Origin of the sequence: Nocardia sp. NPDC060249 (assembly GCF_042728755.1) — a bacterium.
In the GTDB taxonomy this organism is placed as follows: domain Bacteria; phylum Actinomycetota; class Actinomycetes; order Mycobacteriales; family Mycobacteriaceae; genus Nocardia.
This window is the reverse complement of the sequence record NZ_JBHXAQ010000002.1, coordinates 759,843-871,591: the sequence shown is the minus strand read 5'-3', so window position 1 is coordinate 871,591 and position 111,749 is coordinate 759,843. Positions and strand designations below refer to the sequence as shown.

The following is a 111,749-nucleotide window of genomic DNA, read 5'->3' as shown; positions in this document are numbered from 1 at the left end:
CGCTGATCGGTCGCCGCTGAGACCAGCCGAGCATGCGGCGGGGTCTTCGAGAGCAAAGTGGGGGATTGATTTCTATAGGGTGGCGAATCGGTACCGGATCCAGGGTGGGGGTTGTGTTGACAAGCAAAGGGTCCCGAAGTTTCGCGACCGCAGCAGTGGCACTGTGCATGGCAGCCGCCACTGTCAGCGTGCCGTCCTGCGGCACGACGGCGCCGGGTGATTCTGTCGTGGTATTGCTGCCGGTGCCGACCGGCCCGAACACCGTCGGCGTCACCGAACTCCATGTGACCGACTCTCGCCGCACCGATCCGTGGACAGGTGCCACGCGCGAGCTGCTCGTGCAGATCTGGTACCCGGCGCAGCCCTCCGGTGAGGGTGCCGCGGCGGCGTGGATGCCGCCCGGCGGTCGCTCGGCGCAGGAGGCTTACCTCGCCGGCCTCGGTGTGCCCGAAACTCGATGGTCTCTGGGGCCGAGCCACAGCTACCCGAACCGTCCGGCTCGTGAAGCAGGCGGGCGGTTCCCGGTCCTGCTGAACTCTCCCGGCATGGGTGACGCCACCGGCTGGAGCACTGCGCAAGCCGAAGATCTGGCCAGCCACGGCTACGTCGTTGCCGCGATCAATCACACTCATGAGGCCTTCGCTGTGCAGTTCCCCGATGGCAGGGTCGAGCGCACCGTCGTTCCGCTCGATTCGCCCCGGGAAGTCCTGCGAGACCTCTTGGTCCCCACGCGAGTGGCCGATACTCGTTTCGTCCTCGACGAACTCGCCGCTGCAACGACCGACCGGCGGTTGGCCACGGGATTACCCGTCGGGCTGGCCGAGCGACTGGACCTGTCCGCCGTAGGAATGTTCGGGCATTCGCTCGGTGGATCGACCACGGTGCAGTCGATGCACGACGAACCCAGTATTCGCGCCGGCGTCAACCTCGACGGGCCGATCCTGGGCTCGGTCACTACCGACGGGACCCCCCAGCCACTGTTGATGCTTGCCAGCCATGCCTCGCCCTGGTTCGGAAACGTCGGCTGGGAACCGAACTGGCCCAGCAATTCCGGGGTGAAGATGCCCCTGCGCGTCGCCGGCACCGAACACATGTCCTTCAGTGACCAGCAGACGATCCTTCCCCAACTCACGGCCGCAGGACTACTGCCTGCCACCACGACGGCGAAGGCGGTCGGTGGGATCGACCCACAACGATCCATCGACCTGCAGCGCACCTACGTGCGCACCTTTTTCGACGCCGTATTCGGTCGCAGCGATAGCGGCGTCGTCGAGGCAATCAACACCTTGGATCACCCCGAAGTGGTCGGCCCCCGATAGACCGCTGCACAGGCCATGGCCGCGCCGTGGGTAGCCCACGGCGCGGTCGGTGTCAGCTTTCGATGGCGGCGTGGAAGGTCACGGTGTCGAAGATGTCTTCCATGCGCGTGGCTTTGCCGTTGCGCATGGTCCAGGAATGCAGGAACGGCAGGGTGGTGATCGTTCCGCTGCGGGCGGTGACCTGGCGGGTTCCCATGACGATGACGCGGTCGTTCTGTTCGATGAACTCGACCGGGTCGAGCGCCATGCCGCCGAGTACCGACGGAACATGAGCGAGGAATTGCTTGATCCCGTCGTGGCCGATCTTGGTTCCGCCGAGGCCGTACTTGTGCATCCCGTCGGGATGGACCCATTCCACATCGTCGTGCATGACGGACAGGATTTTGCCGATATCGCGCGTCGCGAAACCGGCGTAGGACGTGCGGATGGCCTCGATGTTCGGCGTCGTCACCGGTGCGCGGCTCATGACGGTGTCACCTCCCGCACGTGGGCCGGGTGGTGTGCGGCGAGTGTGCGACGAATGCCGTCGCGCCAGTCGACCGTGCACGGGCCGGTGAGGGAACGGCGCAGCTCGGGATCGAACTGGTAGGTCTCGCGGGTGACCTCGGCGGGGACGAGCTTCGCCTCGACGCCGCTGAGCTCTTCGAGGTATCGCACGCAATCGGTGATACCCACCGATTCGTCACCACCCCAGTTGACGAGCCGCGCCGGCACCGACGCCGCGTTCCACAGGTCGGGCACTTGAGCGACGAGGTCGTCGGTGTAGAGCAGCGAACACCAGTTCTGTCCCTCCAGCGGAACCGGAATCGGTTCCCCGGCCAGCATCCGCTGGAAGTACAGCATCGGCACACCGCCGTATCCGCCGGGACCGTAGGCGATGTTGAGCCGGGCGATCGTGGTCGGGAGTTCGAGCACGTTGGCCATCGCCCGCACGGTGCCTTCGGCCGCGATCTTGCCGACCGGGTAGGTGGGCAGCCAGTCGGCGACGCCGTCGATCGGGTCCGATTCGCGATAGGCGTGGTCGAGGGTCTGCCGTTTGTACAGCGCGCCGGTCGAGACGAACAGGAACGACTCGGCGGTGCGGCAGTGTGTCATGAGACGTGCGCAGGCGGTGGCGTTGATGCCCAGCGCGTCCTCGAAATCGCTGCCGTCACCGCGATGGACCGCGGAGTGCAGCACATGGGTGAAATCGGTGGGCAGCTGTTCGTAGCCCGCGGTGGTGGTGTCGTTCATGTCCCAATGACGGGTGGTCACACCGATCTCACGCAGTTCCGCTTCGACACCGGGTGTCCCGAAGCGGCCAAGACACCAGACCTCGTTGTGCGCGGCGAGCGCCTCGGCGACAGGTCTGGCTACCTGCCCGGTCCCGCCGGTGATCAGAATCTTCTTGCCGTGCAACGTGTTTCTCCCTATCGGTCGGCGTCGGCGAGTGCCCGGTCGAGTTCTGTGCGCAGCACGGACTGGAACGCGGTGACGTGCCGCGGCCCCATCAGCGTGTAGTGCTCGCGGGGACGTCGAGGTAGCGGTTCGGCTCGGTGGTGAACTCGTCCCACCGGCTGAGTTCGTTGTCGATCCAGTCCTGTTTGGTGCCGCGCAGGGGAACCGCGCAGAACATGCTCATCGAGCGCACGGCACCACTGGGCGAATAGGTGCGGCCGAGGCCGGTGAGCCCGTCGGCGAGCTCGGCCCAGGCCGTGAACTTCGTCAGGTCCAGGTCGAGTTCGGCGATTCGTTCGGGTGGGGCGAGCTCGATCAGGCGTGCGAGCTGCTCGCTCTTGGGCAGCGCCCGCAGCTGGGCCGGTAGTTCGGCGGCCTGCCGCTTGCTGATCAGGTCGAGGAACATCGCCAGATTCGCCGCGGTCTCGGCGAAGTCGAGCTCGTCCATGCGGTACTTGATATGCGGTGGCAGGTTGAAGCTGCCGAGGAAATCGACCCGCTCGCCTTCTGCCTCGAGCCGCTTGGCGATCTCGAAAGCCACCGCGGCACCGAAGGAGTAACCGGCGAGCGCATACGGCCCGTGTGGTTGCCGTCGGCGGATGGCACTCAGATAGACATCGACCATCTCGTCGAAGGTGTGGAACGGCTCCTCGCCGCTGTTGAATCCCCGGGCGCGCAGTGCGTAGAACGGTCGATCGCCGACGAAATACTTCGCCAGGTTGACGAAGACCAGGACCTCGCCGACGCCGGGGTGGACACAGAACAGGGGCGTTTTGTCGCCACTGGTCTGCAACGCCACGATCGGATCGTAGCGGCGCGGCCCGTCGCCGCCACCGTCGACGATGGCGGCCAGCTCCCGCACCGAGGGGGCCGTCAGGATGGCGATGATCGGCAGGGTCGCCACCTCGAAGCGGCGCGCGATCTGCTGCTGCAATCGAAGAATGTCGAGCGAGGTGCCGCCGAGGTCGAAAAAGCTGGCGGTGGCGCTGATTTCGGTGACCGGAAGATCGAACAGCTCGGCGTAGACGTCGGTCAGGATCGACTCGGTGTTCCCCTCCGGTGCCGAGTATCCGCCGAGCTGGCGGGTCGTGACAGCCGCGGTGTCGGCGACGACCTGGTCGTAGCCGCCCGATTCGAGCCGTTGCCGCATGCGTGGCCGCAGGGTCTTGCCCAGACTCGTCTTGGGGAAATCCGCCTTGTCCAGCGGCAGGATGAGTCCGGGCCGGAACCCGCACAGCAACACGACCGTGGCACGCACCGCGGTCAGCAGACGATGCAGACCGGCTTCGTCGGTCCCGGTCTCGGTGTGAACGGCGATTACGAGCTGCTCGGTGTCACTGCCGGGGCGCCGCGTCGGGAACGCGGCGACATAGCCGGGGGAGATACCGTCGAGTTCCTCGATGGCCGTTTCGATCTCGTGGCTGAAATAGTTCACGCCGTTGACGATGATGCTGTCCTTGCTGCGCCCGACGAGCGTGAGCCTGCCCTCGGCCAGCCGCCCGAGATCGCCTGTGCGGAACCAGCCGTCGGCGGTGAATGCCTCGTGGGTGGCGTCCGCGTTGTTGAAGTAGCCGCGGGTGACCATCGGGCCGCGCAGGTGCACCTCGCCGGTCGCGCCGTCGGGCAGCGATCGGTCTTCCTCGTCGGCGACCCGCAGCTGTAATCGGGGCACCGGATGCCCGACAGCGGCGAACTCCTGCCCGGCGTCGGCATCGGGGAAGTCGCGATTGTAGATGCTGCCCGCGCAGGTCTCGGTCATCCCGAACGCGGGCCACAACGCAGCGCCGTGCAGGCCGTGGGCGGCGAAGGTCTGCAAGAATTTCTGGCCTGTCGCGACCACATTGGCTTCGCCACCGCTCACGATGTGCCGCAGGCAGGACAGGTCGAGTCGGTCACCGTCGCTGTTGGGATCGAAGAGCGAATTCAACTGACCGAGCAGGAAATTCGGTGTGAAGGTCATGCTCACCCGGTGCCGGGAGATGATCCGCAGGAACTGCATCGGGTCGTCGGCGACGATCTCGCTCGGAGCATGGATCTGCTGCGCTCCGGAATACAGCGGAAGCAGATGCGTTTCCAGCAGCGCCGCGACGTGATCGAACGAGATCCAGTTGAAGGTGATGTCACGCGGGGTCAGTTGCTGGACCGCGGACTTGGCGGCCATGGAGCTGAGCAGGTTGCCATGGGTGAGCGACACCGCTTTGGCGTTGCCGGTGGACCCCGAAGTGAGCACGAGCAGCGCGAGGTCGTCAGGGCTCGCGTGGTGCACGAACGGTTGGTGTTCGCCGGTACGCAGGGATTCCACTGTCACCGACGCCAGCCCCGGCACGGCGGGCATGGTGTCGCGCATCGCGAGCGATGTCACCACCAGTGGGCCTTCGAGCAGTTCGTCGACGTGGCGCAGTGCGCTCGCCCAGCGAGCCGGGTCGGCGGGCTGGGCGACCATGGGACACGGGACGAACCCGCCGAGGAAGCAAGCCCACAACACGGTGACGAAGTCTTCGTGATCATCGAGCAGGAGAACGACTTTCGACCGTGGTCGCAGCCCTTGGTCGCGCAGCGCGCCGGTCAGCCGCAAGGCTTCGTCGAGCAGGTGTGGATGGGAACGATGCACGCGCACGGCGGGAGCGTCGCCGGTGCGGTGCAAATAGGTCGTGCCACTGGTCGGATGATGGCGCGCGGCGTGCAGGAGAACTTGTGGTACCGACTCGGCGTCACGCACCGCGTGCGGTACGGGCACCGTCGAAAGAATCTATGTAGCAGTCATTTTCACCTACCACTGATCAGACGTGCGGCGAACCGTGACGTTCAGGCAGTGCCGAAGACCTCGTCGTACTCCAGCCGGGGGAGTCGGCCCATCCAGGCGTCCGCGCCTGGCTTGCCGATGTTGATGACGCACAGCGGTGTGTGCCTGCCGTCGGGAAAGAACTCCCGGGCAATGGCATCGGCGTCGAATCCGACCATCGGTCCTGCCGCGAGACCCGCGGCTCGGATGCCGATGATCAGGTACGCCAGCTGCAACGCCGCGTTGAAGGTGGCCGACTTCTCGCGCACCGCGGGGTCGGCGAAGACGTTCTGCGGGTTCTCCATGAAGGGAACCAGTTTCGGCAGCTCGTCGTGGAAATCGAGGTCGGCCCCGAGGATCACCGTCAGCGGCGCCTGTGCGGTCTTGTCCTTGTTGCGATCTGTCATGGCCTCGACCAGGCGCGACTTCGCCTGGTAGGAGCGCACGAGCACGCCCCGAAGAGGTTGCTGATTCATGGAGGTCGGCCCGAATTTCACGAGTTCGTAGATGGCCCGGAACTGCTCGTCGGTCACCGGCTCGTCGGTGAAGGTGTTGGCCGTGCGAGCGGTGCGGAACAACAAGTCCTGCGCTGCCGTGTCCAGTGCCAGCTGCTCGGTCGATACCGTCGCCGCCATGAAACCCTCCAGGGTGAGTTGATTAGACTAGTCGGTCCAGTCCAGTAAATAGTAGATAGACTGACTCGTCCACCCGTACTGTTGGTGACCCGGGTCACTCACCAAGGAAGGCGCACACGGACATGTCGACATCGGCCATACGATCGAGTTCCGGTGGCCGCCCGCACGGCGGCGACCCCGGCAAGCGGCGCGCCATCCTCGACGCCGCGATCGATACGTTCCTGCGAGACGGCTACGAGCGGGCGACCCTCGACGTGATCGCCGAACGGGCCGGCGTGGCAAAACAGACCGCCTACAACCACTTCGGCGACAAGCAGACCCTGTTCCTGGCCGCCGTGGACGACGAACGCAGCCGAGTCGCCGCGAACTTCGGCACCGATATCACCGGTACGGAGCAGGCCGCCGATCTCGACGCCACCACCGCCCTCGTCGAGATCGGCCACCTCGTCCTGCGGGTTTTGCTCGACGAGCGCGCCTCCGCGCTGCGCCGCCTGATCATCAGCGAGGTCGCCCGCATCCCGTCCCTGCGCCCCGCCTGCGCCGACGGCGAACCCAAACAACTCGTCATACAGATCGCCGACCTGCTGCGCCGCCGCGGTGTACGCGGTGAGCTCGACGTCGAGGACCCGGCAACCGCCGCCCGGCAGTTCGTCTCACTGCTCGTCCAGCAGGGTCTGCACGCCTCGATGTACGGCACGATCCCGCTCCGTGCCGTCGACGCCGAAACGATCTGCGCCGAGGCCGCCCACCTGGTCGTCCGCGCGTATCGCCCGAACAAGGATCCGAACTGACGGAAGCCCGAAGGGCCCGCATCGCGGTGCCGACCGCGGGCTCGGGGATCGTGACCGTTGTCGAGATCGCGGTCTCGACATGCAGGCAAAGGGCTTGTGTCACTTGCCGTTGAGCCGCACGGGGACCCGACCCTCGAATCGGATGGTGGATGGGCGCGGCTCCGGTATGCGAGAGGCCGCGGCGCTTAGGATAGATCCTGCCCCCGCGACGTGGCGGCGGCGCGTGGGTGCACGGGGAAGGCTCGCCTCGACCGGCTGACCGGTCGAGGCGAGCCGCATCGCCTCGCGAACGCCGAGGGCTTCAGCTAGCTCCACCCGACCATGGCGTCCTTGCGCCGTGCGGCACGATAGGCGGCCGGGGTTACCCCGTACTTGGCGCGGAAGGCACGGGAGAGCTGGTCGACGGTGCGGAAGCCGCAGCTGTCGGCGATGTCGCGAAGGCCGCGGGTGTCATCGCTGAGCGCACTCGCCGCGGCGGCCAGTCTGCGGGTGCGAATGAGCCTTCCCACGGACAGGCCCTGGAGTTCGAACGCCCGGAACAGGGTTCGCCTGCTCACGTGCAGCCGGACCGCGACCGCATCGGGGTTCACCGCCGGGTCCGCGAAATTCCGGTCGATGAAGTCGGCCGCGCGGCGGCGCAGCACGTCCTCGGTCGTCAGTTCCCTTGTCGCATCCGTGAGATCGCGTTCGAGCAGCGCGACTATCGCCGCCCGGAACAGGATCTCGTCGATCCGCGCCACTATTCGCAGATGGTCGGGACTTGTTGCGCCACAGGCGATATCACGGCCGAACATCAGGGCCGAAACCGCCGCCCGCGACAGCGGCCACGACCAGCCGCCCGCCGCCGCCGCATCCAGTCCCCACGCGGCTAGCGAATCGACCGGTAGATAGAGGTACAGCACATCGGAGGCCGGAGTCTCGCAGCGCGCGAGTGTCGACCGGAACGGGCTGTCGAGGCACACCGCGAACGCCTCACCGGCCACCGCGGTCGACCGGTGGCCCCGTTGCTCGAGCGTGGCTCGGCCGGCCAGCACCAAACCCAGTTGCAGGTACTGGCTGTAGTGGTCGTCGCCGGCATCGGTACCGCGCTCGGCGGTGATATCCGAGGATTGCAGCCGCGCGACGAGAACCGACCCGGTGCTCGAGGTCCACAGCGTCGCAGCGAAATCCTCCCGGGCGCGCAGGCGGCAGCCGAACGCCACTCTCTGCAAATCGCGCGCGCCGCGCAGGGTTATACCCTGGTCGTTGACGGGGCTCGGTCGTTCTAATGGGCACAGCGTTGCCGGTCGAATCAATTCGCTCGCCGATTGCCCCAATTCGAACAAAACGGACTTCTTTCGCGCTGGGGCTCTCGGATCGACCTCCGTTCGGTCGGATTGCTGCTCGCCGCGCTCGGTTCGCCCTCCGGTCTCGATCCTGCGCGCGTCCGCCTCGCTGTGCATAGTCCACCTCCGCGCTGGGGTGCGTGGACGCCGAAAACGGGTAGGACGCGGATCCGTTCACCGGTTACCTGCACCTGTCGACATTGCCAGTTGCTCTCGAAAGATCAAGGATAACAGCGTAATTCGGCGACTCCGTGCGGTCTCTCGGATCTCGGTTCCACCGCGTGAGCGACACTCGCATTCCGTGCCAGGTTCGCCGGGATGTCGTGCCAGGACGGTCCGGACGAGCCGGGCCGTCGACTGCCTCGAAGGCGGGCCCCGCCTGCCGATTTCGGTCATCCGGTGGCCGACACGGGAGCTCGTCGATGGTTTGCTTGGTCATTGCGGCGCTGATGACGGCGGCCTAACCTCGACATCGTTGGCCCCCTTGCTATTCCGCGTTCAACGGTCGCAGGATTCCTCATCGTGGTCCTCCCTGTTCGGAGGTGGTCAAACGAATCTTCAGTGATTTCCGGCGCGCATCCTCGCCCCCTCGACGACAAAGGACTACTGAGACATGCTCTGGGAAGCACTGCTGTGGGTGATCGTCGCCGCAGGACTGGCTGGAACCGCCGCCTACCTGCTGCGCAGGCGCGGCAAGGGTCGCGACGGCGAGGCCGCCAACGAGTCGGTGGGGCAGGTGTTCACGCTCGTCGGCGGACTGCAGGTGGTGCTGGCGTCGTTCCTGCTCATCGGCGTGCTCGACACCAACGCCGGCGCGGCGAAGGCGGCATCGGACGAAGCGGACCGGCTACTCGCTCTGCAGTGGGCGGGCGACGCCCTGTCGGAACCGGCCCGCAGCACCGTCACCAGGGCCGTTCACGCCTATACCGGCCAGGTGATCGAGGTCGAATGGCCCGCCATGAGCTCCGGTACGAGTGTCGACGACAGGGCGTGGAACCAATTGTCGGCGGTGCGCACCAGCATCGCGGCCAGCCCCGCCGCCGTCGAATGGCAACGTTCGCGCCAGATCGCGGCGGCCGATCGGCTGTGGGAGGTCTACGAGGCGAGGCAGGTCAGAATCGAGGCCGCGGGCAGCGCGTTGTCGCCGATGATGTGGCTGGCGCTGGCACTCGGCGCGATTCTGTCGGTGGGCTTGTCACTGCTGTTCTCGGGCACCAGCGCGCGCATTCACGTCGTCGTGGTGGCCAGCTTCGCGGCGGTGGTGACGTTCATGATCTTCACCATCTTCGAGCTGCAGAACCCCTACGGCCGAGCGGCTGCTGTCGCACCGACGGCCTTCGACGCCGTGCTGGTGCAACTGAGGTGAAAAAGACTGTGCGGAGAGGGATCTGGGCTGCCGCGCTGGCGGGCGTGGGCCTGTTCGCGCCCGGACCGGTCGGTGCGGTTCCAGCTCCGGTGTCACCATCGGTCGAGCCATCGAGCGTCGTCGTACCCCGAAACACGCCCCGTGTCGGGGCGGTGACCACAACCCCGCCGGAGCCCGTGGAAACCCCTCGCGTACCGCTGCCCCTCGCTACCACCGAGCAGGTGCCGCAGACCGGGGTTCCTCGATCGGTGCCTCGCTTCGAGGAACCCGAGGGCACCCAACGGCCCGTGCCACCCGGACTTCCTGGCCTGGGCGCCCGGCCCGAACTGCCGGAGACGACCACGCCGAGAAGTACATTCGAGCGGCCGGCGGTTCCCCCGTTCGGGCGGCCGGCCCTTCCAGCGCCGGCACCGCCCCTCGGGGGTCTGGAACTGCCTGCTCCGGCCCGCCCGTTCGACGGACCGGAAGTGCTGGTTCCGGCACCTCCGCGCCCGCTTCCGTTGCCTGTTCCGGCACCTCCGCCGTTCCCGTTACCTGCTCCCGCGCCGCCGAAGCCGCTGCCTGCACCACCGCCCTCGGTCCCGGCCCCGCAGCCGACAGTGCCGCCTGCCCCTGAACCAGCACCTCCACGAGAATCCCCTCCGCCACCGCCGAGCGTGTCGGTCAGCCCCCCACCAGCTCCGATTCCGCCACCTGTGGAACCGCCGCCGAGTCCACCCGTCCCGGTCCCCACGCCGGTGAGATTTGTATCGCCGCCCGAGAAGGAGCCGGAGGCGGTGGTTGCCCAGCCGGTGGCGGTCGAACAGCGACGCTGGGCGCTCACTGCCCTGCTGCTGGTTGTCGGAAGCGCGGGAGCGGGAAGGGCGGCGATGAGGCGCTCATGAGTCACTGAAGCAAACATCTAGCGTCTTCACGGCAACGCCGCGAGGGCTGAACCCACTTGCGCAAACGCAAGCGCGAGAGTCAGTCAGATCTCTGAATTGTGTTCTAGTGCAACAGTATTCATGCCAATCCGCTCCATAGATCGAACACCTTCCGCTACAGTCGATTTTGCCACAATCGATAGCCGGTGGATAACTGATTCGTTCGCTCCCCGTGGTGTGTCATCTCGTTTCTCCCATGTCTCTCGAAGCAGGAAGAACTCATGACTGAACTGGCTGATCCCTTCTCCGGAACCATCGCCGCCGCGCAGCTGAGCCTCAGCACCGTGGCCGCGCGCAACCTCGCGACCACCACCAAGTCCGTGCCGCAGATGCAGGGCATCACCTCGCGGTGGCTGCTGAAACTGCTGCCCTGGGTGCAGGCCGACGGTGGTGTCTACCGCGTCAACCGCCGCCTCACCTACACCGTCGGCGACGGCTTGATCACCTGCTACGACACCGCGGGCCAGGCGCGGGTACTCGCACCCGACCTGCGTGAACTGCGCTACCTGCGTGACTACACCGATGATGCGGCCCTGCAGACGGTGGCGGACTCCTTCGTCGAACGGCGGTACGCGCCCGGCGACATCATCGCCGAAGCCGGTCGACCGGCCGAAGAGCTGGTGGTGCTCGCCCACGGCAAGGCCGACAAGCTCGGCACCGGCGCCTACGGGGAGTCGACCGTCCTCGAGATCATGACCGACGGCCGGTTCATCGGTGAACGGATCCTCGGTGCCGACGCTCAGCCCTGGGACTTCACCGTCAAAGCAGTGACCGCGTGTACCTGCCTGGTCCTCACCGACCGCGCGCTGGCCGAGGTCAGCGCACGGATCGAAGGGCTGCGCGAGCACGTGCGGGCGGCCCAGCTCGACGACGCCGTCGCCGATGAGCGAGCCAACCCCTACGGCGAGAGTTCGATCGAGCTCACCTCCGGCCACGAGGGCGAACCGCAGTTGCAGGGCACCTTCGTCGACTACGACCTGTCCCCGCGCGAATACGAGTTGAGCATCGCGCAGACCGTGCTGCGGGTCCACAGCCGCGTCGCCGACCTCTACAACAAGCCGATGGACCAGATCGAACAGCAGCTGCGGCTGACCATCGAAGCCCTGCGCGAGCGCCAGGAAGACGAGATGGTCAACAACCGCGACTTCGGGCTGCTGCACAACGCCGCGCCGCAGCAGCGGATCAGTACCCGCACCGGTGCGCCGACACCGGACGACCTGGACGAATTGCTCGCCCTGGTCTGGAAGGAACCCGCGTTCTTCCTGGCCAATCCGAAGGCCATCGCTGCCTTCGGTGCCGAATGCAGCCGCCGCGGCATCTATCCCACGAGCACCGAGCTGAACGGACATCGGGTGCCCTCGTGGCGCGGGGTGCCGATCCTGCCGTGCAACAAGATCGGCACGTCGGCCGGTCGCACCACCTCGATCATGCTGATGCGCACCGGTGAATCGGCACAGGGCGTGATCGGCCTGCGCCAGACCGGAATTCCCGACGAGTACGAGCCCGGACTGAACGTGCGCTTCATGGGCATCGACGACAAAGCGATCATCTCCTACCTGGTGAGCACCTACTACTCGGGCGCCGTGCTGGTGCCCGATGCCCTCGCGATCCTCGAGAACGTGCAGCTCGGCGCCGAGGGCTGACATCGTGCAGCCCTTCGAGCTGCCCGAGTTCTACGTCGCACATCCCGCGCGGCTGAACGCGCACGTGGAACAAGCACGGGCACATACCAAACAGTGGGCCTACGAGATGGGAATGCTCGGCGATACCGTCGGTGGCGACGTGGTGTGGGACGAGGCGAGTTTCGACGGCATGGACTACGCCGGCCTGTGCGCCTACACCCATCCGGAAGCAGGCGCGCCGGTACTCGACACCGTCACCGACTGGTACACCTGGGTCTTCTATTTCGACGACCACTTCCTCGACGCGTTCAAACGCACCGGCGACATGGACGGCGCACGGCGATATCTGGACCGCCTGGCCACGTTCATGCCGCCCGACGGTGCCGCGATGCCCGAACCGACCAATCCCGACGAACGCGGTCTCGCCGACCTCTGGACGCGGACGGTGCCGTCGATGTCGCAGTGCTGGCGCGAACGGTTCCGCGAGAGCACCAGGAACCTGCTACTCGACTGTGTTTGGGAGATCGGCAATATCAATACCGCCCGAATTCCCAACCCCATCGACTACATCGAGATGCGGCGCCGGGTCGGCGGGGCACCGTGGTCGGCCGATCTGGTGGAGTACGCACGCGGCGTCGAGATTCCCGAAGCCATCGTCGGCACCCGGCCGATGCGGGTGCTCAAGGACGCGTTCTCCGACGCGGTGCACCTACGAAACGACATCTTCTCGTATCAGCGCGAGACCGAGGAAGAAGGCGAGGTGAACAACGGAGTCCTGGTGGTAGAGCGGTTCTTCGGCTGTTCGCCACAGCAGGCAGCCGAGATCGTCAACGACCAGCTCACCTCGCGAATCCACCAGTTCGAGAACACCGTGCTCACCGAGCTGCCCCTGCTGTTCGACGAGCACGGACTGGACGCGGTGCAGTGCGCGGCGGCGCTGTCGTACGCACACGGCCTGCAGGACTGGCAGTCCGGTGGCCACGAATGGCATCTGCGGTCCAATCGGTATATGAACGGCTCCGCGGCGACGGGACCGACGTCGTTCGGTCCCGCGGGGATCGGCACCGCGCTGGCCAGACCCGGTTTCTGGAAGGGCCTGGCCGGGCCGGGCGGAGTGCGCAGCCATACCCGGACTCCGTTGCGCCGCACCGGGCACTTGCCGCTGCCGGACTTCGACGTGCCGTTCGAACTGAGTCTGTCACCGCACCTGCCGGTGGCCCGCTCGGCCAGTATCGACTGGGCGCAACAGGTCGGATTCCACGACCCGCTGCCCGAGCTCGGTGGGCGGCAGTTGTGGACTCGCGAGGATACGGTCGGGTTCGATTTCGCGCTGTGCTCAGCCGGTTTGGATCCCGACGCCGATATCGAGGCGCTGACGCTGTCGGCCGAATGGCTCACCTGGGGGACCTGGGGCGACGACTACTTTCCTGTCGTTTTCCCACCAGCCCAGGGCGCCGCCGCGATGGCCGGCGCGAAAGCCTGCAACGCCAGACTGTCGACGTTCATGCCGCTGGACCTGAAACCTGCTGGCACACCGGTCAATCCGCTGGAACGGTCGTTGGTCGACCTGTGGTCGCGCACGGCGGGGTCGATGTCGCCGGCTGCTCGGCGCACCTTCCGGCAAGCGGTGGAATCGATGACCGAGAGCTGGTTGTGGGAGCTGGCCAACCACATCCAGCACCGAGTCCCCGACCCGGTCGACTACCTGGAGATGCGCCGTCGCACCTTCGGTTCGGATCTCACGATCGCGCTGTCGAAGATCGCCCGCGGCGGCGTGATCCCCGATGCGGTGTTCGAGTCCACCACCCTGCGCGGGATCGAACACGCCGCCCAGGACTACGGCTGTCTGATCAACGACTTCTACTCCTACCACAAGGAAATCGACTACGAATCGGAGCTGCACAACGCGATCCTGGTGGTCGAGTCGTTCTTCGATTGCGACCGCGACGTCGCCGCTACGGTCGTCGACGACCTGATGCGGGCCAGAATGCGGCAGTTCCAGCGACTCGTCGACGACGAATTGCCCGTCCTGTTCGAACACCACCGGCTCGACGACACCGCTCGCGCATCGCTGACCAGCTATATCGATGAACTGCGTGACTGGATCGCGGGCATCCTGCACTGGCATCGCGGCACCAGCCGCTACCGCCCGGAGCACCTGCGCTACCCGGTCGGCAGTCCGTCACGAACTGCCGCCCGGCCGGTCCACGCGTGGGGACCGTCGGGCATCGGCACCGCCGCCGCCCGCGTTCGTCCCCGTGCCGGATCCGTCGCCACCCATGCCACCTCGCCGGGAAGGACCTCCTTGTGACCAGCACCGCCCAGAACCCACCGACCGCGCTCGGTGTCGCCGCCGCCCGCACACTGTCGACCACCACCAAATCCGTTCCGCAGATGCAAGGGATCACGCCCCGCTGGCTGCTGCGCATGCTGCCCTGGGTCGAGGTCGACGGCGGAACCTACCGGGTCAACCGGCGCCTGACCTACACCGTGGGGGACGGCTACGTCACCTGCACGCTGGCCAACGGCCGGTATCAGGTGGTCCCGGCCGAACTGCGGGAATTGCGGGCGCTGCGCGATGTCGACGACGACGACACGTTGCGCGAGATCGCCACCCTGTTCACTCAGCAGGAGTTCGCGGCGGGGGAGACGATCTGCGAATTCGGCAACGAAATCGACGCGGCCTACGTGCTGGCCCACGGCCGGGTCGTGCTCACCGGCCCCGGCGATTACGGTCAGCAGGTACAGCTCGACGTGCTCGACGACGGCAGCCACCTCGGTGCCGCCACGCTCCTCGGCGGGCAGGCCATTTGGGAATACACGGCGACCGCGAACACCGCCTGTACGGTGCTGGCGTTGCCGCGCATCGTATTCGACGCCCTGTGCGCCCGTGAACCTCGCCTCGCCGCGCATGTCGCCGGCCTCGGAGCCGCGGTCGCCGCCGAACGAACCGGTGCCGACAAATACGGTCAGGCGGCGATCGGATTGCTGTCGGGCCAGCAGGGTGAGCCGACCCTGCCCGGGACCTACGTCGACTACGACCAGCAACCACGCGAACTCGAGCTCAGCATCGCGCAGCTGCTGCTGCGCGTGCACACCCGGGTCACCGACCTCTACAACAAGCCGATGAACCAGCTCGACCAGCAGCTGCGCCTGTCGATCGCCGCATTGCGCGAACGCCAGGAACGCGACCTGCTGACCCACCACGACTACGGTCTGCTGCACAACATCGACCCGAGTCAGCGGTTGTGTTCGGCCACCGGCCGCCCGACGCCCGAGGATCTCGATCGCTTGCTCGCCCGCCGTCGCAAGACCGCGTTCTTCCTCGCCCATCCGCGCGTCATCGCCCAGTTCGGCCACGAATGCACGGCCAAGGGCATCTATCCCGATCACACCGAAATCGAGGGAAAACGGGTGCACGCGTGGCGCAACGTGCCGTTGCTGCCCTCGGACAAGATCCCGATCTCACCGAGCGGGACCAGCACGATCTTGGCGATGCGGATCGGCGAATCCGATGACGGGGTGATCGGTTTGCGCCAGACCGGTCTGCCCGACGAAGTCGAGCCGGGCGTCAACGTCCGCTTCACCGGCATCGACGACCGAGCGATCGCCTCTTACCTCATCAGCGCCAATCATGCTGCGGCAGTGCTCGTTCCGGACGCCCTCGGGGCACTGACCGAAGTGCAGGTGAATCGATGAGCACTCCGGATGTCGCGACCACGCCGATCCTGGTGCACGCGCCCACGGTGTCGCCGGTCCCGCGCACGGCCGCCGACGTACTCGATCAATGTCGGGAGACCTGCGCCGCCACCCTGCACGCCACCGTGCAGATGATGCCTGCCACGGTTCGCACGATCGTGGGCTACCACTTCGGGTGGTGGGACAAGACCGGGCGACCGGAACGTCACGACGGCGGCAAGGCTATTCGCCCGGCTCTCGTTCTGTCGGCCGCGCGGTTGACCGGCGGCGACGTGGCAGCTGCCGTGCGCGCTGCCGTCGCGGTCGAACTGGTGCACAACTTCTCGTTGCTGCACGACGACGTGATGGACCGAGACACCACTCGACGGCACCGGCCGACGGCGTGGACCGCGTTCGGGATCGGGCCCGCCATCCTCGCCGGCGACGCGCTGGTGGCCCAGGCGTATTCCCTGCTCGCCGCGGAGCCGGACACACCGATCGTCGAAGCGACAAATCTGATGAGCCGCTCGGTGCTCCACCTCGTCGAGGGTCAGTGCGCGGACCTGGGATTCGAGCGGCGCACCGATGTCGAACTCGACGAATCCTTCACCATGGTCGACCAGAAGACCGGGGCGCTGTTCGGGTGTTCGGCCGCACTGGGTGGCCTGTTCGGAAACGCGGACTCCGCTGAGCTGTTGCGGCTGCAGGAGTTCGGCAGGCGCCTGGGCCGCGCCTTCCAGCACACCGACGACCTGCTCGGCATCTGGGGCGACCCGCACGTCACCGGCAAATCGGTGTTCTCCGACCTGCGCAGCCGCAAGAAGTCGTTGCCGGTGGTGTTCGCACTGCGCTCGAACACCCCGGAAGCGGGCGCGCTCGCCGACCTCTACCTCCGTGAAAAGCCGCTCGACGACACCGAATTGGTCCGTGCCGCCGAGCTGGTCGAGGCCGCTGGTGGGCGGGACTGGAGTCGGCTGCAGGCCAGGCAACTGTACGAGGAAGCCATGTCGACGATCAGCGAGGTCGGGGCGAACGCCGAAGCACTGGCCGACCTGGACCTGCTCGCGGCGCTGGCCGCGAACCGGGACTGCTGACGCGCGCCAACAGGTCTCGTACCACGGCCCGACCGCGGCCACGGCCCCCGGTCGGACCGTGGGCCGGTTGGGCGCAAGGGCCCTCGGCCATGCCCGCCATCGGTCGCACCTGCCATTCGAAGACGTTGGTACACGACTATTTCGGCACCGAGTCGGGTGGCCGGAACGTGAGACGCGAATTCGAGCGACCGGCTTTCATCGCGGTGGCAGCCGATCAGGCCGCCACGACCGCGGCGGCTCCGTTGAGGCGGGCGTAACGTCCCCCGTCGTCGACGAGAGTCCGGTGATCGCCGAGCTCGGCGACCCGGCCATGGTGGAGAACCGCGATCTGGTCGGCATCGCGGATGGTGCTGAGCCGGTGCGCGATGGTGATCACCGTGCGGCCCTGGGCGACCACGTCGATGGCGGCCTGCACCGCACGCTCGGTCTCGTTGTCGAGGGCGCTCGTCGCCTCGTCGAGTACCAGCACGCGCGGGTCGCGCAACAGGGTGCGGGCCAGGGCGATGCGCTGCTTCTCCCCACCGGAGAACCGATGACCGCGCGACCCGACCACAGTGTCGTAGCCCTGGGGCAGCGAGGCGATCAGCTCGTGGATCTGGGCGGCGCGGGCCGCGCGCTCGATCTCCGCATCGGTCGCACCCGGCTTGGCATAGCGAAGGTTCTCGCGAATGGTCGTGTGCAGCAGGTACGACTCCTGCGACACCACGCCGACGATCCGAGCGAGAGTGCCGAGCTCCAGGTCACGGACATCGACACCATCGATGGCTACCCGACCGCCGGTCGCGTCGTGCAGCCGGGCGACGAGCGAGGCGAGGGTGGACTTGCCGGAACCGGTTTCGCCGACCAGGGCCAGTGTCGACCCAGGGGGAACGACGAGCGAGACACCGTCGAGCACGTCGGGTCCCGTGTCGTCGTAGCGGAAGCTGACCTCCTCGAACCGGACTTCGCCCACGACATCGCGCGGGTCGAGGTCGACCGGCCGGGCGGGCTCATCGATCTCGACCGGAAGGTCGAGGTAGCCGAAGATTCGGCTGAACAGCGCCATCGAACTGGTGACTTCGACACCGACGTTGAGCAGGGCCATCAGCGGTCTGAACAGCCCGGCCTGCAGCGTGGTGAAGGCGACCAGCGTGCCGATCGTCATGCCGCTGCTGGTCGCAGGCAGCCCGGCGGCGAGGTACAGCAGCGCCGGGATGGCCGCGAAGAGGATGCTCATGGTGGCCATTCGCCAGCGGCCCGCGAGCTGTGCGCGCACTTCGAGGCCGACCAGATCATGCGAGGTCTGCTCGAACTGTGCGGACGCGAGGGGGCCGGTGCCGAGGGTCTTGCCCAGCTGGACGCCACTCACCGAGAGCCCTTCCTCGACCTGGCCGTGTAGATCGGCGAGATGACGTTGGCGCTGGGCGGTGATATCGCGGCGTAGCAGAGCGACGCGCCGGGTCAACCAGATCGCGGGCGGCAGCACCACCAGCGACAGCAGCGACAGCCGCCACGACAGCACTGCCATCGCGACAGCCGTGCCGACCACGGTGGTGACGTTGCTCGCGATGGCGGTCGCGGTACTGGTGACCACGGACTGCATGCCGCCGACATCGTTGATCAGGCGCGATTGGACCTCGCCGCCGCGGGTGCGGGTGAAGAACGCCAGCGACTGCCGCTGCAGGTGGCGGAACACGTCGGCCCGCAGGACGTGCATGACCTGCTGGCCGACGGTGGTGGAGATGAGTGTCTGGCCGACGCCGAGCACGGCAGTGAGCACAGTGACGGCGAGCATGCCGCCCACGGCCCAGAGCAGGAGCGCGACGTTCTGCTGGGGGAGCGCGTCATCGATCACCAGGCGCAGCAGGAACGGCGAGGCGAGGCTGATCGTCGAAGCTGCCACGATCAGGACGGTCAGCAGGCTGAGCTGACGCCGGTACGGCGCGAAGAGCGCGGCTATCCGGCGAAGGGATACCGGGGACTCGCGCAGTTGTGCGCGGTCGGCCGGGTCTTGGCGGCGGGCGCGGCCGCCGCCGGCCGAGACTTTCACTTCCATCTGCAACCCCCTTGGGTTGTGTTTATGATGAGGTTACCTCACTATCTGGTAGGGAAAACACAGCGAGAGGCGAATTTATGCCCGACAACGAGAGCGACCTCCTGATGCAGGTGGCCAGGACGCTCCGTCGGCGCTGGTCGGCGGCGTACGCGCCGATGGGTCTGACGCCGCATCAGGCCCGCGCGCTTCGCGTGGCCGGCGAACACTCCGGTCTCCGGTTGTCGGCCATCGCGGACGCGTTGCGGATCAGTGCCCGGTCGGCCACGGAAGTGGTGGACGCGCTCGAGCAAGCCGCTCTGGTCACGCGGCGGCCCGACCCGACGGACCGTCGCGCGATTCTGGTGGCGGTGACCGCACTGGGCGAGCGGACTCTCGCTAGCCTGACCGCTGCCCGGACGAAGGATGCCGACGACTTCTTCGGACGACTCACCGACGATGAGCGCGCTTCGCTGCGCGACATCCTCGGCAAGCTCGTCTCCTGAAGCGGGCCGCTGGGCGAACTCTAGGTCGCCATCGCGTCGGCGGGCAGGCGGACCAGGCCGAGGCGGTCGCATCGGCGGATCAACGGTGTGAGGATGCGATCGGCCTCGCTCGCGCGGTCGGCCCGGCGCATCGCGCTGCCGAGCAGGAACCCGGCACGCAGTGCGGCCAGCGGCCTGCGCTGCGCGTCTATCCCGGCGACCAGGGTCTCGGCGCGCTCGATCGCCGACCGGAGCTGACCTGTTGCCAGCAGCAGACGGATCGCGGAGTCCTCATCGAATTCATCGACGACAGTGGCGGTTCCGTTGTCGCGCCGGATCGTACGCGCACTCGTCAGCGCCGCCGTCACGGTGGGATCGAGTTCGACGCCGAGACGCACCCGTTCGTTGCGCACCCGGGCGGCCAGGCGCGGCAGGTCCAAGAGTTCGGCGTGGGACATGCCCTCGTCGAGGAGTTCTCGCGCGCCGTCGCGATCGCCGCGCAGGGCTCGTACCCGCGCCCCGGTCGCGTAGGTGGCGAGCATGACGTCCACTCCGCCGCCGCCTTCGGCGGACAGTGCTCTGCTCTGCTCCAGTAGATCCGTCGCGGTATCGAGATCTCCTGTCTCATAACGCAAATCGCCGAGCAACGCACACGCGAGGCGAGTCGCGTGGGAGGCGGCGCCCATGGTCGTGCGTGCGGTGTCGAGCGCGCTCGTGAACAGGTCGTCGGCTCCGGTGATGTCGAGCTGTTCGCGGGCGGCCACACCCGCGAAACAGCGCCCGTACACCGACAGGAACGGGCCGGTCGCCTCGTGATACGGCGCTGCCCAGAGCTGCCAGCGGCGCGCCTCGGCGAAGTCGAAGCGCTGGATCGCCGCGAAGCTGGCGATATTGGCCGCCACCCCGGGGATCCGCGGGGAGAAGTCCTCGGGCCGGGCCAGCGCGTCACCGATCAGACCGTCCAGCTCGGCTACGCGGTCGCCGAACATCTCCCGGACACTGATCGCCACATCCGCTTCCGCGCGCAGATCGGTGCGTCCGGGCTCGGTGGGTGGGGCCGCGGCCAGCGCGGTCTCGAAGCGGGCGAGGGAGGACGCGGTGGCCGCGGGTCTGCGCAGCACCAGGTTGACCCACACGCCGAACAGCTGGATGCGGGGCCTGGCCCGGCACACCCCGGCGGGCAGTTTCGCCAGAATGCCTTGCAGCATCACCATGTTCGACAGTTCCAGCAGGTAACCCGCGCCCTGCTCGACGAGATCGGCCGCACGTTCGGGGTTCTGCGCGGCCAGTGCTTGGTCGACCGCGTCGTTGAGCAGGTGATGGTGCGCGAACCAGTCGGCGGCTCGCAGTCGCAGGCCCGCGATCTCGCCCGGGCGGTCCTGGGCGAGCCTGCGGCACAGATAGCCGGCGAACAACTGGTGGTAGCGGTACCAGTGGTGGTCGGGGCCGGTGGGCAGCAGGAACAAGCCCCGGTCGGCGAGGTCGGCGAGCAGGTCGGCGGCGTCGGCGCGGCCGGTCAGGGTGGTGGCCAGTCCGCCGCAGATCCGCTCGCAGATCGAGGTCGTCATGAGGAATTCGAGAATGTCCGGATCCAGTGCGCCGAGGACGTTCTCGGCCAGGAACGCCCCGATGTCGGGGTGTGCGGCGAGGCTGTCGAGCAGGTGCGCCGCGTCCTCGCCCGCGCGCAGCGACAGCACCGTCAGCTGCAGTGCCGCGACCCAGCCGTCGGTGGCGCCCGCCAGCGCGGCCACCTCGTCGGCGGCCAGATGTACACCGCCGGCTTCGGCGAGGAACGCGTGTACCTCGTCGGGAGTGAAACGTAGTGTCGTGGCGTCGATTTCGGCGAGTTCGCCGTGGATGCGCAATCTGCTCAACGGCAGGTCGAGACGCTCGGTGCTCGTGACGACGAGGGGCAGATGGTGGCAGCCGTGTTCCAGCAGGAACCGAACCGCGTCCACCGAGGCGGGGGCGGTGACCCGTTGCCAGTCGTCGAGTATCAACGTCACCCGACGGTCTCCGGCGTGCAGACCGTCGACGAGTGCGGTGAGCACGGCACGAGTCGGGTCGTCGGGGTTGGCTTCCAGTAGCCGGTCGAGGTCGTCGGCGAGCGCGGGCACGGCGGGACGGATCGCCTCGGCGAGGTGGGTGAGGAACCAGGAGACGTTGTCGTCGTCCTCGTCGACGGTCAGCCACGCGACCGCGGCGCCGTGCTCGACCAGCTCGTCGTGCCACTGGGCGGCCACCGTGGTCTTGCCGAAGCCGCTGGGCGCGTGGATGGCGGTGAGCCGGGTCCGTTCGGTGGTGCGCAAGTGCTCGAGCAGGCGCTTTCTGGCGAGAGTCGCCCGCGCCGGAGTCGGCGGGCGATACTTCGTGGCGGGTGTGGGAGGTGCGGTGGTGCGGTCGCGGGCGCGGCTCGCCGGTGCGACCGGCACCGCGACCGGATGCCGGGTATCAGGGACCCGGAGGACGTCGACCGGGCTCCCGGTACTGCGCTGGGCCGCAACCAGTTCCGCGCCGAGGGCGGCGGCGCTGTGGGGGCGGTCCGCGGGGTCGATCGCCATCGCGTGCTCGATGGCGGCCTTGACCTCGTCGGGCACATCCTGGCCGGTGAGATCGGGACCGGGCTGGGCGGAGACTCGCAGGAACTGCGACAACACCTGCTCGCCTACGCGCCGCTCGTAGGCGACATGACCGGTGAGCGCGCAGAACAGCGTGGCGCCCAGGCCGTACACGTCGGCGGCGGCGGTGGCCTGCGCGCCGCGCAGGACCTCCGGCGCGGCGAAAGCGGGGGAGGCGGTGACGATTCCGGTGGTCGTGTGGAACCCGCCCTGGATCCGGGCGATCCCGAAGTCGGTGAGTTCGGGTTCGTCGTAGTCGCTGAGCAGGATGTTGGACGGTTTCACGTCACGGTGCAGGATGTCGGCCCGGTGCGCGGTCTCGAGGGCGCCCGCCATCTTCACGCCCAAGCGCAGCGTCGCTGCCCAGTCCAGCGGGCCGCCGGTGTGGATGCGTTGTTCCAGCGAGCCACGCGCGTGATAGGGCATCACCAGGTAGGGGTGCCCGCCGTGGGTGGTGCCCGCTTGGAAGACCGCGACGATGTAGGGATGGCCGGACAGCCTGCCCATCGCCTGCTGTTCGCGCACGAAGCGTTGCAGTCCGTCGGGGTCGAGTTCGGCGGTCAGTACCTTCACCGCGACCACGCGGTCCAGATCGGGCTGGACGCAGCGGTAGACCACGCCGAAACCACCGCGTCCGATCTCCTCGGCGTCCTCGAAGCCCTCGGCGGTCAATTCCGCCGCGATCCCCGTGGCCGAGCTGCGCTGCGTCGGCAAGTTGTCGGCCATCTCGGCTCGATTCGGTGCGGCCTTGTGGCGGTGCGCTGGTGTGCCCGCCCTCTACCGAGGATAGCCCCGGTGTCGACTGTGTTCGACGACGTCAGACGCGTTTCGGGTCGGCGAATGCCCCGGGGCTCGCACCGGGGGCGGGCGGCTCAGGCGCGCTTGTGTGGCGGGTCGACGAAGATGTCGTATTCCAGCCCGTCGGCACCTCCGTAGGGCGAGAGATCGGTGATGCCCTCGGCGCGCAGCACGTCGACGTCGAGGAAGGTGTTTCCGGTGACCGATCGCGCGTCCTTGCGCAGGAGCGCCACGGCGGCGTCGGCCATGATCTGTGGGGTACGGGCTTTGGCGATCGCGTCGTCGCCGCCGAGCAGATTCTGCACCGCGGCGGTGGCGATCAGGGTCTCGGGCCACAGGCAGTTGCCGGCGACGCCGTGTTCGGCGTACTCGGCTGCCCAGCCCAGGGTCAGCAGCGACATCCCGTATTTGGCGAGCATGTAGGCGGGGTAGGCGCCGAGCCATTCGGGAGCGAGATTCAGCGGCGGCGACAGGCTCAGGATGTGGGCGTTGTCGCTGCGGCGCAGGTGCGGCAGGCAGGCGCTGGAGAGCAGATAGGTGCCCCGCAGCTGGATCTGCTGCATCAGGTCGAATCGTTTGATCGGCAGTTCCTCGGTGGGGGCGAGGGCGATCGCCGAGGCGTTGTTCACGCAGTAGTCGATGCCGCCGAAACGCTCGACCGCGTGGGCCACCGCGTCGGTTACCGAGGCTTCGTCGCGCACATCGCCCACCACCGCGAGTGCCTGTCCGCCTGCGGCTTCGATCTCGGCGGCGGCGGTGTGGACGGTGCCCGGCAGTCGGGGGTCGGGCGTATCGGTCTTGGCGAGCAGCACGATGTTGGCGCCTTCGCGGGCGGCGGCGACGGCGATCGCCAGCCCGATGCCGCGGCTGCCGCCCGACATGATCATGGTGCGCCCGGCCAGCGGGATCGAGGACGTGGTCGTGGTCATACCGTGCGACGTTACAGTTTCCAGACAGTCGCGGCAATAGTGAAATATGTAGACTCGGCTCGTGAAATCCGCTGTCACCGCCTTCGACGCGCTGGTCCGTCCGGTGTCGGCCCGTTCGGCGGTGATCCGCATTCTGATCGCGGCCGATTCGCCGACGACGACCTCGAGCGAAATCTGCGCTGCCACCACCGCCGTCGGCTATCCGGAGACGACGGTGCGTGTCGCGGTGTCGCGGATGGTGGCCGCGGGCGAGCTGATCCGCGAACATCGCGCCTACACGCTCGACCCCGCTCTGCGCGCACGTCGGACCGAACTCGCCGCGCCGCCCGTTCGGCCCTGGGACGGTGAATGGGAGCAGGTCGTCGTCACTGCTGTCGGCCGCCCGTCAGCCGAGCGCGCGGCCCTGCGAGCCAGGCTGCTCTCGCTTCGCCTGGCCGAACTTCGCGAGGGAGTCTGGCTGCGACCGGCCAACCTCGTCCGCGCGCTGCCCGCGGACCTGGCCGCCACCACAGTCGGGTTCCGACTTCGTCCGGTCGAGACCCCTGCTGATCTCACCGCTGAATTATGGCCGCTGGCCGATTGGTCGGCGCGGGGGCGTGCACTGCTCGACGACATCGAAAACCCTGACCCGGCAACAAGATTCGCGGTCGTGTGTGCCGCGCTCGACCTGCTCACGACCGACCCCGCACTTCCCGAGGTGTTGCAGCCACGTGACTGGCCCGTCGACGCCCTTCGGGCGGAAACGTCGGCCTATCTCGCCGGGGTTCGGCAACTCGGCCTGTAGCCCGACGCTCGACAGGCGGCGGTCCGGAGCAGGGCGCGACACCTCGTGCACCGGTTCGGCGAGGACGCCCGGCCTATAGTCATGAGTAGCGACTCTCGACGAGGTGCACCGAATTTCCACCCCGCATGTCCGCACCTCCCCGCTTCGCAAGAGCGTTCTCGTATGGGTGCGACTAACGGGTGAGGACCGATGGCACGCGACAAAAACGAGCTCTTACACGGACCTTTGTTCTCCCGCAGCGTTCCGCTCGACCCTCGGAACGCCGCCCGCAGGATCAGCGCATATATCTATGGGAATGTCCTGATCCTCTCCGCGCTGATCCCGGTCGCACCGTCCGACGACGATGTCGGCATCGCGGTCGTTGTCGGCGCCGCCCTGTCGACGTTCATCGCCCACGTCTTCGCCGAGGGCGTCGGGCAATCGGTGCGCCAGGCCGACGCGCCCTCTCCACCCCAGCCATGGCTCGACCTGCGCGATTCGCTGCCCATCCTCAGTTCCGCGGTGCTGCCCTGCGCGATCCTCGTGGCGGCCGCGGTCGGGTGGCTCGAACCACGCACCGCCCAGGTGCTCGCCGAAGTCGCCATGCTGGTGCGGATCAGCGGTATCACCTTCGTGATTCGCAGGCTCGAGGGTGCGCGGCCGGATCGGTCGACCCTGCTCGGGGCGATTCTGCTCGGCTGCGCGGCCACCGCCGTCGTGGCCGTGAAGGTCGTCCTCACCCACTGATCCGCGGCAGACCGGCGTGAGCTGCCGGTCAGTCCGTCGTGACATCGCGTCGGGAGAGCCGCATCGTCCCGAGCACGAAGAACACGGTGGCGATGAGCGCGAAGTACGCCAGCGAGCCATTGGCGCCGCCGAAGATCGAGCGCATCGTCGGGTACTGGCCCGCGCCCAATTCGCCGTTCTTGAACGGCATCCACTGCGCCACGACGTTGCCGATCTTCACCGGCAGCATGGCGGAGAAGGTCTCGATGCCGAACTTCCACAGCAGCACCACACCCACCACGACACCCGGTCGCGGTATCAACCCGGCGATCCCGACCCCCAGTGCGGAGACGAAGAACGCGAAGACCGGAAGCCCCCACAGCAATCGCAGGCCCGCCGACGAGGTCAGCTCGACGCGCCCCCATACCTCGGGGAACACCACGGGAAAGACCGCGAGCAGGATGATCACGGTGGCCAGCGTCGCCGCCGCGGCGATCAGCCCGAAGACGATCAGCTTCGCCATCGGGAGCAGCCATCGACGGGTCTGCGCGCAGTAGACCAATTCCACTGTCGCGTACTTGAACTCATTGCTGAGCGAGGAGACACCCGCCGACATCAGCACGATCGTCGAGAAGATCATCACCCAGTAACCGGCATTGTCGGTGTCCATGCCGCCGGCGCCGTTGACCTTGTTCATCCGGGTGGCGATCGCCAGGCTCGCGTTCAAGGCGATCGGCAGCAGCACCGCGATCGGCACGATCGCGAACCACACCGGACTGCGCCAGGACAGTTTCGCCAGTTCACTGCGGACCGCACGGCCCAGATCGACTGTCGCGCTCACTGTTCCACCTCACCCGGCGCACGGGTGTCGCCTCGGTACTCGACGCTGCTCCGGGTGACCGTCAGATAGGCCGATTCCAGCCTGCGCGGGCCCGAACCGAGCGCCACGGTCTCGTCACGGCTCGCGTCGGAGAGAATCCGCCCGCGGCCCATGATCACGATCCGGTCGGCGACGAGGTCGACCTCGGTCAGATTGTGCGAGGCGATCAGCAGTGTCCGGCCCTGGCGGGCGAGCCCGGTCAGGAGTTCGCGCAGCCAGAGGATGCCGTCCACATCGAGGCCGTTGTCCGGCTCGTCGAGCACGATGGTCCGCGGGTCGCCCAGGAGGGCGGTCGCGATGCCGAGCCGCTGCAGCATACCGAGCGAAAACTGCCCGACCAGGCGGTTTCCGGCATCGGCCAGTCCGACGCGCGCGAGCACCTGTCCGACCTCACCCGCGGGAACGCCGCCGAGTCGCGCCTGCCAGGTCAGATGCTGTTTCGCGGTGTGCTTCGGGTTCCTGGCGAACGTATCGAGATTGAAGCGAACCTCGCGCATCGTGACGGCGAGTCCGCGCAGTGACTGCTCGTTGATCCGCACAGTGCCGGTGTCCGGTGTGGTCACACCGGCGACAATGCGCATGGTCGTGGATTTTCCGGCGCCGTTGGGCCCGAGCAGATAGGTGATCGATCCGCGGGCCGCCTCGAAACTGACGTCGCTGACCGCGACCCGCTCGCCGAATCGCTTGGATATTCCGGAAACTGTGATCATCGGCGATCGAGTCATCGAGAGAGATCGCTGGTCAGTAACCGAAGTCCGGGTTGCCGGTGCAGCCGCCCATCGCCTCGCACGTGGCCTTCCAATCGACCTTCCACAGACCGTCTTCCCGGACATAGCTGTAGTTGCCGCTCGTGGCCGGGAAACCCGCCATCACGCCGGACAGGGTGGCGGTCATGGTGTTGCCGGTGATGGTCTTCGACGTCGCGCGCTCCTGGATGGACAGGAAGTCGTAGACCCCACCCTGGGACAGAATGCCCTGGAGGGCCGGACCGACCGTCGAGCCGTGGTAGCTGACCTCTTCCTTCGCGCTCATCGGCAGATTCGGATTCCACAGTGCCGCGAACTGCCCGGCGATCGCGTCGAGTGAGGGATCCGCGTCCCGGATGTAGAGGTCCGCGACGGTCGCGTCCCGCACCGAGCGATCCGCGAGGACGGGGGCGGCGGTACCCACCGTCAGCAGCCCGGCGAAACCCAGGACGGCGAGTAGACCGGCGATCTTCTTCATGACATTTCCTTCGCGAACAGTCGAGACAGGCACGGTCGGTGACCGTTGACGCCTCGGATAGTGCTCCGGACGCTACTGGCTCTAATAAGGTTAGTCAAACCTAAGTTTCGCTGCCGTGTGCGGTGTTCGCCGGGGTTGGGGGCGCGCTTTCGCTGCGCTCGATCTAGAACACGTTCTACACTCCGCCCATGGACCTGGTTGCGCTCGAGGAGATCAAGCGTCTCAAGCACCGCTACTTCCGCACGCTCGACCTGAAACTGTGGGACGAGTTCGCGGACTGCCTCGCCGAGGACGTCTCTGCGCGCTACGGCACCCAGACCATGGGCGAGCCATTGCATTACGACAATCGCGCCGACGTCGTGGCGTTCATGCGAAAGAACCTCGGCCCCGGGATCGTCACGGTCCACATCGCCAACCATCCCGAAATCGAGGTCGACGGCGACACCGCGAAGGGTTCGTGGGCGTTCGAGGACACCGTCCTCGTGCCGGGCGCGAAGATCCAGATCCGCGGTGGCGGATACTATTCCGACACCTATCGGCGTGACCCGGACGGGGAGTGGCGAATCGCCTCGACCCGATACGAGCGCATCTACGAGGCATTGACCTCGCTGGAAGACCTCCCGAGCTTCACACTGCTCGCCAACCGCTGGGACCCTTCGCTGGAGCACTGACCAGATAGTCCTCAGGCTGATCAGCGACCGATTTTCTGACGAGCCTGAGTTGGTTGCGGTCTGCGGACGCGTAGATTCGACCGTGCTGCTGATCGTGAGTGTTCCTCGACGAAGGGATCTCTGTCATGAGCGGGTCGCCCAGGCATCGTGGATGCCGCAGAGCGTGTGGGGTGCTCGCGGTCGTGCTCGCCGTCGCCACGGGCGGCTGCGGTACGGAGGAGAAGTCCGACGGCTCCGCGTCCACGGCGGCCGGGAGTGCCGAAGCGGCGAAGATCGCCGATATCGTTCGCGCCGAGATGGCCGCACTCGACCTCAGTTCCGCGGTCTACGGCGCATGGCGGGGCGGTGAGCAGATCGCCCTCGGTGCGCTGGGCGGATCACCGCTCGGTGTGCCCGCGACCACGGATATGCGGTTGCGCGTCGGCCAGCCCATGGAACCCATGCTGTCCACGGTTCTGTGGCGACTCGACGGCCAGGGCGTGCTGACACTCGACGAGCCCATCGCCCGCTGGCTGCCCGACTTTCCGCGCGCGGACAAGATCACCGCGCGGATGCTCGCCGACAGCACCTCCGGAATCTCGGACTATGTGACCGAACCGGAGTTCCTGAAGATCTTCGGCGAGAACCCGATCCGCGAATGGACCGCGCCGCAACTGCTGGAACGCGCCAACGCCCGCCCTCCGCTGTTCGAGCCCGGTACCAGTTTCGCCTACGCCCACAGCGATCTGGTCGTGCTCGGCGAGGTCCTGCAGAAGGCAGCGGGCAAGCCTGTCGGCGAGCTGATCGCCGAACACATCACCATCCCCCTGGGCATGCACGACAGCGAAGTTGTTCTCACCCCGCAGATCGACGAACCGATCCTGCACGGCTACACCAACGAACGAAACTTCTTCGAGGACTCCACCTTCTGGAACCCCACCGCCTTCCTGCACAGCGGCAACATGAACTCCACCGTCGGCGATGTCGGCCGCTGGGTCCGCGCCCTCGGCACCGGCGAACGACTCACCCCCGACCAGTTCCAGCAGATGATGGGCCCGTCGACCGCGGGCCTCGGCCCGTTCACCACCGAGAAGTACTTCGCCTTCGGCGTGGTCCACCTCGCCGACTGGCTGTACATGAACCCGTCCTACGGCGGCTACGACGGTGTCGCCTTCTACGACACGAAAACCGAGACAACCGTCGTCGTCTACGACACCCTCGGCCCCACCTCCGATTCCAACCAGAACAACGCCGTCGGCATCGGCACGAAAATCGCGACTCTCCTGGTCCCTGACCGTCCGCCGGCGGTCCCCTGAGCAGCTGGCACCGCCATTGTGCCCAGTGATGGTCCGTAATTACCGTGTGCGCAGGACTTCGAGGCGGCCACTGACCGATGCCAAGCGACATCCGGCTGTGCCGGTGGTCAGCAGCAGGTTGGCGACTTGGAGCAATTGGACGAGGTATGGCTTGCCGGAGGCGGACTCGCGGGGCCACTCGTGCCAGTAGCGGGGTGGGTCGAGGCGGTCATCGAGGCCGGTGGGTAGCCGCAGTCGGTCACCGGGTGTGAGGGCGGTGATGTGCAGACCGGTGAGGGCGCTGATGGCGTCGTCGGACAGTGTCGCGGTTCGGGTGAGCATCGCCCAGCGGTGCAGCGGAACGTAGGGCGGCGCCGTGGCGAGCGTCGGTACCGCCAACGCGTTGCGGTCGTAGGCGGCGGCGGCCAGTCCGGCGGGAACGAGAAGCGCGGTGACCGTGTCGTCGCACACCAACTCCACACCTGTTCCGTCGGCGGTGATCTCGGTCGGTAGTCCGCGGTCCTGGTAGGCGGTCGTCCAGGCCAGGGGGTTGTGCAGCTCGGGTGCGTTCGGCCAGCGGAGACCCCGGGACCCGTTCAGGACCTGCCGCGCGGCGGCGCCGAGCTCGCACTCGTGGCGGCGGTGGTCGAACCAGTACCGGCGGGCCTCGGTGGGGGAGATCGCCAAGGGCGGGCTGTCACAGTCGAACTCCTCGTTCTCGAGTCCCAATGGTGTTCCTCCGGTGTCGGACGGCGGCCGATGACCACGGACGCGGGCACCGACGATCGTGCCACACGCTTCCATACTTTCAGGTATGGAAAAGTGTGCTTCATAGTATGGTCGGTGGACGCGACGCACAGCGCGGTCGTTCAGCGAATTTCATGTCAGGAGGCCGACATTGGCCGAGTTCGTCGAAGATCAGGTCCCGCGGGTCGTGGCCACCGTGGACACCGAGCGAGCGCCGTCGAGATGTCCCACCGCTTTTCGCTACCGGGAAGCCCGCGCCACGCCGGCTGTGCGACGGATCGAACGCGCTTTCACCGCGGTGACCCGGCAATCACTGTTCCCCAGTGACGACCAGGCAGCGGCCCTGTGCGAAGACCTGTTCGCCGGTGACCCGGTGGCCGAGCGATTCGTCGCCGAGGTGATGCACGGCCCGATCGGCTCGAAAGCCGGACGCGCGATGCTGGAGACGGCGCTGGCCGAGGGCATCGACGCCGTCGCGGACGCACCGGAGTCCATGCGCGCGCTGTTCGCCGAGTTCGAAACGGTGCCCGACTGGGTGGTCCCCGAATTGGTGGAACAGGGCGCGGCGATCTGGCGGCGCTGGGGAACCATGCTGTTCAGTTTCGCCGGCGCCGAAACCCTCGAGATGTACACCGAAGCCGCGGTCGCGACCCCGCTGTCACTGGCAGGCGGCTACGCCGGAGACAGTGCGCTGCGCCGCTTCCTGGAGACCACTCGCTTCTGGATGGACGTCTCGGCCCGCGACGCGCTGCTCACCCCGGGGTCGGCGGGCCGGGCCACGGCGCTGAAGGTTCGTGTCATGCACGTTTCGGTGCGCGCGAAGGTCGCCGACCATCCCGAATGGGACATGCAACGGTGGGGCCTGCCGATCAGTCAGACCTATCAGATGCTGACCCTGCTGGCCGGCAGCGTGACCCCCGGTCTGGGCTTGTGGGCGCTCGGCTATCAGACGACGCCCTCGGAAATCCGCGCGCTGCTGCACTTCCAGAAGTACATGGGCCACCTGCTCGGGGTGCGGTTGCGCTGGTACCCCGAGACCGTGCGCGACGCCCTGCGGGTGCTGGCCATGACGATGGTCTCGCGCTCCTACGACGCGCGGCAGCACGGTACGGAACTGATCGAGTCGTACCCGGCGGCGTTCGCGCCCCGTGACGGCCACCGCGGCCTGACCCGGCTGCGCGAAATGTACAACTACCGGATCAATTCCGTGTACTCCGCGATGTACATGGCACCGGGAACCCGTCGTCGCTACACCATGCCGCCCGCGTTCCCGTGGATCATCGTTCCGATCACGCGATTCCCGCTGATCACCGCGATGGAGATCGTGCGCCGGGTGTGTCCGCCGTTCGCCCGGGCGCACGAGAAACTCATGCTCGCGCATCGCGAGAATTGGTACCGAGCCCAGATGCGGGGCCGCACCGCCGCATTCGACGCCAGCGGCGCACTGCGCCGATGAACCCACCAGAGGCCGCGATGAGTACTGCCGACATCGTCGAAGTGTGGAACGGGCCGGGACGTCGCGACGGCGTGCTGACACCGGTGCGGCCCCGGCACAACGGACTGCATCCGTCGTCGAGCGCACTGGCCTTCGAACACTGGTACTTCGACGCGCACCTCGATACCGGGCACGTGGTGATCGGGTTCCTGATCAAACGCAGGCCCGAGGATCTGCCCCTGGCCAGGCCCTGGGTCGAGATGATGGTCTACGCACCCGACGGCAGCCTCCGTCAGGTGTCCCAGCGCTACCCCCGTTCGGCCACCTCGTTCTCGGCCGACGCCTGCGACGTGCGCATCGGTCAGAACACCGCACGCACCATGGTCGCCGCCGACGGGCAGGTGAGCCACCAGCTGCGGATGGCCGAGGGCGGCATCGCCTTCGACCTGCGATTCCACAACGAGGTACCCGGTTGGATGCCGGGCAAAGGCGAAACCCGCTTCGGCGCCAAGGATTCCTTCGGCTGGATGGTCGGCGCTCCCCGAGCGCGGGTGACCGGCGCGATCGAGCTCGACGGCGTGCGGCACGAGGTCACCGGACGTGGCTATCACGACCACAACTGGGGCGTCGGCGACATGAAGAAGATCATCGAGCGCTGGCATTGGGGTCGTCTCTATGTCGAGGACTACTCGCTGCTGTTCGCCTCGGTACTGACCCAGCAGCGCAGAGGCGGGCACGAGATCAGCCCGCTGATGCTCGCCCACCACGACGAGATCGTGCTGTCCACCGGCGAGACCAGGCTCACCGAGGGGCCCGAACGCTTCGACGCCACGGCGGGACGAACCTATCCCGAATGGGTCGAACTGCACGTGCCCGACCAGCTCGACCTCCGTTTGGACGTGGTGCGCGTCATCCATGCCCACGACCTGCTCGACGATCTTCCGGTGGTGCGATCGCGGATGATCAAGCCGCTGATGCACCGAGTGGTCGGGCACCCCGGCTATTTTCGGTTCGAGTCCACCTTCGATCTGAGCGTGCGCACCGAGGAGGGAACGCGGCGACGAACCGGTTCGACCCTGCACGAACTGGTCGCGCTGACCTGACCGGCACCGCGCCCGGACGATCAGCCCGGTGCGCTGGTGATGAATCGGAAGAACTCGCGGCGTTGCGCCTCGGTCGGCACGGGCAGGTTCTGGTTCCCGTGCACGAAGCCGATTCCGGCGAAACACATCAGACCTGCCCGCATCTGGGCCTGCTCGGCCGAGAACCCCATGTCGACGAGGGTGTCGGACAGCGTGTGAAATATCCGCTGATCCAGGGCTTTCACGGCCTCGGCCACCTTGGCGTTGGTCCGGGCCCAGTCCCGGACCGCGAGTTCGACCTGCCAGACCCGTTCGCCGGTGAGCAACTCACCCATGCGCGCCAGTCGCTGCTGCGGTGGCAGCTCGTCGAGGTCGTGGAAGCCGCGCGCCGCGTCGTTGTGGTCGGCGCACCAGAACTGCGCGGTGGTCTCCAGGAGCTGATCGATGCCGTCGAAGTGCCAGTAGAAGCTGCCCTTGGTCACCCCGAGTTCGTCGCACAGGGTGGAAATCGTGATGGCGGCGACGCCCCTTCGCAGCAGCACACCGAGTGCGGCGGTCGTCCAGTCCTCGACCCCGAGCCTGCGTGCCCCGCGTCCGGCTGCCGCCGCTTTGCGCTTGGACACCGGCTCGGCTGGTCGCGAAGCCCTGGTCCCTCCGGTCATGGCCGCCTTCCGTGTGCGCGTCGAGGCCAGCTTATCGCGCGGAATACGGCGTGCCGGTCGACGACTGGACGCACACCGACTGGTCGGTAACCAGGCGCGTGGCGAGAGGGCGCGGCCCCGGAGCGAATTCTGCGGCGATTCGCACTCCGCGCGGGCACGTACTCTGTTGAGTGCCTGCACATTTGGTGACCGTAGACCGTAGGATGGAGCCTGATGGACCACACGGACCCTTTCCCCCGCCCTATTCCTGTCACGGTACCGAAGCTGCTAGTGGGCTTAGGGGCGGCATTGGGCGTCGCTGCGGCAATCGCATCCTTCACCTTCACCTCCACCCTCGCGCGGGTCGCCGGAGTTCCCGAGCACCTGACCTGGCTGTGGCCGGTGGTGGTCGGTCTCACCGTGGCGCTGGTCGCCTGCACGTTCATCACGTTGGTGGGAATCCGCGATGAGAAGGCCACGTCGCTGGTGCGGGTCTACGAGTTGTTGCTCATGGCCGCCGTGCTGTCGAGCATTTTCGGAAACTTGCTGTCCATCTCCCGCGATCCGATCGAGATGGGAACCCTCGGTACCGCGATCGTGGTGTCGGTTCCCCCGATCTGCCTGATGATCTGCGTCGGCAACTATCTGCTGCTCACGGCAGTCGTTCCCGTCCGCATCGTGGCCGCGATCCGTGAGGACGACTGGCGGCTGCGCGTCCTCGGCATACCCGGTGCGCAGTCGCCGTCAAAAGATACGAACCCCACCCCCCATGACAGCGACTCGTGGTGGGACCAGCACCGCAGTGAGGCAAGGACCCCGCCGACCACACCGAGAACCCGGACGTGAGAACCCGCGCCCCAGCACATCGGGGCGTGGGCGCCGCGAGATTGTCCGGCACGGCCGATGCCGTGGACAAGCTCGCGGCGTCGTCCGGAACGTCAGCGGAGCTGTTCGCGGACGAATGCCGCGGCTTGGTCGCGGTTGTCGTTGAGGAAGTACGCGAAGTGGCCGTAGCTCAGCGCGTTCGCGAACCCGGCGGCCGGGTCGCCGCCCTGGCAGACGCGGTCACCGGCATTGCAGTAGTCGCGTAGGCGGTCGGCGAATTCCGCGAGCGCGCCGAGACGCAAGGACCCGGTGCCGGACAGCGCGAGATCGAAATTGCCGCGGTTGTAGGGTTCCGCGCCGTTGAACAGCGGGCTGCCGAACAGGGCGATGGCGTCGATTCGCGCGGCCGCCTGTTCGGTCAACGCGGTGCGCGCGGCGAGGGCGTTGCCGATCACGCGTGCGCCTTGCGAGTAACCGAGCAGAACGAGCTGCTGGTCAGGGCACGCGGCGGCGGTCGCGTTCAGTAGCGCGGTGAGGTTCTCTACACCGCGGACGGAGCTGTCCGGGCTCATCGAGGCCGGATACTCGAGTTCACCCACCGTGGTGCGGCGGCCGGATTCCTGGGCGATCCGCTCGCCCAGCGGAGTGAGCAGCCGGCTGCCGGACTGCGGTTCGAGGGTGCCACGGACGGTGACGACTCGGATCTCCGCGCAGCCGTCGGGCTGGGGTATCGGGTCGGCGGCCGCGGTAGCGAGAACCGACAGCGACAGCGCTGCCGCGGCAGTCACGCTCGAGAACAACAGGATTCGACGACGTCCACGCATGCGGCCACTGTATTGCTTGCGCCGGCCGAATTCGACCGACATCGACGACCCGTTCAGAGAGGGGCGACGCGCCACCATCGGTCGGAGAGGTCCTGGCCCGACGCGCCGCCCGAGACCCCGAGGGCACACCGGGATCGGGCGCCGTTCTCGAGCTCGACCAACATCTCGCCTGTCGGTCCCGCCACGCCTTGTGCGTCCGACCCATGGTCGACCGGCCGACCATAACTCGACCGGAGACGCCGAGCAGCACGATACGACCGGTCATCGAGATTCTCCTTCGGAGCGAGGCAGATTCGTGGTGCGGGTGATCAAGTCGGCGACCTCGTCAGGCGCTTCCCACTGCGGGGTGTGCCCGGCACCCGTCAATACGGTGGTGCGCACGTGGCCCAGGTCGGTGAATTCGTCGGTGGGCAGGGCGAGGCGGGCATCGAGGTGGCCGAGGACCAGCTCGGTCGGGATCGGCAGGTTGCGGAGACGGTCGGCGAGCGGGCGGGCGCGGAGATAGGTGTCGATCGCCTGTGAACTGCGTACGAAATTGCGCCTGCCGCGTGTTCGCGCGTCGGTGACGAACCGATCCGGCACGGTGACGCCGGGAGCGAAGGCGCTGCGTTGTGCTGCGCGCTGCCGTTCGCCGGAGGCAAGGGTCCACATCAGATCACCCACTCCGGGCATCGCCAGCGCGCGCTCGACCGGCCCACGCGCGGTCAGCCGGGCAGCACGCGACCACGGCGGGCACAACAGCACCAGCGCGGAGACCAGGTCGCGACGACGTTCGGCCAGCGCGGTGGCGACCAGCCCGCCCCGGGAGTGGCCGACCACCACGGTCCGCGTGTCGAGCAGGGCGGCGACGTCGTCGGCGTCGTCGCCGATCGAGCCGGTCGAGTCCAGCTCGACGGCGACAATCCGCGCCACGTGCTCGAGCTTCGGCACGATCCGGTCCCAGGCACGGTGGGAGCCCGCGAGACCGTGGATCAGGACAACCGTCGGCAGGCCAGGGGTTCCGGCGAGTACTGCGCCCGCGCTCACGGCACCACCACCGCGTCGCGCCGGCGCATCAGATGCTGGGTGGGGTCGAAACGTAGTGTGCGGCGCCGGAAGTCGAGGGTCGAGCCGGGCCAGATGTTGGTGTTGCGGCCGTCCTCGTTCAGGTACCAGCTGGTGCAGCCGCCACTGGTCCACACTGTGCCCTCACCGAGGCGTTCGACATCGTCGGCGAACTTCTGCTGGGCGATGGCGGTCGGTTCGACGGCAGCCAGCCCGTGCTCGGCCGCATAGCCGACGGCGCCGGCGATGTAGTTGGCCTGGGATTCGAACATGTGGATCACCGAGGTGTGGCCGAGGCCGATGTTCGGGCCGTGCACGAGGTACATGTTCGGGAAACCCGCCACGGAGGTGCCCAGGTAGGCGGTCGGGTCGGTGCCCCACACCTGGGCCATCGTGCGCCCGTCGCGCCCATGGGTGCGATCGGTCAGTGGCAGGCGCGAAGTCCGGAATCCGGTACCGAAGATAATGACGTCGACCTCGTGCTCGGTCCCGGTGTCGTCGACCAGGCCGCTCGCGGTGATCTCCCGGATTCCCGCTGTTTCGAGCGCGACGTTGTGCCGATCGAGGGCGCGCAGATACTCGTCGGAGATGAGCACCCGTTTGCAGCCGAACCGGAAGTCGGGCACCAACTTCGCGCGCAGCTGGGGGTCGCTGACCTGTGCCGCGAGGTGGCGACGCGCACCGCGTTCGGGCAATGCCATGAGCGCGGGATGGCGGAAGGCCACCACCTGCCACTCGCGTCGTAGATACAGGCGCAGGCGCTCGAGCCGCTGGATCGCGGGCAACCGGCGATACAGCAGTCGGCTCAGCGCGCTGACGGGTCGATCGTGGCGCGCGACCACCCACGCCGGTGTGCGCTGGAAGACGGTCATCCGCGCGACATCAGGTGCGATCGCCGGGACGAACTGGACCGCGGAGGGACCTGTGCCGATCACGGCGACCCGCTTGCCGGTGAGGTCGACCTCGTGGTTCCACCGGGCGGAGTGGAAGCTCACGCCCTCGAAACGATCCCGCCCCGGAATCGCCGGGACGAGGGGGTCGGCGAGTGCGCCGGTCGCCAACACCACATGGTCGGCGGTCCGTGGCCCGTGCGCGGTCTCGAGCCGCCACCGCTGCGCCGCGCAATCCCATTCCAGCCTCGTGACCGCGCAGTCGAGTACCAGGTGCGCGCGCAGACCCTGCGAGTCCACGACGTCTCGGAGATAGGCGAACAACTCGGACTGCTCGGCAAAGGTATTGCGCCAGTGGGGGTTCGGCGCGAATGAGAACGAGTACAGGTTGCTCTGTACGTCGACCGCCGCTCCCGGGTAGTCGTTGTCACGCCATACACCGCCCACCTCGCCGGCGCGTTCGAGCAGGACGACATCGGCGAATCCCGCCTGCCGCAGTCGCACGGCGGCGGCGATCCCGCCGAAACCGGTGCCGACGATCGCGACATGATTGTGGGGGATGGGAGCACCGTGCTCACGGGTTGTGGTCGACGACATCACTTGGCGGCCAGCCACTTCGAGTAGCTGCGCAGTGCGCGGGTTTGCACGCGCCGGTCGGCCAGCATGGCCAGTGCGGGGCTGACATCGAGCGCGGGATCGTCGCCGGTGGCCATGCGCCGCATCTGGTAGCGGACCATCGCCATCTCGGTCGCCGAAGCCAGCGCCTTGTCCGTCCAGGTCACCGCTTTCATGGTCTTGGGCGCTTCGCGTCCCTCGCGCCAGCGGTGGGGCAGATCGGGCGTGACCGCGAGTGCTGTCGCCATGCCGATCAGCGCGACCTTGTTGTCCAGCACTCGTTCGGCGGTCTCCCGGCGCGAGATGCCGCCGGTCAGCATGAGCGGCAGGGCGCTGGTCGCGGCCAGCTCCGTGGCCAGTTCGAGGAAGTACGCTTCCCGTGCGGCGGTGCGGCCGTCGGCGGGCCGGCCCGACATCGCGGGGCTCTCGTAGCTGCCACCCGATACCTCGACCAGGTCGACACCGAGCGAGGCGAGCATGCCGATCACCGCGTGCGCGTCGTCGGCGTCGAAACCGCCGCGCTGGAAATCGGCCGAATTCAGTTTCACGGCCACGGCGAACGTCGGCGATACCTCGGCGCGAATGCCCCGCACGATCTCGGTCAGCAGCCGGGCACGGTTCTCGAGCGAGCCACCCCATTCGTCGGTGCGATCGTTGACCAGCGGTGACAGGAACTGCGACAGCAGATACCCGTGTGCGGCGTGGACTTCCACGCCGTCGAAGCCGGCTTGTTCGGCACGTCGAGCGGTGGTGACGAAACGCCCGATGGTCTCGTGGATCTGCCAGGCCGTCATCGCCACCGGCTGTCCGAAGCGCTTGGAGTGACGCCCCAATTCGACCGCGATGTCCGACGGACCCCAGACCACGCCGGGCATGCGAGCCTGCACCTGACGGCCGGGGTGGCTGATCTGCATCCACATGGCCGCGCCTGCCGCCTTGCCTGCTTGCGCCCATGCCGTGAACGGCGCCAGCGGCGCCTGCGCGTCGAGCACGATGCCGCCCGGCCCGGTCAGCGCCTCGGCGTGCACCATCACGTTTCCGGTGATCAGGAGCCCGGCGCCACCAGCGCCCCACCGCCGATACAGCGCGATGAGTCGTTCGTCGGGAAGCTGGGACTTGCCCGCCATTCCCTCCTCCATCGCCGCCTTGGCGATCCTGTTCTGCAGGACCTGGCCTGATCGCAGCCGCAGCGGCGAGAACACATCGCCGGAGTCCGCACCGTTCGCCATCGTTCGCTCCTTTCGGGCACGCATATTGACACTGCTAACATTCGCGTGCGAAGCCCCACGGTAGAGGCAAATGTAAGCACTGTCAACACTTGCTAGATTTGTTTCCATGGCAATGTCGAACACGTCGTATCACCATGGCGATCTACCCAGCGCGCTCGTGCGCGCTGCCGTGGAGCTCCTCGAGGAGGATGGCGCGGCAGACCTCTCGCTGCGGGCGGCCGCCCGCCGTGCCGGGGTGTCCACGGCCGCGCCGTACCGTCATTTCGCCGATCGCGACGCGCTGCTGTCAGCCGTCGCCGCGGTGGGCTTTCGTGATCTGGCCGAACAGCTGGTCGCCGCGAGCGCGGAGCCGAGCACGCCCGAGGATCTCGGGACCATTGCTGTGACCTATGTTCGATTCGCCCTGGCGCGGCCCGCGCTGTTCCGGGTGATGTTCTCGGACCCGTGCGATCCGACCAGTCCCGAACGCGTGGCCGCGACCACCGCGATCCACGACTACGTCCAGGCGATCGTGCGCACGATCTATCCCACCGCCGACGAGGAATCGCTGACCACCGCGATGTGGGCGCTGGTGCACGGTCTCGCGTTCCTCTATCTCCAGGGCAAGTTCGATGCCGCCGCCGACGCGGAACTCGAAAATCGAGTCCGCAGTACGGTGTTCGCGATCATCGAACTCCCGACGCTGCCGTCCGCGCGCGGCTGAGCCGCCGCGCGCTCAGCGCGGATGCGGACGACCGTGTCGCGGTGGGGAACAAACGCTGCGCGACGCTGAATCGGCGACGCGCCCCGGTGTTCACCCGCTCTCAGCGGGCACCCAGCTTCTTCATGCCCGCGAGCACGGTGGTCAGAGTGGTCGCCCACGCGCTCTGTGACAGACCTGCCGGTGCGTCGAAGCCGAGGAGGCGCTGGTGTGCGATCGTCTGCGGCTCGGTGTATTTCAGCAGGCCGTCGGCGCCGTGCCGACGGCCCAGCCCGGAATCGCCCATGCCGCCCATCGGCGAATCGACGCTGCCCCATGCCGCGGCGTAGGCATCGTTGACGTTGACCGTGCCCGCGTGCACCCGGGCCGCGACCGCCCGGCCGCCGGCGCCGTCGCGGGTCCAGACGCTGGCATTGAGACCGTACGCGGTGGCGTTGGCCCGCTCGACGGCTTCGTCGATATCGGCGAACGGGTAGATCGACACCACCGGCCCGAACGTTTCGTGGTCGTAGAGCGTCATTTCCGGGGTGACATCGGCGAGGATGGTCGGTTCATAGAACAGCGGCCCGAGATCGGGTCGCGCCCGGCCGCCGGCCAGCACCGTGGCGCCCTTGGTGACCGCGTCCTCGACGTGCGCGGTGACGGTATCGAGCTGGGACCGGTTGGTCAGGCAGCCGACGTCGGTGCTGTAGTCGTAGGCGGCACCGATGGTCATCGCCGTCGTCCGTTCGACGAACGCGGCCACGAACTCGTCGTGGATCGGCTCGGCCACATACATCCGTTCGATGGACACGCACAGCTGCCCGGTCGAGGAGAAGCACGCGGACACCGCACCGTCGGCGGCGCGATCGATATCGGCGTCGTCGAGGACGATCATCGGGTTCTTGCCGCCGAGTTCGAGCGATGCGCCGATGAGACGTTCGCCCGCGTCGCGGGCGATCCGGCGCCCGCTGGCGGTGGACCCGGTGAACATCAGGTAGTCGGCGTTGTCCATCAGCGACGTGCCGATCGAGCTGCCACGGCCGACTACCATCTGCCACACCCCGCTCGGCAGCCCCGCCTCGTGCGTCAGATCCAGGGCCCACAGCGCGGTGAGCGCGGTCTGGGTGTCGGGCTTCTGCACCACCGCGTTGCCGGCCAGCAGCGCCGGAATCGCGTCCCCGGCTCCCATACTCAAGGGATAGTTCCACGGCGAGATCACCGCGACGACACCCTTCGGGTGATGCAGCTCGGTGGTGTGGGTCAGGATCGGGATGGCGCCCCGGCGACGCTTGGGGGCGAGCAGTCGTGCGGCGCTGCGGGCGTAGTACCTGGTGGCGATCGCGATGTCGGTGACTTCCAGGAACGCGTCGCGACGAGTCTTGCCGTTCTCGGCCTGTATGAGGTCGAGAACCTCGGCCTGACGTTGCAGCAGCAGGTCGTGGAACCGCAGCAGGATCGCCTTGCGCCTGGCCACCGGCATGGCGGCCCACGAGGTTTGGGCCGCGCGGGCCCGCGCGAACGCCGCCTCGACATCCTCGGGAGTCGAGACGGGCAGCGTGGCCAGTGGGTTTCCCGTGTAGGGGACCGTGGTTGTCACCGGCGTGGCGTCCGGACCGGCCGCGATCCGTGCGGTCAACCGCTTGATCTGGGCCGGGGACAGCGAAGGCGGCAGGCCCGCGGTTCGGGTGGCGTGGTCGACAGACATGAAGGCTCCATGGGTTTCGGATTCAGTGCAGTGCCGCGCGCAGGGTGTCCTGCGCCAGCTTGATGGCGGCGCCGGCCGCGTGCGTCGAGCGCATCGAATTGATCATCACGAAGTCGTGGATGATGCCGCCGAAGCGCACCTGGGTGACCGGTACTCCGGCCGCCCTGAGCTTGGCCGCGTAGGCCTCGCCCTCGTCACGCAGGACGTCGGCTTCCCCGGTGATCACCAGCGCGGGTGGCAGACCCGCGAGTTGATCGACCGAAGCCCGCAGCGGCGACGCGTAGATCTCGGCACGCTGGGCGTCGTTGTCGGTGTATTGGTCCCAGAACCAGCGCATGCCCTCGCGAGCGAGAAAGTAGTGCTCGGCGAACTGGTGGTAGGACGCGGTGTCGAAATCGGCGTCGGTGACCGGATAGAACAGCACCTGCTGCGAGATCCGCACATCGCCACGGTCCTTGGCCATCAAGGTGAGCACGGCGGTCATGTTGCCGCCCACCGAATCGCCGACGGCCGCGAAACGCATAGCGTCGAGACCCTTTTCGGCACCGTGCGCGAACACCCATTGCGCGGCGGCGTAGTTCTGTTCGATCGCCGTCGGGTACTTCGCTTCCGGCGACAGGTCGTATTCCGGGAACACCACGGCGGCATCGGCACCGATCGCGAGTTCGCGGACCAGTCGATCATGGGTGTGCGCATTGCCGAATACCCAGCCCGCGCCGTGGATGTAGAAGATCACCGGAAGCGTGCCGGTGGTACCCGCCGGTTTGACGATGCGGACTTTCACCGAACCGGTCGGCCCGCCCTCGACGGTGATCCATTCCTCGTCGATGGCGGGTTTGTCGATATCACCCGATTGGACCTCGTCGACCGCCTGGCGTCCCTGCGCCGGTGGCAACTGGAAAAGGAACGGCGGGGTATCGGTGGCTTTCGCGAACTCCGCTGCCTCGGGCTCGAGAACCGGCTTGATTTCGGTCATCACGATCTCCTTCTGGTCGGGTGTTCATTCAGGCGCTGTGCTGTCCTGTGCCCTTGTCGGGACCGAGGTCGGAACCGGCATGTGCAAGGCGTTCTGGCCTTCGCTCATCACGTCGAGGCGCAAGGTCTTGATCGGCGCGAGTGATCGCAGATCCCGCGACAGCCGGCCGTGGCCCATCGTCAGCGTGACGTTGCGTGGCATCGTCGTGCTGCCTACCGAAAGGACGTTGGTCTGGCTCAATGTCGAGTGCCAGCCGCCCTTGATCGAGGTGTAGGAGGTGAGCGTCGATACCCGCGCACCGCTGGGGTATCCGGTCTGGGCCGGTGTGGCTACCGACAAGGCCAGATCCGTCGCGCCACTGTCGTCGAGGACCCGGCCGGTGGTCCGGGCGTCGTCGACGTCGAATTCGATCTCGGTGACCCACTTGGGGAAGCCGTAGCCCTCGTGCCCACGGACCTGGGCGATCTCGGTGCTCACCGGCAGCGACAGCACATAGGAATCCAGGCGGTCGCTGTCGAGGCCGGTGAGCAGGTCGGCGACACCGAGCTTGCCGTGTCTGGCCGGTCGAACCGCGATGCCCACGGCGGCCTCGGTGTAGAAGTCGATATCGCAGACGTCGTAGCGGAAGAACATGACCGAGACCAAGCCGAAGCCGGGGAACACTTCCAGCGGCGCCAGCTCGGCGGGGAGTCGGGAACGGATCGCGCGCGAACGGGCCAGCATCGTGAGCCAGGCACTCGACATCCGGTAGTAGAAATTCGGCGTGTAGGTCTCGCCGATCAGCGAGTCGACCTTGGTCTTGGGGAGCTGCCGGAAGAAGTCGACACCGCTGACCCGGGAATCGCGCGCTATCTCGTCCAGGTCCGGATTCATGCGATATCTGTCGTAGAGACCGCCTTCCGGGACGGCGATCGAGCGACCGCCGAGATCTACCCGGACAGTGCTCTGTTGACTCGTTGACATCGGCGCAGCTCCCTTTGCTTGCTTTGCGAGGCGATCCCGACGCTAATCGGCAATGTAAGCACTGTCAACACTGGCGTGATGTGACCGTTTCGCGGTCAGGTCAACAACCAGGCTGCGCCGACGTCGGTGATGAGTCGGTCGGCGAGCTCCTCGGAAGATTGCGGGTTCTGTCCGGTGTAGAGGTTTCCGTCGACCACGATGTGCGGCCGCAAGGGGATCAGCGCCTTCGAATAGTCGACCCCCAGCTCTTTGAGCTTGTCCTCGAGCAGCCACGGCGCTTTCCAGGCGAACCGGTTGAGCAGCTCTTCCCGATTGGACAGGCCGGTCATCCGGCGACCGGCGAACGGATTCTTTCCGTCGGTCCCGGTCGCTGCCGTGATCGCCGCGGGAGCGTGGCAGAGCAGAGCCAGGGGCTTGCCCGAGGCCAGCCGGTCGGCGAGCAGCGCGCCGGAGGTCTCGTCGTAGGCCAGATCTTCCATCGGGCCGTGACCACCCGGGTAGAAGACGACGTCGAAAGAATCGGCGTCGACAGCGTCGAGCGGGACCGGGGTGGCGAGCGCGTCCTGGATACCGTCCAGGTAGCGCTCTATTTCGCGGCGCTTTCCCGGCATTCCGCCGGAGATCCCGAGACTGAGCCGGTCGAGCGTCGGTTTCTTACCGCCCGGAGTCGCGATAGTGATGTCCCATCCCGCTTCGGTGAAAGCGCGGTGCGGAAAGGCGACTTCTTCGGCCCAGTAGCCGGACGGGTGTACCGTGCCGTCTTTCAATGTCCAGCGATCCGCGGCCGTGATGACCATCAGAACTTTCGTCACAACAGGTTCCTCCTGGGTGTGGTCGTACTCGCGACAGAGGGGACGCCAGGCGGTCGGGATGGCGGAAGAGCCGGCATGCCCGCACCCGATGTTTTCGCTGCTAACATTAGCCTCGGGGTTGCCCGCCGTCAACGACTCGACGGGCGTACCGGACGAACGAAGGAGTGCATCAGTGAACAGGTCGAGCAACCGGCAGCCGGGCGGTACCGGGTCGGAAGCGGATTCACCGATCGTCCTGATCGCGCCGGCCATGGCCATCGGTTCGCGCTTCTATGCCCCGCTCGTCGCGGCATTCACCGACCTCGGCTGGAGCGCGCGGGCGCTGCCCCGCCGGGGCTTCGAACGGGGCGCGCCGCGGGCATCGCGGCACAACGACTGGTCCTACCAGGACGAGATCGACACCATCGCACAGGCGGTGACCGCCGTCCGCCAGGAGAACCCCGCCCGGCCGGTCATCGTCCTCGGACACAGCCTCGGCGCCCAACTCGTCGCTGGCCACGAGCTCAACCACCCCGGCGCCGACGGCATGGTGACCGTCGGCGGCAGTCTGCCCTACCATCGGCATTTTCCGAATCTCGGTCTACCCGTGGCGATCATGGCTTCGCTCGTGCCGGTCATCACGGCCGTCTTCGGCTATCTGCCCAAACCTGCCTTCGGTGCCCCCGGAGCGCGCACGCAAATGCGTGAGTGGGCCGCCATGGTCCTGACCGGTCGCCCGCCCTACCCCGCGCTGGGCACGATCGATACACCAACGCTGGTGATCGCCCTCGAAGACGACGCACTGGCACCGCGACGCGGTATCGAGGCGTTCGCGCGTCGACTGTTCACCCCTGGCCGGGTCACCCGATGGGACTACCGCGCCGCGGAGGTACCGGTTGGTGCGTCGAACGACCACATCAAGTGGGTGCGCACGCCAGGGCCGGTGGTCGACCGGATCGCCACCTGGTGGCATCAGGTGTCGACGACAGCCGAACATTCGAGCGTCACGCCGTGACCGAATGATCCGACGCGGGTGAGGGTTCACGAAGTGCTCGCCCGCGTGGGCAATTCGCTCGGTGCCGTGTGGTTCTCGGTGCGCGCCCCCGCAATTCGGGGCGTGCGCGCCGCGAGGGCGCACGGCACGGTGGAGCTGTGAACAAGCTCGCGGCGTCGTCCGCACTCGCTCTCTTTCTGCTCGCCTCCGCTGTCGGTGCGAGCTCCGCGCACGCCCAGCAGCCGGTTGCGGACACCGGCTCGTCGAGTCTGGACGTGCTCTGTAGCCCGGTCGGCGGCTTGTTGGTCGCGGTGGGCAGCGCCGAGAATCGGTACGGCCCGCTGCTGGGGATGGTCTGCCTCAACCGATGATCAGGGCGGCGTCAGCTTGGTGACAGTTCCGAGGAAACTGGTGACGTACAGGGCGTTCGGATCCCAGCCGGGTCCGGACCCGAACCGTACCGACGACGACAACGGCAGACCCTCCGCGATCGCGCAGGTCCGGCCGGTGTCCACATCGACCTGCTGAACTGCGCCGGCCACGTTGAGGGTCACGTACGCCGTGCCATCCGGGCCGACGGTCAGATCGTCGGCCGAGTTCAGTGGCCCGGCACCGGGAATCACGGCCTGGCGCGGTGGGCTGTCGGGATCGGCGTAGTCGACGGCGGCGATGACCGAGGTGGGGTCGAACGTCGTCGAGACGATGAGCCGGTTGCGGTGCGGGTCGAACGCGAGGCCGTTGGTGGAGCTCAGCGACGGCGCGTACGGGGTCGCGATGTTGCCGGGGGTGACCCGGGTCAGGGTGCCGGCGCCGATGTCTCTGCTGACGACGAAGTCGCCGTTGGGCAACTGCGCCAACCCGTTCGGCATGGTCAGGCCGGTGGCCACCGGCGTCACGGTGCCGCTGTCGAGGTGCAGGGCGTGAATCGTCCCGTCGGCGCGGTCGGTGAGGGCGGAGGTGACGCTGTTGCCCGTCGTGAAATACGCGGTGTCGCCGACGGTCAGGATCGCCCCGGGGCTTTCGACGTCGGCGACCGCGACAGATCGCGAGCCGTCGGCGCCGAGGCGTTGCAGGCTACCGGCTGATCCAGTGGCGGATTGTTCTGCCAGCAGCAGATTTCCACGACCGTCGAACCCCAGATTCTCCAGTATTCCGTAACCCGCCGCGACGGTGTGCCGCGTCCATTGCGGGCACGAAACCGGTTCGGCGGAAGCGGTCTGCGCGGCGGGAAGGACTGTGGCTGTCGCGGTGAGCGCTATCGCGGTGAGCGCGCGAGACATGGTGGGGGAGAGGGTCATCGGAATCCTCGGGGTCCGGGCCGCGCTGCCGTTGCCGGAGGCGGTGTCGTCGACGAGATCGGGCCAAGCCTAGGGCGATTGTCGTGGAACTCGCACAGAAACCCCGGATCGGCGGCGGACGGCGAAAGCCTCTGTGCGGCGGTGAAGGCGGTTTGCGGCAACGTCCGCGCGGTCACAGGTCGCCCGCTTCGATGATGGCCAGGAGTCGGTCGGCCGCGTCGCGTGCTCGGCGGGTGATCTGCTCGGCGTCGGGGTGCGCTCCGCCGAGTAGTACCTGGTCGAAGATCCCAGCCTTCAGTAGGCCGCCGAACACCGCGGCCGCCTCGTACTTGTCGGCGATTCGCCAGCCCGACTGCTCGCACCACCGGTCCAGATAGGACACGAAGACGAGGCCGCCGCGACCGAGGACTTCGCGCCGATAGATGCGCCCGAGTTCGGGAAAACGATCCGCGTCGTGGGCGACAACCCGGTAGAGCGCGAGCTGTTCGGCGGAGAGGACATGGCGAAGGTATTCCTCGCCCGCGCGAACCAAGCCGACCTCGGGTGGATCGGTGTGCCAGGCGGGGTTTCGGGGTGTTTCCCCCGCTGGTGCGCACAGACCTGCGATGACGGCGGTGAAGAGCTCGTCTTTCGTCTCGAAGTGGCGGTAGAGGGTCTTGATCGAGACGCCGGCGTCGTCGGCGATCTTGTTGACCGAGCTCGCGGCGTAGCCCTCGTCGAGGAATGCCGTACGCGCGGCCGCGACGATCTGGGCACGTTTGCGCGCCATGAGCCCGGCCTTGGGATCGTCTGTCGCCCAAGTTCTGACCATGTGTCCGCCTTCCGTCTTGACCGACCATACGACAGTAGATACTGTCGTTTCAAACAACAGTGACTACTGTCGTGAGGGGGTCGCCCGGTGGGCGGTCGCGATCTCGCACGACCACAGAGGCGGGGCACGGAACATGAAACTGGTGGTCTTCGGTTCGACCGGTATGGGCGGCAGCGCCGTTGTCACGAAAGCGCTCGAACGCGGGCACGACGTGACGGTCCTGGCTCGCTCCCAGGCAAGCGCCGACAAAGCGCCACCCGGTGTTCGCGTCGTGCGCGGCGATGCGTTGGTCCCGGCGGCCGTCGAGCGCGCGCTGGACGGCACCGACGCCGTGATCCAGTACCTGGGTGTCGGTGGACTCGGCGACGGCAAACCCAACGACCTCGTACCCGACGCCACACGCGTGATCATCGAGCAGATGCGCGCGCACGGCGTCGACCGACTCGTGTGCGCGAGCAACATGGGACTCCCCGGTTCCGGTGCCCTCCTTTTCCGCCGAGTCCTGGTGCCGCTGTTCGCCCGGCGCCTGCCGCCCATCCTCGATGCCAAAGTGGCGATGGAAACCCAACTCGCAGCCTGTGAGCTGGCGTGGACAGCCGTGCGCCTTCCGGCCTTGAAGACGGGTGCCGACAAGGGAACCGTCAAGGTCGACCCGACCGGCCGTGCGACGGGCTACTCCATCACCTGCGGCGATGCCGCCGACTTCATGCTCGACATCACCGAGCAGCGCCGGCACCTGCGCGCAGCGGTCGGCATCGCCAACTGACAGTTCACAATCCTGGCCGACCTCGAGTCTCGCGGCTCTTCCGCCCCCGGCGGCCGCTGGAGATCCGGGGCCTGGTGCGCCGCTCGATCAGCGGCCCCGATGCGGGCCTCACCCCGGAGGGGAGGGTGAGGCCCGTGCCGGTCGATGCGGCACCCACGCGCGTCGCCGAGGTGCGCGGGCCGCCGGATCTCACACCACTCGCCGGGTACCCACGGACACCCGGCCGTCGAAAGTGCGAATCGGACTGCCGAAGTCGAGTGACCAGAGCGGAGCTCGCCGAGCGATCAAACGATGCGCAAATGATGCATTTTGGCTCGATCGGTGTCACAATCGACTGGTGGATGCCGAACGAGTAGCAATCGCGCTTCGACCCTGCGAACCCGCCATCAGCGGCGACGGAGCCCTGCGGTTCGCGGACTGGCTCGCGCGCACACAAAGTTCGGTCCGCGGTCATGTCGACGAGTTCGTCCGCTCGCGCTGCAGGGCAGAACTCGACCCGGCGGGATTCTCGCTACCGGGCCGATTGATGGTCGATTTCGCGTCGGGCGGCAAATGCGTACGGTCGGTGTTCGTCTACCTCGGCTGGCTGTGCGGTGGCGCCGGGGAATCCGAAGCCGCGCTGCGTGCGGCCGCGAGTGCGGAGCTCCTGCACGCGTTCGCGCTGGTGCAAGACGATGTGATGGACGAGTCGACGGTCCGGCGGGGACAACAGTCGACCCATCTGCGGCTCGCCGCGTGGCACCGCGATCAAGGATTGTCGGGATCGTCGGCCCGATTCGGCGAGTCCGCGGCGATCCTGCTGGCCGACCTGTTCCTGGTGTGGGCCGAGCGCATGCTGCGCGAGAGTGGCTTGCCCGCCGCGGCGCTGGATCGGGCATGGCCTCGCTACGACGCGATGCGCAGCGAGCTGGCGGTAGGCCAGCTCGCGGACCTGACCAACGACGCGAACCGGCTTCCGAGCGTCGGTGCGGTGCTCGATATCGCGCGGCGCAAATCCGGCAACTACACCGTGCGCCGCCCGCTCGAATTGGGTGCCGCGATGGCCGGCTGCGACGAGACGGTGATGGGTGTTCTCGGGGAATACGGCGACGTGATCGGGGAAGCGTTCCAGCTCCGCGACGACCTTCTCGGCATCTTCGGCGACCCGTCGACTACCGGAAAACCCGCCGGAGACGACGTCCGTGAACGCAAGGCGACCACCGTGATCGCGCTGGCCGATCAACTCGCCGAGCCGTCGGATCGCGCCCGGCTACGCGATCTCTGGCGGGCCGAGTTCATCGACGAGCAGGCCGTCGCACTCGCCCAGGCCGTGATCACCGGCAGCGGCGCGCGCCGACGCGCCGAGCAGATGATCGGCGAGCGTGTCGAACACGCCCGTCGGCTCCTCGAGAACGCCGACCTCGAACCATCGGTGACCGACGCGCTGCACCGCATGGCGCTGTTGTGCACGCACCGCTCGCACTGACCGGCGCACCCGCCGCTCCGACTGAAAGGAAGCAATGCGCACGATATCGGGAACGACCGATGAGGTGGTCGTCGTCGGGGCCGGGCTGGCAGGACTGGCCGCCGCGCTACACCTGGCAGGACGCGGACGCACCGTCACCGTGGTGGAGCGCGACACCGTCCCCGGCGGTCGGGCCGGGCGGCGCGACGTCGACGGCTATCTGCTCGACACCGGACCCTCGGTGCTCACCATGCCCGACATCGTCGCCGACACCCTCGCCGCGGTCGGTGACAGCCTCGAGTCCCGGTTGGCGTTGTTGCCCGTCGCCCCCGCCTACCGCGCACACTTCGCCGACGGCACCGGGCTCGATATCCACAGCGACGCATCGGCCATGGAGGAATCGGTCCTGGCGTTCGCCGGACCGAAGGAGGTCGAAGGATATCGCCGCCTGCGCGCGTGGCTGAGCGAGCTGTACCAGGTCGAGTTCGACCGGTTCATCGCCTCGAATGTCGACTCTCCGCTCGGACTTCTGACACCGGCCTTCGCGCGGTTGATCGCATTGGGCGGATTCCGTCGCCTCGACAGGGCGATCGGATCGTTCCTGACCGATGAACGGCTGCGCCGGGTGTTCACCTTCCAGTCGCTCTACGCGGGTGTCGCGCCACAACGCGCACTGGCGCTGTACGCGGTGATCTCCTATATGGACACCGTGGGCGGGGTCTGTTTTCCGCGCGGGGGAATGCGCGCGCTCCCCGACGCCCTGGCTGCCGCCGCTGTCGATGCCGGTGTGACGTTCTGCTACGGCGAGACAGTCGACAACCTGGAACGGCGCGGATCCCGGATCACCGCCGTCCGCACCGAGCGTGGCCGCCGAATTCCTTGCGACGCTGTCGTTCTGGCGACCGAACTTCCCACCGCCTACGAGCTGCTCGACCGAGTCCCGCGCCGCCCGAGCAGTTGGCGCCCGGCGCCGTCCGCCGTCGTCATGCACGTCGGTGTCCCCGAATCGGTGCCGACCGCACATCACAACCTCGTCTTCGGCGCGGCCTGGGAACAGACCTTCGACGAACTGATCGGTGCCGGAACAGTGATGACCGACCCGTCGTTGCTGGTGACCCGCCCGACCGCGACCGACCCCACCCTGGCCCCGCCCGGTCGCGACCTGTTCACCGTCCTCGCCCCCGTGCCCAACCTCTACCGCGGCGGAGACCTCGACTGGGATCGCCGGGCCACCGCCTACGGCGAGGAGCTGGCCGCGATCGTCGAGAACCGGCTGGTTCCCGGCTTCGTCGGCGACGCCCGGGTCGTGCATCTGGATACGCCCGCCGACTGGCAGCGACAGGGCTTGCTGGCCGGGACCCCGTTCTCGCTCGCGCACACCTTCGCCCAAACCGGCCCCTTTCGCCCCGCGAACCTGCCGCGCGGTGTGAGCAACGCGGTGCTGGCGGGCTGCGGCACAGTCCCCGGCGTGGGTGTTCCGACGGCGTTGCTGTCGGGCCGCCTCGCCGCCGACCGCGTCACCGGCACGGTGCCCGTGTCGCGGCCTTCCACCTCGACCTCGATCGGAGGCGAACGACGATGATTCGCACAGAACTCGACGCGGCCGGTATCCGCGATGTGCGATTGCGCGCGGCGTACCAGCGCTGCAGGGAACTCAACGCCCGCCATGGGCGCACCTTCTTCCTCGCCACCCGGTTGCTCGCGCCCGCTCAGCGACCGGCGATCCACGCTCTCTACGGCTTCGCCCGGTGGGCCGACGACATCGTCGACGAACCGCTGACCGACGATTCGGCGGGCACTCCGGCGGATCGGCTGGACGCGGTGACCAAAGACCTGCATGACAGCCTTTCCGGTACGCCGGTCGACGACCCGATATTCGCCGCGCTGGCCGATACCGCCGCCCGATACGAGATAGACCACGTCCTGTTCGACGAATTCCTCGACTCGATGCGCATGGATCTGACCGTCACCGACTACCCCGACCGGGCCGCCCTCGACCGCTATGTGCACGGTTCGGCCGATGTGATCGGTCTGCAAGTACTGCCGGTGCTCGGCACCGTCGGCGAACGAGCCGACGCGGCCCCGTACGCGGCGGCGCTGGGAAAAGCGTTTCAGCTCACCAACTTTCTCCGCGATGTCGCCGAGGATCTCGACCGCGGCCGGGTGTACCTACCGGCCGACGAGCTGGCCGCCCACGGTGTGGACCGCGCTCGGTTGCAGTGGTGCCGTTCTCGTCGGCGCATCGACGCCGAGGTCCGATCCGCGCTGGCCGCGCAACACGCGATCGCGCGCGACTGGTATCGATACGCCGACCGCGGAATCGCACAGCTACACCCGGTGTCGCGACCCTGCGTGGCCACCGCGGCGGTGCTGTACTCGGAGATTCTCGACCGCATCGAGGAGTCGGAGTTCGCGGTGTTCACCGCGCGAGCCACCGTGGGCAACGCGCGTCGTACTCGCGTGGCGGGTTCGGCGTTGGCTCGTGCGCTGTGGGCGCGGCGAGGCAGCCGCGCTCGCGCGCTGACGAAAGCGGCAGGCTGATCTTCAGCGCGCCGACGTCGCACCGTCGGCGGGGGCGCGTTCGGCAGTCCCGGTGATATTGCGGACCATGCCGCCGAACACGGCGTGGTGAAACGGCGTGATCGCCTTCCAATAGAGGTGCCCGGCCAGACCGTGCGGCTGGAAGATGGCCCGCTGCCGATAGCGGGAGCCGCCGTTCGGGTCCGGTTCGACGCCCAGTTCGAGCCACGCCAGTCCCGGGAGCTGCATCTCGGCGCGCAGCCGCAGAAGATGGGGCCGGTCGATATATTCGACGCGCCACCAGTCCAAGGCTTCGCCCGAGTGCAGCCGGCGGGGGTGTTTTCGGCCGCGGCGCAACCCGACACCGCCGCTGACACGGTCGATCCAGCCGCGCAGTGACCAGGCCAGCGGGAACGAGTACCAGCCGTTCTCGCCGCCGATGGCTTCGATCACCGCCCAGACGGTGTCGGGGTCGGCGTCGGTGTGCTGCTCGCGGAGATCCTCGTAGAGCGAGCCGCCCGACCACGCGGGGTCGGTGGGCAGGGGATCCGAGGGCGCGCCGAAGGTGCTGGCATCGGACCAGCGGGTGGGGACGTCGGCATGGCGGATACGAGTCAGCGCCAGCTCCACGGCCCGGTCGTAGCGGGTGAGACCGTCGGCGGGATCGGGGATGTAGGTGGCGATATCGTGCTCGCCGCACACGACTTCATGGACGAGCGACTCGATGAGCGGAACGGCCAGCGCGCGCGGCACGGGGGTCACGAGGTTGACCCATTGCGCCGACAGCCACGGCGTGAGCACCGGGACCGGGAGCACCACGCGACGAGTCAGGCCGGCGACGACAGCGTATTCGCGCATCATGACCAAGTAGGTCATCACATCGGGGCCGCCGATATCGAACGCGCGATTGACGTCGGTGGGCAACTCCGCGGCGTGCACCAGGTAGTAGAGGACGTCGCGGACGGCGATGGGCTGGATCCGGTTGTGCACCCATCGTGGGGTGATCATCGCGGGCAGACGTTCGGACAGGTATCGCAGCATCTCGAAACTGGCCGAACCGGATCCGATGATCACCGCGGCGCGCAGTTCCGCTGTGGGAACACCGGATTCGCGCAGAATCTCGCCGACCTCGGCTCGGGAGGCGAGGTGGCGCGACAGCGTCGCGTGCTCCGGGACGATGCCGCCGAGGTAGACGATGCGGCGGACTGCGGCCGAGCTCGACGCGGTCGCGACGAGCCGCGCCGCCTCGCGGTCGATGTCGGAGAAGTCCTCCCGGGCCAACGAGTGCACCAGGTAGTAGACGACCTCCTGGGCGGCGACGGCGGCTTGCACCCGGTCATCGTCGGTGACATCGCCACGGACTATCTCGACCTGATCCCGCCAGGGAACCTCCGCCAGTTTCTCCGGGGTCCTGGCCACCACCCGGACCTGATGGCCGGCCTGGAGCAGCTCGGGCACCAACCGTCCCCCGATGTAGCCGGTCGCGCCGAAAACCACACACCGCATGCTCATCACCCGCTCCCTGTGCTCGTCAGCGGTCGCTCTATTCGATGCATAAATGATTCATCATATCGAGGCGGTGATCATTATGCGAGCTGTTGCGCTGATCCGTGCGGACTAGCCCCAGTCGCGCCGTGTCGCGGGCATCTCGGCGTTCCCTGTCGCTTCGGGCACCACGCCGAGTACCTGGTGAATCCCGAGTCCGCCGTCCTCGAAACCCAGCGCGGAGGCGGCCATGTACAGCCGCCAGATTCGTGCTCGACCCTCGCCGACGAGCGAAACCGCCTGCTCCCAAGCGTTTTCCAGATTCGCGACCCACACGCGGAGGGTGCGCTCGTAGTGCTCGCGCAGGGCCTCGACGTCGCGAACCTCGAAGCCGGCACGTTGCATGGCCAGCACGACCTCGCCCACATCGACGAGTTCACCGTCCGGGAACACATAGCGACCGATGAACGAACGATGGCGCATGACGGATCCGCCCGGCGAGGAAATGGCGTGGTTGAGCAGCCGTCCGCGCGGGTGCAGCAGGGCGCGCAGGGTGTCGAAGTACTCGGCGGCGCGTCCGGAACCGACGTGTTCGAACATGCCGATCGAGGAGATGGCGTCGAACTCCTCGCCGCGCAGGTCCCGATAGTCGGCAAGCCTGATCTCGATCCTGTCCGACAACCCCGCCTCGGCGACTCGTTTCCGGGCGAGCTCGACCTGAGCGCTGCTGATGGTGACGCCGACGACCTGCGCGCCATAGGTCGATGCCGCGTGGATCGCCATGGAGCCCCAGCCGCATCCCACGTCGAGCAGGCGCGTACCCGGCTGCTCGGCCAGGCCCAGCTTGCGGCAGATCAGGTCGTGCTTGGACTGCTGGGCGGCCTCGAGCGAGCCGTCGTCGTCCGGCACGAACCGCGCACAGGAGTAGGTCATGCTCGGTCCGAGCACCAGCCGGTAGAAGTCGTTGCTGACGTCGTAGTGATGACTGATCGCCGCCGCGTCGCGGCGTTTGGTGTGTAGCGGTCCGCGCTGCGGGCGCGCTTCCTCCGGGGGCGGTTCCAGACGGCGACCGAGCGCCCCGAGCCGGCGCGCCGCGCCGACGGCCTGCCATGTCGCACCGAGACCGAGTCGGGCGTCGTTCGGCGCGGTCGACTGGAGTGCGCGAAGCATCGTGAAGATATCGCCGTCGAGATCCACCGCGCCGGAGACGAAGGCACGCGCCAAGCCGAGCTCACCCGGCGCCCAGACCAGGTGGCGCAGCGCGTCCTCGGAGCGCACGCGCATCGTGCCGGGACTCTCACCGTCGGGGTGGATGGTGCTGCCGTCCCAGAACTCGAACCCCACCGCCGGGCGTGGGCCCAGCGTGGCTCGTAACAGGGGTTGGAACGCGGTCGCGATCGTCGACTGGTTACCCATTCGACCACTATGGCCCGCGCTGCGCCGCAGCTGTGGCAACGACGCGGCGGGCGTAGCGTCTAGCGCTATGGCCGCGAGATCCGAGCACACCCTTCCCCCGGTGGGTACGCGGGAGCTGGTGGCCGCGTGCCGAACCGAGATTCCCGCGCTGACCAGGCAGTTGATCGCCGCGATCTTCACCGATATTCCGGAGTGGACGGACTACTCGCCGGTCAGCCGCGATGACCTGCGCCATGCGTGCTGCCGCTATCTGACCAGGGTGCTCGATCTGGTCGCCGGTGAGGTGACAGGCCCGGATCGCGACGATGTCGCCGCCGCCATCGGCCGCAATCGGGCGGCCCAGGGTGTGCCCCTCGAGGTCATGTTGCGCACGTTCCGGCTCGGCGGGCAGATCGTGTGGGAGGCGCTGCTCGACAAGGCGGGCGAACTCCCGCCGGGTGAGGTCCGCAAGATCGGGGTGGCTACCTGGTCGGCGATCGACGGCATGTCGTCGTCGCTGGTCACCTCCTACCGCAGCACCGAACTGGAGCAGGTACGTCGCGACGAGCGGCGCCGGCACGGCGTGATCGAGGACCTGCTGGCCGGCAGCGCGCGCGACGCGACCTTCGCCGCGCGTGCGGCGCGCGAGCTGAACCTGCCCGTCCACGGCGGTTACCTGGTGGTCGCGGTGCGCGGAGACCGTCCGCACGTGGAGATCGGCACCGAAACCGCGTTGGCGGCCTTGGGTATTCGGTCGGTCTGGCACGACCGCGTCGAGACCATGGTGGGGCTGGTCTCGCTCGAGCAGCGAGACGGCTCCGCCGTGCTGGACCAGGTGGGAAGCCGGATCCGGGGCCGGGCAGCGTCATCACCGGTGGTGCAGGGACTGGCGCAGATCGAGACGGGCCACGCGCTGGCGATGCTCGGCTTGGAGACCTTGCCCGCGACAGCGCGGGGACTGGTGTCGTTGGAGCAGCGCTACCCCGAAGCACTGTTGCTGCGCTCTCCTGACCTGACCGCGCTGATGGTCGCGCGCACCCTAGGCCCGGTACTGGAACTGCCGGCCAAGGAGCACGAGATCCTGTTGCGCACCCTGGCGATCTGGCTCGAAGAGAACTGCTCGGCGGCGAATGCCGCGCCGCGACTGCACTGCCACCGCAACACGGTGATCAACCGGCTCCAGCGAATCTCCGCCCTGCTGGGTCGGCGACTGGAAGGCCAGCGGTCCTACCTGGAGCTTTCCCTCGCCTTGGCCGCGCTGGAGATGGGCGTGCGCACATCCGGCTGAGTACCCCGCAATTGCGATCGATTGGGCGCTGCGCCCATTTTCGGGCCCCGAATTCTGGGCTGCCGGTTGGTTGTTTGTGCATTTGTGGACCGTGAGACTCGACAGATGATCCAAGCCACGACCGTGGATGGGTTGATCGTTCGAGCTGAGGAGCACCACGAGTGCTGGAATTCGATCTCTTGGTGATCGGTGGTGGACCGGGCGGATATGTGGCCGCCATCCGTGCCGCGCAACGCGGCCTGAAGGTCTGCGTGGTGGAGAAGGAGCGCCCCGGCGGCGTGTGCCTGAACTGGGGGTGTATCCCCACCAAGGCGATGCTCCGCTCGGCGGAGGTCTTCCAGACTCTTACCACCGCAGCGGAATTCGGTGTGTACGCCGACAATGTCCGCTACGACTTCGGCGCGGTGCGCCAACGCAAGGACGCCATCGTCAAAGAACTGACCGATGGCGTCGCCGGTCTGCTGAAGGCCAACGGCGTCACGGTGATCGAGGGGCACGCCCGGTTCGTCGAACCCACTGTCGTGGAGGTTCACGAGGTCGGCGCCTCACCGATCTTCGACGGTGGCCCCCGCTACGCCGCGCCCGCGGGAACGGCGCTTCGCCGGGTGAGCGCGCGCGACGTGATCGTCGCGACCGGTTCGGTGCCCGCGCGGCTTCCGATCCCGGGCGCGGATTTGCCCGGCGTCGTCACCTCCGACGGCGCGTTCGGACTGTCCGAGGTACCGCGGCGACTGGTGATCATCGGCGGCAGCGCGGTCGGCGCGGAATGGGCCAGCCTGTTCGCCACGTTCGGCAGCCAGGTCACGGTCGTGGAGATGCAGGATCGCCTGGTTCCGTTGGAGGACAAAGAGATCGGCGACGCACTCGGTCGATCGTTGCGCAAGCGTGGCATCACCGTCCTCACCGGCGCCACCGTCACGGCGATCGCCGAGGGTGACCCGCTGCGGGTATCGGTCGGCGGCCCCGCGGCACAGGAACTCGACGCCGATGTCGTCCTCGTCGGCGTGGGGCGACGCCCCAACACCGCGGAGCTCGGTCTCGATGTGGCCGGAATCGCCACGGACGCGCGCGGTTTCATCGAGGTCGACGACCGGCTGCGCACCGGCGTCGAGCACGTCTACGCCATCGGCGACGTGACCGGCCGGGCCCTGCTCGCCCACGTCGCCTCCCATCAGGGCATCACCGCGGCCGAGGTGATCGCCGGGCACGACACCCACATCGACTACACCGTCATCCCGGCCGCGACGTTCACCCACCCGGAGATCGCGAGCGTCGGTCTCACCGCGGACGCCGCCCGCGCGGCAGGTCATGAGGTGATCACCGCCAAGTTCCCGTTCGCGGCACTGGGCCGGGCCAAGACTTTCGGCGAGACCGAGGGGTTCATCAAAATCGTTGCGGGACAGGCACATCAGGAAGTGCTCGGCGTGCACATCATCGGCCCATCCGCCAGCGATCTGATCGCCGAAGGCGCGCTGGCGATCTCGCTGGAAGCCACGCTCGACGAGCTGGCCGACACCATCCACGCCCACCCCACTCTCGGCGAAATCGGCATGGAGGCGGCCATGGCCGGACTCGGACTGCCGGTACACATCGCGCCACGCAAGCGTTGAGGAACTCGACATGACTACGACCACCGCGCGGAGCGAGCCCGCCCGCAAGCCGTCCGAAACCACCGAGCCCGTCGCGGACGTCGACGCCGCTGTCGCGGCCGAGAATCCCGAGACCCTGCGCGGTCTCTACCGCGACATGCTGTTCATCCGGCGCTTCGAGGAGCGCACCGCACAGAGTTACCAGCAGGCCAAGATCGGCGGCTACTGCCATCTCAATCTCGGCGAAGAAGCCACGGTCGTCGGCCTCGGCGCCGCGATGCGCCCCACCGACTACCTGTTTACGAACTATCGCGAACACGGATACGCACTGGCCAAGGGCATCGAACCGGGTCGCGTGATGGCCGAGCTCTACGGCCGCTCCACCGGCACCTCCAAGGGGTGGGGTGGCTCGATGCACATGTACGACACCGCGACCCGGCTGCTGGGCGGCTACGCCATCGTGGGCGGTCAGGTTCCCCTGGCGATCGGCGCCGCGCTGGCGATCGACTACCACGACGGCGACGACGTCGTGGTGTGCCAGATGGGGGAGGGCACCACCAATATCGGCGCCTTCCACGAGTCGCTCAACATCGCGGCGCTGTGGCGGCTGCCGGTGGTGTTCCTGGTGATCAACAACCAGACCGGCATGGGCACCACGGTCGAGAAGTCCTCGGCCGAACCGGATCTGTGGAAGCGCGCCGCCGCCTATCGCATGCGCGGCGAACGGGTGGACGGCACCGATGTGCTGGCCGTGCGCGACCTGGCGAGTGAGCTCATCGAAGACGCCCGCCGGGAAGGCAAACCCGCACTGCTCGAAGCGGTCAGCTATCGGCTCAAGGGCCACTCGGTGGTCGACCCGGCCAAATACCGCAGCACCGAAACCGTCGCCACAGCGCGTGAACACGACCCGATCGTGTTGTGGCAGCAGCGTTTGCTCGCCACCGGTGTGCTCACCGAAGCATCGCTGGCCGATCTCGACCGCGAGGTGGCCGACGGTGTCGCCGCCGCCGTCGAATTCGCCGACGCGAGCCCGCATCCGGAGCCGTCGAGCCTGTTCGACTACACCTACGCCACGCCGGTGCCGGGCGATTCCCGCCGTCTGCCCGCCGATCCGCTCTTCACCCACTGAGGACTCCCACTGTGCCTGTCATGACCTATCGCGAAGCGCTGCGCGAAACCCTGCGCGAAGAGATGCGACGCGATGACGACGTTTTCCTGATCGGTGAGGAGATCGGCGTTTTCGAAGGCTCCTACAAGATCACCGCCGGTCTGCTCGAGGAGTTCGGCGAGAAGCGAGTACGCGACACCCCCATCGCCGAGGAGGGGTTCGTCGGTGCGGCGATCGGCGCCGCGATGCTCGGATTGCGCCCGGTCGTGGAGATCATGACGATCAACTTCTCGCTGCTGGCGCTGGACCAGATCGTCAACCACGCCGCGAAGATCTACGGCATGTTCGGCGGGCAGACCAATGTACCCATGGTGATCCGGACTCCCGGTGGCGGCGGCCAGCAACTCGGGGCGACGCATTCGCAGAACATCGAGTTGTACTACGCCTTCGTACCCGGCCTGAAAGTCGTGGCACCCAGTACGCCCGCCGATGCGCGGGCCTTGCTCAAGGCCGCGATCGAAGACGACGATCCGGTGTTGTTCCTGGAGAATCTGTCGCTCTACAACACCAAAGGCGAAGTGCCCGACGATCTTGCACCTGTCCAGATCGGCAAAGCGGCGGTCACCCGGGAGGGCACCGACATCACGCTGATCGGCTACTCCCGCATGGCCACCGTCGCGACCGAGGTCGCCCAACGCCTTGCGGGCGAGGGGATCTCGGTGGAGGTGATCGACCTGCGTAGCTTGCGTCCGCTGGATCGCGACACCATCGTGGCCTCGGTCCGCAAGACCGGGTGCGCGGTGATCGGCGAGGACGACTGGCTCACCTACGGTATCGGCGCGGAAATCGCGGCTTCCATTTCCGACGGTGCCTTCGACTACCTCGACGCCCCCGTTCGCCGTGTCGCGATGGCCGAGGTTCCGCTGCCGTATGCCAAGCCGCTGGAGAAGCTCGCCTTGCCGTCCGCGGAATCGCTCTATACCGCGGTGACGGAAACCCTGGCCGCTGTCGGCCGGCGGCGCTGAGAACCAGGAACAGGACGGACAAGATCATGCCCGAAATCGTCATGCCCCGGCTCTCCGACACCATGGAGGACGGCGTCGTCTCCGCCTGGCTCAAGCAGGTCGGCGACCAGATCACCCGCGGCGAGATCGTCGCCGAGATCGAAACCGACAAAGCGCTGATGGAACTCGAAGCCTACGACGACGGAGTGCTCGAGCGGATCCTCGCCGAACCGGGCGTTCGTGTCGCGATCGGTGAACCGATCGCGCTCGTCGGCGACGGCACCACATCGATCGTGGATTCCGCTGCCGCGGTGCCGCAATCCGGCGCCGCGCCCGCCGATGTCGGCTCGACAGTCCGAGACGATGAGCCACAGCGCGTTTCGCACGGTGACACCGTCTCGGTCTCGGCGCGGGCAGGCGTGGTCAAGTCCTCGCCGCTCGCCCGCAAGATCGCCCGCGAGTTGCGGGTCGATATGGACTCCGTGGTGGGCACCGGTCCTGGTGGGCGGGTCACGAAACGAGACGTGGAGGCGGCCCACACCGCCGCCTCCGCTGACATCTCGACGCCGTCACCTGAGGTGAGTGTGGTTGCCGTGCAGCCTGTTCCGGCGTCCGGAGAGTTCGAGGAGGTCGAGCTCACCAATATTCAGCGCGTCTCGGCAACTCGGCTCACCGAGAGCAAGCAGCAGGCACCGCACTTCTATCTGACCAGCGCGATCGACGTGACCGAGCTGTTCGCCTTCCGTGCCCGGATCAACGCGACCCTGGACGCGGCGGGCGAGAGCAAGGTCAGCGTGAACGACCTGCTCGTCAAGGCGGTCGCGGTCGCGCTGCGCAAGGATCCCTCGGTCAACGTGAGTTTCGCGGGCGACAAGCTGTTGCGCCACCAGGGAATCCACATCGGTGTCGCCGTGGCGACCCCGGTCGGACTCCTCGTTCCGGTGATCCGTGACGCCGACCGCAAGAGCGTTTCCGAGATCGCGACCGAAAGCCGCGACAAGGCGACCCGCGCCCGCGATCGCAAGCTTCGCGCCGAAGACATGTCGGGCGGCACCTTCACCATCTCCAACCTCGGCATGTTCGGCATCGAACAATTCACCGCGGTGATCAACTCGCCCGAATCCGCGATCCTCGCCGTAGGAGCTGCCGCCGACGAACTCCGTCTCGACAACGACGAAGTGGTCGCCCGCAAGATCCTTCGCGTCACCATGTCCGCAGACCACCGTGCCATCGACGGCGCGATCGCCGCCCAATTCCTGGCAACTCTGAAGGAGCTCATCGAAAAGCCGCTACGGATAGTGACGTAACCAGGGCACTCAGCCTCTCCGGATGCAAGGCACCATCTGACGGAGCCTCCGAATTTGGCAATTCCGTTCTGCCATCGCATTCCACTAGCGTCAGCGGTATGAGCGATACCCAGTGGACAATCCTCGGTGAGCAGATGCTCGACGAGAACCGGCACATCCGGTTGTCAACCGCCGACATCCGTCTGCCCGATGGGGTGGAGTTCACCCAGTACGTCGCAAGGATGCCACGGTGCGCGATGACCCTGGTGCTCAATGAGTCCCGCGAGGTGCTGCTGATGTACCGGCACCGGTGGATCATCGACCAGTGGGTTTGGGAGCTGCCTGGCGGGTATGTCGACCACGCCGAAGACGTGGCCTCGGCAGCGGCCCGCGAAGTCGAGGAAGAAACCGGGTGGCGTCCGCGCACCATGCAACACCTGGTGACCTACCAACCCGCGATCGGCACTCTTGACCAGCCGCAGGAGGTGTATCTTGCTCGCGGTGCCGACCTCACGGACACGCGCCCAGACATCAATGAAGCCGAGGCAATCCGGTGGGTGCCCCTCGATGAGGCTGTACAGATGATCGACCGTGGCGAAATCATCGGAGCGGCAACTGTAGTCGGCGTGTACCGAGCGCTCACACTGCCTTAGCCGCCACCACCCGTTGACGGAAGTCCGCCACTTCTGGCATTTCCTCGTAGGAGGCGAGGCGTATCCGCACATCGCGCAGGTAGGCGTGGGTTCGGCGGGACTCCACGCCACCGGACAATTCGAGTGCCTGTGAACCGACCCGGACCGCTTCGCGCGGGTCTTCCACCGCGAGGCTCGACGCGAGCAAGCACAAGTTGAACACACGCCCGCGCTGGTACCCGTCGCTCATGTCCAGCGACACCCGCGCCAGTCTCGCTGCACGATCATGCTCGCCGAGCTCCTGGAAGCATTGACCGGCTTTGGCCGACATATACGCCGAGTCGAGGTAGGTCAGCCAGTTGGGGCGGTTCGCCTCGCACCGATCGAACGCACGCTCTGCCTCGTTAAGCGATGCACCGCAGGACCGCTCGTCGGACCGTGCGGCATGCCCATGGGCTTCAACCAGATGGCAACCGGCCTCCAATGTCGGCAGGCCCGCCGAGCGCGCCGCGATCCGCGCCGCCCGAGCGAGATCGATCGCGTCACCGGGGCGGCCGACGTAGGTTGCCTGATGACTCATCGCGGCAAGAATCTCCGCGCTCAGCGCAGCATCTCCTGCTGCACGTGCCATCCGCAGCGACTGGATCAAATACCTTTGCGCGAGGCCATGTTCTTCGAGGTCGTAGGCGGCCCAACCCGCCAGCTTCGTCAGCTCGGCCGCTACAGCGAATAGCCGCCGTCCGATCTGCTCGGTGTAGCTGCCACGCAGAAGCGGAGTCACCGAGGTGTGCAGGTAATGCACGACTGTGGAGCGCACCTTGCCACCACCGACCTGATTGTCGAGATCGCCGAACGCCGTGGTCATCGTTCGCACAGCGTCGATATCAGCAACCCCGACGCGGCGCAGACCGCGCGATGAGACCGGGTGTTCATGACCCGGCATAGTCAGCCACCGCATGCTCGCGGCCGGGTAGACCGCGACGGCGTAGGCAGTGCCCTCTAAAAACCGGCGACGCTCCACATCACTCCTCCACAACGCGGTCGCCGAGGCGGTCGCCTCCACGAGGCTCAACGAGAATTCCAATCCCAAGTCAGGCGACTCCGCACCGGACATACCGCAATCCGCTGGCACCACACGACGACCACACAATTCGGTGAGGACGTCTGCGATCAGATTTGGCCCCGGCTGGGTCGGTTGCTCACCGGTCAGCCATCGACCGACCGATGTGTGGTCGTAGCGCAGCTCGATGCCAATTGATCTGCCACGCTCGACAATTCGGCGCGCAAATCCTTTCCGGCTTACTCGGATCTCGGCGAGGAGTTCCGATAGCTGATGATTTGGCTGCTTCGGGTGTCGACCCATATTCGCAGTGTGGCATGGCTACCGCGGCAGTGACGACCATCGGCCAATTCCGCACACCCTCGGCGCACACACCTACCCGTTGCGCGCGCCTTACATGCTGCCGCCGAACGAGGTGTGCTGGAAGAGCCCAACGACATCATCACGCCCCTCCCCGATGGGCCCAAACGATGACGACCGACGACGGGTTCGCGAAGCCACCGCCGAGCGCCCCCAGATCGCCGAGCCGACAGACAGAGGTGAACCCCGATGACCAGCACCCTCGAAACCGATGTTCTCGCCCTCCTCGAGCGGGGCGGGATGCTGACCGCCGACACGATCGCCCACAACCTCAACACACAGAGGTGGCGTGTGTCGCGTGTCCTGCACACGTTGTGCCACAACGGCTATGCCTTCCACAATCGGCGGGCGCAATGGCAGATTTCGGCCGGGCAGCGTCGCCCGCACCGACAGGCGACTCGATGAGCCACCTCACCCCGCCGACGCCCGCGCCCCGGCCGCCGCTGGCCGACCTGGTGACCACGCTGGAAGCGATGCGCGAAGCGGGCCGCGCCCGGACCGACACCACTCGAGGCGACCGGCCCGCCCGGGCCACACGTCCCGCCCGCTGAACCGCCGGGGGGTCAGCGATGACGCAAACCGGCCCGCCCACCAACACATTCGCCGAAACACCGCGCTCGCGGTGTGAGTTCTACCGCCGAGTGTGTTCCCTGCCCACGGTCATCGACCCGGTTACCGGGCGGATCACGATGCGGGCCGGGTTGGTCGGTGCGGTAATGATGCCGACCGATCTCGCGCACCGGGTCAAAACCAGCCTCGATGCTCGTGGGGTCGCGCCGCTGCCGATCATCGGCCACCCCCGCGCAGCCATGTGGACTTTTTTGGTGAGGGCTGATATCCGGCCGATCGGAGGCCCGGAACAGGTCGCCCGATTGTGGGAAGCGCGGGTGGTGGTTATCCGTGAAGGCGATATCGCGTTGCCGTCCCCGGCACCGGACCCGTTGATGGTCCGTACGTGGGTATCTCCGGCTATCAGCGTGTTCCGCCCCTCCGGCGCGGTCGTCATCGAATGCGCCCTGGGGTGCCTATACGGGCGGCGTAGGCGATGAACCACGGCGGTCACTCACCCTGCCCTGACGAACCCGATATCCATCTCACGATCCAGTTCTTCAGTGTGCGAATGGATTTCGTCGCGTGCCTGACGGCGGCGCTGATTTTCGTCTGCGAGGTGGCCGCCCGCCGACCCGGCACCGTCGCCGTGGATTCCAGACAATGCGCGGGGTTTCCCCGCCTGCCATGCGAACGCCTGTACCTACTGCCTTGACCCGGATACCAACCGAATGCCCGCCGCGCGCGCCTGGTGAGACCGCATGACACCTCACGGCCTCACCCGCGCCGCACAAGCGGCCACCTAGGCGTCTACCGCGACGACACCCGCGCCGACCTCAATCGAGCGCTCGCCCGCGCTACCAACAGACCACCAGCCCGGCGCGATCGCTACGCCGACCCACACCGGTTGCCTCCCCGACCGGCACCATTCACCACTGAACGAAGGGAGCACGGCTATGTCCCGCGCTGCGATCCCCGTCCATGTCGACAAAGACACCACTGTGCGCGTCAAGATTATTGACGCATGTGGCTTGACCTGCACGTTCTGTCATAACGAAGGCACACCGGTAGCCGTTGACAACCGAAACCGTCTGCCTGGTGAGTTCCTGGCTGCCGGAGCGAGCGGGCGCATGTCGATCTACGCCCAGACCAATGGCGCGACCTTCCTCCCAGCCCCGGTACCCGACAACGAGGAATTCGCCTATGCGCTCACGGCGCTCGGTGAGGCACTGGAGCTGACCGAGGTACACCTGACCGGCGGCGAACCGACCTTGCATCCGGGCGTCGCCACACTGACCAAGATCGCCGTGGACGCCGGGTTGCGAGTCGGGATGACCTCCAACGGTGAACGCGGCGAGCGCGTGATCGGTGATTGTGCCGCTGCCGGACTGGACCGGGTGAACTTCTCTATCTTCGGCACCACCGCGTCCGAACTGGCCGAGGTGCAGCACCCCCGATACCGCAATCCTGTTCTGGCCCAACGCAGAATCGATGCACTCCAACGGTCGATCGCGGCATGTGAGACCCATGGAGTCAAAGCCAGCGCCAACATCGTCGTCCCCGACCACACACACGCCCCACGAGTGCATCGGCTACTCGATGAGTTCTCCCCGAACCTGACCGTGCGGTTGCTCATGTCACTCGATCATGGCGACAGCTCGATCACCGCGATAGAACGCATCTTCGCCGAGCGCGGCGCCGTGGCCGAAGCTCACTACATCACCGCCGGAGGTTCCAACTCCCGCACTGCCTACCGTCTGCCCGATGGGCGGCGCATCCTCTTCAAGCACATCCGCCCCGTCCGATTGCCGCAAACTTGTGCCGGATGCCGGTTCAACAACGGCACCGATTGCGAGGAAGGCTTCTACGGCGTGCGCCTCTACTACGACCGCACCGGCACCTTCCAAGTCGGAGTGTGCATCCAGCGCATGGACCTGTGCTTACCTCTAGAAGAGTTCCTGACTAGTCCATTACGCACCGAAATCCTCGGACTTCGCGAGGCCGAATACACCCGGCTCACGACCCGCCGAGTCGGATAACCTCACCCCGAACCCACGCCCGAAGGAGACCCCGTGCCCATCGAGCACGAAGCGAAGATCCTCGACATCGATCCCGACGCCATCGACCGCCGCATCTTGGACAAAGGCGGCCAGAAGTTTGGTGAGCGGTTCATGCGCCGCTATGTCTACGACATCGACCCCGGTGTTGACGGCAAGTGGATCAGGTTGCGCGACAACGGAAATAGCACCACGCTCGCGGTCAAAGAGATCACCAGCGACGCCATCGACGGTACACACGAGGTCGAGGTGAGTGTCGATGACTTCGCCGCCACCAATGCCGTGCTCGAGATGATGGGGTTCTCTGCCAAGTCGTACCAGGAAACCAAGCGGATCAGCTACACCCTCGACGGCGCAGAGCTGGAACTCGATACCTGGCCCGGGATCCCGCCGTATCTCGAGATCGAGGCCGCCACCAAGGCCGACGTGATCCGTGTGGCCGAACTTCTCGGCTATACCGAAGCCGACCTCACCGGCGAGAACACGATCAAGATCTACGCACGCCACGGAATCGACCTCAACACGATACGAGAACTGCGCTTCTGACGACGGCTCCCCGCATCCCGATGCGACGTACATGAACAGCACAACCCGAGAGGCCCCGGTTGCTCATCACAGTGTGAGCCGCCGGGGCCATCGTCATGCGTCTGCCGAGGCAGTGACGCCGAAGCGGGGGCGAAGCGATGGCATCCGAGCTACTGCCGGACCCCTTCGGGGCTTGCCCCAATTACCCGGTCACTGGCCAGGGAGTGTGTAATGAACATCCCACCCCGAGGAGCTGCACCTGGCTTATGTGCTCAGCCAACTGGCCCCGGCATCCACGAACATGTTCTGCGCGTTCGGATCTGGCGAGAGCCGATGCCGCGCCGAGGGTCACGATGTGTTGGGTACGCTGCTGTTCCGCCAGGCCTACGAACTCTCTGACGCTGAAACGTCGTAGCTCCGGCCCCTGTGAATCGATGAACGGACTGATGTGGCGAAGTGCCAACCGTTCTGCAATGCCGTTCTGCGACTGAACAAGTGGCTCGGGCCCGGGCGTTCGTTGTGATGCCGCTGCGCTTCGTTCGGCTCGCTGTTGTGATCGAAACAGGTGCGGGCCTATTCCTGTTACCTCACAGTGGGACAGGGTTCGATATCGGTGAACCGTGAACGAGGGAATGTTCGTATGCGACTTCGGCGAAACAGCGTCTCGGCATTGGTGACAGCATTGGCGATGGCCGGAATCGGGGTGTCTGCCGCGGCCCCGGTCGCGAGCGGTGAGGTGCCCGGCCGCACGGAAACGGTGTACCCGACTTCGTCGCCGGTGACGTCGGTCGTCGCATCGAAAGTCACTCTCGCGGTGTCGTTGCCGCCGGGCAGCCTGCCGCATCCGCAGGCGTGCGACACCCTGTCGTATCTGCGGTGGCGAGCGATCGACGGACCGCGGTCCTCGGCCGACGCCGAGCGTGTCCTGGTCGCACAACCCGGTGTCTTCGAGGGGGCCGGGGCCTTCGACAGCGTGGCGCGCAACACCGTCGCGTCGGCCGCCGAGTCTGGACGATACATCGAATTCTGGGCACTGGATCGTCGGTCGAACTGCTTGGAGGACCACACCGGGGTCGCCGCGGCCTTACGGACCGGATCGTTCGATACCGCGACGGACTACTATTTCCGCGGCGCCGAGGTCGACGGTCGCCGGTTCAGCGGATATGCCGATGGCGCGGCAACAGCGTGGTTGCGAGATCAGGGGCTCGCGCAAACCCTGCGCGACCAATACGACGTGCTGCGGATCGAATTCCCCGACCAAGCGGTGCGCAAGCGAAAGGTGCTGTGCGGCGGGCATTCGCTGGGCGGCTTCGTCACCGGCTATTTCGCGGAGTGGGACTTCGACGGGAATCCGGCAACCACCGAGGACGCCGGATACAACCAGTGCTCCGGCTATTTCGCGCTCGACACCACCATTCAAGCCGGACTGAGCCTGCGTGGCCTGCAGGTCCCCGAGCTTCCCGCACCGATTGCCGGACCGGTGGAAGCCGTGTCGTGGCAACTCGATACCGCGCTGCCGGTCTTGCGCCTGCCCGCGGTGATCAATCCCGAAACCACCAATCTGCTCGCGTTGGCCGGTCTCGCGGCCAGACTGAGTCCCGACGGCGTCAATGACCTCGTCCGACGACTGCCCGACAATCCCAACGTCGCCGCAACTCTGCGAACCCTGCTCTCCCAGGACGCCGCCATGTTCGTCACCGGGCAACCGGATGTGCGTGACCTGAACGCCACCAACGAAGCCGTGCTGGGCGCGATCCTCGACGACAATTCCCAGCCACTCGGATTCCTCCAAGCGAGCGTGGGTTTCCCCATCGGCGGCCCGATCGGCCCGAAAACCTTCCCCCTTCCGGACTCGATCGCGCTGGGCCCGCTGGTGATGGGCATGTTCGGCGACGCACCGAAGGTTTCGCCGACGGTCTACCACCCCGATACCCTCTACCGCTGGGCAGATTACGACGACACAGCGGAACTGACCGCCCCCTACACGTCCCCGACCAGCGAAGTGACCGCCATCGGTGAACTGGCCCGCAGTCTGTGCGAACCACCCCTCGACTTCACCGAATGGTATTTCCCCACCCGTCTCAGCCTCGACCTCCAGCAGACGACGGCACCGTCGTTCGCTGTTCATCACATCCATCTCGACGGCGTGAATCGCAACCCCATCCTGACTTTCCGCAGCAGCGGCGGTATCCCGGTCGCGCACTCGGGAAGTCCCCGGGATGAAGTGATCCACCTCCCGGGCTACAACCACATCGACGTCCTCACCGCCGCGGCTCACCAGAACGACGGCAGACCCGAGGTGGTCTCCACTCGTCTCGCCGAATTCGCCACCCGGGTATAGGTGCGGCCGCGAGCTGCGGCGCCGGTACCACCGGTGAACCCTGTGCAATTGTCGGCCGATCGCGAACACGGCCCACCGGCTGACCGGCGGTGAGTAGCATCTGCCCATGAGTTCCGGTAAGTCTTCGGTTGTCCTGTTCCATGGCGTCACCATGTCGGCGGCGGCGTGGGAGGGCGTCGTTCCGTGGTTGACCGATCATCACGACGTGGTCGCTCTGACCGCGCTGGGGCATCGGGGCGGGCCGGTGGTGCGGGAGCGCCCGGTGACGGTGCGCGACATCGTCGACGCGGCGGAGCGGATGCTCGACGATCGGGGTATCGCGCAGGCTCATCTCGCGGGGAACTCGCTCGGCGGGTGGATGGCGATCGAGCTCGCGTTGCGTGGTCGGGCGCTGAGCGTCTGCGCGCTCTCACCCGCCGGGTTCTGGGATGGTGGTGGGCACGGGCAGACCGACGCGGTCAGGAAACTGCGCCGCACGATCGCCCTCGTTCAGCTGACGCGCCGAGTCCAACCGCTGGCCCTGCGTTCGGGGGTGGTCCGGCGGCTCGCGTTGCGTGATATCGCTTGTCGTGCCGACCGTTTGACAGCGGCGCAAGCGCTGACAGCGGCCACCGACCTCATCGAGTGCGCGGTCACCGACGACGTTCTCGGCACCGAGGAGCAGATAGCCTCGGTGCCGAGCTTGCCGTGTCCGATCACCCTGGCCTGGTCGGAGAAGGACGCGATCTTGCCGCCTGCGGTCAATGGCCGTATCGCTCAGGAGCGCTTCCCGCAGGCCCGCTTCGAGATCTTGCCCGGGGTCGGGCATGTGCCGATGATCGACGATCCGAAACTGGTCGCCGCGACGATTCTGGCGACAACGGGCGCCGTGCCTGCCGTGACGGGCGTGCCGTCGGCGAGCCCCGACGCCGACGGGTAGGACCTCTGACGACGGACTTCTCGTGTCCGGCGATGCCCGCGTTCAGTCCGACTCGAGTTGCCGCTTGAGGTTGCGCAGCGTGCGGTGGATGTTCTTGCGCTGGAACTCCACGAAGGTGTCGCCGCCGGTGACGATCCGGTCGAAGACCTGAACCGCCGCGTTCGGCCACGACGTGCGATCGTCGTGCCAGGTTTCGGTGACCAGGGTGCCACCGTTGTCCGGCTCGAACCGGTATTCCCAGGTCGCGATACCGGCGCGTATCCATGGCCGTCGGACCCCGATCGCCTCGACGCGGAACGCGAACCGCTTTCCCGGTTCGGCCGCGATCACTACGCACCGGGTCACCCAGCGAGCACCGCCACGCTTGTTCAACCCTTCGAATTCCATTCCCACATAGGTGGACTCGCGAGGCTGGGCAACCTTCGCGCCGCGGTTCTCCGGGCTCCACCGACCCATCAGGGTCGGATCGCTGACCTGCTGATAGATGAACACCGGATCGGCAGCGATATCGATGCTGTCGACGACGGTCGTGGTGCGGCTCATGGACTCGAACCTATCCGACTGCGTTGCTGTTCTCGCACGCCTGGGGCTCGTGCTACTGGTTCTGGTGCGCGGCGTCGAGGAGCGGCTGCCCGATGACACCCATCGCCTGCGACGCACCGCCGAGGACCCATCCGCCGTCGGCCGGCAGCACAACGCCGGAGATGTAGTCGGCGAGGGGGGAGGCCAGGAATCGGCAGACGTTGGCGACGTCGCGGGGTGTGCCGTAGCGGCGCAGCGGCACGCTGCCGGTGACCAGGGCACGGTCCTGCTCGGTCGGGGCCAGTCGGGCCATGCCCTCGGTGCCATCGATGGGGCCCGGGATCACACCGTTGACGCGGATGCCGACCGGGCCCCACTCCAGCGCCAGGACCTTGGTGAGCATGTCGACGCCGGCCTTGGCGGCGCAGACGTGGGCCTGGGTGATCGTCGGCAGTTCCGACTGCGGTGCCGAGATGTTGATGACGGAGGCGCCGGGCTTGCGGAGGAACTGGTAGCTCGCGCGCAGGACGTTGTAGGTGCCGAGCAGGTCGATGTCGACGACCGACTTGAAGCCGTTGGCGGACATGCCGACGGCGGCGGCGGGGAAGTTGCCTGCCGCACCGGAGATCATCACGTCGAAGTCGCCGAACTCCTGATGCACCGATTGCAGCACGGCCTCGGTCGCGCTGTAGTCGCGCACATCGGCGCTCCCGCCGAACGCTTCGGTACCGAGTGCGCGCAGCCGTTCGACGGCCGCGTCGACCTTGTCCGCGGAGCGGCTCAGCACCGCGACGCGAGCACCGGCCCGCGCGAAGTCCTCGGCCACACCGAGATTGATGCCGCTGGTGCCGCCCGCGACGACGACGACCTTGTCGGTCAGGTCGATTTTCTGGATGAATTCTGACGCCATGCCGGGCAGACTATCAGTAGTGCGAACTATTATCTGTTGCGATTATCGGTGATGATGGTTGCCGATGGTGGGCGCAGGTGTGGCGCCGACTAGGATCGCCTCTGCTGTCCAGCCCAGAAATCGAGGTTTCCCCCAGTGACCGAACCGTTGATCCCGGATATGGTCGCCGATCACACCAGTTGCCTGCTGATCAAGCTCGGGCAGGTGATGTTCCGCGTGAGCGAGGATCGGCTCGCCACTCTGGGTCTGCGGACCCGGCACTTCATGATCTTGAAGGTGCTAGCGGGCGACCAGGCCAGCTCTCAGCTCGAACTGGGAACCCGGCTCCGCATCGACTCGACCACCATGGTCGCCGCGATCGACCATCTGGAATCGGCGGGTCTCGCCGCCAGGATTCGCGATCACCGCGACCGTCGCCGGTTTCTCGTCGAGATCACCGAGCAGGGAAGGCGTGCCGTCGAGCAGGCCGACGAGCTCGTTCGCACGCTGAACGACGACCTCTTCGAAGGTCTGGATCAGGATCAGCGCGCGAACTTGCACCAAGCGTTGCTGGCGATGAATTCCGGCGAGGCGTTGCCGCAGGCGTACGACGCGGTGCGGCAACGCTGACCTTTAGCCGCGCAGGGCCGACGCGAAGATCGCCGGTAGCTTGGACCACCCCGGCGCGGCCGAGAAAGCGGACAACAGACGGCCGGTGGTGGCGGCGGTCTTGTTGGTCACGAACCAGGGCGGCTTGGGCGCCAACGTGAATTCACCGCGCGTGATCGACCTCGGCGCGGGGCGGAACGGCCCGCGCACGACGGTGCGTTCGGGGTCTTCGATCAGCAGCGCGTTGTGCACCACGCCGATGCCGCTCTGCACATCGTCGAGCGTGTGGCCCGGGAACGCGCCCCAGCTCGCGCGGGCGGTCAGATAGCCGACCCCGGTCCAGGCATTGATCGCGACGGTGCCGTACCGCAGGTCGACGATTGCCTCATCGAGTGCCGCGCCGAGCTGACCCAGGGTCTTCGGGTGGGCGATGATGTTCACGCCGAGGGTGCCGACGAATTGCTCGTTCGAGACCTCGACCGCGGCGCGCAGGAACTCCGGACCGGTGCCGGGCAGTTCGGTGACACCGAAGACCGGAGCGAAGTACTCCTCCCGCAGCGCCGGTTCGTCCTTCGACGGCGAGATTCCGAGCACCAGCGTACGGTCGTTGTTCGGACCGACACGCTGTGCCTGCGGATATTCCTTGCGCGCGTTGGCCACTCGACTCTCGCTGCCCGGGTAATACGCCGGTCGCCCGGGTGCCCGCTCGAACGCAGCACGCACTTCGGCGAGGAACTTCTCCTTCTGCGGCCAGTCCGCGCTCACGATGGCGACCTGGGACGCGACACAGTTGTAGCCGTTGTTGTGCAGTCGTTGTGTCGCGAGGTGTTCGGCCTGGAACTTCAGATCCGCCTCCGACCATTGCCCGGGGATCACGATCGTGGGTGAGACGCCGCCGAGTTCACTGGTGATCGGTTTCGCCAGCAGTGGTGTGTTCGCTGCTTTCCGTTGCGCGCCTTCGGCTCCCCGGCCGAACACGATGGCGTCGTGGGTGTTGCTGCTGCCGGTCATGTGCACCGAGGTCACGTCGGGATGGTTGACCAGCGCGGTGCCGACTTCGGCGCCGCCGGTGAGGATTCGCAAGAACCCCCGCTCGATCAGCGGGGCGAAGATGCGTTCGAAGACCGGAAGCAGCGGGTCGGTGATGGGGTTGAGCTTCAGTGCCACGACGCGGTTGTCGGCGATCAACTGGTACAGCAGGTCCAGCGGCGGAATGGAGAAGATGTTCCCGGCGCCGAGCACGACGCCGACACCGCCTTCGCCGGCGGGAGTCCGTGCGCCCAAACCCGCTCGCGCCCGGACGGTGTCGGCGTCGACACCGGGCTTGGTCCACACCTCGGCGGTGAAGCCGTTGAGCAGCAGCCGATCGAAGATCCCGTGCGGTAGTACGTGCACGGCGGACCTGTTGCCCGGCGCCGCGGTGATCTCGAAGCCGTCGACCGGGCTACGGCCCGCGTCGAGCGCGGCAAGGCTTTCGATCAGCGCGCCGGTGCCGGTGATCACCGGATAGGGGCCGCTGACCCATTCCTCGCCGACCAGGGGCGAATCCTTCGGCAGGCCCTTGATGCCGATGGCGACATCGACCCAGTCCTGTGCGTGGTGCTCGGTCAGATCGTGCACCTGCTGTAGCAGCAGGCGACGGTCGGCGAGCGGAGTCGCCGCCCACCGCACCGCTCCCTGGGTCAGTGCCTCGATCGCGGCATCGATTGTCGTTGCTGTGCTGGTCATTTCGTTCCTCCGGTGGTGGCGGCGGCATCTTCGCGAATGAGGTCGGCGGCCTTCTCGGCGATCATGATGGTCGGTGCGTTGGTGTTGCCGCGAACGACCGTGGGCATCACCGAAGCGTCGACGACGCGCAAGCCCTGCAGGCCGAGCACCCGCAGTCGGCTGTCGACGACCGACCCGATGGCACAGGTCGATGTCGGGTGATACAGCGTCTGGCCGTACCGGCGTGCGAAGGCGAGCAGGTCTTCGTCCGAATCCGACTCGGGGGCAACGAAGTCCGCGGTGATGTGTGCTGCGAGCGGGGCTCGGCTCGCGATGTCGAGGGCGATGCGCAGACCCGCGACAATGCTGCGCCGGTCCTCGTCGGTGGCGAGGTAGTTGTGCACGATTCTGGGCGCGGTGGTCGGTGCGGCCGAGCGGAGCATCAGCTTGCCGGCGCTCGTCGGCTGGAGCACGCAGGGGCCGAGGGCGAATCCGTGCGCGACGGGTGCGCCGAGTCCCTCCTCGTGGAACAGCACCGGTGCCAGGTGGAACTGCACGTCCGGGCCTTCCAGGCCGGACCTCGTCTCGAAGAATCCGCCCGCCTCGCCGATGTTCGAGGTGAGCGGTCCTCGGCCCTGCTGCTGCAACAACGCGAGGTTCTCCGGCGACATCGCGGTCATCAGCGATTCGGTGTCGCTGCGGTAGTTGATCAGCGTCATGTAGTGGTCCTGCAGGTTCTCGCCGACCGGAAGGTCACGCACCGCCTCGATCTGGAACAGCGCGAGCTCCTGCGCGGGCCCGACCCCGGACAGCAGCAACAAGTGCGCCGACCCGTAGGTGCCGCCGGACAGGATGACTTCCCGTTCGGCGCGGACCGTGACGACCTCGCCGCCACGGCTGATCTCGACGCCGACCGCCCGGTCGCCCTCGAACAGCACCTTCTGCGCCGGCGCATCGGTGATGACGGTCAGGTTCGGCCGCGTCATCGCGGGATGCAGATAGGCGACGGCCGTGCTGCACCGCATGCCGTCACGCTGTGTCACCTGATAGCGGCCTACGCCCAATTGTGTTGCGCCGTTGAAGTCGTCGTTGCGCGCGTACCCGGCTTGCTCGGCCGCGTCGACGAAGGCCCCGGCGATGGTGTGTTGCGAGCGACTCTCCGAGACGCGCAATGGTCCGCCGGCGCCGTGGTAGGCGTCCTTGCCGCGTTCGTTGTCCTCGGCTCGCTGGAAATAGGGCAGGACCTCGTCGTAGGACCAACCCTCGGCACCGGCCGCGGCCCAGGCGTCGTAGTCGGCCCGGTTGCCCCGGATGTAGATCATCGCGTTCATCGAACTCGATCCGCCCAGCATCCGCCCGCGAGGCAGGTACGCGCGCCGACCGCCCAGTTGCGGTTCGGGTTCGGTATCGAGATCCCAGTCCCACTCGCTCTTGAACAAGGCGCCGAACGCGGCCGGGATGTGGATCTCGTCGGCGCTGTCGGCCGGCCCGGCTTCGATGACGGCGACCGAGACCGCCGGATCCTCGGAAAGTCTGGCAGCCAACACGGCGCCTGCCGAACCCGCGCCGACGATGACGTAGTCGTACATTGCAATGCCTCTCGATGCGATGTAGTGAGGTGGATCACGTACTTCGATCGTGGTCGACGGCACGCGGGCAGCCTATGGACCGGCGCTGCGGATAACCGCGACCTCAGTGTGCAAGTGCACAACGCCGCTGGTAGGGACGCTTTCCGTGGCGCCTACAATGGGAGGATGACGACAGTTCCCGAGGTGTCGTCCGACGTATCGGTGGAGCTTGTCGACAGGCTGTTGCTGCGAGCGGACGAGCTGACCGACGCTCTGGTGGCGCAAATCCTGTCCGGCGACCATGCCTATGCCGAGGCGACCCGGTTGACCCACCAGGAACTGCGCCAGGCCACCCACGACAACCTGGTGACGCTGCTCGGCCAGCTCGGGGGACGTTCCCGGCCGCGTCTGGACGCCGCGCGCGCTGCCGGTCGGCTCAAGGCCGAGCAACAGGTTCCGCTGGCGGCGCTGCTGCACGCGTATCGGCTGGCGGGCCGGTTGATCTGGGACCGGCTGCTCGGCGAGATGGGCGGTGAGCTCTCGGAATCGCTGGCGCACAAGGGCTCCGAGCTGTGGAGCATCATCGACGATTATTCGAGCGCGGCCGCCGAAGCCTACGGTGAGGTGGCGTTCGAACGCACGCATCGCGACGCGCAGGCCCGCAGCCTCGCCTTGCGCTCACTGCTGTCCGCCGCCGTCGACGACGGCGCGCCGCTGTGGGAAACCCTGCGCCTGCTGAACCTGCCGGAGACCGGGACGTTCCTGGTGGTCAGCGCCGAAATCGCCGAGCCGGTCGCGGCCCCGCTGCGCGGTGTCGAGGAACGTCTGCGGTCGATCGGCGTGCATTCGATCTGGACGGTCGAGTTCGACACCCATGTCGGCCTGATCAGCCTGAAATCGGGCGCGGCGCGCGCCGAAGCCGACGCGGTTCTCGCGGGCCTGGCCACCGGCCGGGTCGGAGTGAGCTGCCCGTTCGACGATCCGCGCCGTGCCCACGACGCGCTCCACGAAGCGAAACTGGCATGCCGGTGCGCCCGGCCCGGCGATGTCGAGGTCAACAGCTTCGGCGACCAGCCGATCCCGTTGCTGATCGCGCATCTGCCGGAGGTGAGTCGCCGGCTCGCCGCCGGAATACTCGGCTCGGTCCTCGCGCTGCCCGCGATGGAGCGGGACACGCTGCTGGAGACACTCGAGGCGTGGTTCGCCGCGGGTGGGGTGGTGGCCGACGCGGCGAAACGGCTGCACTTCCACCGCAACACCGTGCATCAACGCCTCCGGCGAATCGAAGCCCTCACCGGGCGCAGCTGCACCGATCCCATCGCGGCCGCCGAGTTCTACTTCGCGCTCCAGACGACCCGACTGGTCCGGCCGCGCCAGGCGGGATCGGACCAGTCGGGTACTGCTATCCGGCGTTGACGACCTCGGCGGGCGGGTTCTCGGCGTAGAGCTCGTCGATCTGCGCGGTGTACTTCTCGGCGATGACCTTGCGCTTGAGCTTCAAGGTGAGCGTGACCTCGTCACCGCCCGCCTCCCAGAACGTGGGCAGGACGCGGAAGCGCTTGATCTGCTCCACCCGCGAGAGCTTGCTGTTCCCCTGTGCCACACCGGCTTCGATCGCGGCCCGCACCGTGGCATCGACGGCCAGTGCGGCGGCGGAGGCGTCGGGAAGCCCGTGCTCGCGCGCGTAGGGCTCGACGGATTCGGCGTCGAGCACGATCAGCGCGGTGTTGTAGGACCGGCCGTCGCCGAGCACGGCCATCGCGCCGATCAGCGGCGTGGCCGCCTTGATTGCGTTCTCGATGTTGGTGGGGGACATGTTCTTGCCCGCCGCGTTGATGATCATCTCCTTCTTGCGGTCGACGACGCGGAGATAGCCCTGGTCGTCGATGCTGACGATGTCACCGGTGGCCAGCCAGCCGTCGGCGTCGATCGCCTCGGCCGTCTGCTCGGGCAGCCCCCGGTAGCCCTTCATCACCAGCGGCCCGCGCACGAGCAGTTCACCGTCGTCGGACAGGCGTGATTGCATGCCGGGCAACAGCTTTCCGACCGCACCGAGCTTGGCGTCGCGGGGGTGGCTGACGCTACAGATGCACGACAGTTCCGACATGCCCCAGATCTCGGCGATCGGGATGCCGAGGCCGGCGAAGAAGGCCAGCGTCTGCGGCGGGATCGGCGCCGCACCGGACATGGCCCACCGCACCCGATCCAGGCCGAGGGCCGCGCGCAGCTTGCTCAGCACCAGCTCGTCGGCTCGCGCCCATTCGGCGGCGAGCTCGGCGGGCACCGGTTCGTCGGCCAGCTGATGGGCGCTGCGGGCCGCGGCGACCGACATCGCCCACACCATGGCCTGGCGGCGGGTCTCGTCGGGTTCGGCCGCGACCTTGAATTCGATGGCGGCCTTGAGCTTTTCCCACACCCGCGGCACCGCGCCCCAGATGGTCGGATGCAGGTCGGCGAGGGCGGCGGCGATCAGCTTGGGATCGCTGACGCTGGTCACCTGGGTGCCGAGCACCTCCTGTACGTAGAGCCCGGTCAGCCGATCGGCGATATGCGCGGTCGGCATGAACGAGGTGATGGTGTCACCGAATTCGATGCCGAGGATGTCGGCGATGCCGTGCACCTGGAACAGCAGGGCGGCATGGGTGGTCTCGACGCCCTTGGGCGCACCGGTGGTGCCCGAGGTGTAGATGAGGGTCGCGATGTCCTCGCCACGGACCGCGCGCCAGGCGGCGTCGAAGTCGAAATCGGCACGGCCCGCCGCGAGCAGATCGGCCACTGACAGGGTGCCCTCGGGCGCCTCGTCGACGCAGACGATGTGGTCGAGGTCGACCCCCGAGGAGGCGATCAGCTTGGCGTACTGGGGCTCGCAGATCACCACGCGCGCTCCGGCATTGCCGAGCACGTAGGCGAGCTGTTCGGGGGAGAGGGTGTTGTACACCGAGAACGAGGTGGCGCCCAGATGCTGCGCACCGACCTCCAGGGGATAGAACTCCACTCGGTTGCTCATCATCAGTGCGACGGTGTCGCCGCGACGCACCCCGAGTCCGGCGAGTCCGGCGGCGACCGCGCGGACCTGGGACGCGTACTCGGCCCAGGTGAGGGTCTTGGTGTCGCCCGGGGTGCGCAAGGCGATCGCTGTCGGGGCGATCGAGGCGGTGTGCTGGAACGCTGCGGGCAAGGTGTCGAAACGGGTAATGCTCACGAGGCAGGCACTTTCTGGGTCATGACCGCGGGGGCGGTATCGAGATGGGTGGCGACGAAGCGAGCCGCCGCGCGGTAGGCCGTCCTCGACTCGGGGACGACGATCGGCAGGGTTTGGAAGGCGTGCATCTGATCCGGCCACACCCGCAGTTCGCAGTGCGCCCCGGTGGCCCGCCAGCGCCGCGCGAGTTCGGTCGCGTCGGCGCCGAAATACTCGGTGTCGCTGGCGTGGATCACGGTGGGCGGCAACCGCATTCCGTGCTCCGGCCGCAGGTCGAACGGTTCGGCGGTGAAGGCGGCGATCGTCTGCCTGGCGATCTGGGTGGACAGCAGCCCGTCGCGGTGCTCGTTCCCGTGGCCGACGGCGGTGGCCAGACTCAGGTCCGCCATCGGCGAGAACAGCACCAGCGCACCCGGTGCGGGCTGCCCGGCGCGAGCGTTCTCGATGGCCAGGTGGGCTGCCAGGAAGCCGCCGGCCGAATCACCGGCGACGACGATCCGGTCCGCCGGATAGCGCCGCGTCAACCACGCGAAGGCGGCGGCCACATCGGCGGGGGCGGCCGTGAACGGGTGCTCGGGGGCGAGCCGGTAGTCCAGGGTGAACACCGCGAGCCTGGTCGCGGTGGACAACCGGGAGGCGACGCCGCGGTACCCGAGGATCGACCCGGCGACGAACCCGCCACCGTGGATGTAGAGCACGACCGCGTCGGTACGGTCGGCGCGTGGCCCACGCACCCACTCGCCGCGGATCCCGTCCTCGTCCACCGGCTCGGTCGTCGTGGCGCGCAACGGCGGCGCGCCCGCCCGCAGGGCCTGTTCGATCAGCAGCCGCGACGGCGGCAGGGTGTAGGCGTTCACCGGCGCGAGCGCGGCCAGCTGACCGAGGGTGAACGCCGACACCTGCCGGACGGTGCGGGCTCGCAGCGACCCGCGTTCGCCGGTCACCGGCGTTGCTCGATCGCCCGGATCAGCGCGTGCACCGTGGCGTCGGCGGCGAGCCGGTGATCGAGGACGACGTTGATCGCCCCGCGCAACAGCGCGTAGGGCTCCCACCCGCTCGGTGCGATGGTGCGTGGTGCGCGCCGGGCGATGCCGTCGGCGATCGTCGTGGCCGCGTACTCGGCGGTGATCCGCACGTTGAGCGGCCACGGCAGCATCGCGTCGAGCTCTTTGCCCAGGTCGTCGGTGTCGAGCATGTCGTGGGTCATCGCGGTGTCGACGACGCCGAAGTACGCGACGCCGGCACTGGCCCCGCTCGCGGCGAGTTCCACCCGCAGCGCCCGCCCCAACTGTTCGACCGCGGCCTTGCTCACCATGTACGGCGAGCCGCCCATCCCCGGTGCGAACGCCGCGCACGAGGACACCACCACGACATGCCCGCGCGCGGACACGATGTGGTCCAGCGCCGGGTGCACGGTGTTGAACACACCGGTGAGGTTGATGCCGATCACCCGGTCGAAGTCGGCCGGGTCCATCGTGCGCACGGTGGCGGGCACGGGCGTCACGCCCGCGTTGGCGACCACCACGTCGAGGGCGCCGTATCGCCGCACCACCTCGTCGACCGCTGCTGCCATCTGCGCCCGGTCGGCGACATCGGCGCCGATGCCGTGGGCGTCCATCCCCACCTCGTCGGCGGCGCGGCGGGCAGCGGCCTCGTCGATATCGACCACCACGACCCGCGCACCACGGCGGGACAGGATCGCGGCCAGTTCACGGCCGATGCCCTGACCCGCACCGGTGATCAGGACGACCTTGCCCGCGACGTCATAGGTGCGCGCGAACCAGGAGGCCGGCGCGAGATCGGGCAGGCCCATCACGCCGACACCTCATAGGACTCGATGTCGAATCGTCTGGTGCGGCGGCGGTATTCGAAGCTCCAGTTCGGATACAGCCCGGCGTTGCCGCCCTCGGCGGTGGTGTAGTAGCTCTCGCAACCGCCGGTGAGCCACACGGTCTCGGCGCTGCGCCTGCCCATTTCCTCGATGAAGTCCCGCTGTACCTGTGACCGGACCTCGATGCGGGTCTCGCCGCGGGCGCGCAGCGTGCTCAGCGCGTCGACGATGTAGGCGATCTGCGACTCGATCATGAAGACCGCCGACTGGTTGCCCGCGGCACCGAACGGACCGAGGGTGCAGAAGAAATTCGGGAACCCGGCCACCGCGGCGCCGAGGTAGGTCTGCGGCCGCTGCCGGAACAGCTGGGCGATCGAGCGCCCGTCGTGGCCGACGATGCGATCGAACACGCTCGGCGTCGAGGTGAATCCGGTGCCGTAGATGATGGTGTCCACGGGGATCTCGACGCCGGCGCGGGTCACGATGGAGCGCGCGCGCACCTCGGCGATGCCGTCGGTCACCACGTCGACATTGTCCTTGTCGAGGGCGGGGAGATAGGCGTCGGAGAAGATGGCCCGCTTGCAGCCGATCATGTAGTCCGGCGTCACCTTGGCGCGCAGCTTCGGGTCGCGGATCTGGCGGCGCAGCTGGATCCGGCCCAGCAGTTCGAAGGGATGCCGGAACCGGTTGTCGACGAACCCGACCAGCCCGAATCCCTCGATCAGCGAATACCAGGTACCCCGAACGGCCTTCTGCGCCAACGGGATCTGGCGCAGCAGGCGACGTTCGAGCCCGATCGTCGGGCGGTCCATCCGCGGCACGATCCACGGCGCCGACCGCTGGAACACCGTCAGCGCGGCGACCTGGGGCTGGATCTCCGGCACGAACTGGACCGCGGAGGCGCCGGTGCCGATCACCGCGACGCGCTTGCCGGTCAGATCGTGGTCGTGGTCCCAGTGCAGGGAATGGAAGGCCGTGCCCTCGAAGGTGTCGAGACCGGGCAGCGACGGATACTTCGCCTCGGCGAAAATGCCCGCGGCGGAAAGGAAGTAATCCGCGGTGAGCTCACCGCGCGAGGTCTCGATGCGCCACAACGACCGCTCGTCGTCCCAGCGCGCGTCGAGGAGTTCGGTGCCGAGCCGTACGTGCCGGATCACGTCGTTGGACTCGGCGACAGTACGCAGATAGTCGAGGATCTCGGGCTGCTTGCCGTAGGTGCGCGACCACTCCGGGTTGGGCGCGAAGGAATAACTGTAGAGCTGGGAGGGGACATCGCAGGCGCAGCCGGGGTAGGTGTTGGCCTGCCAGGTGCCGCCGAGGTCATCGGCGCGTTCCAGCACGACGATGTCGTCGAAGCCGGCTTCGCGGAGTTTGATCGTCAGCCCGATCCCGCCGAATCCGGCGCCGAGCACGACGATGTGCGTGTGTTCTGCGGGCATGGGTCAGCCGATCCTTCCGTGCAGCACCGACACCAGGCGATCGACGACGGTGTCGATCCGGGCGCTGCGGGTGAATGTCGTGAGCGCCAGCGGCGAGGCGAACCGTTGCCGCGTAGTCGCTTTGGCGTAGGTGAACTCGCGCAGCCCGTCGGGTCCGTGCACCCGGCCGAAGCCGGACGCGCCGACCCCGCCCAGCGGCAACGCCGGGATGGTGGCGTGCGCGACGAACGCGTTGATCGAGGTGGCGCCCGCGTCGATCCGGTCGGCGATGGCGTCGCCGTCGCGGCCGGCGAAGACGGTGGCGCCGAGTCCGTACTCGGAGTCGTTGACCCGCTCGATCGCCTCGTCCATGGACGCGACCCGGGTGACGACCAGCGTCGGGCCGAAGGTCTCCTCGGCGACCGCCGCGGCCTCGTGCGGCACATCGACCAGGATGGTCGGCTGCACGAACTGGCCCTCGATGGCGTCGAGTCCGCCCAGCAGGGCCCGGCCGCCACGCGCGAGGGCGTCCTCGATGTGGCGGTGGATCACGGCCAGCTGCTTGGGCATGGTGATCGGACCGATCTTCGCCGTTCCCGGCCCGGCCCGCAGCTCGCGCGCCCGCTCGAGCAGTTCGGTGAGGAACGTGTCGTAGACGTCGGTGTGGACGTACACCCGTTCCACCCCGAGGCAGGTCTGCCCGGCATTGGCCATGCCGCCCCACAGCGCGGCGTCGGCGGCGGCACCGAGGTCGGCGTCGGCGTCGACGACCAGTGCGTCCTTGCCGCCGCATTCCATGAGCACCGGCGTGAGCCGCTGCGCGCAGGCGGCCATCACGCGCTTGCCCGTCTCGGTGGAACCGGTGAACCCGATCTTGCCGACCCGGCTGCGGCACAGCGCCGCGCCGGTCTCACCGCCGCCGGTGATCACCTGCAGCACCGGCTGTTCGGGGACGACGCGGGCGAACGCCTCGGCGAGCCGGACACCGACTCCCGGGGTGTACTCGCTGGGTTTGAACACCACCGCGTTGCCCGCGGCCAGGGCGAACGAGATCGAGCCGAGCGGGGTGAACACCGGGTAGTTCCACGGGCCGATCACTCCGACCACACCGAAGGGGCGGTACTCGACCCGGCAGGCTTGGTTGATCGTCAACAGACTGGGCGCGACCGATCGCGGGCCGAGCACGTCTTTCGCGTTGTGCGCGGCCCATTTCAGGTGTTCGAGCGCCATCACGATCTCGAGGGCGGCGTCGGAGCGCGGCTTGCCCATCTCCTGGCTCATGACGCGAGCGAGTTCGTCACGGCCGCGGGTGATCTCGGCGCGCCAGCGGTCGAGACGACGGGCGCGTTCGTCGAAACCCAGGGTGCGCCACCAGGTCGCGGCACCGTGGGCGCGTTCGACGGCGGCCTCGACGGCGCTCTCGTCGTGGCTGGGATAGGAACCGACCAGGGCGCCGGTCGCGGGGCTGTGGACATCGAAGCTGAGTGAGGTGGTCACGGGAGGCGTGCCTTTCGCGGTCAGAGGTCCAGCGTGAGTGCGCCACCGGCGGAACGGGACACGCAGGTGAGGAGGTGGTCGGCGCGCTCGCCCGGGGGCAGCAGCCGGTCGCGGTGATCGATCGAGCCCGCGAGGACCTTGGTCTTGCAGCTGCCGCAGAACCCCTGTCGGCAGGAGTAGACGGCGTCGGGTCGCACCCGCCGGATCGCGTCGAGCGCGGTCTCGGTGCTGTCCACACGCACGGTGTGCCCGCTGCGCGCGAGGGTGATGTCGAATGCCTTGCCGTCGGTCACCGGCCGGGCCGAGAACAGCTCGGTGTGCAGTGAGGCCGTGGGATTCAGCGCGAACAGGGTGCGCTGGGCGGCGTCGAGCACCGGGGGAGGACCGCATACGTAGATCGCGGCGCCGGGGGCGGCGGTGGCGAGCAGCGCGGGCAGGTCTGGGGTGCCGAACTCGTCGTCGGGGCGCAGCTCGGTGTCTGCCGGGAGCTCCGCGAGAAACGGCATGGTGTCGCGCGATCGGCCCAGGTAGACCAGTCGACCGCGGGAGCCTGCCGCACGTGCCATCGGCAGGATCGGGGTGATCCCGATGCCCGCGGCGATGAACAGATACGACGGCGCGGTCTCGACGAAGGTGAAGGCGTTGCGTGGACCGCGGATGCGCAGCACGTCACCCACGCGCAGGGTGTGCATCTCCTGAGATCCGCCGCCGCCGTTGTCGAGGCGGCGCACCGCGATCCGGTAGCGATGCCGGTCGCGCGGATCACCGCACAGGGAGTACTGGCGCTGGCGGCCCGAGGCGAGGAAGACGTCGATGTGGCATCCGGGCCGCCACGACGGCAGGTAGCCGCCTTCGGTGCCCGCCAGGGTCAGGCTCACCACGTCGGTGGCCTCGGCGTGCACCGCTTCCACCCGCACGTCCAGGTCGAAGCCGTGGTGGCGCACCGGGTGCGGAGGCGACAGCGCGGGCTGGGTGAAAACCTTCTTGTAGATGTCGACGGCGGCACCGATGGCCCGCAGACTCGGTGTCGCGACACCCGCGGGAGGGTTCACGCGCGAGCCGCCGGCGAATGCGCCAGGTACCGCAGGGCGTTGTCCATCGAACCCAGCTGGGAGGGATGGAAACCCGGCCGCAGGTAGCGGGGCATCTCGGTGACGAAGGTGGTGAAACTCGGGATCACCCCGCGCACGGTCGCGCTCACGAACTGCCTGGCCCAGGAGCGGCCCTTGTCCTCGCTCGGATCCTGGCGATACAGGTACGCGGTCGAGATGACGAACAGTGGCAGCAGGGTGCCGCTGGCGAGCAGCCCGGTGCGCAGTCGCCGGGCGTAACCGCCGTCGACGTGCATGTAGGCGTCGAACACCACGCTGCGGTGCTCGACCTCCTCGGCGCCGTGCCAGCGCACCAGGTCGAGCATGGTCGGGTCCATCCCGAGCTCGGCCAGGACATCCGATTCCAGCAGCCACTCGCCGATGACGGCGGTGAAGTGTTCCATCCCGGCGAACAGGCCGAGCCGTTCCTTGAGCCATTGCTCCTTGGCGCGCCCGGTGAGGCCCTGGTCGCCCAGGATCCGGTCGACCAGCCAGGCGATCTTGGCGACATAGGACTCGACATCGAGCCCGATCGACTGCAGATGCCGTCGTGCGCCTTCGTGGCTGCTGGCGTGCATCGATTCCTGGCCGATGAACCCGGTGACCTCCTCCCGCAGCCGCTCGTCCTCGATATAGGACAGGGCCTCGGCCAGACAGGTGGCCATCGCCCGTTCGCCTTCGGGCAGGACGAGATGCATCACGTTGGTGACATGTGTCGCGAGGACTTCGCCCGGGATGTAGTGCAGGGGCACCGACGAGAAGTCGAAATGCACATCCCGCGCGTGAATTGCGTGCGCTTGTTCCTGATAGGAGCGCGCCGTTGCACCGTTATCAGCCATAACGGAACCGTACAGTGCAACAAATACTATCGCAATGTTGCAGACGGATCCGATCTGCGGCTGTGATCGGAACCCGCCGCGCCTGATACCGTCGAAGCGTGCTCTCCACCGCCGCGACCTCGGGAAATTCGCCCACCGCCGACTCCGTCGAAGAACGAATTCTCGATGCCGCCCTCGTGCAGTTCGAGCGGGTGGGCGTGCGCAAGACGACGATCGAGGACATCGCCAAGGCGGCCGACGTCGACCGCGCCACCGTCTACCGGCGGATCGGTTCGCGCGACGACGTGGTGAGCGCGGCCTTCGAACGGGAGGTGCGCAGGCTGCTCGCCGACCTGGGTGAGATCCCGGCGCGCCACGACACCTTCGACGACATCGTCGTCGACGTGTTCACCACGGTGATCACGCGGTGGCGGGCGCACCCGCTGGTCGAGCGGCTGCTCACGCTGGAGGCCGACCGCCTGCTGCCCCAGCTCACCGTCGACGGGGCGTCGTTCTTCCTGCTCTCGGTCGCCACGTCCACCGAGATCATCCGAAAAGTGCTCGAGGACAGTCGGTTTCCCGATATTCCGGATCTGAGCGCGCGGGTCGAAGTGGTCTGCCGGGTGGTGCACTCGCTGATCCTGCAACCGGTCGGGACCATCGACACCGGTTCGGAGCAGGCACTGGCGGCGTTCGCCCGCACGTATGTGGTCCCGATTCTGGTCGCCGGGTCGTAGCCGGCTTCGCGATGTGCGCCACCCTGTTGGCGACCTGTCAATAGTTCCGGTCCGGCATTGACAAACACCGGGCGCACTGCGAAGGTACCAATTACTTGGACATCCAACTATTGGAACCCCTCCAACTGCGCACACCGCGCGCCCGACATCAACGGAGTAGGACTGGCATGGTTCGCGAACTCACGCACTTCATCGGCGGCAAGCACGTCACCGGCACTTCCGGCGCCTTCGGCGACGTCTTCGATCCGAATCTCGGCCAGGTACAGGCCAGGGTGCCGCTGGCCGACACCGCCGAGGTGACCGCGGTGATCGACAACGCGGCCGCGGCTCAGCCGGGGTGGGCGGCGTTCAACCCGCAGAAGCGCGCCAGGGTGCTGATGAAGTTCGTGAACCTGGTCAACGACGAGATGGACAGCCTGGCCGCGCTGCTGTCCTCCGAGCACGGCAAGACCATCGCCGACGCCAAGGGCGACATCCAGCGCGGCCTCGAGGTCATCGAGTTCGCCATCGGTATCCCGCACCTGCTCAAGGGCGAGTACAGCGACAGCGCGGGCACCGGCATCGACGTGTACTCGATGCGTCAGCCGCTGGGCGTCGTCGCCGGCATCACGCCGTTCAACTTCCCGGCGATGATCCCGCTGTGGAAGGCGGGCCCGGCGCTGGCCTGCGGTAACGCCTTCGTGCTCAAGCCGTCCGAACGCGATCCGTCGGTGCCGCTGCGCCTGGCCGAACTGTTCCTCGAGGCCGGCCTGCCGCCGGGTGTGTTCAACGTGGTCAACGGCGGCAAGGAAGCCGTCGACACGATCCTGACCGACAAGCGGATCAAGGCGGTCGGTTTCGTCGGCTCGACCCCGATCGCCCAGTACATCTACGAGACCGCGACCGCCAACGGCAAACGCGCTCAGTGCTTCGGCGGTGCCAAGAACCACGCCGTCGTGATGCCCGACGCCGACCTCGACGACGTCGCCGATCAGCTCATCGGCGCGGCGTACGGATCCGCGGGTGAGCGCTGTATGGCGCTGTCGGTGGCGGTGCCGGTCGGACAGGAGACCGCCGATCGGCTGGTCGCGAAGCTGACCGAGCGGGTGCACAAGCTCAATGTCGGCCGCTCCGACGACGCGGGCGCCGACTTCGGGCCGCTGGTCGGGCTCGACGGGGTGAACCGGGTCAACGACTACGTCCAGATCGGTGTCGACGAGGGCGCGCAGCTGGTGGTCGACGGGCGCGGGCTGACCGTCGACGGCGCCGAGAACGGCTTCTTCGTCGGCGCGAGCTTGTTCGACAACGTCACCGCCGACATGCGGATCTACCAGGAAGAGATCTTCGGCCCGGTGCTGACCGTGGTGCGCGCGGGCGACTACGAAGAGGCGCTGCGTCTGGTCGACGAGCACGAATACGGCAACGGCGTCGCGATCTTCACCCGCGACGGCGACACCGCCCGCGACTTCTCCGCTCGCGTGCAGGTCGGCATGGTCGGGGTCAATGTGCCGATTCCGGTGCCGATCGCCTACTTCACCTTCGGCGGCTGGAAGGGCTCCGGCTTCGGCGATCTCAACCAGCACGGCCCGGACTCGATCCGGTTCTACACCAAGACCAAGACGGTGACCCAGCGTTGGCCCGCCGGGCTCAAGGAGTCCAACGCGTTCGTCATCCCGACGATGGACTGAGGCGGCGATGTTCACCCTCGATACGGACGAGCGCGCGATCGGCGAGACCGCGCGCCAGTTCGCCGACGAGTTCCTCGCGCCCAACGCGCTGGATTGGGATGAGCGCAAACACTTCCCGGTCGACGTGCTGCACAAGGCGGGCCCGCTCGGGCTCGGCGGCATCTCGGTGCGCGCCGACGTCGGCGGCTCCGAACTGCGCAGGCTCGACGCGGTGCGGATCTTCGAACAGCTCTCGACCGGGTGCCCGTCGGTAGCGGCCTATATCTCGATCCACAACATGGCGACCTGGATGATCGATGCCTATGGCACCGAGCAGCAGCGGTGCCGGTGGGTGCCGGGGATGGCCGCGATGGAGCTGCTCGGCAGTTACGCGCTCACCGAACCGGGCGTCGGGTCCGACGCGGCGGCCCTGAGTACCAAGGCCGTTCGTGACGGCGAGGACTACATCCTCAGCGGCGCCAAGCAATTCATCTCCGGCGCCGGCGCCAACGATGTGTACGTGATGATGGTGCGGACCGGCGGGGACGGCCCGCGCGGCATCTCGGCGCTGATCGTCCCGGCCGACACACCGGGTCTGACGGTGGGACCGAACGAACGGAAGATGGGCTGGAACGCGCAGCCGACCCGGCAGGTGATCCTCGACGGTGCGCGGGTGCCGGTCGCCAACCGCCTCGGCGAGGAGGGCGACGGCTTCTCGATCGCGATGAACGGCCTCAACGGTGGCCGGCTCAATATCGCCGCCTGCTCGATCGGCGGTGCGCAGGCCGCGCTCGACCGGACGGTTCGTTACCTCACCGAACGCCACGCCTTCGGAAAACCCTTGGTACGCAACGAGGCATTACAGTTCGAGCTGGCCGATATGGCCACCGAACTGGAGGCGGCGCGGACGTTGCTGTGGCGGGCCGCCGCCGCGCTCGACGCGGACGCACCGGACAAGGTGTCGCTGTGCGCGATGGCGAAGCGATTCGCCACCGACACCGGGTTCGACGTGGCCAACAAGGCACTGCAATTGCACGGCGGCTACGGCTACCTGCACGAATACGGCCTGGAGAAGATCGTGCGCGACCTGCGGGTGCACCAGATCCTCGAGGGCACCAACGAAATCATGCGGGTGGTTGTCGCCCGCTCGCTGATCGGAGCAGCATGACCGACGAACCCGAGGTGCTGATCGCCGTCCGTGACGGTCTGGGCCTGATCACCCTGAACCGGCCCAAGGCCATCAACGCCCTCAATCACGCGATGACACTGGCCATCACCGACGCGCTGCGCGCCTGGGCCGACGACGACGCGGTACGCGCCGTCGTGGTCACCGGCGCGGGTGAGCGCGGGCTCTGCGCGGGCGGCGACATCGTCGCCATCCACGCCGACGCGAAAGGCGGAACGGCGGGCGCCGATTCGCCGACCGGGCGGTTCTGGCGCGACGAGTACCACCTCAACGCGCTGATCGGCAGCTATCCCAAGCCGTATGTGGTGATCATGGACGGCATCGTGATGGGCGGCGGGGTGGGCCTGGCCGGGCACGGCAGCCACCGCATCGTCACCGAGCGGTCCAAGATCGGGATGCCCGAGGTCGGCATCGGTTTCGTCCCCGACGTCGGCGGCACCTACCTGCTCTCGCGCGCGCCCGGCGAGATCGGCACGCACGTGGCGCTGACCACCGCGCGGATGACGGCGGGCGACGCGATCGCGGCCGGATTCGCCGACTACTACGTGCCTTCCGACGCGCTCCCTGAGCTGCTCGACGCGCTGGGCACCGTGGACGTGGACGCGGCGATCGCGAAGTTCGCCGAGTCCGCGCCCGCCTCGGACCTGCTCGCGCAGCAGAGCTGGATCGACGCGTGCTACAGCGCCGATACCGTCGAGGAGATCGCGGCGCGGTTGCAGGCCGGCGAAGCGACCGAGGTGGCCGAGGCCGCTGCCGCGCTGCTCGCGAAATCGCCTGTCGCGCTGAAGGTCACGCTGCGCGCGTTGCGGGCCGCGCGGGAACTGCCGAGCCTCGAGGCGGTGCTGGACCAGGAATATCGGGTCTCGGTCGCCTCGCTCGGCTCCCACGACCTGGTCGAGGGCATCCGTGCCCAGGTGATCGACAAGGACCGCGATCCCCAGTGGCGGCCCGCGACACTGGCCGAGGTGACCGACCAGCAGGTGGCGGCGTACTTCGCCGATCTGGGCGCGGCGGAACTGGGTTCGACGACAGCGGAGGCACAGCGATGACGAAGACGATCGGTTTCCTCGGGCTCGGCCACATGGGCGGCCCGATGGCGGCGAATCTGGTGCGGGCGGGCTATGACGTACTCGCCTACGACCCGGTGCCCGCCGCCCAGGAGCAGGCGCGCGCCGACGGCGCGACCGTGGTGACCACCGCCGCCGAGGCCGCCGCGCACCGTGACGTGGTGATCACCATGCTGCCCAACGGCAAACTCGTCCTCGACGTGTACGCCGAGCTGCTGCCCGCCGCCGCGCCGGGCACCCTGTTCCTCGACTGTTCCACCATCGACGTCGCCGATGCGAAAGCCGCCGCGGCCCAGGCCGTGGGGGCCGGTCATCGGCCGCTGGACGCACCGGTCTCCGGTGGGGTGGCCGGTGCCACCGCGGGCACCCTCACCTTCATGGTGGGTGGCGCGGCCGCCGACTTCGCCGAGGCGAGCGATGTGCTCGCGGTGATGGGCGGCAAGGTGGTGCACTGCGGTGATTCGGGGGTCGGCCAGGCCGCCAAGATCTGCAACAACATGCTGCTCGGGATCTCCATGATCGGGCTCTCGGAGGCGCTCGTGCTCGGTGAGCGGCTCGGCCTGAGCCACCAGTCGTTCTTCGACGTGGTCTCCACCGCGTCCGGCCAGAGCTGGGCGCTGACCAGCTACTGCCCGGTGCCCGGCCCGGTCCCCGCCAGCCCGGCCAACAACGATTACCTGCCCGGCTTCGCCACCGCGCTGATGTCGAAAGACCTCACCCTGGCCGCGAACGCGTTGCAGGCCAACGGGATCGACGGTCAGCTCGGCGAACTCGCCGCCGCGATCTACGCGCGGTTCAACCAGACCGACGCCGGGCGGGACTTCTCCGCCATCGTCACCGACATCCGGGACCGTTCCGCGGAGGCCGACCGGTGACCGCGGCAGACATCTAGGTGCGAACCGACACGTCGCCGTTCGGTCTGCGGGGGCCCGCCGCGCGGGCCCGCCGCAGGCAGGCGGTGCTGGTCGCCGCACAATACGTGTTCGTCGCGCACGGCTATCACGGCGCCCGGATGGACGAGATCAGCGCGCGGTCCGGGATCAGCAAACCGGTGCTCTACGACCACTTCGCGGGCAAACTCGATCTGTATCTGGCTGTGCTGCAGCACAATCTGGACCGGATGGTCGACGGTGTCCGGGCCGCCGTCGCGCGCGACACCGACCCGCGGCGCCGGGTGCGTCGTGCGGTGATGTCCTACTTCGACTTCGTCGAACACGACATCGGCGGGTATGTGCTGGTATTCGAATCGCCGGTACCCAGCGAACCGTCCGTCGAATGGCGGGTGCGCACCGCGATGCGCGACTGCGCTGCCCTGGTGAGCGCCGCACTGCGCGCGGGCGGTGTGGACGAGGCCAGGGCCGAGATGCACGCCTGGGCACTGGTCGGTATCAGCCGTCTCACGGCCGGTCACTGGCTGGCAGCCGGGCGGCCGATCGCCAAGAGCGACGCGGTCGACACCGCGGCCGCGCTGTGCTGGAACGGATTATCGACAGTCGATCGACCACAGGAAGAACAAGGACAGTCATGGCTCAGGCTTTCGCATTGACCGAATCCGATGACGCGTTCCTCGCGAGCGCGGCGAACCGCTACGTCCACGTCATCGACATCCCTGCGCCGCCGTCGGCGGTCTGGACCGCCCTGATCGCCGACGACGCACTGGTGTCGTGGTCCGGGCTGGTCACCGGCATGCGGTGGATCACCCCGCGGCCATTCGGTGTCGGCACCTGCCGCGTCGTCACCCTCGGGCGCATCGCCGCGCTGACCGAACGCTTCTACCGCTGGGACGACCAGCGGCGCATGACCTTTACCGTCGACTTCGCCTCGATCCCCGGCCTGCGTCGCTTCGCCGAGGACATCGAGCTGACGCCGACCGCCACGGGAACCCGGCTCACGTGGACCTTCGCCGTGGAGGGCAAGCCCGCACTGCAACTGCTGCTGCGCTCGACGAGCGCGGTGACCGAGCGGATCACCGGCTCCATCGCCAAGGGCATCGCGGGCAGTGTCGCCGCGACGGCGCCGAACAGCGGCCCTGCCATCTGAGGGCACGACGTCGGCGGTTCATCCCTTGAGCCGCAGCACCGCCAGCACCCGGCGATGACGGGTATCCGACGGCGGCAGATCGAGTTTGGTGAAGATGTTGCCGATGTGCTTCTCGACGGCCCGCTCGGTGACGGTGAGCGAAGCGGCGATGGCGTTGTTGGTGAGTCCCTGCGCCATCAGTTCGAGCACCTCCCGCTCGCGCGGGGTGAGCCGGGCGAGCGAATCCTGTTGCCGGGACGCGCCCATCAGCTGACTCACCACTTCGGGATCGAGTGCGGTGCCGCCGGTGGCGACCCGGTGCAGCGCGTCGACGAAGTCGCCGACATCGGCGACGCGATCCTTGAGCAGGTAGCCGACGCCGCTGGCTCCGGCGGCGAGAAGTTCTGTGGCGTACCGGGTTTCGATCCACTGCGAGAACACGAGCACGCCGGTATCCGGATACTTCCGCCGCAGCTCGATGGCGGCCAGCAGGCCCTCGTCGGTGAAGCTGGGCGGCATCCGCACATCCACCACCGCGACATCGGGCCGGTGGGCGTCGACGACCTCGCTCAGCGACGTCGCGTCGCCGACCATCGCCACCACCTCGTGTCCGCGTTCGGTGAGCAGCCCGGCCAGCCCGTCGCGCAGGATCGCACTGTCCTCGGCGATCACCACCCGCAGGGGTGCGTGCGCACCGCCCGCGGTCACTGCGGGCCCTCGTTCGGCAGGATCATGGTCACCACGGTAGGCCCACCGGCGGGACTGTCGACGGTGAGCGTGCCGTCGACGGCGAGAGCACGAGCCGCGAGCCCGGCCAGCCCGCTGCCGGTCACCGTCGGCGTGCCGGGACGAGGTGCGCCACCGATTCCGTTGTCCCGCACGGTGACCGCGATGGATCGCAGACTGTCGGGCAGCACCGACACCGTCACCCGGTTCGCGTGCGCGTGCTTGACCACATTGGTGAGCAGCTCGGCGACGGAGAAGTAGGCGATCGCCTCGATGGCCGGGCTCGGTCGCCGCAGGATCTGCACACGCAGGTCGACCGGCACCGCGCAGCGGGCGGTGAGCGTCTCCAGGGCCGGGCCGAGGCCGAGCTCGAGCGCGGGTGGATGGATGCCGCGCACCAGTTCGCGCAGTTCGGTGAGCGCCTCCTTGGAATTGGCGCGCGCTTCGGCGATGAGATCGCGGGCGTCGCCGCCCGCGGCCAGGCGTTCTTCGGCCCTGCCCAGCGCCATGGCGATGGTGACCAGCCGCGCTTGTGTGCCGTCGTGCAGATCGCGCTCGACCCGGCTCAGGGTGGCGGTCGCGTCGTCCACCGCCGCACGTCTGCTGGCCCGCAGTTCTGCCAGTTGCCGGTCGCGCGGTGTCGCCGCCAACAGGTGGACGATCAGCATCCGATGCACCCAGCAGATTCCCCGGACCAGCCACGGCAGCGCGAAGCACAGCAGGATGCCGATCCCGGCCAGCCCGAGCGCCCGCGGCCAGGTGTCGATGTAGAACGTGCCGAACTGCGCGAGACTGTGGTGCTCCACGCCGTTGTCGTCCACCTGCATCGGATCGAACAGCGCCCACGGAATGGGGGAGATCGCCGTGAACCCGACCATCGCGATCACCACGAGGGCGACGTAGCCCACCGCGACACCGAGCACCGACTGTGCGAGCAGGAACAACACCGCCCGCCAGCTCGGCCGATCGGTGAACGCGCTCTTCAGGAAGCCGAAGAGGCCACTCGACCTGGTGAAATCCGGCGGCGATTCGACGTGGGCGCCGAGCAGCCCGCGCCCGAGGAACCGGTAGATCCGGCCCCAGACCCGCCCGCCGAGCAGCACCGCCGCCAGCAGCGGAATGCCGATGAGCACGATCGAGGCGTACAGCCCGGCGCCGAACCCGAAGAACAGGTAGCACACGGCCACACAGCCCAGGACGAACGACAGAACCAGATAGGCGAGCTCCTTCCACGTCCTGGCCTCGAACGGCGCGCGCAGGATCGCCGCCAGCGGGCCGGTCCGGCGCCGCGGTGCGTCCCGCGCGGTCTCGAGCACAGTGGTGGGTTCGCCGGCGATGTCGACCACGAGAGTCGGCTCGGCTGGTGTCTCGGTCATGACTCCATGGTTGTCGTCGCGGCCCGGAAATACGATCGAGCTGTCCACCGAGTCGATGGTGTGGCGAGCTACACCCCTCTCGCGTTCGCGCGAGGACCGGCTGGCCGGATCACCCGCGTCCGTGTATGAATGCGGCGCAACCACATTCGCAGCCGGAGGAGGGCGCTATGGGCCAGGATGTCGATTTTCCGGGGCTGGCGGAGGGGGTCCGGTCTCGTTTCGTCGAGGACGTCAACGGGTTGCGCGTGCACATCCTCGAATCCGGCCACAGCCGGTCCGGCCGTCCGTTGGTGCTGCTGCTGCACGGTTTCCCCGAACTGGCGTACTCGTGGCGCAAGGTCTTGGCGCCGCTGGCCGACGCAGGATTTCATGTGGTCGCGCCGGATCAACGTGGCTACGGCCGAACGACGGGTGGCGATCTCACCGACCTGATGTCCTTCCGAACGGACAACCTGGCCCGCGACGCGCTGAGCCTCGTCCGCGCACTCGGCTATGACCGGGCGCATCTGGTCGGGCACGACTTCGGATCTGTCGTCGCGGGCTGGGCCACGCTCGCCGACGCCCGTATTGTCCGATCGTTGACGATGATGAGCGCGCCGTTCTCGGGTGCCGGATTCGCCAAGTCCTCGGCCGAACTGGACGACGCACTGCGCGCCCTGTCACCGCCGCGCAGGCACTACCAGCACTACTTCGCGGGGACCTCGAGCGCCGCGGACATCGCTGACGCCCCGCAAGGGATCACCGATTTTCTGCGCGCGTATTTCCACATGAAGAGCGCGGACTGGCCCGGCAACGCGGACGCCGGAGAACTGCCCGGGTCGACCGCGCACGACTTGGCTCTCCTGCCGCGGTATTACGTCATGGACGCCGGCGTCAGCATGCCGGAAACGGTAGCGCCGCATTTACCGTCACCGCAGGAACGGGCCGCCTGTGCCTGGCTGACCGACGAAGAACTAAATTTCTACGCCCGCGAATTCGCTCGCACAGAATTCCAGGGCCCACTCAACTGGTACAGAGCTCTCACCCTGCCGACCACGGAAACACCGAGCAACCCGCGTATCGAAGTACCCACTCAATTCATTGCCGGCCAATGTGATTGGGGTATCTGGCAATCGCCCGGCGCCTTGCGCACCATGGCGCAACTCGTCTGCACGCAATTCACCGGTTCCCTGTTGGTCCCCGATGCCGGCCACTGGGTCCAGCAGGAGCAACCACTCGCCGTCATCGAACAGATCGCGAAATTCCTCGACGAAACCTAGGCGCTGACCAGCTCGTCGGTCTCGTATCGCCGGGCGAGTTCGGGCAGCCTCTGTTCACCACCGCGCACCGCGATTTTCCGGATTGTGGCCGCTCGAAGCGGGTATTGCCAGCGATGATGGCCCGTATTCGCAGCGCTGAGACAGGAGGGCCTGGTGGTGGATGACTCTTCCTGGAATGAGCGCGTTCGTGGCGAGACCGAGATTCAGCGGCTCGACCGGAACTGGGCATCATTGCTGCAGGAATTGCGCGTTGTGCAGACCGGTGTTCAACTGCTCACCGGCTTTCTGATGGTGATGCCGTTCCAGTCGCGATTCGAATCGTTGAGCACGTCGATGCGGGTGCTGTACTTGATCGTTCTCACCGCCTCGATCTGCGCGACCGCGCTGCTGGTGGCTCCCGTGGCCGCGCATCGGCTGCTGTTTCGCCGGCATCGGCTCGCGTGGCTGGTCTCGTCGTCGAATCAACTCGCGCTCATCGGGGTGATATTGCTCGGAGTCGCGCTGGTGGGAGTGGCGGTGCTGCTCTTCGATGTGGTGGCGGGCCCTACCGCGGCGGCGGTGGCGGGGGTGGTGTTCGGTGCGCTGTTCATCGGGACCTGGTTGGTTCGACCTTGGCACGCACGTCGCCGATCAGCGGGGGGCGTCTCCGACGATCAGCAACCCGGTGCCGAAGGAGCCCACCCGCCCGAACCCTGACTGCGCGGCTGACACAGTGGTTGGCGGTTGCCGGGGCCGTCGTGTGGGACAGCGCCCGAATCGGGCGCACTAGCCCCGGCAACCGCCCGCCCGCCGGTCAGAAGGTCGGCCATCCTGTTCCCGGCGGCGGTCTGTGGTTCGATCTACAACCGCGCGATACCCGGGCGCATCCGGTCGAAACAGGACCGCCGATTTCCCGACCTCTCTTCGGTCAGTGCTGCTTCAAACTGCCCACGGCGAGCGATCCGTTCGCCAGTGGCTGCCGCGTCTCCACGGCGCGGACATAGCTGTCGGGATCCTTGTCGACCGGCCGGACACCGGCATAGTGGCGCGCTTCGTAGGCGGCGAAAGTGACGGCCAGCCGATGGCGTTGCGGTACGGGGGCCAACCGGCGGAATTCGGTGAGGCCTTCGCGTTCTTCCTCTGCCATGTGGTCGCTGTTGGCGAGGTTGGCCGCCGCGACGGCGGCGTACCAGTCATCGGTGCCCACTTGATGGCGCGCGACGTCGGCCACCGCGTCTCTGATCTCGTTGTGATCATGGATGGCGTCGAGTGTCTCGTCTTCCACCGCGCCCGTGCGCCTGGCGGCGATGCCCGTCTCGAGCAACGCGGGGTAGAAGATCTCCTCTTCGGCCTGCGCGTGTAGCTCCAGGAAGGCCGCGAGCCTGTCCCAGATCGACGACAGCGCTGCGCTGTCGGTCCGATCGATCTGTTCCACGATCGCGAACAGCCGCCGCTGCTCGTGGTGGTCATCAAGGATCAGCTGGGTGATGTCCACGATTCCTCCCTGGTTGTCAGGTCAGCATGGATGGCCGGGCAGCCGGCATTTCGCCGGTAGCCGACGGTAACGCATTGCCGCTGACTTGCGGGTCAGCGCAGCTCGCGGCCCCGCGCGGCGGTGTCGGGCATGGGCCAGTCCAGCGGGATTCCCAGGATGGAGCCCACACCGCGGACCGCCGAGATCACCGCACGCACCTCATCGATCCCCTGTCCGAAGGCTTCGGTGCGATCGTCGATCCGGAAGGGGCAGAGAAAGGTGTGCCGACGATCGGGGTCTTGGCGGGGTCGTCCGAGTGTGATCACCACGGGGCCACCGGTGGTGTGCACGGCTTTGGCCGCCAACGGCGGACCGAACTCGCGAGCCTTCGCGGCGGATGTGGTGTGGCCGCCTGCCGCGGGGGGAGTGTCTACGGGTTCTCGCGAGTGGTCGGAGTCGGCGGGGCGGCCCGACGCGCCGACGAGCGTCGCGGCGTCCGAGATGTCGATCAACGCGGCATAGATGGCGGCCAACCTATCCGGTCCGCGCGCTTCACGAACGGGGCTGCCGACGACGCGGTAAGTGCACCGCCAACCTTGTGCCGCGTGGTCTTGTCGAGGATCAGCGATCTGTACCCGCAGCGCACGGTGTCCGGCTTTCACGGTGCTCGCGATGGCTATCTCATCGAGTTCTCTGTTCACAGCATCTCCCATGGTTGAGCGCAATCCCGACGGACTTCGCTGCGTGCAGACACGTGGATGGGTGTTGAGGCGGTGTAATCGCCGTTCGGGGTGGCAATCACTCCGCGATGTCCGCCGAAACGGTGCGAGCCCGGCCCCGCTGGACGTTGCCGCCTATAGGCTGGATCGGTCCATCTCCGACGTACCACTTCCACGACGAGAAGGGGATACACGTTGTCGACTCACAGACTCGCGTCCGCCGAACCGATCGGCGTCATCATCGCTACGGAGAAGGGGAGTACACCAGGCGAGGTGGATCGATGACCGTCATCGGGTTGATCTTCACCGGAGTCGCTGTGCTGCTCCACGGCTACATCTTCGTGATGGAGTCAGTGCAGTGGACGTCGGCGCGCACGCGAGCGACCTTCGGAATATCCGCCGCTGAGGCAGAGGCCACCAAGGAAATGGCCTTCAATCAGGGGTTCTACAACCTCTTCCTGGCCGTCGTGGCGGCGATCGGAATGGGGTTCACCGCGTTCGGCGACAAGGGAATCGGGCTCGCGCTCGTGCTGGCCGGGGCCGGTTCGATGGTGGCTGCCGGCGTGGTGCTGCTCGCCTCCTCCCCGGACAAGACGCGCCCGGCTCTGATCCAGTTGGTACCTCCGCTGATCGGTGGTGTCGCCTTGGTGATCGCCCGGCTCTGAGCGTGTCCTGCGAGATCCGATATCGGCGGGCGGCGGTTTGGGACGCGGATTTCGAGGTAACACGACGATGCGGCCGTCGGCCGCGCGAGCAGGTCATCACATCGTCGGAGGAGGAGAAGCAATGGATTCGCTGGACATCGTCGCTCAGTGGCGTCGCGACCTCGAGCTCGCCGATAACGGTGGCGAGGAGGCCGCGATACGGCGGTTGCGTGGCGAGTGGTCCGCGTCGGCGGGCATCGATCCGCAGGACGCGCCGACCCCCACTCCCGGGAGGGATGAAACCAGTCGGCGCACCGGAATCACGGACGACGATCTGACCTGATCGGCTCGCGGTCACAGGTCGACACCACGAGCGCGCGGTGCTCGTCCTCTTCGCGCGTTGGCGAATCAGTCGGGCAGCGGTGCGGTCGCTGGGCCCTCCAGCACCGCGCCGTTCGGTGCGAAGCGGGAGCCGTGCAGGGGACAGTCCCAGGTCTTCTCGGCGTCGTTCCAGTTGAGGATGCCGCGCAGATGGGTGCAGACCGCCGACACGGTGTGGGTCTCACCAGCGACGGTGCACAGCGCGGTCGGATGGACGCCGCGACGTTCGACCCTGCCCTCTCCTTCGGCCGGCGTCGTTCCGGCGCCGGCGCCCACCAGGTGCAGCCATCCGGTCGACATGTGCCGCGCCACCGGGGCATTGGCCTGCACGCCCGCGACCAGTGTCTTCACCGCACCGGTACGCCAGCCGTCGTAGGCGCGCGACCACGCGGGCTGTCGCTCGGTCAGCCGGCCTGCCAACACGAGCGCGGCGGCGACGCCGTTGGTCATGCCCCACTTGGCGAAACCGGTCGCGCACCGCACCTCATCGGCACCGAGCTGGACCGCGCCGACATAGGGCAGTTCGGAGATCGGGTGGTAGTCCTGCGCAGACCAGCGATCGAGTAGCCGCGCGCCGGGGAACCATCGACTCGTCCAGTCCAGCAACTCCGCGACCTGATCGGCCTCGGAATCGACGCGGCCGACGTCGTGGCCACTACCACCGGCCAGCAGGACATCGCCGGCCTCGGTGGGGCACCAGCGCAGCGAACGGGTCGGCTGACCAGCGCTGATGAACATCTCCTGCGGAATCGGGCCCGGAACCTGGAACGCGGCCAGGTAGGACCGCTGGGCCGTGAGTTGCGCCGCGATGCCGAGCCGTTCGAACACCGGCGATCCGGTGGCCACGATCGCGTTCGCCGCCGAAACCTCGCCCTGGTCGGTGCCGATCACGACGCCACCGTCGCGTCGGCGAAGTCGCTGTGCGCGAGTCGATTCGAAGATCCGGCTGCCGCTCGCCTCGAGGTCGGCCGCGAGCGCCGTGACCACCGCGACCGGATCGACCTGCGCCTGCTCCCTGAGCCGGACACCGCCGTGCGTGGGGAACGGGACGTCGAATTCGTCGATCAGCTGAGTCGGCAGCCCTACCGCACGGGTGGCCTCGTACTCGGCGCGGACCGCCGCGAACTCCTCGGCATTTTGTGCGTAGGTGACCGCGGGAACGCGCTGAGTGGCGATCTCATGGTCGATACAGAAGTCGAGCAACCAGTCGAAGCCCGCTTGATTCGCGGCCACATACTGCGACAGAACACGGAGGCCGTGCCGACGGGCGATCGCCTGCGCGCGCGTTCCCTGCAGCAGTGAGATCTTCGCGGTGGAAGCGCCGGTCGTCACGGCACCGATGTGGCGTGCCTCGAGGACGGCGACCTCGCGGCCCTGCTCGGCCAGGAGCAAGGCGGTGGTCAGGCCGACGATCCCGGCACCGATCACGACGGTGTCGACCTCGATGTCACCGGCGAGCGGAGGCCGGGCCGGTGTCGGTGTGCCTGCGAACCAAAACGATGTCATGCGGGCCGCATACCCCGCTACACCGAACGAAACTGAGCGCCTGTCCGAAGCTAGTGTCTGCCCTCGGCGAACTCCTCGACGATCTTGGCGCAGAAGGCGGGCAGATCGGCGGGGTTCCGGCTCGAGACGAGACCGTTGTCGGTGACGACTTCCCGGTCGACCACGGTGCCGCCCGCGTTGCGGATGTCGGTGCGCACGCTGGGGTAGGAGGTGAGGGTGCGGCCGCGGACGACGTCGGCTTCGACGAGGGTCCATGGCCCGTGGCAGATGACGCCGATCGGTTTGCCGGTGGCGGCGAACTCCTTGACGAAGGCGACGGCCGCGGGATCCTGACGCAGCTTGTCGGGGTTGGTGGTGCCGCCCGGGAGCAGGAGCGCGTCGAAGTCGTCGACGGCGGCTTCGGCGACGCGTCGGTCCACCGGGAAGGTATCGCCCTTCTCGACGTCGTGGTTCATCGCCTGGATCTCACCGCTGTCGAGGGAGAGCAGGGCGGTGGTGGCGCCCGCGTCCTCGACGGCGGCGCGTGGCTGGACGAGTTCGACCTGTTCGACTCCGTCGGTGGCCAGGATGGCGACGTGCTTTCCGGTCAGTGGTTGCTGGGTCATCGTGCACTCCTTCGGGTCAGCGTTTTCGCCGTCGACAGCAGCAATTCGAGCGCGTATTGCACCGAACGGTCGACAACCTCGGCGGGATCTCCGTCGTACTGCCGGTGACTGGCCTGTGCGTCGCCGCGCGAAACCACGCAGAACCACACGGAACCGGCGTCTTCCCCGTCTTGGGGGTCGGGTCCGCCGGCGCCGGTGGTGGCGACGGCGATATCGGCGTCCATCAGCGAGCGCACACCCTCTGCCATCGCCGTCGCCGCGGTCTCGGACACGACCGGCCCCTCGGGGACCCCGAGCACGTGCCGTTTGACCTCGGTGGCGTAGGCGACGACCCCGCCTCGAAACCACACCGCCGAATCCGGTGCGGCGCCGAGGGCCGCGGCCACCTGGCCCGCTGTCAGGGATTCGGCGACGGCTACGGTCAATCCGTGGCGTTCGGCGAGAGCGGCGAGCTGGTTCGCGGTGTCATTCCGCATCGCTGTCGGCGGATCGATCGCCGGATTCTTCCAGGGCCTGCGCCAATTCGTTGCGCAGTCGTTGAGCCGTGCGGTCGTCGCCGGCGTCACTGGCCGTGGTGATGTCCTGTCGCAGTTGAGCGATGATGTCGCGAGTGCCCATGGTCCTCCTTCGGCGCCGGAAATTCGGTTCGGCGGCAGTTGTAGAGACCGCCCAGTGTGGTCGTACCGCGGAAATCGGTTCCTAAACAGCACGGCCGTTCGAGGCGGGTGGTCGAGCACCGCCGGCGCTGTTCACAGGAGGCGGCGCACGGCTTCGACGAGTGCGCGGCGGCGGTCGTCGGCGCTCTCGGCGTCGGGCGAGCAGGCGGGCAGGCTGGTGATGTTGCTCGGGTTCCACGCGAGAGCCATGCTCAGCACAAGCGTCAGCAGCGCCGGGGGTGAGAAGTCGGCGCCGATGCCGTCCTGGTTCTGCGCCGCGGCAAGCGCGTCCAGTTTGGCGTCGCGCGCAGGCGCTGCGACGGCCGGGTCATCCCGGTCGCCACGCTCCAGACGGTGCCAGGTGGCCAGCCGGATGACCTCGGGGTGCCGCAGGCAATAGTCGAAAATCCGTCCCGCGTACTCGGGGAGGTCGACAGGGGTGAAGGGGACCGTGTTCAGGCCGTGGGTGACATGGGCGTCGAAGACCGCGTCGAAGAGTTGGTCCTTGTTGCCGAAGTAGACGTAGATGAGGTTCTTGTTGGCCGCCGCCGACTTGGCGATCCGGTCCACCCGGGCTCCGGCGATGCCGTATGTGGCGAACTCGTCGGTGGCGGCCGCGAGGATGCGGGTCTTGGTGGCGTCGGCTCGGGACATGGTGGTCATCGTAAGACGGCGATGGCTGCGTCCGATGCGACGAGCAGCACCGTGCACCACAGGGTGACCCCGATCATCAGCCAGCAGATCAGCGGTCGGCGGGGGATGCCCAGCGCCGCACCGAGTAGAGCCGAGCCCCAGGTGCCGAAGAGGGCGGGCCCGACGATGCCGAAGCCCGCCACGCCGTATCGGTCGAGGACTCGCCGTGCTCGTCGGCCGGTGGCGCCGGAGAGCCGGGCGCTGCGCGCGGTCGTCGTCGAGCCGGTCGCATCGACAGCGGATGTGCCATCGGTCGGTGCCGTCGAATCATTCTGTGCGGCAATCGGATTCCGGCGGAATCGCCAGGACTTCCACATGAGCCGAACGCGTTCCATGGCGAAGACGGCGAAGACCACACAGCACGCCGCGCCCAGCAGTACCGCGATCAGCGCGACCGGGCCGGGCAGGGACAGTGAGAGGCCGACAGGGATCGCGGGGGTGCCCACCGCAAAGCCCGCGAGCAGCGTCCCGACAAATCGCCCCATGCAGATTCCTCTCACCCGCGACGTGCGCGCTCCGGTGGGCGGCTCCGACGACCAGCAATTAACTAACTAGTTAGTATGGTGCCATGAAACCCACCGATGCGGTGCTCGGCGAACTGGCGGCCGGCAAATATCTGCTTCTCACCACATTCCGCCGAGACGGCACGGCGGTCCCCACGCCGGTCTGGGTGATGCGCGACGGCCGAACGCTGGCGGTGTGGAGCGCGGCCGACGCCGGAAAGGTGAAGCGGATCCGCAACGGGAGTCGAGTGATCGTCGCCCCCTGCGACTGGCGCGGCAAGCCGCTCGGCGTCTCGGTTCCCGGCTGCGCCGAGGTGCTGGCGCCGGACGCGAGTACGCACTTCACCGCGTTGATGAAACGCAAGTACGGGCTGGTCGCCCGGATCGGGCTGGTGGGCAGCAGGCTGCGTGGGGGCACCGGCCGCATGGTGGGAATTCGGATCCGCCTGGACGGCTGACGGTGGCGGACGAGACTCGGGTGCGCGCCCCGCTAGGTGCAGCAGTTCGGATCCAGGACCGTGCACAGCGCGGACAGTGCGTCGCGGCGCGCGCGGTGAATCGTGTTCATCCCGCGCCGCTCGGACTCCACCAAGCCCGCCTTGCGTAACTGGCTGAGATGATGCGAGACCGTGGACTCGCTCAGGCCGACCGCGGCGGCGAGCTCGCCACCGTTCTCCTCGCCGAGTGGGCTGGTCAGCAGCAGCGACAGCAATTTGACCCTGGCCGGGTCGGCGATCGCCTTGAGCCGCAACGCCACTTCCAGCGCGGCGGCGTCGTCGACGGGCCGCGCCGCGACGGGGGCGCAGCAGACGGGGGCGGACATGTCGATCATGGGGAGCGCCTTGGGCATGACACCGACCCTACCTGCGGTATTGACATATGTCGAAAAGGTGAGCAGACTCGGCACCACAAGTTCTTCGATATATGTCACACAAGTGGAGGTTCGATCATGTCTCGTATCCAGCTGGCCCTCAACGTCGACGACCTCGACACCGCCGTGCGGTTCTATTCGACCCTGTTCGACACGGAACCGGCCAAGCGCAAGCCCGGCTACGCCAACTTCGCGATCGCCGAGCCCCCGCTCAAGCTCGTGCTGATCGAGAACGCGGGTCAGGGTGGGTCCCTCAATCACCTCGGCGTCGAGGTCGAAACCTCCGAGCGGGTCCACGGTGAGATCGCCCGGCTCTCCGAGGCGGGCTTGTTCACCGAGGAGCAGATCGCGACCACGTGTTGCTTCGCCACCCAGGACAAGGTGTGGGTGACCGGGCCGGGTGCGGAGCGGTGGGAGGTTTACACGGTGCTGGCCGACAGTGAAACCTTCGGCACCGCACCCGAACTTGCCCTCGCGGATGCCGAAGCGGTCGGCGTCTGCTGCGGCACCGCGGCCGAAGCCGACGCCGAGGGCGCCTGCTGCGGTACCGACGCCAAGTCGAAGGCTGTCGCCTCCGGTGCGAGCTGCTGCGGCTGATCCTGGCCGCGGCGGGCGAGTTCACTCGATGTTCGTTTGCTTTATGGATTCGATATCGGTCAATATCGACATATGTCGAATCAGGATCTGCCGCTGAGTGTGGCCTCACCTGCGTGTGAGGCCACACTCAGCACCCGCCCACCGATGAGCGGCGAGACCGCCGCCGAGCTGGCCGCGCTGTTCAAGGCCCTCGCCGACCCGGTCCGGCTGCGGCTGCTCTCGGCGATCGCGTCCCGAGCAGGCGGTGAGGCCTGCGTGTGCGACCTGTCCACCGGCATCGACGTCACTCAGCCGACCATCTCGCACCACCTGAAGGTGCTGCGCGAGGCCGGATTGCTCACCAGCGAACGCCGCGCGTCCTGGGTGTACTACCGGGTTGTCCCGCAGGCGCTGGCGCGGCTGTCGGACGTGCTCGCGACCGAGGCGGGAGCGGTGACCGCGTGAGCACCACGACCGACCACCCGGCTGTCGTGGGCAAACTCTCGACGCTGGACCGGTTCCTGCCGGTCTGGATCGGCGTCGCGATGGCCGCCGGACTGCTGCTCGGGCGCACGATTCCCGGTCTCGGCGACACGGTGAGCGCGGTGGAGATCGACGGCATCTCGCTGCCGATCGCGATCGGGCTGTTGATCATGATGTATCCGGTGCTGGCGAAGGTCCGCTACGACCGCCTCGACACCGTCACCGGCGACCGCACACTCCTGATCAGCTCCCTGGTGCTGAACTGGATCCTGGGCCCAGCGCTGATGTTCGCCCTGGCCTGGCTGTTGCTGCCCGACCTGCCCGAGTACCGCACCGGCTTGATCATCGTGGGTCTGGCGCGCTGCATCGCGATGGTGATCATCTGGAACGACCTGGCGTGCGGCGACCGCGAAGCCGCCGCCGTCCTCGTCGCGCTGAATTCCGTTTTCCAGGTCGTCATGTTCGCCGTTCTCGGCTGGTTCTACCTCGCGGTCCTGCCCGGTTGGCTCGGGCTCGAGCAAACCAGTATCGACGTCTCTGCTTGGCAGATCGCGAAATCGGTGCTGATCTTCCTGGGAATCCCGCTCCTGGCCGGGTTTCTGACCCGCCGCTTCGGCGAACGCGCCAAGGGTCGCGACTGGTACGAGTCGGCATTCCTGCCCAGGATCGGCCCGTGGGCGCTCTACGGTCTGCTGTTCACCATCGTGATCCTCTTCGCGCTGCAAGGCGACCAGATCACCTCCCATCCGCTCGACGTCGTCCGCATCTCGATCCCCCTGCTGGCCTACTTCGCGATCATGTGGGGCGGCGGCTACGCCATGGGCGCGGCCCTCGGCCTCGGCTATGAACGCACCACCACGCTGGCGTTCACCGCTGCGGGCAACAACTTCGAACTGGCCATCGCCGTGGCGATCGCCACCTACGGCGTCACCTCCGGTCAGGCGCTCGCCGGGGTGGTCGGCCCGCTGATCGAGGTCCCCGTCCTGGTCGGGTTGGTCTATGTCTCGCTGGCCTTGCGCAATCGGTTCGCGCCCACCACCGCCACTTCGTCGGCCTCGGCCACCTGAAAGGCATTGCCCCCCATGACAACCAAGCCCAGTGTGTTGTTCGTCTGTGTCCACAACGCGGGCCGCTCCCAGATGGCCGCCGGATTCCTCGCCCATTTCGCCGGTGACGCGATCGAGGTCCGATCGGCGGGGAGCGCGCCCGCCGAGACGATCAATCCGTCCGCGGTCGCCGCGATGGCCGAACTCGGCATCGATATCGCCGACCAGAGCCCGAAGATCCTCACCGCCGACGCGGTGGAAACCTCCGATGTCGTCATCACCATGGGCTGCGGCGATACCTGTCCCTGGTATCCCGGCGTGAGTTACCGCGATTGGGTCCTGGAAGACCCCGCGGGCAAGGGTGTCGATGCGGTCCGCCCGATTCGCGACGAGATCGAGTCCCGCGTGCGGGCTCTGATCGGGGAGTTGTTGCCACAGACCATGCGCTGATTTCGGCGCCCGTGCGTATTCGGTCCCGGTCGGGGTAAGCGGTTCGTACTTCTGCTCTCGATGATGGGAGGCGTCATGGTGAGTCACGACGAGAAAGTCTCGACCGGGAACGGCGGGCGCATGCGCATCGCGCGTAGCCGGGGCGCGCTGGGCGGGCTCGCGGTGCTGCTCCTCGGGATCTGGGGCGCACTCATCCCGTTCGTCGGGCCGTACTTCGATTTCGCGTACACCCCCGACGAGGCGTGGGTGTGGACCTCGGCACGGGGCTGGCTACAGGTCCTGCCCGGCGTCGTCGCGATCGTCGGCGGGCTGCTCATGCTGATGAGCAGGAACCGGGTGGTCGCGAGTTTCGGTGGCTGGTTGTCGGTGGCGGCGGGCGCGTGGTTCGTGATCGGGCCGTTCCTGGCCGACCTGCTGCGTCTCGGGGACATCGGCGAACCGGTCGCCACATCGGATCTGAAGCGCGCGCTGCTGCAGCTGACGTACTTCTACGGACTCGGCGCGCTGATCCTGTTCTTCGCCGCGAGCTCGCTGGGCCGCCTGTCGGTGCTCAGCACCCGAGACATCGCGCTCGCGGAACGCGCGCGGAGCGTCGAACAGCGTCGCGTGACCGAGGACGAGGTTCCCGCTACCGGCGGGTACTCCGCTCCGCGACAGCCGTACCCCACCGATGCCCGGCATCGGCCGGTATGACGGGCTAGGCCGTTTTGACGGTGACCATCGTGTCGGCGCTCGGGAAGTCGAGCACGCGCAGACGCCCGGTGACCAGGTCGACGGTGTCGGCGACCACTCGGCCCGCGCGACGCGCGTCGTCGGCGAAGCTCGTGCTGACCACCCGGTAGCTGCGCTTGGCGGTGAGCACGATGTCGCCCGCCCGGAGCGACCCGGCCGCGGTCGGGGGCTCGGCCGGGACTGTCGCCTGTACCGGTCTCCGTATGAGCTCGATCAATTTCAGCAAGCTGTTCTCCACCCTGTGAACGTCCGCCAGGACGTCCCGTTCGCCGGATTAGCGAACGGTGTCGAACCTTCTTTACCCGCCGGCGTCACGGTTGAACCCTCGAATCCGCGCCGTCCGCTCGGGCGGCGCGGTGGAGTTCGTGGGTCACCGATCGGCCGCACCGGTGCGCGGTAGCGTTCGGAATATCACCCCGCAGTCGGATTCGATCTCATACCAAGGGATTACGGCCGACGAGAATTCCGTCGATAGCTTCGGGAGATGACGACACCTGCTCTGGTCCCCGAGTCATCTCCCCGGTCGCCGCGGCGCGGCGCGGACGGCGATTACGCCCGTCTGTTGCGCAGAATCTCCGACGCGGGGCTGATGCGCCGGCGTCCCGTGTACTACGCGGTGCGGCTGGGCCTCGTCGGGACCGCGTTCGCGGGGGGCTGGGCCGCGTTCGTTCTGGTCGGCGACTCGTGGTGGACCCTGCTGGTCGCGGCGTTCATGGCGGTGACGTTCGCGCAGGTCGCGCTGGTGATGCACGATGTCGCCCACCGGCAAGTCTTCCGGCTGCGACGGCCCACGGAGCTCGTGGGAAGGATCGCGGGCAACGCGGGCATCGGCCTCGGCTACGGCTGGTGGCAGGACAAGCACACCCGCCATCACGCCAACCCGAACCACGAGGAACTCGACCCCGATGTCGCGCCCGACATCCTGGTCTGGTCACAGCAGCAGGCACGCTCCAGTCGCGGCCTGCCGCGTCTCGTCGGACGGGCGCAGGCGTTCCTGTTCTTTCCCCTGCTGTTGCTGGAGGGCCTCAACCTGCACCTGGCCGGCGTCCGGGCGCTCGCGAATCGCTCGGTCAAGCACCGCGGCTGGGAGGGCGCGCTGCTGTTCGGTCACTTCGCCCTCTACCTGGCGGCGCTGTTCGCGGTCCTGCCCGCCGACAAAGCGCTCGTGTTCCTCGCCGTCCATCAGGGCTTGTTCGGCCTGTACATGGGCTGCATCTTCGCCCCCAACCACAAGGGCATGCCGACCTTGACCGGTGACGACCGGCCCGACTACCTCCGTCGCCAGGTACTGACCTCCCGCAATGTGCGCGGCGGTGTGGTGACCGACTTCGCCCTCGGCGGGCTCAACTATCAGATCGAACATCACCTGTTTCCGAGCATGCCGACGCCGAACCTGCGTCATGCCCAGGTGATCGTCCGCGATTACTGCGCCGAAATCGGCGTGCCGTACCACGAGACCGGGCTGATCGCCTCGTACCGCGAGGCGCTGACCCACCTGCACCACGTCGGCGCGCCTCTGCGTGCCGCGGGCGAAGTTCCCCGACGCGACACCTGAACACGGTCCCGGCCACGCGTGTGGTCGGGACCGACGCGGCTGACGTCAGCGATGAATGATGCAGGTGGTGGTGGCGTGGGCGACGAGTTTGCCTGCTTCGTCGAACACCTTGCCTTCGGCCGTGGCCGTGGTGCGGCCGACGTGCAGCGTCGTGCCGGTGCCGGTGAGGCGGCGGCCGTCGGTCGCAACGGAGCGGATGTAGTTGACCTTCAGCTCCAACGTGCCGTATCCGACGCCCGCATCCAGTGCGGTATGAACCGCGCACCCCATCACCGAGTCCAGCAAGGTCGCACAGATGCCGCCGTGGGTGGTGCCGAGCGGGTTCGCGAAATCGGGGCGCGTGACGAGGCTGAACGACACCCGCCCGAACTCCAGTTCCTCGACCGTCATCCCGAGCAGCGTGCCGATGCCGGCCCGATCAGGCATCGCGGTCGCCGCGCGCAGCAGTTCGAGCCCGGTCATCGTGGCGAAATCCGGCGTTCCGGGGTTGTGCGTTGCGGTGGTCATCATGCCCTCTCCAGTGATAGACCGATCGTTCTAGCGCCGATGACGATACCGTACGATGAACTGATCGGTCTATTGCGGAAGGGTTGCCGATGAACACAGTGGCGGGGCCACGAGAACGCCTCATCCGCAGCGCGATTGTCATGATGCGCGAACACGGAGTCGCCGCAACGGGCCTGACGGAGCTACTCGCCCACAGCAAGACCGCCCGAGGCTCGATATATCTCCACTTTCCCGGCGGAAAGAGCGAACTCATGGAGCAGGCGACCCTGCATGCCGGGCAGCAGATCAGTGCGACGATCGACGCGCTGATCGCCGAGTCGTCGTCACCGGCAGAGGTCGTTCTCGGACTGGTGGAATTCTGGAAGCGGCTCCTCGAGAAGTCGTCGTTCACCGCCGGCTGCCCGATCGTGGCTGCCGCGCAGAGCGGCCCCGACTCGCCGACCGTCCAAGCGGCGTCGGCCACTGTTTTCGCCGACTGGACCCGTCGACTGGCCGATGTCCTGATCTCGGCGGGCAGGGAATCCGCAGTGGCAGCGTCGGTCAGTAGCGTCATTGTCAGCACGATCGAAGGCGCGATCATTCGGTGTCGCAGCGAGAAATCTCTTCAGCCGCTCGATGACGCGGGTACCCATCTGGTCAGACTTCTCGAACTCTGAACAGTTCTGCGCACCTACCGGATCGGCGCAGACCCCGAGTCCGCTGGTGCTAGCCCAACGGTGCGAGTAGCGCGCGGACGAGGGGCATCGCCGGGTTCGGAGGTAATAGATCTTCGGCGTTGGCCAGTACCGACTCCAGCGGGAGCGTTCGGTGCGCGTGGTGTGCCGGGTTCTCCCTCACCGCCGCGGCGTCGTCGATGCCCTGCGCGACGGCGAGGGGCAGATCGACCGGCACCTGGGCGGTCTTCTCCGGGTTCAGTGGCTGGTCGAACCGCAATGGTGTGGGTGCCGAATAGTCCGTGCGGTCATATCCCGTTTCGATCAGCACCCGCAGCGCGGGTTCGATCAGCGCGGCTGCGGGCTCGGTCAGCGCTGAGTGGTCGGTGTGTTTCCCGAGTGCACGCAGCGGATACAGCAGCGGCAGCGTTCCCTCCGGGTTGGGCAAGGAGATGTAGGTCGTGTCGCCGTGGTTCTGGCAGTTCTCCGGGTGTACGGCGCAGTTCTGTTGCGCGAGGTAGCCGGAGCGGTCCGGATATCCGTAGATGGCCGCGCCCGCCTTGGGTTGGCTGCCCGCTCCGTTGCCCTTGGGTTGCAGGTAGGACGGATGGATCAGGAGCGTGCCCAGCACGGCATTCGCGTCGGCGAGCACATTGAGTGGATACGCCGGAAAGTCCGAGATGCCGTCGTACTGCATCGCGATATCCGTTGTCCGGATGCCGGTATCGGTGGGGGTGGGCGGGCCGAAGCTGATGTCGGCGATCGGGAGACGACCGAAACGCACCGGCCGTTCGATGATCCCCCCGTTGGGACGGTTCGGATTCGCGATGAGCACGAACGACAGTCGATCCTTGTCCGCCTGCGACAGGTCGGCCGAAACGGACTTCTGTGCACTGGCCACTGTCGCGCCCTGCGAATATCCGAAGATGACGATGGCGCCGGCCGGATTCGAATCCATGGCCCGCGTGGCGATCGTGTCGAGGTTCGTCACACCGTCGACCACCGAGGCGTCCCACTTCGCCGACGAGGCGTGCGGGCCTTTCGACGTGATGACGGGCCACAACGCCGCGTCGTACGGGACAGGAACGAAAGCCACGCCGGGACACTCGTTGTCGGTGCAGCCGCTCGCGCCGGGATCGATGAAGTTCTGGTACGCGTTGCTTTCGAAGTTGTGCGCCACCGCGGGGTCACTGGTGCCGGTTCCCGGAACGATCAGCGCCGTCGTCGCCAAGGCCACCGTGCCGAAAACCTGTGCCTTGACCCAACTCACGCCCAGCGCCGCCAGCACCGCCACGGACGCGCCGTCGCGGACCGATGTTCGGGCAACTCGCTTGTTCGACGCCTGCATCATTGACTACCCCTTCGATCGGAGGAAGTGCGAGACGAACAGTCACGGAAGATCGTCGAAACGTACGTCGTGGGCGACGGCGGTCGCGTGCAGACCATCGGCGCCCGGCTGGATGGCGGTCAGGCGCGCACCGAGCGGCAGCGCTTGCAGCGGCACGACGAAGGTCAGGGATTGGCGCAGCAATGCCAGCGAGATCGTCGGTCCGCCTGCCGCCGCCTGGACCGAGACCGGGGTGACCTCGATGCCGGCCTCGGTCGGTGCGACGGTGACGAAAACTGTCGCAGGCACCGAGATCCCCGCCACCGAGAACGTCCCGGTGGCGCGCAGGCCTTGCGGACTGTCGGAGATCGACTCCACGCCCGCCGGCGCGAAACCCAGCACGACGTCGTAGGGGACCACCGCGGTCGCGGTCGCCGTAGCCGCGACAAGATTGGATGTGCGGTTGTTGATCAGGTCGGTCAGCGGCGCGGAGACATCGGTCAGCGCGACATCGAGGTCATGGACCGAAATATTCTGCCCACTCCAGTCGCCGATCCGGATGTCGATGTCGTGATAGGTGCCGGCGACGGCCTGGGTCAGGAACGGAAACCCGGATATCTCGACACTCGGTCGCTTCGGAAGCTCGTACTCGGCGGCAACCTGACGTCCGATCTCGTTCTGCGCCACCACCACCGCGACCCGATCGCCCACGACCAGCCCGATCGCCAGCACAACGATCAGAATCAGCAGGGCACGCATACATTCACCATCTCGGCCATCCCCCCATCATGCTGTGGATCGCACCCGAACGCCGCCCCCGACCCGCCAGACATCCGTCTACCGTGGTTGGCTGCCGTGTTCACCCTCACGGGTTCGGATGACCGTGCTGCCGGACGCGACGACCCGAACTGAAATGATCTCGTGTGGCGTGCTGCCCGGACGGGGTGGCCCTGGGTGGAACGGGACCTCGTGAGCTCCGCTGTACTTCTGATAGTGATCGTGCTGGTTGTGGCGGTGATGTTCGCGGTGCCGTGGTGGGTGCTGGTTGCCGCGCCGACCGGGCGCAGTGGGTTGCGGTATCGGGTCGGGACCGGGGTCTGTGTGGCTGGTTTCGTGGGTCTGCCCGTCGCGATGTTCCTCGGGCACGGGCCGCCGCAGTTCGACCCGGCGGCGGTGGTGGGCGATGTTCTGCTCGGGGTGTTGTGGGTGGTGTTCGTCTGGTCGGTGATCGGGTCGCTTGTCCGGGGCGCGCTGCGTGTTGCCGGGGTCACCGGGATGCGCGTGACCCAGGGGGTGGCGCTGGGCGTGGTGGTGGTGTCGGTGGTGCTCACCGGGTACGGGGTGTACGAGGCGCGGCGGGTGCCGCAGGTTCGGACCGTCGACGTCGCGATACCGGGTTTGGCCGACGGACTCGACGGGCTGCGGGTCGTGGTGCTCACCGATACCCACTTCGCCGCGATCGACCGGGAGGGATGGTCGCGAGAGGTTGTCGAGGTGGTGAATGCGCAGCGGCCCGACATCGTGGGTCTGGCCGGGGATCTCGTCGACGGTTCGGTGGAGCGGCGCCGCGATCAGGTCGCCCCGCTCGCCGATGTCCGAGCCCCGCTCGGCCGGTTCTACATCACCGGCAATCACGAGTACCTCGACGACGCCCAGAGCTGGATCGACTACATGGCAGGCATCGGCTGGCAGCCGCTGCACAACGCGCACCGGACCGTCGACCGCGACGGTGATCGGTTGGTTGTCGCCGGTATCGACGACCCCACCGCCGATGTGCCCGGCCACGGGCCCGACCTGCCCGCCGCGCTCGCGGGCACCGACCCCGCTCTGCCGGTCGTTTTGCTGGCCCACCAGCCCAAACAGGTCACTGACAGTTCCGCGGCCGGGGTGGAACTGCAGATCTCCGGACACACCCACGGCGGTCAGATCTGGCCGTTCCACTACCTGGTCCGACTCGATCAGCCGGTCGTCTCAGGGCTGAGCAGGCACG

At 67.5% G+C, this 111,749-nt stretch carries 109 protein-coding genes (1 of these 109 only partly in view); 57 read left to right on the top strand and 52 right to left on the bottom strand.

From position 1 onward, the window contains the following. The first annotated feature begins 167 nt into the window (after window positions 1-167). Window positions 168-1,319 (top strand): alpha/beta hydrolase family protein, encoded by a 1,152-nt coding sequence (locus tag ACFWFP_RS11735; protein WP_379294697.1) that lies wholly within the window; start codon window positions 168-170, stop codon window positions 1,317-1,319. Window positions 1,320-1,371: 52 nt separating this feature from the next. On the opposite strand, the gene ACFWFP_RS11730 is transcribed toward ACFWFP_RS11735, so the two are convergent. From ACFWFP_RS11730 to ACFWFP_RS11715, 4 genes are all read right to left on the bottom strand, one after another. Continuing rightward, complete coding sequence (locus tag ACFWFP_RS11730) at window positions 1,372-1,785, bottom strand: nuclear transport factor 2 family protein (RefSeq protein WP_379294696.1); 414 nt, start codon at window positions 1,783-1,785, stop codon at window positions 1,372-1,374. Beyond that, complete coding sequence (locus ACFWFP_RS11725; protein WP_379294695.1) at window positions 1,782-2,717, bottom strand: NAD-dependent epimerase/dehydratase family protein; 936 nt, start codon at window positions 2,715-2,717, stop codon at window positions 1,782-1,784. The genes ACFWFP_RS11730 and ACFWFP_RS11725 overlap by 4 nt, the downstream gene beginning before the upstream one ends. Before the next feature lie 91 nt (window positions 2,718-2,808). After that, on the bottom strand, window positions 2,809-5,493 hold the full coding sequence (locus ACFWFP_RS11720) for an AMP-binding protein (protein WP_379294694.1): 2,685 nt from the start codon (window positions 5,491-5,493) through the stop codon (window positions 2,809-2,811). 68 nt (window positions 5,494-5,561) lie between these two features. Beyond that, window positions 5,562-6,173 (bottom strand): malonic semialdehyde reductase, encoded by a 612-nt coding sequence (locus ACFWFP_RS11715; protein WP_379294693.1) that lies wholly within the window; start codon window positions 6,171-6,173, stop codon window positions 5,562-5,564. Between the two features lie 122 nt (window positions 6,174-6,295). On the opposite strand from ACFWFP_RS11715, the gene ACFWFP_RS11710 reads away from it, so the two are divergent. Further along, window positions 6,296-6,964 (top strand): TetR/AcrR family transcriptional regulator, encoded by a 669-nt coding sequence (locus tag ACFWFP_RS11710; protein ID WP_379294692.1) that lies wholly within the window; start codon window positions 6,296-6,298, stop codon window positions 6,962-6,964. Between the two features lie 305 nt (window positions 6,965-7,269). Here the strand turns inward: ACFWFP_RS11710 and ACFWFP_RS11705 are convergent, their stop codons facing one another. Further along, window positions 7,270-8,166: a helix-turn-helix domain-containing protein gene (locus tag ACFWFP_RS11705; protein WP_379295127.1), complete on the bottom strand. Its 897-nt coding sequence runs from the start codon at window positions 8,164-8,166 to the stop codon at window positions 7,270-7,272. Between the two features lie 736 nt (window positions 8,167-8,902). On the opposite strand from ACFWFP_RS11705, the gene ACFWFP_RS11700 reads away from it, so the two are divergent. The 5 genes from ACFWFP_RS11700 to ACFWFP_RS11680 all read left to right on the top strand — a co-directional run bounded on the left by ACFWFP_RS11700 (window position 8,903) and on the right by ACFWFP_RS11680 (window position 16,972). Then, a complete protein-coding gene (locus ACFWFP_RS11700) occupies window positions 8,903-9,655 on the top strand; it encodes a hypothetical protein (RefSeq protein WP_379294691.1) in 753 nt (250 codons plus the stop codon). A gap of 1,144 nt (window positions 9,656-10,799) precedes the next feature. Further along, window positions 10,800-12,221, top strand: a complete 1,422-nt coding sequence (locus tag ACFWFP_RS11695; protein WP_379294690.1) for a family 2B encapsulin nanocompartment shell protein — start codon at window positions 10,800-10,802, stop codon at window positions 12,219-12,221. Between the two features lie 4 nt (window positions 12,222-12,225). Further along, a complete protein-coding gene (locus ACFWFP_RS11690) occupies window positions 12,226-14,511 on the top strand; it encodes a germacradienol/geosmin synthase (RefSeq protein WP_379294689.1) in 2,286 nt (761 codons plus the stop codon). Then, window positions 14,508-15,899: a family 2B encapsulin nanocompartment shell protein gene (locus ACFWFP_RS11685; protein WP_379294688.1), complete on the top strand. Its 1,392-nt coding sequence runs from the start codon at window positions 14,508-14,510 to the stop codon at window positions 15,897-15,899. The genes ACFWFP_RS11690 and ACFWFP_RS11685 overlap by 4 nt, the downstream gene beginning before the upstream one ends. After that, a complete protein-coding gene (locus ACFWFP_RS11680) occupies window positions 15,896-16,972 on the top strand; it encodes a family 2 encapsulin nanocompartment cargo protein polyprenyl transferase (protein WP_379294687.1) in 1,077 nt (358 codons plus the stop codon). Before ACFWFP_RS11685 ends, ACFWFP_RS11680 begins: the two co-directional genes overlap by 4 nt. A 214-nt stretch (window positions 16,973-17,186) precedes the next feature. Here ACFWFP_RS11680 and ACFWFP_RS11675 read toward each other — a convergent pair whose 3' ends face one another. Further along, a complete protein-coding gene (locus ACFWFP_RS11675; protein WP_379294686.1) occupies window positions 17,187-19,007 on the bottom strand; it encodes an ABC transporter ATP-binding protein in 1,821 nt (606 codons plus the stop codon). A gap of 77 nt (window positions 19,008-19,084) precedes the next feature. Here ACFWFP_RS11675 and ACFWFP_RS11670 point away from each other — a divergent pair, with 77 nt between their 5' ends. Continuing rightward, entirely contained in the window at window positions 19,085-19,489 is a 405-nt protein-coding gene (locus ACFWFP_RS11670) for a MarR family winged helix-turn-helix transcriptional regulator (protein WP_379294685.1), read from the top strand. A gap of 20 nt (window positions 19,490-19,509) precedes the next feature. Here ACFWFP_RS11670 and ACFWFP_RS11665 read toward each other — a convergent pair whose 3' ends face one another. Then, window positions 19,510-22,812 (bottom strand): protein kinase, encoded by a 3,303-nt coding sequence (locus ACFWFP_RS11665; RefSeq protein WP_379294684.1) that lies wholly within the window; start codon window positions 22,810-22,812, stop codon window positions 19,510-19,512. 146 nt (window positions 22,813-22,958) lie between these two features. Further along, window positions 22,959-23,813 carry an SDR family oxidoreductase gene (locus tag ACFWFP_RS11660; RefSeq protein WP_379294683.1) on the bottom strand — a complete coding sequence of 285 codons (855 nt, stop codon included), beginning with the start codon at window positions 23,811-23,813 and terminating at the stop codon, window positions 22,959-22,961. Between the two features lie 61 nt (window positions 23,814-23,874). Here ACFWFP_RS11660 and ACFWFP_RS11655 point away from each other — a divergent pair, with 61 nt between their 5' ends. Next, window positions 23,875-24,597 (top strand): PaaX domain-containing protein, C- domain protein, encoded by a 723-nt coding sequence (locus tag ACFWFP_RS11655; protein WP_379294682.1) that lies wholly within the window; start codon window positions 23,875-23,877, stop codon window positions 24,595-24,597. A 189-nt stretch (window positions 24,598-24,786) separates the two neighbouring features. Continuing rightward, on the top strand, window positions 24,787-25,323 hold the full coding sequence (locus ACFWFP_RS11650; protein ID WP_379294681.1) for a hypothetical protein: 537 nt from the start codon (window positions 24,787-24,789) through the stop codon (window positions 25,321-25,323). 28 nt (window positions 25,324-25,351) lie between these two features. Here ACFWFP_RS11650 and ACFWFP_RS11645 read toward each other — a convergent pair whose 3' ends face one another. From ACFWFP_RS11645 to ACFWFP_RS11635, 3 genes are read right to left on the bottom strand one after another with little or no spacing between them, the layout of a single operon-like run. Further along, window positions 25,352-26,143 (bottom strand): ABC transporter permease, encoded by a 792-nt coding sequence (locus tag ACFWFP_RS11645; RefSeq protein ID WP_379294680.1) that lies wholly within the window; start codon window positions 26,141-26,143, stop codon window positions 25,352-25,354. Beyond that, window positions 26,140-26,892 carry an ABC transporter ATP-binding protein gene (locus tag ACFWFP_RS11640; RefSeq protein WP_379294679.1) on the bottom strand — a complete coding sequence of 251 codons (753 nt, stop codon included), beginning with the start codon at window positions 26,890-26,892 and terminating at the stop codon, window positions 26,140-26,142. Before ACFWFP_RS11640 ends, ACFWFP_RS11645 begins: the two co-directional genes overlap by 4 nt. A 31-nt stretch (window positions 26,893-26,923) precedes the next feature. Then, window positions 26,924-27,406, bottom strand: a complete 483-nt coding sequence (locus ACFWFP_RS11635) for a hypothetical protein (protein WP_379294678.1) — start codon at window positions 27,404-27,406, stop codon at window positions 26,924-26,926. Between the two features lie 188 nt (window positions 27,407-27,594). Here ACFWFP_RS11635 and ACFWFP_RS11630 point away from each other — a divergent pair, with 188 nt between their 5' ends. Both ACFWFP_RS11630 and ACFWFP_RS11625 read left to right on the top strand, forming a co-directional pair. After that, window positions 27,595-28,077: a nuclear transport factor 2 family protein gene (locus ACFWFP_RS11630; RefSeq protein ID WP_379294677.1), complete on the top strand. Its 483-nt coding sequence runs from the start codon at window positions 27,595-27,597 to the stop codon at window positions 28,075-28,077. A 125-nt stretch (window positions 28,078-28,202) separates the two neighbouring features. Beyond that, on the top strand, window positions 28,203-29,372 hold the full coding sequence (locus tag ACFWFP_RS11625) for a serine hydrolase domain-containing protein (RefSeq protein ID WP_379294676.1): 1,170 nt from the start codon (window positions 28,203-28,205) through the stop codon (window positions 29,370-29,372). Between the two features lie 39 nt (window positions 29,373-29,411). Here the strand turns inward: ACFWFP_RS11625 and ACFWFP_RS11620 are convergent, their stop codons facing one another. Next, complete coding sequence (locus tag ACFWFP_RS11620) at window positions 29,412-30,080, bottom strand: hypothetical protein (RefSeq protein WP_379294675.1); 669 nt, start codon at window positions 30,078-30,080, stop codon at window positions 29,412-29,414. A 214-nt stretch (window positions 30,081-30,294) separates the two neighbouring features. On the opposite strand from ACFWFP_RS11620, the gene ACFWFP_RS11615 reads away from it, so the two are divergent. Together ACFWFP_RS11615 and ACFWFP_RS11610 are read left to right on the top strand one after the other, a co-directional pair. Next, window positions 30,295-31,554 (top strand): oxygenase MpaB family protein, encoded by a 1,260-nt coding sequence (locus ACFWFP_RS11615; RefSeq protein WP_379295126.1) that lies wholly within the window; start codon window positions 30,295-30,297, stop codon window positions 31,552-31,554. Next, window positions 31,551-32,636: a lipocalin-like domain-containing protein gene (locus tag ACFWFP_RS11610; protein ID WP_379294674.1), complete on the top strand. Its 1,086-nt coding sequence runs from the start codon at window positions 31,551-31,553 to the stop codon at window positions 32,634-32,636. Before ACFWFP_RS11615 ends, ACFWFP_RS11610 begins: the two co-directional genes overlap by 4 nt. Before the next feature lie 20 nt (window positions 32,637-32,656). Here ACFWFP_RS11610 and ACFWFP_RS11605 read toward each other — a convergent pair whose 3' ends face one another. Continuing rightward, window positions 32,657-33,277, bottom strand: a complete 621-nt coding sequence (locus ACFWFP_RS11605) for a TetR/AcrR family transcriptional regulator (protein WP_379294673.1) — start codon at window positions 33,275-33,277, stop codon at window positions 32,657-32,659. Between the two features lie 213 nt (window positions 33,278-33,490). On the opposite strand from ACFWFP_RS11605, the gene ACFWFP_RS11600 reads away from it, so the two are divergent. Then, complete coding sequence (locus ACFWFP_RS11600; RefSeq protein WP_379294672.1) at window positions 33,491-34,102, top strand: DUF2637 domain-containing protein; 612 nt, start codon at window positions 33,491-33,493, stop codon at window positions 34,100-34,102. 92 nt (window positions 34,103-34,194) lie between these two features. On the opposite strand, the gene ACFWFP_RS11595 is transcribed toward ACFWFP_RS11600, so the two are convergent. The 4 genes from ACFWFP_RS11595 to ACFWFP_RS11580 all read right to left on the bottom strand — a co-directional run bounded on the left by ACFWFP_RS11595 (window position 34,195) and on the right by ACFWFP_RS11580 (window position 38,683). Continuing rightward, complete coding sequence (locus ACFWFP_RS11595) at window positions 34,195-34,905, bottom strand: cutinase family protein (protein ID WP_379294671.1); 711 nt, start codon at window positions 34,903-34,905, stop codon at window positions 34,195-34,197. Window positions 34,906-35,166: 261 nt separating this feature from the next. Further along, a complete protein-coding gene (locus ACFWFP_RS11590; RefSeq protein WP_379294670.1) occupies window positions 35,167-35,931 on the bottom strand; it encodes an alpha/beta fold hydrolase in 765 nt (254 codons plus the stop codon). Further along, window positions 35,928-37,436 (bottom strand): flavin-containing monooxygenase, encoded by a 1,509-nt coding sequence (locus tag ACFWFP_RS11585; RefSeq protein WP_379294669.1) that lies wholly within the window; start codon window positions 37,434-37,436, stop codon window positions 35,928-35,930. Before ACFWFP_RS11585 ends, ACFWFP_RS11590 begins: the two co-directional genes overlap by 4 nt. After that, the gene (locus ACFWFP_RS11580; RefSeq protein WP_379294668.1) at window positions 37,436-38,683 is read right to left on the bottom strand and encodes an NADH:flavin oxidoreductase/NADH oxidase family protein; all 1,248 of its coding nucleotides are present in this window, start codon (window positions 38,681-38,683) and stop codon (window positions 37,436-37,438) included. The genes ACFWFP_RS11585 and ACFWFP_RS11580 overlap by 1 nt, the downstream gene beginning before the upstream one ends. A gap of 106 nt (window positions 38,684-38,789) precedes the next feature. Here ACFWFP_RS11580 and ACFWFP_RS11575 point away from each other — a divergent pair, with 106 nt between their 5' ends. Next, window positions 38,790-39,386, top strand: coding sequence for a TetR/AcrR family transcriptional regulator (locus tag ACFWFP_RS11575; RefSeq protein ID WP_379294667.1), 597 nt, complete (start codon window positions 38,790-38,792; stop codon window positions 39,384-39,386). Window positions 39,387-39,486: 100 nt separating this feature from the next. Here the strand turns inward: ACFWFP_RS11575 and ACFWFP_RS11570 are convergent, their stop codons facing one another. From ACFWFP_RS11570 to ACFWFP_RS11555, 4 genes are all read right to left on the bottom strand, one after another. After that, window positions 39,487-41,070, bottom strand: coding sequence for a succinic semialdehyde dehydrogenase (locus ACFWFP_RS11570; protein ID WP_379294666.1), 1,584 nt, complete (start codon window positions 41,068-41,070; stop codon window positions 39,487-39,489). A gap of 22 nt (window positions 41,071-41,092) precedes the next feature. Continuing rightward, entirely contained in the window at window positions 41,093-42,046 is a 954-nt protein-coding gene (locus tag ACFWFP_RS11565; protein ID WP_379294665.1) for an alpha/beta hydrolase, read from the bottom strand. Between the two features lie 24 nt (window positions 42,047-42,070). Then, window positions 42,071-43,009, bottom strand: coding sequence for an acetoacetate decarboxylase family protein (locus ACFWFP_RS11560; RefSeq protein WP_379294664.1), 939 nt, complete (start codon window positions 43,007-43,009; stop codon window positions 42,071-42,073). A 95-nt stretch (window positions 43,010-43,104) separates the two neighbouring features. Further along, entirely contained in the window at window positions 43,105-43,821 is a 717-nt protein-coding gene (locus ACFWFP_RS11555) for a type 1 glutamine amidotransferase domain-containing protein (RefSeq protein ID WP_379294663.1), read from the bottom strand. Window positions 43,822-43,993: 172 nt separating this feature from the next. Between ACFWFP_RS11555 and ACFWFP_RS11550 the strand changes: the two genes are divergently transcribed. Genes ACFWFP_RS11550 through ACFWFP_RS11540 form a run of 3 tightly spaced genes read left to right on the top strand, consistent with a single transcriptional unit; the run spans window position 43,994 to window position 45,165 of the window. Then, entirely contained in the window at window positions 43,994-44,815 is an 822-nt protein-coding gene (locus ACFWFP_RS11550; protein WP_379294662.1) for a serine aminopeptidase domain-containing protein, read from the top strand. Between the two features lie 18 nt (window positions 44,816-44,833). Continuing rightward, complete coding sequence (locus ACFWFP_RS11545; RefSeq protein ID WP_379294661.1) at window positions 44,834-44,956, top strand: hypothetical protein; 123 nt, start codon at window positions 44,834-44,836, stop codon at window positions 44,954-44,956. Continuing rightward, window positions 44,953-45,165 (top strand): hypothetical protein, encoded by a 213-nt coding sequence (locus ACFWFP_RS11540; protein ID WP_379294660.1) that lies wholly within the window; start codon window positions 44,953-44,955, stop codon window positions 45,163-45,165. The genes ACFWFP_RS11545 and ACFWFP_RS11540 overlap by 4 nt, the downstream gene beginning before the upstream one ends. Here the strand turns inward: ACFWFP_RS11540 and ACFWFP_RS11535 are convergent, their stop codons facing one another. Both ACFWFP_RS11535 and ACFWFP_RS11530 read right to left on the bottom strand, forming a co-directional pair. Next, window positions 45,166-46,092: an SMP-30/gluconolactonase/LRE family protein gene (locus ACFWFP_RS11535; RefSeq protein ID WP_379294659.1), complete on the bottom strand. Its 927-nt coding sequence runs from the start codon at window positions 46,090-46,092 to the stop codon at window positions 45,166-45,168. A 172-nt stretch (window positions 46,093-46,264) separates the two neighbouring features. Continuing rightward, complete coding sequence (locus tag ACFWFP_RS11530; RefSeq protein WP_379294658.1) at window positions 46,265-46,903, bottom strand: TetR/AcrR family transcriptional regulator; 639 nt, start codon at window positions 46,901-46,903, stop codon at window positions 46,265-46,267. 133 nt (window positions 46,904-47,036) lie between these two features. On the opposite strand from ACFWFP_RS11530, the gene ACFWFP_RS11525 reads away from it, so the two are divergent. The 4 genes from ACFWFP_RS11525 to ACFWFP_RS11510 all read left to right on the top strand — a co-directional run bounded on the left by ACFWFP_RS11525 (window position 47,037) and on the right by ACFWFP_RS11510 (window position 51,654). Then, on the top strand, window positions 47,037-47,669 hold the full coding sequence (locus ACFWFP_RS11525) for an NAD(P)-dependent oxidoreductase (RefSeq protein ID WP_379294657.1): 633 nt from the start codon (window positions 47,037-47,039) through the stop codon (window positions 47,667-47,669). 337 nt (window positions 47,670-48,006) lie between these two features. Beyond that, window positions 48,007-49,134, top strand: a complete 1,128-nt coding sequence (locus ACFWFP_RS11520; protein WP_379294656.1) for a polyprenyl synthetase family protein — start codon at window positions 48,007-48,009, stop codon at window positions 49,132-49,134. A 34-nt stretch (window positions 49,135-49,168) separates the two neighbouring features. Continuing rightward, complete coding sequence (gene crtI, locus ACFWFP_RS11515) at window positions 49,169-50,695, top strand: phytoene desaturase family protein (protein WP_379294655.1); 1,527 nt, start codon at window positions 49,169-49,171, stop codon at window positions 50,693-50,695. Next, the gene (locus tag ACFWFP_RS11510; RefSeq protein ID WP_379294654.1) at window positions 50,692-51,654 is read left to right on the top strand and encodes a phytoene/squalene synthase family protein; all 963 of its coding nucleotides are present in this window, start codon (window positions 50,692-50,694) and stop codon (window positions 51,652-51,654) included. The genes crtI and ACFWFP_RS11510 overlap by 4 nt, the downstream gene beginning before the upstream one ends. 3 nt (window positions 51,655-51,657) lie before the next feature. On the opposite strand, the gene ACFWFP_RS11505 is transcribed toward ACFWFP_RS11510, so the two are convergent. Next, on the bottom strand, window positions 51,658-53,145 hold the full coding sequence (locus ACFWFP_RS11505) for an SDR family oxidoreductase (RefSeq protein ID WP_379294653.1): 1,488 nt from the start codon (window positions 53,143-53,145) through the stop codon (window positions 51,658-51,660). A gap of 105 nt (window positions 53,146-53,250) precedes the next feature. Next, window positions 53,251-54,534, bottom strand: a complete 1,284-nt coding sequence (locus ACFWFP_RS11500) for a class I SAM-dependent methyltransferase (RefSeq protein ID WP_379294652.1) — start codon at window positions 54,532-54,534, stop codon at window positions 53,251-53,253. 67 nt (window positions 54,535-54,601) lie between these two features. Here ACFWFP_RS11500 and ACFWFP_RS11495 point away from each other — a divergent pair, with 67 nt between their 5' ends. The 6 genes from ACFWFP_RS11495 to ACFWFP_RS11470 all read left to right on the top strand — a co-directional run bounded on the left by ACFWFP_RS11495 (window position 54,602) and on the right by ACFWFP_RS11470 (window position 61,441). Further along, window positions 54,602-55,801 (top strand): PucR family transcriptional regulator, encoded by a 1,200-nt coding sequence (locus tag ACFWFP_RS11495; protein WP_379294651.1) that lies wholly within the window; start codon window positions 54,602-54,604, stop codon window positions 55,799-55,801. 161 nt (window positions 55,802-55,962) lie between these two features. Beyond that, entirely contained in the window at window positions 55,963-57,411 is a 1,449-nt protein-coding gene (gene lpdA, locus ACFWFP_RS11490) for a dihydrolipoyl dehydrogenase (RefSeq protein ID WP_379294650.1), read from the top strand. 10 nt (window positions 57,412-57,421) lie between these two features. Continuing rightward, window positions 57,422-58,519: a pyruvate dehydrogenase (acetyl-transferring) E1 component subunit alpha gene (gene pdhA, locus ACFWFP_RS11485; protein WP_379294649.1), complete on the top strand. Its 1,098-nt coding sequence runs from the start codon at window positions 57,422-57,424 to the stop codon at window positions 58,517-58,519. 20 nt (window positions 58,520-58,539) lie between these two features. Then, a complete protein-coding gene (locus ACFWFP_RS11480) occupies window positions 58,540-59,523 on the top strand; it encodes an alpha-ketoacid dehydrogenase subunit beta (RefSeq protein ID WP_379294648.1) in 984 nt (327 codons plus the stop codon). 26 nt (window positions 59,524-59,549) lie between these two features. Next, on the top strand, window positions 59,550-60,809 hold the full coding sequence (locus tag ACFWFP_RS11475) for a dihydrolipoamide acetyltransferase family protein (protein ID WP_379294647.1): 1,260 nt from the start codon (window positions 59,550-59,552) through the stop codon (window positions 60,807-60,809). A 134-nt stretch (window positions 60,810-60,943) separates the two neighbouring features. After that, window positions 60,944-61,441: an NUDIX hydrolase gene (locus ACFWFP_RS11470; protein WP_379294646.1), complete on the top strand. Its 498-nt coding sequence runs from the start codon at window positions 60,944-60,946 to the stop codon at window positions 61,439-61,441. Here the strand turns inward: ACFWFP_RS11470 and ACFWFP_RS11465 are convergent. Further along, entirely contained in the window at window positions 61,428-62,783 is a 1,356-nt protein-coding gene (locus tag ACFWFP_RS11465; protein ID WP_379294645.1) for a hypothetical protein, read from the bottom strand. The two genes, ACFWFP_RS11470 and ACFWFP_RS11465, sit on opposite strands and share 14 nt — an antisense overlap. Window positions 62,784-63,029: 246 nt before the next feature. On the opposite strand from ACFWFP_RS11465, the gene ACFWFP_RS11460 reads away from it, so the two are divergent. The 6 genes from ACFWFP_RS11460 (at window position 63,030) to ACFWFP_RS11435 (ending at window position 69,231) form a co-directional block, all read left to right on the top strand. Then, entirely contained in the window at window positions 63,030-63,245 is a 216-nt protein-coding gene (locus tag ACFWFP_RS11460; protein WP_379294644.1) for a hypothetical protein, read from the top strand. Continuing rightward, window positions 63,242-63,391, top strand: a complete 150-nt coding sequence (locus ACFWFP_RS11455; protein ID WP_379294643.1) for a hypothetical protein — start codon at window positions 63,242-63,244, stop codon at window positions 63,389-63,391. Before ACFWFP_RS11460 ends, ACFWFP_RS11455 begins: the two co-directional genes overlap by 4 nt. A 954-nt stretch (window positions 63,392-64,345) precedes the next feature. Beyond that, window positions 64,346-65,428: a radical SAM protein gene (locus tag ACFWFP_RS11450; RefSeq protein ID WP_379294642.1), complete on the top strand. Its 1,083-nt coding sequence runs from the start codon at window positions 64,346-64,348 to the stop codon at window positions 65,426-65,428. 33 nt (window positions 65,429-65,461) lie between these two features. After that, on the top strand, window positions 65,462-65,992 hold the full coding sequence (locus tag ACFWFP_RS11445) for a class IV adenylate cyclase (RefSeq protein ID WP_379294641.1): 531 nt from the start codon (window positions 65,462-65,464) through the stop codon (window positions 65,990-65,992). A gap of 619 nt (window positions 65,993-66,611) precedes the next feature. Further along, window positions 66,612-68,312 (top strand): hypothetical protein, encoded by a 1,701-nt coding sequence (locus ACFWFP_RS11440; protein ID WP_379294640.1) that lies wholly within the window; start codon window positions 66,612-66,614, stop codon window positions 68,310-68,312. 106 nt (window positions 68,313-68,418) lie between these two features. Then, window positions 68,419-69,231, top strand: coding sequence for an alpha/beta fold hydrolase (locus ACFWFP_RS11435; protein WP_379294639.1), 813 nt, complete (start codon window positions 68,419-68,421; stop codon window positions 69,229-69,231). A 42-nt stretch (window positions 69,232-69,273) separates the two neighbouring features. Here ACFWFP_RS11435 and ACFWFP_RS11430 read toward each other — a convergent pair whose 3' ends face one another. Beyond that, the gene (locus ACFWFP_RS11430; protein WP_379294638.1) at window positions 69,274-69,774 is read right to left on the bottom strand and encodes an SRPBCC family protein; all 501 of its coding nucleotides are present in this window, start codon (window positions 69,772-69,774) and stop codon (window positions 69,274-69,276) included. Window positions 69,775-69,826: 52 nt separating this feature from the next. Then, the gene (locus ACFWFP_RS11425; RefSeq protein ID WP_379294637.1) at window positions 69,827-70,663 is read right to left on the bottom strand and encodes an SDR family oxidoreductase; all 837 of its coding nucleotides are present in this window, start codon (window positions 70,661-70,663) and stop codon (window positions 69,827-69,829) included. A 135-nt stretch (window positions 70,664-70,798) separates the two neighbouring features. Between ACFWFP_RS11425 and ACFWFP_RS11420 the strand changes: the two genes are divergently transcribed. Next, on the top strand, window positions 70,799-71,272 hold the full coding sequence (locus tag ACFWFP_RS11420; protein WP_379294636.1) for a MarR family winged helix-turn-helix transcriptional regulator: 474 nt from the start codon (window positions 70,799-70,801) through the stop codon (window positions 71,270-71,272). 3 nt (window positions 71,273-71,275) lie between these two features. Here ACFWFP_RS11420 and ACFWFP_RS11415 read toward each other — a convergent pair whose 3' ends face one another. Next, window positions 71,276-72,979 (bottom strand): aldehyde dehydrogenase family protein, encoded by a 1,704-nt coding sequence (locus tag ACFWFP_RS11415; RefSeq protein WP_379294635.1) that lies wholly within the window; start codon window positions 72,977-72,979, stop codon window positions 71,276-71,278. Then, window positions 72,976-74,547: a GMC family oxidoreductase gene (locus ACFWFP_RS11410; protein ID WP_379294634.1), complete on the bottom strand. Its 1,572-nt coding sequence runs from the start codon at window positions 74,545-74,547 to the stop codon at window positions 72,976-72,978. The genes ACFWFP_RS11415 and ACFWFP_RS11410 overlap by 4 nt, the downstream gene beginning before the upstream one ends. A 165-nt stretch (window positions 74,548-74,712) precedes the next feature. Between ACFWFP_RS11410 and ACFWFP_RS11405 the strand changes: the two genes are divergently transcribed. Then, window positions 74,713-75,942 carry a PucR family transcriptional regulator gene (locus tag ACFWFP_RS11405; RefSeq protein WP_379294633.1) on the top strand — a complete coding sequence of 410 codons (1,230 nt, stop codon included), beginning with the start codon at window positions 74,713-74,715 and terminating at the stop codon, window positions 75,940-75,942. On the opposite strand, the gene fadD11 is transcribed toward ACFWFP_RS11405, so the two are convergent. From fadD11 to ACFWFP_RS11370, 7 genes are read right to left on the bottom strand one after another with little or no spacing between them, the layout of a single operon-like run. Further along, the gene (fadD11, locus tag ACFWFP_RS11400) at window positions 75,929-77,728 is read right to left on the bottom strand and encodes a fatty acid--CoA ligase FadD11 (protein WP_379294632.1); all 1,800 of its coding nucleotides are present in this window, start codon (window positions 77,726-77,728) and stop codon (window positions 75,929-75,931) included. The genes ACFWFP_RS11405 and fadD11 overlap by 14 nt on opposite strands. Then, window positions 77,725-78,672 (bottom strand): alpha/beta hydrolase, encoded by a 948-nt coding sequence (locus ACFWFP_RS11395; RefSeq protein ID WP_379294631.1) that lies wholly within the window; start codon window positions 78,670-78,672, stop codon window positions 77,725-77,727. The genes fadD11 and ACFWFP_RS11395 overlap by 4 nt, the downstream gene beginning before the upstream one ends. Continuing rightward, the gene (locus ACFWFP_RS11390) at window positions 78,669-79,541 is read right to left on the bottom strand and encodes a short-chain dehydrogenase/reductase (protein WP_379294630.1); all 873 of its coding nucleotides are present in this window, start codon (window positions 79,539-79,541) and stop codon (window positions 78,669-78,671) included. The genes ACFWFP_RS11395 and ACFWFP_RS11390 overlap by 4 nt, the downstream gene beginning before the upstream one ends. Next, window positions 79,541-80,998, bottom strand: coding sequence for a flavin-containing monooxygenase (locus ACFWFP_RS11385; protein WP_379294629.1), 1,458 nt, complete (start codon window positions 80,996-80,998; stop codon window positions 79,541-79,543). Before ACFWFP_RS11385 ends, ACFWFP_RS11390 begins: the two co-directional genes overlap by 1 nt. Window positions 80,999-81,001: 3 nt before the next feature. Then, on the bottom strand, window positions 81,002-82,498 hold the full coding sequence (locus tag ACFWFP_RS11380; protein ID WP_379295125.1) for an aldehyde dehydrogenase family protein: 1,497 nt from the start codon (window positions 82,496-82,498) through the stop codon (window positions 81,002-81,004). Continuing rightward, window positions 82,495-83,526: a PDR/VanB family oxidoreductase gene (locus tag ACFWFP_RS11375; RefSeq protein WP_379294628.1), complete on the bottom strand. Its 1,032-nt coding sequence runs from the start codon at window positions 83,524-83,526 to the stop codon at window positions 82,495-82,497. Before ACFWFP_RS11375 ends, ACFWFP_RS11380 begins: the two co-directional genes overlap by 4 nt. Continuing rightward, a complete protein-coding gene (locus ACFWFP_RS11370; RefSeq protein WP_379294627.1) occupies window positions 83,523-84,404 on the bottom strand; it encodes a metal-dependent hydrolase in 882 nt (293 codons plus the stop codon). The genes ACFWFP_RS11375 and ACFWFP_RS11370 overlap by 4 nt, the downstream gene beginning before the upstream one ends. Before the next feature lie 98 nt (window positions 84,405-84,502). On the opposite strand from ACFWFP_RS11370, the gene ACFWFP_RS11365 reads away from it, so the two are divergent. From ACFWFP_RS11365 to ACFWFP_RS11335, 7 genes are all read left to right on the top strand, one after another. Then, window positions 84,503-85,120, top strand: coding sequence for a TetR/AcrR family transcriptional regulator (locus ACFWFP_RS11365; RefSeq protein ID WP_379294626.1), 618 nt, complete (start codon window positions 84,503-84,505; stop codon window positions 85,118-85,120). 167 nt (window positions 85,121-85,287) lie between these two features. Then, window positions 85,288-86,787: a CoA-acylating methylmalonate-semialdehyde dehydrogenase gene (locus tag ACFWFP_RS11360; protein ID WP_379294625.1), complete on the top strand. Its 1,500-nt coding sequence runs from the start codon at window positions 85,288-85,290 to the stop codon at window positions 86,785-86,787. Between the two features lie 7 nt (window positions 86,788-86,794). After that, window positions 86,795-87,934 carry an acyl-CoA dehydrogenase family protein gene (locus ACFWFP_RS11355; protein WP_379294624.1) on the top strand — a complete coding sequence of 380 codons (1,140 nt, stop codon included), beginning with the start codon at window positions 86,795-86,797 and terminating at the stop codon, window positions 87,932-87,934. Continuing rightward, window positions 87,931-89,001 (top strand): enoyl-CoA hydratase/isomerase family protein, encoded by a 1,071-nt coding sequence (locus tag ACFWFP_RS11350; RefSeq protein ID WP_379294623.1) that lies wholly within the window; start codon window positions 87,931-87,933, stop codon window positions 88,999-89,001. The genes ACFWFP_RS11355 and ACFWFP_RS11350 overlap by 4 nt, the downstream gene beginning before the upstream one ends. Next, complete coding sequence (gene mmsB, locus ACFWFP_RS11345; protein WP_379294622.1) at window positions 88,998-89,894, top strand: 3-hydroxyisobutyrate dehydrogenase; 897 nt, start codon at window positions 88,998-89,000, stop codon at window positions 89,892-89,894. The genes ACFWFP_RS11350 and mmsB overlap by 4 nt, the downstream gene beginning before the upstream one ends. A 17-nt stretch (window positions 89,895-89,911) precedes the next feature. Further along, a complete protein-coding gene (locus ACFWFP_RS11340; RefSeq protein ID WP_379294621.1) occupies window positions 89,912-90,565 on the top strand; it encodes a TetR/AcrR family transcriptional regulator in 654 nt (217 codons plus the stop codon). Continuing rightward, window positions 90,544-91,059 carry an SRPBCC family protein gene (locus ACFWFP_RS11335; protein ID WP_379294620.1) on the top strand — a complete coding sequence of 172 codons (516 nt, stop codon included), beginning with the start codon at window positions 90,544-90,546 and terminating at the stop codon, window positions 91,057-91,059. The genes ACFWFP_RS11340 and ACFWFP_RS11335 overlap by 22 nt, the downstream gene beginning before the upstream one ends. 18 nt (window positions 91,060-91,077) lie before the next feature. Here ACFWFP_RS11335 and ACFWFP_RS11330 read toward each other — a convergent pair whose 3' ends face one another. Both ACFWFP_RS11330 and ACFWFP_RS11325 read right to left on the bottom strand, forming a co-directional pair. Next, window positions 91,078-91,719, bottom strand: a complete 642-nt coding sequence (locus ACFWFP_RS11330) for a LuxR C-terminal-related transcriptional regulator (protein WP_379295124.1) — start codon at window positions 91,717-91,719, stop codon at window positions 91,078-91,080. Window positions 91,720-91,742: 23 nt separating this feature from the next. Further along, window positions 91,743-93,140, bottom strand: coding sequence for a sensor histidine kinase (locus tag ACFWFP_RS11325; protein WP_379294619.1), 1,398 nt, complete (start codon window positions 93,138-93,140; stop codon window positions 91,743-91,745). Between the two features lie 167 nt (window positions 93,141-93,307). Here ACFWFP_RS11325 and ACFWFP_RS11320 point away from each other — a divergent pair, with 167 nt between their 5' ends. Next, complete coding sequence (locus tag ACFWFP_RS11320) at window positions 93,308-94,399, top strand: alpha/beta fold hydrolase (protein WP_379294618.1); 1,092 nt, start codon at window positions 93,308-93,310, stop codon at window positions 94,397-94,399. Between the two features lie 156 nt (window positions 94,400-94,555). Beyond that, entirely contained in the window at window positions 94,556-95,095 is a 540-nt protein-coding gene (locus tag ACFWFP_RS11315; RefSeq protein WP_379294617.1) for a DUF6328 family protein, read from the top strand. 211 nt (window positions 95,096-95,306) lie between these two features. Here the strand turns inward: ACFWFP_RS11315 and ACFWFP_RS11310 are convergent, their stop codons facing one another. Together ACFWFP_RS11310 and ACFWFP_RS11305 are read right to left on the bottom strand one after the other, a co-directional pair. Further along, complete coding sequence (locus ACFWFP_RS11310) at window positions 95,307-95,873, bottom strand: hemerythrin domain-containing protein (RefSeq protein ID WP_379294616.1); 567 nt, start codon at window positions 95,871-95,873, stop codon at window positions 95,307-95,309. Window positions 95,874-95,965: 92 nt separating this feature from the next. After that, window positions 95,966-96,385, bottom strand: coding sequence for a hypothetical protein (locus tag ACFWFP_RS11305; protein ID WP_379294615.1), 420 nt, complete (start codon window positions 96,383-96,385; stop codon window positions 95,966-95,968). Between the two features lie 467 nt (window positions 96,386-96,852). Here ACFWFP_RS11305 and ACFWFP_RS11300 point away from each other — a divergent pair, with 467 nt between their 5' ends. After that, on the top strand, window positions 96,853-97,236 hold the full coding sequence (locus ACFWFP_RS11300; RefSeq protein ID WP_379294614.1) for a DUF1304 domain-containing protein: 384 nt from the start codon (window positions 96,853-96,855) through the stop codon (window positions 97,234-97,236). Window positions 97,237-97,357: 121 nt separating this feature from the next. After that, window positions 97,358-97,558 (top strand): hypothetical protein, encoded by a 201-nt coding sequence (locus ACFWFP_RS11295; RefSeq protein ID WP_379294613.1) that lies wholly within the window; start codon window positions 97,358-97,360, stop codon window positions 97,556-97,558. A 65-nt stretch (window positions 97,559-97,623) separates the two neighbouring features. On the opposite strand, the gene ACFWFP_RS11290 is transcribed toward ACFWFP_RS11295, so the two are convergent. The 6 genes from ACFWFP_RS11290 to ACFWFP_RS11265 form a co-directional block, all read right to left on the bottom strand. Continuing rightward, window positions 97,624-99,102, bottom strand: coding sequence for an FAD-dependent oxidoreductase (locus tag ACFWFP_RS11290; protein WP_379294612.1), 1,479 nt, complete (start codon window positions 99,100-99,102; stop codon window positions 97,624-97,626). 50 nt (window positions 99,103-99,152) lie between these two features. Next, window positions 99,153-99,707 (bottom strand): type 1 glutamine amidotransferase domain-containing protein, encoded by a 555-nt coding sequence (locus ACFWFP_RS11285; protein ID WP_379294611.1) that lies wholly within the window; start codon window positions 99,705-99,707, stop codon window positions 99,153-99,155. Next, window positions 99,704-100,183 (bottom strand): CinA family protein, encoded by a 480-nt coding sequence (locus ACFWFP_RS11280; RefSeq protein WP_379294610.1) that lies wholly within the window; start codon window positions 100,181-100,183, stop codon window positions 99,704-99,706. Before ACFWFP_RS11280 ends, ACFWFP_RS11285 begins: the two co-directional genes overlap by 4 nt. After that, complete coding sequence (locus ACFWFP_RS11275) at window positions 100,173-100,325, bottom strand: hypothetical protein (protein ID WP_379294609.1); 153 nt, start codon at window positions 100,323-100,325, stop codon at window positions 100,173-100,175. Before ACFWFP_RS11275 ends, ACFWFP_RS11280 begins: the two co-directional genes overlap by 11 nt. A gap of 131 nt (window positions 100,326-100,456) precedes the next feature. Continuing rightward, window positions 100,457-101,017: a TetR family transcriptional regulator gene (locus ACFWFP_RS11270; RefSeq protein WP_379294608.1), complete on the bottom strand. Its 561-nt coding sequence runs from the start codon at window positions 101,015-101,017 to the stop codon at window positions 100,457-100,459. A 5-nt stretch (window positions 101,018-101,022) separates the two neighbouring features. After that, window positions 101,023-101,541 (bottom strand): hypothetical protein, encoded by a 519-nt coding sequence (locus tag ACFWFP_RS11265; RefSeq protein WP_379294607.1) that lies wholly within the window; start codon window positions 101,539-101,541, stop codon window positions 101,023-101,025. A gap of 83 nt (window positions 101,542-101,624) precedes the next feature. Here ACFWFP_RS11265 and ACFWFP_RS11260 point away from each other — a divergent pair, with 83 nt between their 5' ends. Next, complete coding sequence (locus tag ACFWFP_RS11260) at window positions 101,625-102,017, top strand: PPOX class F420-dependent oxidoreductase (protein WP_379294606.1); 393 nt, start codon at window positions 101,625-101,627, stop codon at window positions 102,015-102,017. Window positions 102,018-102,049: 32 nt separating this feature from the next. Here the strand turns inward: ACFWFP_RS11260 and ACFWFP_RS11255 are convergent, their stop codons facing one another. After that, entirely contained in the window at window positions 102,050-102,409 is a 360-nt protein-coding gene (locus ACFWFP_RS11255) for an Rv2640c family ArsR-like transcriptional regulator (protein WP_379294605.1), read from the bottom strand. Between the two features lie 99 nt (window positions 102,410-102,508). On the opposite strand from ACFWFP_RS11255, the gene ACFWFP_RS11250 reads away from it, so the two are divergent. The 5 genes from ACFWFP_RS11250 (at window position 102,509) to ACFWFP_RS11230 (ending at window position 105,678) form a co-directional block, all read left to right on the top strand. Then, window positions 102,509-103,027 (top strand): ArsI/CadI family heavy metal resistance metalloenzyme, encoded by a 519-nt coding sequence (locus tag ACFWFP_RS11250; RefSeq protein ID WP_379294604.1) that lies wholly within the window; start codon window positions 102,509-102,511, stop codon window positions 103,025-103,027. Window positions 103,028-103,099: 72 nt separating this feature from the next. Continuing rightward, window positions 103,100-103,471 (top strand): ArsR/SmtB family transcription factor, encoded by a 372-nt coding sequence (locus ACFWFP_RS11245; protein ID WP_379294603.1) that lies wholly within the window; start codon window positions 103,100-103,102, stop codon window positions 103,469-103,471. Beyond that, a complete protein-coding gene (arsB, locus tag ACFWFP_RS11240; RefSeq protein ID WP_379294602.1) occupies window positions 103,468-104,556 on the top strand; it encodes an ACR3 family arsenite efflux transporter in 1,089 nt (362 codons plus the stop codon). The genes ACFWFP_RS11245 and arsB overlap by 4 nt, the downstream gene beginning before the upstream one ends. A 15-nt stretch (window positions 104,557-104,571) precedes the next feature. Next, window positions 104,572-104,985 (top strand): arsenate reductase ArsC, encoded by a 414-nt coding sequence (locus ACFWFP_RS11235; protein ID WP_379294601.1) that lies wholly within the window; start codon window positions 104,572-104,574, stop codon window positions 104,983-104,985. Window positions 104,986-105,060: 75 nt separating this feature from the next. Then, window positions 105,061-105,678: a hypothetical protein gene (locus ACFWFP_RS11230; protein ID WP_379294600.1), complete on the top strand. Its 618-nt coding sequence runs from the start codon at window positions 105,061-105,063 to the stop codon at window positions 105,676-105,678. 4 nt (window positions 105,679-105,682) lie between these two features. On the opposite strand, the gene ACFWFP_RS11225 is transcribed toward ACFWFP_RS11230, so the two are convergent. Continuing rightward, window positions 105,683-105,943, bottom strand: coding sequence for a hypothetical protein (locus ACFWFP_RS11225; protein ID WP_379294599.1), 261 nt, complete (start codon window positions 105,941-105,943; stop codon window positions 105,683-105,685). 258 nt (window positions 105,944-106,201) lie between these two features. Between ACFWFP_RS11225 and ACFWFP_RS11220 the strand changes: the two genes are divergently transcribed. Beyond that, window positions 106,202-107,272: a fatty acid desaturase family protein gene (locus ACFWFP_RS11220; protein ID WP_379294598.1), complete on the top strand. Its 1,071-nt coding sequence runs from the start codon at window positions 106,202-106,204 to the stop codon at window positions 107,270-107,272. A 45-nt stretch (window positions 107,273-107,317) separates the two neighbouring features. Here the strand turns inward: ACFWFP_RS11220 and ACFWFP_RS11215 are convergent, their stop codons facing one another. After that, window positions 107,318-107,779: a PaaI family thioesterase gene (locus tag ACFWFP_RS11215; protein ID WP_379295123.1), complete on the bottom strand. Its 462-nt coding sequence runs from the start codon at window positions 107,777-107,779 to the stop codon at window positions 107,318-107,320. An 89-nt stretch (window positions 107,780-107,868) separates the two neighbouring features. Between ACFWFP_RS11215 and ACFWFP_RS11210 the strand changes: the two genes are divergently transcribed. Continuing rightward, window positions 107,869-108,435, top strand: coding sequence for a TetR/AcrR family transcriptional regulator (locus tag ACFWFP_RS11210; protein ID WP_379294597.1), 567 nt, complete (start codon window positions 107,869-107,871; stop codon window positions 108,433-108,435). Window positions 108,436-108,484: 49 nt separating this feature from the next. On the opposite strand, the gene ACFWFP_RS11205 is transcribed toward ACFWFP_RS11210, so the two are convergent. Next, window positions 108,485-109,783 (bottom strand): PE-PPE domain-containing protein, encoded by a 1,299-nt coding sequence (locus ACFWFP_RS11205; RefSeq protein ID WP_379294596.1) that lies wholly within the window; start codon window positions 109,781-109,783, stop codon window positions 108,485-108,487. A gap of 39 nt (window positions 109,784-109,822) precedes the next feature. Beyond that, on the bottom strand, window positions 109,823-110,518 hold the full coding sequence (locus tag ACFWFP_RS11200; RefSeq protein WP_379294595.1) for a DUF2993 domain-containing protein: 696 nt from the start codon (window positions 110,516-110,518) through the stop codon (window positions 109,823-109,825). A 234-nt stretch (window positions 110,519-110,752) separates the two neighbouring features. On the opposite strand from ACFWFP_RS11200, the gene ACFWFP_RS11195 reads away from it, so the two are divergent. Next, window positions 110,753-111,749, top strand: the 5' portion of a protein-coding gene (locus ACFWFP_RS11195; RefSeq protein WP_379294594.1) for a metallophosphoesterase. 107 nt of this gene lie beyond the right edge of the window; 997 of the gene's 1,104 nt are visible here — the first part of the coding sequence; its start codon is at window positions 110,753-110,755; the stop codon falls past the right edge of the window.

Bases quoted from the DNA above. Each gene is read 5' to 3' on its own strand.
- ACFWFP_RS11735 (WP_379294697.1), top strand. From the start codon at position 168: ATGGCAGCCGCCACTGTCAGCGTGCCGTCCTGCGGCACGACGGCGCCG.
- ACFWFP_RS11730 (WP_379294696.1), bottom strand. From the start codon at position 1,785: ATGAGCCGCGCACCGGTGACGACGCCGAACATCGAGGCCATCCGCACG.
- ACFWFP_RS11715 (WP_379294693.1), bottom strand. From the start codon at position 6,173: ATGGCGGCGACGGTATCGACCGAGCAGCTGGCACTGGACACGGCAGCG.
- ACFWFP_RS11710 (WP_379294692.1), top strand. From the start codon at position 6,296: ATGTCGACATCGGCCATACGATCGAGTTCCGGTGGCCGCCCGCACGGC.
- ACFWFP_RS11700 (WP_379294691.1), top strand. From the start codon at position 8,903: ATGCTCTGGGAAGCACTGCTGTGGGTGATCGTCGCCGCAGGACTGGCT.
- ACFWFP_RS11695 (WP_379294690.1), top strand. From the start codon at position 10,800: ATGACTGAACTGGCTGATCCCTTCTCCGGAACCATCGCCGCCGCGCAG.
- ACFWFP_RS11680 (WP_379294687.1), top strand. From the start codon at position 15,896: ATGAGCACTCCGGATGTCGCGACCACGCCGATCCTGGTGCACGCGCCC.
- ACFWFP_RS11675 (WP_379294686.1), bottom strand. From the start codon at position 19,007: ATGGAAGTGAAAGTCTCGGCCGGCGGCGGCCGCGCCCGCCGCCAAGAC.
- ACFWFP_RS11670 (WP_379294685.1), top strand. From the start codon at position 19,085: ATGCCCGACAACGAGAGCGACCTCCTGATGCAGGTGGCCAGGACGCTC.
- ACFWFP_RS11665 (WP_379294684.1), bottom strand. From the start codon at position 22,812: ATGGCCGACAACTTGCCGACGCAGCGCAGCTCGGCCACGGGGATCGCG.
- ACFWFP_RS11660 (WP_379294683.1), bottom strand. From the start codon at position 23,813: ATGACCACGACCACGTCCTCGATCCCGCTGGCCGGGCGCACCATGATC.
- ACFWFP_RS11650 (WP_379294681.1), top strand. From the start codon at position 24,787: ATGGCACGCGACAAAAACGAGCTCTTACACGGACCTTTGTTCTCCCGC.
- ACFWFP_RS11640 (WP_379294679.1), bottom strand. From the start codon at position 26,892: ATGATCACAGTTTCCGGAATATCCAAGCGATTCGGCGAGCGGGTCGCG.
- ACFWFP_RS11635 (WP_379294678.1), bottom strand. From the start codon at position 27,406: ATGAAGAAGATCGCCGGTCTACTCGCCGTCCTGGGTTTCGCCGGGCTG.
- ACFWFP_RS11630 (WP_379294677.1), top strand. From the start codon at position 27,595: ATGGACCTGGTTGCGCTCGAGGAGATCAAGCGTCTCAAGCACCGCTAC.
- ACFWFP_RS11625 (WP_379294676.1), top strand. From the start codon at position 28,203: ATGAGCGGGTCGCCCAGGCATCGTGGATGCCGCAGAGCGTGTGGGGTG.
- ACFWFP_RS11610 (WP_379294674.1), top strand. From the start codon at position 31,551: ATGAACCCACCAGAGGCCGCGATGAGTACTGCCGACATCGTCGAAGTG.
- ACFWFP_RS11605 (WP_379294673.1), bottom strand. From the start codon at position 33,277: ATGACCGGAGGGACCAGGGCTTCGCGACCAGCCGAGCCGGTGTCCAAG.
- ACFWFP_RS11600 (WP_379294672.1), top strand. From the start codon at position 33,491: ATGGACCACACGGACCCTTTCCCCCGCCCTATTCCTGTCACGGTACCG.
- ACFWFP_RS11595 (WP_379294671.1), bottom strand. From the start codon at position 34,905: ATGCGTGGACGTCGTCGAATCCTGTTGTTCTCGAGCGTGACTGCCGCG.
- ACFWFP_RS11585 (WP_379294669.1), bottom strand. From the start codon at position 37,436: ATGTCGTCGACCACAACCCGTGAGCACGGTGCTCCCATCCCCCACAAT.
- ACFWFP_RS11580 (WP_379294668.1), bottom strand. From the start codon at position 38,683: ATGGCGAACGGTGCGGACTCCGGCGATGTGTTCTCGCCGCTGCGGCTG.
- ACFWFP_RS11575 (WP_379294667.1), top strand. From the start codon at position 38,790: ATGGCAATGTCGAACACGTCGTATCACCATGGCGATCTACCCAGCGCG.
- ACFWFP_RS11570 (WP_379294666.1), bottom strand. From the start codon at position 41,070: ATGTCTGTCGACCACGCCACCCGAACCGCGGGCCTGCCGCCTTCGCTG.
- ACFWFP_RS11565 (WP_379294665.1), bottom strand. From the start codon at position 42,046: ATGACCGAAATCAAGCCGGTTCTCGAGCCCGAGGCAGCGGAGTTCGCG.
- ACFWFP_RS11560 (WP_379294664.1), bottom strand. From the start codon at position 43,009: ATGTCAACGAGTCAACAGAGCACTGTCCGGGTAGATCTCGGCGGTCGC.
- ACFWFP_RS11535 (WP_379294659.1), bottom strand. From the start codon at position 46,092: ATGACCCTCTCCCCCACCATGTCTCGCGCGCTCACCGCGATAGCGCTC.
- ACFWFP_RS11530 (WP_379294658.1), bottom strand. From the start codon at position 46,903: ATGGTCAGAACTTGGGCGACAGACGATCCCAAGGCCGGGCTCATGGCG.
- ACFWFP_RS11525 (WP_379294657.1), top strand. From the start codon at position 47,037: ATGAAACTGGTGGTCTTCGGTTCGACCGGTATGGGCGGCAGCGCCGTT.
- crtI (WP_379294655.1), top strand. From the start codon at position 49,169: ATGCGCACGATATCGGGAACGACCGATGAGGTGGTCGTCGTCGGGGCC.
- ACFWFP_RS11510 (WP_379294654.1), top strand. From the start codon at position 50,692: ATGATTCGCACAGAACTCGACGCGGCCGGTATCCGCGATGTGCGATTG.
- ACFWFP_RS11505 (WP_379294653.1), bottom strand. From the start codon at position 53,145: ATGAGCATGCGGTGTGTGGTTTTCGGCGCGACCGGCTACATCGGGGGA.
- ACFWFP_RS11500 (WP_379294652.1), bottom strand. From the start codon at position 54,534: ATGGGTAACCAGTCGACGATCGCGACCGCGTTCCAACCCCTGTTACGA.
- ACFWFP_RS11495 (WP_379294651.1), top strand. From the start codon at position 54,602: ATGGCCGCGAGATCCGAGCACACCCTTCCCCCGGTGGGTACGCGGGAG.
- pdhA (WP_379294649.1), top strand. From the start codon at position 57,422: ATGACTACGACCACCGCGCGGAGCGAGCCCGCCCGCAAGCCGTCCGAA.
- ACFWFP_RS11480 (WP_379294648.1), top strand. From the start codon at position 58,540: ATGACCTATCGCGAAGCGCTGCGCGAAACCCTGCGCGAAGAGATGCGA.
- ACFWFP_RS11475 (WP_379294647.1), top strand. From the start codon at position 59,550: ATGCCCGAAATCGTCATGCCCCGGCTCTCCGACACCATGGAGGACGGC.
- ACFWFP_RS11470 (WP_379294646.1), top strand. From the start codon at position 60,944: ATGCTCGACGAGAACCGGCACATCCGGTTGTCAACCGCCGACATCCGT.
- ACFWFP_RS11465 (WP_379294645.1), bottom strand. From the start codon at position 62,783: ATGGGTCGACACCCGAAGCAGCCAAATCATCAGCTATCGGAACTCCTC.
- ACFWFP_RS11460 (WP_379294644.1), top strand. From the start codon at position 63,030: ATGACCAGCACCCTCGAAACCGATGTTCTCGCCCTCCTCGAGCGGGGC.
- ACFWFP_RS11455 (WP_379294643.1), top strand. From the start codon at position 63,242: ATGAGCCACCTCACCCCGCCGACGCCCGCGCCCCGGCCGCCGCTGGCC.
- ACFWFP_RS11450 (WP_379294642.1), top strand. From the start codon at position 64,346: ATGTCCCGCGCTGCGATCCCCGTCCATGTCGACAAAGACACCACTGTG.
- ACFWFP_RS11440 (WP_379294640.1), top strand. From the start codon at position 66,612: ATGCGACTTCGGCGAAACAGCGTCTCGGCATTGGTGACAGCATTGGCG.
- ACFWFP_RS11435 (WP_379294639.1), top strand. From the start codon at position 68,419: ATGAGTTCCGGTAAGTCTTCGGTTGTCCTGTTCCATGGCGTCACCATG.
- ACFWFP_RS11430 (WP_379294638.1), bottom strand. From the start codon at position 69,774: ATGAGCCGCACCACGACCGTCGTCGACAGCATCGATATCGCTGCCGAT.
- ACFWFP_RS11425 (WP_379294637.1), bottom strand. From the start codon at position 70,663: ATGGCGTCAGAATTCATCCAGAAAATCGACCTGACCGACAAGGTCGTC.
- ACFWFP_RS11415 (WP_379294635.1), bottom strand. From the start codon at position 72,979: ATGACCAGCACAGCAACGACAATCGATGCCGCGATCGAGGCACTGACC.
- ACFWFP_RS11410 (WP_379294634.1), bottom strand. From the start codon at position 74,547: ATGTACGACTACGTCATCGTCGGCGCGGGTTCGGCAGGCGCCGTGTTG.
- ACFWFP_RS11405 (WP_379294633.1), top strand. From the start codon at position 74,713: ATGACGACAGTTCCCGAGGTGTCGTCCGACGTATCGGTGGAGCTTGTC.
- ACFWFP_RS11390 (WP_379294630.1), bottom strand. From the start codon at position 79,541: ATGGGCCTGCCCGATCTCGCGCCGGCCTCCTGGTTCGCGCGCACCTAT.
- ACFWFP_RS11385 (WP_379294629.1), bottom strand. From the start codon at position 80,998: ATGCCCGCAGAACACACGCACATCGTCGTGCTCGGCGCCGGATTCGGC.
- ACFWFP_RS11370 (WP_379294627.1), bottom strand. From the start codon at position 84,404: ATGGCTGATAACGGTGCAACGGCGCGCTCCTATCAGGAACAAGCGCAC.
- ACFWFP_RS11360 (WP_379294625.1), top strand. From the start codon at position 85,288: ATGGTTCGCGAACTCACGCACTTCATCGGCGGCAAGCACGTCACCGGC.
- ACFWFP_RS11355 (WP_379294624.1), top strand. From the start codon at position 86,795: ATGTTCACCCTCGATACGGACGAGCGCGCGATCGGCGAGACCGCGCGC.
- ACFWFP_RS11350 (WP_379294623.1), top strand. From the start codon at position 87,931: ATGACCGACGAACCCGAGGTGCTGATCGCCGTCCGTGACGGTCTGGGC.
- mmsB (WP_379294622.1), top strand. From the start codon at position 88,998: ATGACGAAGACGATCGGTTTCCTCGGGCTCGGCCACATGGGCGGCCCG.
- ACFWFP_RS11335 (WP_379294620.1), top strand. From the start codon at position 90,544: ATGGCTCAGGCTTTCGCATTGACCGAATCCGATGACGCGTTCCTCGCG.
- ACFWFP_RS11325 (WP_379294619.1), bottom strand. From the start codon at position 93,140: ATGACCGAGACACCAGCCGAGCCGACTCTCGTGGTCGACATCGCCGGC.
- ACFWFP_RS11320 (WP_379294618.1), top strand. From the start codon at position 93,308: ATGGGCCAGGATGTCGATTTTCCGGGGCTGGCGGAGGGGGTCCGGTCT.
- ACFWFP_RS11300 (WP_379294614.1), top strand. From the start codon at position 96,853: ATGACCGTCATCGGGTTGATCTTCACCGGAGTCGCTGTGCTGCTCCAC.
- ACFWFP_RS11295 (WP_379294613.1), top strand. From the start codon at position 97,358: ATGGATTCGCTGGACATCGTCGCTCAGTGGCGTCGCGACCTCGAGCTC.
- ACFWFP_RS11290 (WP_379294612.1), bottom strand. From the start codon at position 99,102: ATGACATCGTTTTGGTTCGCAGGCACACCGACACCGGCCCGGCCTCCG.
- ACFWFP_RS11285 (WP_379294611.1), bottom strand. From the start codon at position 99,707: ATGACCCAGCAACCACTGACCGGAAAGCACGTCGCCATCCTGGCCACC.
- ACFWFP_RS11280 (WP_379294610.1), bottom strand. From the start codon at position 100,183: ATGCGGAATGACACCGCGAACCAGCTCGCCGCTCTCGCCGAACGCCAC.
- ACFWFP_RS11275 (WP_379294609.1), bottom strand. From the start codon at position 100,325: ATGGGCACTCGCGACATCATCGCTCAACTGCGACAGGACATCACCACG.
- ACFWFP_RS11270 (WP_379294608.1), bottom strand. From the start codon at position 101,017: ATGTCCCGAGCCGACGCCACCAAGACCCGCATCCTCGCGGCCGCCACC.
- ACFWFP_RS11265 (WP_379294607.1), bottom strand. From the start codon at position 101,541: ATGGGGCGATTTGTCGGGACGCTGCTCGCGGGCTTTGCGGTGGGCACC.
- ACFWFP_RS11260 (WP_379294606.1), top strand. From the start codon at position 101,625: ATGAAACCCACCGATGCGGTGCTCGGCGAACTGGCGGCCGGCAAATAT.
- ACFWFP_RS11255 (WP_379294605.1), bottom strand. From the start codon at position 102,409: ATGCCCAAGGCGCTCCCCATGATCGACATGTCCGCCCCCGTCTGCTGC.
- ACFWFP_RS11250 (WP_379294604.1), top strand. From the start codon at position 102,509: ATGTCTCGTATCCAGCTGGCCCTCAACGTCGACGACCTCGACACCGCC.
- ACFWFP_RS11245 (WP_379294603.1), top strand. From the start codon at position 103,100: ATGTCGAATCAGGATCTGCCGCTGAGTGTGGCCTCACCTGCGTGTGAG.
- ACFWFP_RS11235 (WP_379294601.1), top strand. From the start codon at position 104,572: ATGACAACCAAGCCCAGTGTGTTGTTCGTCTGTGTCCACAACGCGGGC.
- ACFWFP_RS11230 (WP_379294600.1), top strand. From the start codon at position 105,061: ATGGTGAGTCACGACGAGAAAGTCTCGACCGGGAACGGCGGGCGCATG.
- ACFWFP_RS11220 (WP_379294598.1), top strand. From the start codon at position 106,202: ATGACGACACCTGCTCTGGTCCCCGAGTCATCTCCCCGGTCGCCGCGG.
- ACFWFP_RS11215 (WP_379295123.1), bottom strand. From the start codon at position 107,779: ATGACCACCGCAACGCACAACCCCGGAACGCCGGATTTCGCCACGATG.
- ACFWFP_RS11210 (WP_379294597.1), top strand. From the start codon at position 107,869: ATGAACACAGTGGCGGGGCCACGAGAACGCCTCATCCGCAGCGCGATT.
- ACFWFP_RS11205 (WP_379294596.1), bottom strand. From the start codon at position 109,783: ATGATGCAGGCGTCGAACAAGCGAGTTGCCCGAACATCGGTCCGCGAC.
- ACFWFP_RS11200 (WP_379294595.1), bottom strand. From the start codon at position 110,518: ATGCGTGCCCTGCTGATTCTGATCGTTGTGCTGGCGATCGGGCTGGTC.